102 protein-coding genes, 4 tRNA genes and 1 riboswitch (1 of these 107 running past the window's edge) are annotated in these 112,283 nt (G+C 62.0%); of the genes, 41 read left to right on the top strand and 65 right to left on the bottom strand.

Annotated elements, in window-relative coordinates; genetic code table 11:
* The 4 genes in view from BN1143_RS18255 to BN1143_RS18240 are tightly spaced (each overlapping or abutting the next) and all read right to left on the bottom strand, a layout consistent with a single transcriptional unit that may run on beyond the window.
* On the bottom strand, positions 1-363 hold the 5' portion of the coding sequence (locus BN1143_RS18255) for an ExbD/TolR family protein (protein ID WP_010635580.1). Its footprint begins 39 nt before the window's first position; the window shows 363 of its 402 coding nt (coding positions 1-363); the start codon lies at positions 361-363; its stop codon lies beyond the left edge, outside the window.
* Positions 360-890, bottom strand: coding sequence for a MotA/TolQ/ExbB proton channel family protein (locus BN1143_RS18250; protein WP_005307253.1), 531 nt, complete (start codon positions 888-890; stop codon positions 360-362). The genes BN1143_RS18255 and BN1143_RS18250 overlap by 4 nt, the downstream gene beginning before the upstream one ends.
* Entirely contained in the window at positions 887-2,194 is a 1,308-nt protein-coding gene (locus BN1143_RS18245) for a MotA/TolQ/ExbB proton channel family protein (RefSeq protein ID WP_042051623.1), read from the bottom strand. The genes BN1143_RS18250 and BN1143_RS18245 overlap by 4 nt, the downstream gene beginning before the upstream one ends.
* Positions 2,191-2,952 (bottom strand): DUF3450 domain-containing protein, encoded by a 762-nt coding sequence (locus tag BN1143_RS18240; protein ID WP_042051622.1) that lies wholly within the window; start codon positions 2,950-2,952, stop codon positions 2,191-2,193. Before BN1143_RS18240 ends, BN1143_RS18245 begins: the two co-directional genes overlap by 4 nt.
* Before the next feature lie 209 nt (positions 2,953-3,161).
* Here BN1143_RS18240 and BN1143_RS18235 point away from each other — a divergent pair, with 209 nt between their 5' ends.
* Complete coding sequence (locus tag BN1143_RS18235; protein WP_016352388.1) at positions 3,162-3,938, top strand: helix-turn-helix transcriptional regulator; 777 nt, start codon at positions 3,162-3,164, stop codon at positions 3,936-3,938.
* 70 nt (positions 3,939-4,008) lie between these two features.
* On the opposite strand, the gene glmS is transcribed toward BN1143_RS18235, so the two are convergent.
* Positions 4,009-5,841 carry a glutamine--fructose-6-phosphate transaminase (isomerizing) gene (glmS, locus tag BN1143_RS18230; protein WP_010635584.1) on the bottom strand — a complete coding sequence of 611 codons (1,833 nt, stop codon included), beginning with the start codon at positions 5,839-5,841 and terminating at the stop codon, positions 4,009-4,011.
* Positions 5,842-5,892: 51 nt separating this feature from the next.
* Positions 5,893-6,666, bottom strand: a complete 774-nt coding sequence (locus tag BN1143_RS18225; protein WP_010635585.1) for a DeoR/GlpR family DNA-binding transcription regulator — start codon at positions 6,664-6,666, stop codon at positions 5,893-5,895.
* Positions 6,667-6,788: 122 nt separating this feature from the next.
* On the opposite strand from BN1143_RS18225, the gene blrA reads away from it, so the two are divergent.
* From blrA to creD, 4 genes are all read left to right on the top strand, one after another.
* Positions 6,789-7,463, top strand: coding sequence for a beta-lactam response regulator transcription factor BlrA (gene blrA, locus BN1143_RS18220; protein ID WP_010635586.1), 675 nt, complete (start codon positions 6,789-6,791; stop codon positions 7,461-7,463).
* A gap of 34 nt (positions 7,464-7,497) precedes the next feature.
* Positions 7,498-8,919: a beta-lactam sensor histidine kinase BlrB gene (gene blrB, locus BN1143_RS18215; protein ID WP_042051621.1), complete on the top strand. Its 1,422-nt coding sequence runs from the start codon at positions 7,498-7,500 to the stop codon at positions 8,917-8,919.
* A 75-nt stretch (positions 8,920-8,994) separates the two neighbouring features.
* Positions 8,995-9,789: an OXA-12 family class D beta-lactamase gene (gene blaOXA / locus BN1143_RS18210; RefSeq protein WP_042051620.1), complete on the top strand. Its 795-nt coding sequence runs from the start codon at positions 8,995-8,997 to the stop codon at positions 9,787-9,789.
* 116 nt (positions 9,790-9,905) lie between these two features.
* Positions 9,906-11,267: a cell envelope integrity protein CreD gene (gene creD / locus BN1143_RS18205; protein ID WP_042051619.1), complete on the top strand. Its 1,362-nt coding sequence runs from the start codon at positions 9,906-9,908 to the stop codon at positions 11,265-11,267.
* Between the two features lie 50 nt (positions 11,268-11,317).
* Here the strand turns inward: creD and glmU are convergent, their stop codons facing one another.
* The 15 genes from glmU to mioC all read right to left on the bottom strand — a co-directional run bounded on the left by glmU (position 11,318) and on the right by mioC (position 25,108).
* Positions 11,318-12,679, bottom strand: a complete 1,362-nt coding sequence (gene glmU, locus BN1143_RS18200; RefSeq protein ID WP_042051618.1) for a bifunctional UDP-N-acetylglucosamine diphosphorylase/glucosamine-1-phosphate N-acetyltransferase GlmU — start codon at positions 12,677-12,679, stop codon at positions 11,318-11,320.
* A 93-nt stretch (positions 12,680-12,772) separates the two neighbouring features.
* Positions 12,773-13,201 (bottom strand): F0F1 ATP synthase subunit epsilon, encoded by a 429-nt coding sequence (locus BN1143_RS18195; protein ID WP_005307217.1) that lies wholly within the window; start codon positions 13,199-13,201, stop codon positions 12,773-12,775.
* Positions 13,202-13,219: 18 nt separating this feature from the next.
* Positions 13,220-14,608, bottom strand: a complete 1,389-nt coding sequence (atpD, locus tag BN1143_RS18190; protein ID WP_005307215.1) for a F0F1 ATP synthase subunit beta — start codon at positions 14,606-14,608, stop codon at positions 13,220-13,222.
* Positions 14,609-14,641: 33 nt separating this feature from the next.
* The gene (atpG, locus tag BN1143_RS18185; protein WP_005307212.1) at positions 14,642-15,508 is read right to left on the bottom strand and encodes a F0F1 ATP synthase subunit gamma; all 867 of its coding nucleotides are present in this window, start codon (positions 15,506-15,508) and stop codon (positions 14,642-14,644) included.
* Between the two features lie 43 nt (positions 15,509-15,551).
* On the bottom strand, positions 15,552-17,093 hold the full coding sequence (gene atpA, locus BN1143_RS18180) for a F0F1 ATP synthase subunit alpha (protein WP_005307210.1): 1,542 nt from the start codon (positions 17,091-17,093) through the stop codon (positions 15,552-15,554).
* Positions 17,094-17,108: 15 nt separating this feature from the next.
* Positions 17,109-17,642 (bottom strand): F0F1 ATP synthase subunit delta, encoded by a 534-nt coding sequence (gene atpH / locus BN1143_RS18175; protein WP_010635592.1) that lies wholly within the window; start codon positions 17,640-17,642, stop codon positions 17,109-17,111.
* A gap of 13 nt (positions 17,643-17,655) precedes the next feature.
* Positions 17,656-18,126 (bottom strand): F0F1 ATP synthase subunit B, encoded by a 471-nt coding sequence (gene atpF, locus BN1143_RS18170; protein WP_005307207.1) that lies wholly within the window; start codon positions 18,124-18,126, stop codon positions 17,656-17,658.
* Between the two features lie 52 nt (positions 18,127-18,178).
* Positions 18,179-18,421 (bottom strand): F0F1 ATP synthase subunit C, encoded by a 243-nt coding sequence (gene atpE / locus BN1143_RS18165; protein ID WP_005307205.1) that lies wholly within the window; start codon positions 18,419-18,421, stop codon positions 18,179-18,181.
* 58 nt (positions 18,422-18,479) lie between these two features.
* Entirely contained in the window at positions 18,480-19,262 is a 783-nt protein-coding gene (gene atpB, locus BN1143_RS18160; protein WP_005307200.1) for a F0F1 ATP synthase subunit A, read from the bottom strand.
* 8 nt (positions 19,263-19,270) lie between these two features.
* Positions 19,271-19,681, bottom strand: coding sequence for an ATP synthase subunit I (locus BN1143_RS18155; protein WP_024942393.1), 411 nt, complete (start codon positions 19,679-19,681; stop codon positions 19,271-19,273).
* Positions 19,682-19,871: 190 nt separating this feature from the next.
* Complete coding sequence (locus BN1143_RS18150) at positions 19,872-20,786, bottom strand: ParB/RepB/Spo0J family partition protein (protein WP_017766621.1); 915 nt, start codon at positions 20,784-20,786, stop codon at positions 19,872-19,874.
* Positions 20,783-21,586 (bottom strand): ParA family protein, encoded by an 804-nt coding sequence (locus BN1143_RS18145; RefSeq protein ID WP_005307193.1) that lies wholly within the window; start codon positions 21,584-21,586, stop codon positions 20,783-20,785. Before BN1143_RS18145 ends, BN1143_RS18150 begins: the two co-directional genes overlap by 4 nt.
* 26 nt (positions 21,587-21,612) lie before the next feature.
* Positions 21,613-22,239: a 16S rRNA (guanine(527)-N(7))-methyltransferase RsmG gene (gene rsmG / locus BN1143_RS18140; RefSeq protein ID WP_024942392.1), complete on the bottom strand. Its 627-nt coding sequence runs from the start codon at positions 22,237-22,239 to the stop codon at positions 21,613-21,615.
* A gap of 20 nt (positions 22,240-22,259) precedes the next feature.
* Positions 22,260-24,149: a tRNA uridine-5-carboxymethylaminomethyl(34) synthesis enzyme MnmG gene (gene mnmG / locus BN1143_RS18135; protein ID WP_005307187.1), complete on the bottom strand. Its 1,890-nt coding sequence runs from the start codon at positions 24,147-24,149 to the stop codon at positions 22,260-22,262.
* 509 nt (positions 24,150-24,658) lie between these two features.
* On the bottom strand, positions 24,659-25,108 hold the full coding sequence (mioC, locus tag BN1143_RS18130; protein ID WP_042051617.1) for an FMN-binding protein MioC: 450 nt from the start codon (positions 25,106-25,108) through the stop codon (positions 24,659-24,661).
* 383 nt (positions 25,109-25,491) lie between these two features.
* On the opposite strand from mioC, the gene BN1143_RS18125 reads away from it, so the two are divergent.
* The 5 genes from BN1143_RS18125 (at position 25,492) to fhuB (ending at position 33,047) form a co-directional block, all read left to right on the top strand.
* On the top strand, positions 25,492-27,624 hold the full coding sequence (locus tag BN1143_RS18125; protein WP_042051616.1) for a TonB-dependent siderophore receptor: 2,133 nt from the start codon (positions 25,492-25,494) through the stop codon (positions 27,622-27,624).
* A 79-nt stretch (positions 27,625-27,703) separates the two neighbouring features.
* Positions 27,704-29,362 carry a multidrug ABC transporter permease/ATP-binding protein gene (locus BN1143_RS18120; RefSeq protein ID WP_042051614.1) on the top strand — a complete coding sequence of 553 codons (1,659 nt, stop codon included), beginning with the start codon at positions 27,704-27,706 and terminating at the stop codon, positions 29,360-29,362.
* Between the two features lie 22 nt (positions 29,363-29,384).
* On the top strand, positions 29,385-30,149 hold the full coding sequence (locus BN1143_RS18115) for an ATP-binding cassette domain-containing protein (RefSeq protein WP_010635600.1): 765 nt from the start codon (positions 29,385-29,387) through the stop codon (positions 30,147-30,149).
* Between the two features lie 34 nt (positions 30,150-30,183).
* A complete protein-coding gene (locus BN1143_RS18110) occupies positions 30,184-31,065 on the top strand; it encodes an ABC transporter substrate-binding protein (RefSeq protein ID WP_042051628.1) in 882 nt (293 codons plus the stop codon).
* Positions 31,065-33,047 carry a Fe(3+)-hydroxamate ABC transporter permease FhuB gene (gene fhuB, locus BN1143_RS18105; RefSeq protein ID WP_042051613.1) on the top strand — a complete coding sequence of 661 codons (1,983 nt, stop codon included), beginning with the start codon at positions 31,065-31,067 and terminating at the stop codon, positions 33,045-33,047. Before BN1143_RS18110 ends, fhuB begins: the two co-directional genes overlap by 1 nt.
* Positions 33,048-33,118: 71 nt before the next feature.
* On the opposite strand, the gene mnmE is transcribed toward fhuB, so the two are convergent.
* The 8 genes from mnmE to BN1143_RS18075 all read right to left on the bottom strand — a co-directional run bounded on the left by mnmE (position 33,119) and on the right by BN1143_RS18075 (position 39,469).
* Positions 33,119-34,480 carry a tRNA uridine-5-carboxymethylaminomethyl(34) synthesis GTPase MnmE gene (gene mnmE / locus BN1143_RS18100; protein WP_042051612.1) on the bottom strand — a complete coding sequence of 454 codons (1,362 nt, stop codon included), beginning with the start codon at positions 34,478-34,480 and terminating at the stop codon, positions 33,119-33,121.
* 109 nt (positions 34,481-34,589) lie between these two features.
* A complete protein-coding gene (gene yidC / locus BN1143_RS18095; RefSeq protein WP_010635604.1) occupies positions 34,590-36,236 on the bottom strand; it encodes a membrane protein insertase YidC in 1,647 nt (548 codons plus the stop codon).
* Positions 36,237-36,241: 5 nt separating this feature from the next.
* Positions 36,242-36,490 carry a membrane protein insertion efficiency factor YidD gene (gene yidD, locus BN1143_RS22165; protein WP_010635605.1) on the bottom strand — a complete coding sequence of 83 codons (249 nt, stop codon included), beginning with the start codon at positions 36,488-36,490 and terminating at the stop codon, positions 36,242-36,244.
* Positions 36,457-36,816, bottom strand: coding sequence for a ribonuclease P protein component (gene rnpA / locus BN1143_RS18090; protein ID WP_010635606.1), 360 nt, complete (start codon positions 36,814-36,816; stop codon positions 36,457-36,459). Before rnpA ends, yidD begins: the two co-directional genes overlap by 34 nt.
* Positions 36,816-36,950, bottom strand: a complete 135-nt coding sequence (gene rpmH / locus BN1143_RS22160; protein ID WP_005307156.1) for a 50S ribosomal protein L34 — start codon at positions 36,948-36,950, stop codon at positions 36,816-36,818. The genes rnpA and rpmH overlap by 1 nt, the downstream gene beginning before the upstream one ends.
* 269 nt (positions 36,951-37,219) lie before the next feature.
* The gene (locus BN1143_RS18085; protein WP_005307149.1) at positions 37,220-37,954 is read right to left on the bottom strand and encodes an amino acid ABC transporter ATP-binding protein; all 735 of its coding nucleotides are present in this window, start codon (positions 37,952-37,954) and stop codon (positions 37,220-37,222) included.
* 87 nt (positions 37,955-38,041) lie between these two features.
* Positions 38,042-38,710, bottom strand: coding sequence for an amino acid ABC transporter permease (locus tag BN1143_RS18080; RefSeq protein WP_005307147.1), 669 nt, complete (start codon positions 38,708-38,710; stop codon positions 38,042-38,044).
* Entirely contained in the window at positions 38,711-39,469 is a 759-nt protein-coding gene (locus BN1143_RS18075) for an amino acid ABC transporter substrate-binding protein (protein ID WP_005307144.1), read from the bottom strand.
* Between the two features lie 313 nt (positions 39,470-39,782).
* On the opposite strand from BN1143_RS18075, the gene dnaA reads away from it, so the two are divergent.
* From dnaA to gyrB, 4 genes are all read left to right on the top strand, one after another.
* Positions 39,783-41,153: a chromosomal replication initiator protein DnaA gene (gene dnaA / locus BN1143_RS18070; protein ID WP_005307141.1), complete on the top strand. Its 1,371-nt coding sequence runs from the start codon at positions 39,783-39,785 to the stop codon at positions 41,151-41,153.
* 83 nt (positions 41,154-41,236) lie between these two features.
* Entirely contained in the window at positions 41,237-42,340 is a 1,104-nt protein-coding gene (gene dnaN, locus BN1143_RS18065) for a DNA polymerase III subunit beta (RefSeq protein ID WP_005307138.1), read from the top strand.
* A gap of 2 nt (positions 42,341-42,342) precedes the next feature.
* Positions 42,343-43,446 carry a DNA replication/repair protein RecF gene (recF, locus tag BN1143_RS18060; protein WP_042051611.1) on the top strand — a complete coding sequence of 368 codons (1,104 nt, stop codon included), beginning with the start codon at positions 42,343-42,345 and terminating at the stop codon, positions 43,444-43,446.
* On the top strand, positions 43,443-45,854 hold the full coding sequence (gyrB, locus tag BN1143_RS18055) for a DNA topoisomerase (ATP-hydrolyzing) subunit B (RefSeq protein WP_017766631.1): 2,412 nt from the start codon (positions 43,443-43,445) through the stop codon (positions 45,852-45,854). Before recF ends, gyrB begins: the two co-directional genes overlap by 4 nt.
* Positions 45,855-45,956: 102 nt before the next feature.
* Here the strand turns inward: gyrB and BN1143_RS18050 are convergent, their stop codons facing one another.
* Both BN1143_RS18050 and BN1143_RS18045 read right to left on the bottom strand, forming a co-directional pair.
* Positions 45,957-46,334 carry a VOC family protein gene (locus BN1143_RS18050; protein ID WP_042051610.1) on the bottom strand — a complete coding sequence of 126 codons (378 nt, stop codon included), beginning with the start codon at positions 46,332-46,334 and terminating at the stop codon, positions 45,957-45,959.
* A 66-nt stretch (positions 46,335-46,400) separates the two neighbouring features.
* Complete coding sequence (locus tag BN1143_RS18045) at positions 46,401-47,105, bottom strand: helix-turn-helix transcriptional regulator (protein ID WP_010635611.1); 705 nt, start codon at positions 47,103-47,105, stop codon at positions 46,401-46,403.
* Positions 47,106-47,341: 236 nt separating this feature from the next.
* On the opposite strand from BN1143_RS18045, the gene BN1143_RS18040 reads away from it, so the two are divergent.
* Both BN1143_RS18040 and BN1143_RS18035 read left to right on the top strand, forming a co-directional pair.
* Positions 47,342-47,755, top strand: a complete 414-nt coding sequence (locus BN1143_RS18040; RefSeq protein WP_010635612.1) for an Hsp20 family protein — start codon at positions 47,342-47,344, stop codon at positions 47,753-47,755.
* Positions 47,756-47,848: 93 nt separating this feature from the next.
* Positions 47,849-48,289 (top strand): Hsp20 family protein, encoded by a 441-nt coding sequence (locus tag BN1143_RS18035; protein ID WP_017766633.1) that lies wholly within the window; start codon positions 47,849-47,851, stop codon positions 48,287-48,289.
* Positions 48,290-48,365: 76 nt separating this feature from the next.
* Here BN1143_RS18035 and BN1143_RS18030 read toward each other — a convergent pair whose 3' ends face one another.
* A complete protein-coding gene (locus BN1143_RS18030) occupies positions 48,366-49,616 on the bottom strand; it encodes a valine--pyruvate transaminase (RefSeq protein ID WP_042051609.1) in 1,251 nt (416 codons plus the stop codon).
* A 281-nt stretch (positions 49,617-49,897) separates the two neighbouring features.
* Here BN1143_RS18030 and BN1143_RS18025 point away from each other — a divergent pair, with 281 nt between their 5' ends.
* On the top strand, positions 49,898-50,131 hold the full coding sequence (locus BN1143_RS18025) for a hypothetical protein (RefSeq protein ID WP_042051608.1): 234 nt from the start codon (positions 49,898-49,900) through the stop codon (positions 50,129-50,131).
* Here BN1143_RS18025 and BN1143_RS18020 read toward each other — a convergent pair.
* Positions 50,061-50,885: an AraC family transcriptional regulator gene (locus BN1143_RS18020; protein ID WP_042051607.1), complete on the bottom strand. Its 825-nt coding sequence runs from the start codon at positions 50,883-50,885 to the stop codon at positions 50,061-50,063. The genes BN1143_RS18025 and BN1143_RS18020 overlap by 71 nt on opposite strands.
* Positions 50,886-50,977: 92 nt before the next feature.
* Between BN1143_RS18020 and BN1143_RS18015 the strand changes: the two genes are divergently transcribed.
* Positions 50,978-52,105, top strand: coding sequence for a multidrug effflux MFS transporter (locus BN1143_RS18015; RefSeq protein WP_042051606.1), 1,128 nt, complete (start codon positions 50,978-50,980; stop codon positions 52,103-52,105).
* A 96-nt stretch (positions 52,106-52,201) separates the two neighbouring features.
* Here the strand turns inward: BN1143_RS18015 and BN1143_RS18010 are convergent, their stop codons facing one another.
* From BN1143_RS18010 to BN1143_RS17965, 11 genes are all read right to left on the bottom strand, one after another.
* Positions 52,202-52,885, bottom strand: a complete 684-nt coding sequence (locus BN1143_RS18010; protein WP_017780324.1) for a response regulator — start codon at positions 52,883-52,885, stop codon at positions 52,202-52,204.
* Positions 52,886-52,923: 38 nt separating this feature from the next.
* On the bottom strand, positions 52,924-55,512 hold the full coding sequence (locus BN1143_RS18005) for a sensor histidine kinase (RefSeq protein WP_017780325.1): 2,589 nt from the start codon (positions 55,510-55,512) through the stop codon (positions 52,924-52,926).
* A gap of 102 nt (positions 55,513-55,614) precedes the next feature.
* Positions 55,615-56,142, bottom strand: coding sequence for a potassium-transporting ATPase subunit C (locus BN1143_RS18000; protein ID WP_017780326.1), 528 nt, complete (start codon positions 56,140-56,142; stop codon positions 55,615-55,617).
* A 158-nt stretch (positions 56,143-56,300) separates the two neighbouring features.
* Positions 56,301-58,358, bottom strand: a complete 2,058-nt coding sequence (gene kdpB / locus BN1143_RS17995; RefSeq protein WP_005307107.1) for a potassium-transporting ATPase subunit KdpB — start codon at positions 58,356-58,358, stop codon at positions 56,301-56,303.
* 55 nt (positions 58,359-58,413) lie between these two features.
* The gene (kdpA, locus tag BN1143_RS17990; RefSeq protein WP_042051605.1) at positions 58,414-60,108 is read right to left on the bottom strand and encodes a potassium-transporting ATPase subunit KdpA; all 1,695 of its coding nucleotides are present in this window, start codon (positions 60,106-60,108) and stop codon (positions 58,414-58,416) included.
* A gap of 10 nt (positions 60,109-60,118) precedes the next feature.
* Positions 60,119-60,403: a hypothetical protein gene (locus tag BN1143_RS22805; RefSeq protein ID WP_231570680.1), complete on the bottom strand. Its 285-nt coding sequence runs from the start codon at positions 60,401-60,403 to the stop codon at positions 60,119-60,121.
* Positions 60,404-60,495: 92 nt separating this feature from the next.
* Positions 60,496-61,845, bottom strand: coding sequence for a glutathione-disulfide reductase (gene gorA / locus BN1143_RS17985; protein WP_042051604.1), 1,350 nt, complete (start codon positions 61,843-61,845; stop codon positions 60,496-60,498).
* 76 nt (positions 61,846-61,921) lie between these two features.
* Entirely contained in the window at positions 61,922-63,889 is a 1,968-nt protein-coding gene (locus BN1143_RS17980) for an ATP-binding protein (protein WP_185450505.1), read from the bottom strand.
* A 122-nt stretch (positions 63,890-64,011) separates the two neighbouring features.
* Positions 64,012-67,092, bottom strand: coding sequence for a multidrug efflux RND transporter permease subunit (locus BN1143_RS17975; protein WP_010635626.1), 3,081 nt, complete (start codon positions 67,090-67,092; stop codon positions 64,012-64,014).
* Positions 67,093-67,107: 15 nt separating this feature from the next.
* On the bottom strand, positions 67,108-68,214 hold the full coding sequence (locus tag BN1143_RS17970) for an efflux RND transporter periplasmic adaptor subunit (RefSeq protein WP_042051603.1): 1,107 nt from the start codon (positions 68,212-68,214) through the stop codon (positions 67,108-67,110).
* A 32-nt stretch (positions 68,215-68,246) separates the two neighbouring features.
* Positions 68,247-68,810: a TetR/AcrR family transcriptional regulator gene (locus BN1143_RS17965; RefSeq protein ID WP_042051602.1), complete on the bottom strand. Its 564-nt coding sequence runs from the start codon at positions 68,808-68,810 to the stop codon at positions 68,247-68,249.
* Positions 68,811-69,070: 260 nt separating this feature from the next.
* Here BN1143_RS17965 and BN1143_RS17960 point away from each other — a divergent pair.
* The 6 genes from BN1143_RS17960 (at position 69,071) to BN1143_RS17935 (ending at position 70,717) form a co-directional block, all read left to right on the top strand.
* Positions 69,071-69,147, top strand: a tRNA-Arg gene (locus BN1143_RS17960).
* Positions 69,148-69,197: 50 nt separating this feature from the next.
* Positions 69,198-69,273, top strand: a tRNA-His gene (locus BN1143_RS17955).
* Between the two features lie 20 nt (positions 69,274-69,293).
* Positions 69,294-69,379 (top strand) — tRNA-Leu (locus tag BN1143_RS17950).
* A 64-nt stretch (positions 69,380-69,443) separates the two neighbouring features.
* Positions 69,444-69,520, top strand: a tRNA-Pro gene (locus BN1143_RS17945).
* 223 nt (positions 69,521-69,743) lie between these two features.
* Positions 69,744-70,178 carry a ricin-type beta-trefoil lectin domain protein gene (locus BN1143_RS17940; protein WP_042051601.1) on the top strand — a complete coding sequence of 145 codons (435 nt, stop codon included), beginning with the start codon at positions 69,744-69,746 and terminating at the stop codon, positions 70,176-70,178.
* Positions 70,179-70,192: 14 nt separating this feature from the next.
* A complete protein-coding gene (locus BN1143_RS17935) occupies positions 70,193-70,717 on the top strand; it encodes an RICIN domain-containing protein (RefSeq protein WP_042051600.1) in 525 nt (174 codons plus the stop codon).
* A 71-nt stretch (positions 70,718-70,788) separates the two neighbouring features.
* Here the strand turns inward: BN1143_RS17935 and BN1143_RS17930 are convergent, their stop codons facing one another.
* Positions 70,789-72,126, bottom strand: coding sequence for an MFS transporter (locus tag BN1143_RS17930; protein ID WP_005307086.1), 1,338 nt, complete (start codon positions 72,124-72,126; stop codon positions 70,789-70,791).
* A gap of 314 nt (positions 72,127-72,440) precedes the next feature.
* Here BN1143_RS17930 and BN1143_RS17925 point away from each other — a divergent pair, with 314 nt between their 5' ends.
* From BN1143_RS17925 to BN1143_RS17915, 3 genes are read left to right on the top strand one after another with little or no spacing between them, the layout of a single operon-like run.
* On the top strand, positions 72,441-73,700 hold the full coding sequence (locus BN1143_RS17925; protein ID WP_197069884.1) for an ABC transporter substrate-binding protein: 1,260 nt from the start codon (positions 72,441-72,443) through the stop codon (positions 73,698-73,700).
* The gene (locus BN1143_RS17920; RefSeq protein WP_042051596.1) at positions 73,697-76,132 is read left to right on the top strand and encodes an ATP-binding protein; all 2,436 of its coding nucleotides are present in this window, start codon (positions 73,697-73,699) and stop codon (positions 76,130-76,132) included. The genes BN1143_RS17925 and BN1143_RS17920 overlap by 4 nt, the downstream gene beginning before the upstream one ends.
* A complete protein-coding gene (locus BN1143_RS17915) occupies positions 76,116-77,393 on the top strand; it encodes a sigma-54-dependent transcriptional regulator (RefSeq protein ID WP_042051595.1) in 1,278 nt (425 codons plus the stop codon). The genes BN1143_RS17920 and BN1143_RS17915 overlap by 17 nt, the downstream gene beginning before the upstream one ends.
* 81 nt (positions 77,394-77,474) lie before the next feature.
* On the opposite strand, the gene BN1143_RS17910 is transcribed toward BN1143_RS17915, so the two are convergent.
* The 8 genes from BN1143_RS17910 to BN1143_RS17875 form a co-directional block, all read right to left on the bottom strand.
* Positions 77,475-78,287 carry a Cof-type HAD-IIB family hydrolase gene (locus BN1143_RS17910; protein ID WP_042051594.1) on the bottom strand — a complete coding sequence of 271 codons (813 nt, stop codon included), beginning with the start codon at positions 78,285-78,287 and terminating at the stop codon, positions 77,475-77,477.
* 93 nt (positions 78,288-78,380) lie between these two features.
* Complete coding sequence (locus tag BN1143_RS17905; protein ID WP_042051593.1) at positions 78,381-79,421, bottom strand: alpha/beta fold hydrolase; 1,041 nt, start codon at positions 79,419-79,421, stop codon at positions 78,381-78,383.
* Positions 79,418-80,080 (bottom strand): CatB-related O-acetyltransferase, encoded by a 663-nt coding sequence (locus BN1143_RS17900; RefSeq protein WP_017780339.1) that lies wholly within the window; start codon positions 80,078-80,080, stop codon positions 79,418-79,420. Before BN1143_RS17900 ends, BN1143_RS17905 begins: the two co-directional genes overlap by 4 nt.
* A gap of 2 nt (positions 80,081-80,082) precedes the next feature.
* On the bottom strand, positions 80,083-80,811 hold the full coding sequence (gene trmH / locus BN1143_RS17895) for a tRNA (guanosine(18)-2'-O)-methyltransferase TrmH (protein ID WP_017783514.1): 729 nt from the start codon (positions 80,809-80,811) through the stop codon (positions 80,083-80,085).
* 118 nt (positions 80,812-80,929) lie between these two features.
* Entirely contained in the window at positions 80,930-83,047 is a 2,118-nt protein-coding gene (gene spoT, locus BN1143_RS17890; RefSeq protein WP_005307064.1) for a bifunctional GTP diphosphokinase/guanosine-3',5'-bis pyrophosphate 3'-pyrophosphohydrolase, read from the bottom strand.
* Positions 83,048-83,184: 137 nt separating this feature from the next.
* Entirely contained in the window at positions 83,185-83,460 is a 276-nt protein-coding gene (rpoZ, locus tag BN1143_RS17885) for a DNA-directed RNA polymerase subunit omega (RefSeq protein WP_005307060.1), read from the bottom strand.
* A 79-nt stretch (positions 83,461-83,539) separates the two neighbouring features.
* The gene (gene gmk / locus BN1143_RS17880; protein WP_010635638.1) at positions 83,540-84,166 is read right to left on the bottom strand and encodes a guanylate kinase; all 627 of its coding nucleotides are present in this window, start codon (positions 84,164-84,166) and stop codon (positions 83,540-83,542) included.
* A 304-nt stretch (positions 84,167-84,470) separates the two neighbouring features.
* Entirely contained in the window at positions 84,471-85,526 is a 1,056-nt protein-coding gene (locus tag BN1143_RS17875; protein WP_042051627.1) for a glycosyltransferase family 9 protein, read from the bottom strand.
* A 155-nt stretch (positions 85,527-85,681) separates the two neighbouring features.
* On the opposite strand from BN1143_RS17875, the gene BN1143_RS17870 reads away from it, so the two are divergent.
* Positions 85,682-86,395: a 3-deoxy-D-manno-octulosonic acid kinase gene (locus BN1143_RS17870; protein ID WP_026141425.1), complete on the top strand. Its 714-nt coding sequence runs from the start codon at positions 85,682-85,684 to the stop codon at positions 86,393-86,395.
* A gap of 70 nt (positions 86,396-86,465) precedes the next feature.
* Positions 86,466-87,329: a GGDEF domain-containing protein gene (locus BN1143_RS17865; protein WP_042051592.1), complete on the top strand. Its 864-nt coding sequence runs from the start codon at positions 86,466-86,468 to the stop codon at positions 87,327-87,329.
* A gap of 7 nt (positions 87,330-87,336) precedes the next feature.
* Here the strand turns inward: BN1143_RS17865 and BN1143_RS17860 are convergent, their stop codons facing one another.
* Positions 87,337-88,191, bottom strand: coding sequence for a DMT family transporter (locus tag BN1143_RS17860; RefSeq protein ID WP_017766481.1), 855 nt, complete (start codon positions 88,189-88,191; stop codon positions 87,337-87,339).
* A 43-nt stretch (positions 88,192-88,234) separates the two neighbouring features.
* On the opposite strand from BN1143_RS17860, the gene BN1143_RS17855 reads away from it, so the two are divergent.
* The gene (locus tag BN1143_RS17855; RefSeq protein WP_042051591.1) at positions 88,235-88,693 is read left to right on the top strand and encodes a DUF6314 family protein; all 459 of its coding nucleotides are present in this window, start codon (positions 88,235-88,237) and stop codon (positions 88,691-88,693) included.
* 135 nt (positions 88,694-88,828) lie between these two features.
* On the opposite strand, the gene BN1143_RS22145 is transcribed toward BN1143_RS17855, so the two are convergent.
* Positions 88,829-88,990, bottom strand: coding sequence for a hypothetical protein (locus tag BN1143_RS22145; protein WP_082038627.1), 162 nt, complete (start codon positions 88,988-88,990; stop codon positions 88,829-88,831).
* The gene (locus BN1143_RS17850; protein ID WP_010635645.1) at positions 88,975-89,874 is read right to left on the bottom strand and encodes a DMT family transporter; all 900 of its coding nucleotides are present in this window, start codon (positions 89,872-89,874) and stop codon (positions 88,975-88,977) included. Before BN1143_RS17850 ends, BN1143_RS22145 begins: the two co-directional genes overlap by 16 nt.
* 91 nt (positions 89,875-89,965) lie before the next feature.
* Between BN1143_RS17850 and BN1143_RS17845 the strand changes: the two genes are divergently transcribed.
* Positions 89,966-90,940, top strand: a complete 975-nt coding sequence (locus BN1143_RS17845) for a LysR family transcriptional regulator (protein ID WP_042051590.1) — start codon at positions 89,966-89,968, stop codon at positions 90,938-90,940.
* Here the strand turns inward: BN1143_RS17845 and trpS are convergent.
* Positions 90,919-91,932, bottom strand: coding sequence for a tryptophan--tRNA ligase (gene trpS, locus BN1143_RS17840; protein WP_017783506.1), 1,014 nt, complete (start codon positions 91,930-91,932; stop codon positions 90,919-90,921). The two genes, BN1143_RS17845 and trpS, sit on opposite strands and share 22 nt — an antisense overlap.
* A gap of 191 nt (positions 91,933-92,123) precedes the next feature.
* Entirely contained in the window at positions 92,124-92,558 is a 435-nt protein-coding gene (locus BN1143_RS17835) for a universal stress protein (RefSeq protein WP_010635648.1), read from the bottom strand.
* Positions 92,559-92,994: 436 nt separating this feature from the next.
* Here BN1143_RS17835 and fabV point away from each other — a divergent pair, with 436 nt between their 5' ends.
* Positions 92,995-94,182 (top strand): enoyl-ACP reductase FabV, encoded by a 1,188-nt coding sequence (gene fabV / locus BN1143_RS17830; protein WP_042051589.1) that lies wholly within the window; start codon positions 92,995-92,997, stop codon positions 94,180-94,182.
* Positions 94,183-94,200: 18 nt separating this feature from the next.
* Here the strand turns inward: fabV and BN1143_RS17825 are convergent, their stop codons facing one another.
* Positions 94,201-95,991 carry a GGDEF domain-containing protein gene (locus BN1143_RS17825; RefSeq protein ID WP_042051588.1) on the bottom strand — a complete coding sequence of 597 codons (1,791 nt, stop codon included), beginning with the start codon at positions 95,989-95,991 and terminating at the stop codon, positions 94,201-94,203.
* 209 nt (positions 95,992-96,200) lie between these two features.
* Here BN1143_RS17825 and ftnA point away from each other — a divergent pair, with 209 nt between their 5' ends.
* Positions 96,201-96,725, top strand: a complete 525-nt coding sequence (gene ftnA, locus BN1143_RS17820) for a non-heme ferritin (RefSeq protein ID WP_005307011.1) — start codon at positions 96,201-96,203, stop codon at positions 96,723-96,725.
* Between the two features lie 163 nt (positions 96,726-96,888).
* Positions 96,889-98,073, top strand: coding sequence for a BaiN/RdsA family NAD(P)/FAD-dependent oxidoreductase (locus tag BN1143_RS17815; RefSeq protein WP_197069885.1), 1,185 nt, complete (start codon positions 96,889-96,891; stop codon positions 98,071-98,073).
* A 187-nt stretch (positions 98,074-98,260) separates the two neighbouring features.
* On the opposite strand, the gene BN1143_RS17810 is transcribed toward BN1143_RS17815, so the two are convergent.
* A complete protein-coding gene (locus BN1143_RS17810; RefSeq protein WP_042051586.1) occupies positions 98,261-99,481 on the bottom strand; it encodes an MFS transporter in 1,221 nt (406 codons plus the stop codon).
* Positions 99,482-99,756: 275 nt separating this feature from the next.
* On the opposite strand from BN1143_RS17810, the gene leuE reads away from it, so the two are divergent.
* The 4 genes from leuE to BN1143_RS17790 all read left to right on the top strand — a co-directional run bounded on the left by leuE (position 99,757) and on the right by BN1143_RS17790 (position 104,268).
* On the top strand, positions 99,757-100,395 hold the full coding sequence (gene leuE / locus BN1143_RS17805; protein WP_005307001.1) for a leucine efflux protein LeuE: 639 nt from the start codon (positions 99,757-99,759) through the stop codon (positions 100,393-100,395).
* A gap of 174 nt (positions 100,396-100,569) precedes the next feature.
* Positions 100,570-102,243: a sensor histidine kinase gene (locus tag BN1143_RS17800; protein ID WP_042051585.1), complete on the top strand. Its 1,674-nt coding sequence runs from the start codon at positions 100,570-100,572 to the stop codon at positions 102,241-102,243.
* A complete protein-coding gene (locus BN1143_RS17795; RefSeq protein ID WP_017785110.1) occupies positions 102,237-102,968 on the top strand; it encodes a LytR/AlgR family response regulator transcription factor in 732 nt (243 codons plus the stop codon). Before BN1143_RS17800 ends, BN1143_RS17795 begins: the two co-directional genes overlap by 7 nt.
* Before the next feature lie 109 nt (positions 102,969-103,077).
* Entirely contained in the window at positions 103,078-104,268 is a 1,191-nt protein-coding gene (locus BN1143_RS17790; protein ID WP_042051584.1) for an L-lactate MFS transporter, read from the top strand.
* 74 nt (positions 104,269-104,342) lie between these two features.
* Here BN1143_RS17790 and BN1143_RS17785 read toward each other — a convergent pair whose 3' ends face one another.
* The 4 genes from BN1143_RS17785 to BN1143_RS17770 all read right to left on the bottom strand — a co-directional run bounded on the left by BN1143_RS17785 (position 104,343) and on the right by BN1143_RS17770 (position 107,269).
* Positions 104,343-105,467: a 5-(carboxyamino)imidazole ribonucleotide synthase gene (locus BN1143_RS17785; RefSeq protein ID WP_042051583.1), complete on the bottom strand. Its 1,125-nt coding sequence runs from the start codon at positions 105,465-105,467 to the stop codon at positions 104,343-104,345.
* A complete protein-coding gene (gene purE, locus BN1143_RS17780; RefSeq protein WP_042051582.1) occupies positions 105,464-105,973 on the bottom strand; it encodes a 5-(carboxyamino)imidazole ribonucleotide mutase in 510 nt (169 codons plus the stop codon). Before purE ends, BN1143_RS17785 begins: the two co-directional genes overlap by 4 nt.
* Positions 105,974-106,035: 62 nt before the next feature.
* Entirely contained in the window at positions 106,036-106,338 is a 303-nt protein-coding gene (locus tag BN1143_RS17775) for a P-II family nitrogen regulator (protein ID WP_005306985.1), read from the bottom strand.
* Positions 106,339-106,342: 4 nt separating this feature from the next.
* Positions 106,343-107,269, bottom strand: a complete 927-nt coding sequence (locus tag BN1143_RS17770) for a sodium-dependent bicarbonate transport family permease (RefSeq protein WP_005306982.1) — start codon at positions 107,267-107,269, stop codon at positions 106,343-106,345.
* Between the two features lie 111 nt (positions 107,270-107,380).
* Between BN1143_RS17770 and BN1143_RS17765 the strand changes: the two genes are divergently transcribed.
* The 3 genes from BN1143_RS17765 to murI all read left to right on the top strand — a co-directional run bounded on the left by BN1143_RS17765 (position 107,381) and on the right by murI (position 111,326).
* Positions 107,381-108,283 carry a LysR family transcriptional regulator gene (locus BN1143_RS17765; RefSeq protein ID WP_010635666.1) on the top strand — a complete coding sequence of 301 codons (903 nt, stop codon included), beginning with the start codon at positions 107,381-107,383 and terminating at the stop codon, positions 108,281-108,283.
* Between the two features lie 35 nt (positions 108,284-108,318).
* Positions 108,319-108,496, top strand: a riboswitch (cobalamin riboswitch).
* Between the two features lie 52 nt (positions 108,497-108,548).
* On the top strand, positions 108,549-110,426 hold the full coding sequence (locus BN1143_RS17760; protein WP_042051581.1) for a TonB-dependent receptor domain-containing protein: 1,878 nt from the start codon (positions 108,549-108,551) through the stop codon (positions 110,424-110,426).
* 105 nt (positions 110,427-110,531) lie between these two features.
* On the top strand, positions 110,532-111,326 hold the full coding sequence (murI, locus tag BN1143_RS17755) for a glutamate racemase (RefSeq protein WP_042051580.1): 795 nt from the start codon (positions 110,532-110,534) through the stop codon (positions 111,324-111,326).
* Positions 111,327-111,344: 18 nt separating this feature from the next.
* Here murI and BN1143_RS17750 read toward each other — a convergent pair whose 3' ends face one another.
* Positions 111,345-111,839, bottom strand: a complete 495-nt coding sequence (locus BN1143_RS17750) for an RNA recognition motif domain-containing protein (RefSeq protein WP_005306971.1) — start codon at positions 111,837-111,839, stop codon at positions 111,345-111,347.
* Positions 111,840-112,283: the final 444 nt, after the last annotated feature.

The raw sequence follows: 112,283 nt of genomic DNA, 5'->3' as shown, positions 1-112,283 counted from the left end.
TGCCGCCTTGGCCTCATCCATCACCCGCACCACCTTGCCGTGGGGTACCCGCTCGTCGGCCTGGATCACCAGGCTGGCATCGGGCTGTTCCGCCAGCAGGCGGGCGACGCTGGCCTGCACTCGCTCCACGTCGATCTGCTTGCGGTCGAGGAATATCTGTCCTTGGGGGCCGATCGCCAGCATGATGCTGGAGGACTTCTGCGCCTTGGCCTGGCTGGCCTGGGGCCTGTGCACCTCGAGCCCGGCTTCGCGCACGAAGGAGGTGGTGACAATAAAGAAGATCAGCATGATGAACACGATATCCAGCATGGGGGTCATGTCGATCTGCACTTCGTCGCGCTGGCGTTTGGATTGCCGTCTCATTGCATTACCTTCTCTTCTCGCAGGCCGTCCCGGGTCTTGGCCAGCGCACGCTTGGCCTGGCTCTCGAGCCGGCTGAGTAACAACACGCCGGAGAGAGCGACCACCATGCCAGCCATGGTGGGGATGGTGGCACGGGAGATCCCGCCCGCCATGCTCTCCGGGTTAAAGCGGTTGGCCGCGGCCAACGCATCGAATACGCCTATCATGCCGGTCACGGTACCCAGCAGCCCCAGCATGGGGCAGAGCACCACCAGGGTGCGGATGAAGATCAGATGACGGTTGAGCTCAAGCTCGGCCTCGGCCAGCCAGCGCCCGCGAATCGCCCGAGCGTGCCAGCTGTGGCGCTCGCTGCGGGCCTGCCAGCGGCCGAGCAGCTGGCGCTGCAGCGGGGCAAACCCCAGGTTGAGGTAGAGCAGCCGCTCGATCATCAGAATCCACATCAGCACCAGCAGGGCCAGAATGACCCAGAGCACCGGGCCGCCACGACCCATGAAGCTCTGCAGCTGTTGCCAGATGTCGAGCATCATGCCGCCCGCTCCATCCCGTCACGGTTGCTTTCGGCCCGCTCGGCCAGAATGCCGGCCACCTGTTGCTCCAGCACGTTGGAGAGCTCGGTGAAGCGAGACTGCAGCAGGCTGTGGGCCAAGATCAGCGGAATGGCCGCGACCAGACCCTGTACCGTGGTGACCAGTGCCATGGAGATGCCGCCCGCCATGATCTTGGGATCGCCGGTGCCGAACTGGGTGATGGCCTGGAAGGTGCCGATCATCCCGGTCACGGTACCGAGCAGCCCCAGCATGGGGGCAATGGCCGCGATCACCTTGACCATGCCGATGCCGCGCTCCATGCGAGGGGTCTCCTGCAGGATCGCCTCGTCGAGACGCAGTTCGAGGGTCTCCATGCTCAGCTCGGGATGCTTGTCAGCCACCGTCAGCACCCGGCCGAGGGCGTTGTCGGCATGATATTCACCGCTCTTGAGCTGGCGACGAACCCGACCCAGTTCACGGGAAAGGCTCCACAGCCGCACCCCGGCGATCCCCAGGCCGATGGCGGCCAGCAGCACTATGATGGCGCCGACCTGGCCGCCCTGCTGGACTTGCTGCCAGAAGGTAGGGGCTTGCGCCAGCATTGCCAGCAGGGTGCCGTGGGAGGGATCCAGCGGCAGCGTTTCTCCTTCCTGGCCTTGATAGGCGGCCGCGGCGGAGAGCACGTTGCCGGGCAGGCCCAGCACCGGGCTCAGGCCTTCGGCAGTGGGTTGCAGGAACCCCTGCTCGCCAAACAGCGCGAAGCTGCCGACCCGGGTCAGTGGCTGCTCGCTGGCCGCCCCCTGGGCATCCAGCACCTTGCCGTTGAACTGGGCAACCCGGCCCGACTCGCGGATCTCCTGCAGCAGGGTGGCAGGCAGCAGGGCGAGGGCGACGCGATCCGGTACCTGCTTCTCCTGTGCCATCGCCTTGAGCGGCGCGAGGCGCTCGGGGTACTGACCCTCGACCGCGGATTCACTCAGCAGCTTGACCGCATCGCTGGCCCCCTGGCGGGTGACCGCAAAGATCTCGTTCATGTCGCCGGAGGCCTGCTCCCACTGGGCATTGAGTTCGACCAGCAGCTTCTCATTGGTGGCGAACTGGCTGGCCAGCTCCTTGCTCAGGCGCTGGGCCTCGGCCAGCTTGGCGCGGGCACTGTTCAGCTCCTTGGAGACGGACGCCAGATCCTGCTGTGCCTGCTGTTCACGGGCCTGTTCCTGCTTCTGCCAGGCTTCATCGGCCACAGCGGCAGTGGTGCCCAGAGAGAGGGCGAGGGCGAGGGGGAACCACTTCATGGTGACGCTCATGACTGGGCCTCCTGACCACGGCTGACAGAAAGGGGGACATTCAACAACTGGGGAACCTTCTTGTCGGCGGCCATATCCAGCGCCTCGGCGACGGGGGAGAGCCACTGGCTGTCGAGGGGCTGCCACTGCTTGTTCTGCCCGGACCAGCGCCACGCCTGGGAACGATCGGCGGTCATCGCCAACAGGGAGACCCGACCCACCGCCAGCACGTCGACCCGGCGCGGTGCGCCGTCCAGCACCAGTTCGGCGGCATAGCTGTCGAGCCGGCTGCCATATTCCGCTTCGATCTGGTAGGCCTGCAGCAGCTGGCGGAACTTCTCCGCCTCGCTCACGTCAGCCCTGGCCAGAGTGGCTTTCAGCTGTTCAACCCGCGCCAGGCGATCTTCCTTGCGCAGCGGAATGTCATTTTGTACCAGCTGCTCCAGATCGGCCTGCATCTTCAGCATCAACGGGATCAGGCCCTGCCGGGTCTCCTGTACCGCTTCCAGCTGCTGACTCAGCTTACCCAGTTCATTTTGCTGATCGGCCACCAGAGACTGCATGTAGCGGTTGTAGGCTTCCAGATCGCGCAGTTGCAGCTGCGCATTCTGCAGCTCCAGCCTGGCGGCAACGGCCGCATCGGCGGCTTTCTCCACGCGCTGCTGGGAGGCTTTCCCGGCAGCTATGCTGTTTTTCAGTGCCGGCGCGACCAGCTCGTCGGCGCCGGCAGCGAAGTGGACTGACAGTGGCAACAAGGCCAAACCCCAAAACTTGTTCATGATATAAATCTTAACAATGATAACTATTCTCATTGTCTCAGAGTGGAGGGTCAGTGGCAATCAGATGATTTTGTTGGCCTTCGGCTGAAAAAACAGGATAATTTTTAAGCAAGCACGGGAGTCACTGGCGTTGTTCGTCACAACACCAAATTAATAAATAAAAAATATCTTTTCGATCAATGTGATAGAGATCGAAAAAGGAGAAGTTCATGTTCAACGATGCGATCTGGGAACATATCGATCGGTTCACCAAGGCCAAGAAGACCAGCGACATCCAGCAGCAGCTGGAGCGCTTCAGTCACCAGATGGGCTTTGATTACTTTCGTTTGCTGATTATTTTCCCCATCAGCATGCAGAAATCCCATGTGGCGTTGTTCAACAACTGCCCCACCAGCTGGTTCGATGCCTATTCGGAGCGGCACTACCTGACCCAGGATCCGGTCGTCTTCCTGGGGCTGAAACAGACCCAGCCCATCTTCTGGAACAAGCTCGACTGCGACTCCCCCTGGCTGCCCAGCGCCAGCCGGGAGGTGATGAACCTGGCCGCCGACTTCGGGGTGAGAAACGGCGTCTCCTTCCCGCTGCACACGCCGCAGGGGGAACACGGTATCCTCTCCTTCATCAGCAAGGAGAAGTCCAATTCCGATCTGATGTTTGAAAACGTTCCCTTGCTGTCGTTCTGCGCCAGCTACATCTTCAACTCGGCGCTGCAGCTGATAAAGAGCAGGCCGGATCTGATGAAGTACCTGACCGAGCTGTCGGATCGGGAGAAGGAGTGCCTGTTCTGGGCCAGCGAGGGCAAGACCTCCTGGGAGATCGCCACCATCCTCGGCATCAGCGAGCGGACCGTGAACTTCCACCTCAATCAGGTCACCAACAAGACCGACTCGAAGAACCGCAACCAGGCGATCGCCAAGAGCATCTCCAGCGGCATCATAGTGCCCTCGCTGGACGACGTGACCATCACCAATCTGCGGCTGTCATGACGTCAGCCCGGCAGCACAGCCGATAAAGAAAGAGCCGCAATGCGGCTCTTTTTTCATTTCTGGCGACGGCTTATTCCACCGTGACGGATTTCGCCAGGTTGCGCGGCTGATCCACGTCGGTGCCCTTGATGAGGGCAACATGGTAGGAGAGCAGCTGCAGCGGCACGGTATAGACGATCGGCGCGATCACCTCTTCCACGTGGTTCAGGCTCATCACCCGCATGGTCTCGTCGCTCTTGAAGCCGGTATCGGCATCGGCGAAGACGTAGAGGATACCGCCACGGGCACGCACCTCTTCCACGTTGGACTTGAGCTTCTCCAGCAGATCGTTGTTCGGCGCCACCACTATGATGGGCATCTCGGCATCGATCAGCGCCAGCGGACCGTGCTTCAACTCACCGGCGGCATAGGCCTCGGCGTGGATGTAGGAGATCTCTTTGAGCTTGAGCGCCCCTTCCATGGCGATGGGGTACTGGCTGCCGCGACCCAGGAACAGGCTGTGGTGCTTGTCGGCAAACTCTTCGGCCAGGGCCTCGATATCCTTGGCCAGCGCCAGGCTCTCCTTGATGCGCAGCGGCAGGGCCTGCAGCGCCTTGACCAGCTCGGCTTCGGCGGCGGCGCTCAGGTTGCCGCGGCAACGACCGATGGAGGCCACCAGCATCAGCAGACCGGCCAGCTGGGTGGTGAACGCCTTGGTAGAGGCCACGCCAATTTCAGCCCCCGCTCGGGTCATAAAGGCCAGATCCGATTCGCGCACCAGGGAGGAGCCCGGCACGTTGCAGATGGCCAGCGAGCTCATGTAGCCGGACTCCTTGGCCAGGCGCAAGGCGGCCAGGGTATCGGCGGTCTCGCCACTCTGGGAGAGGGTCACCAGCAGGCTGTTGGGGCGCACTACCGACTTGCGGTAGCGGAATTCGGAGGCGATTTCCACGTCGCAGGAGACGCCGGCGATCTCTTCGAACCAGTAGCGAGCCACCATGCCGGAGTGATAGGAGGTGCCGCAGGCGACGATCTGCACGTGATCGACCTTGTCGAAGATGGCACGGGCGCCGTTGCCGAAGGATTCGACCACCACGTGATCACCGCCCAGACGCCCTTCCAGGGTGTTGGTGATGGCCTTGGGTTGCTCGTGGATCTCTTTGAGCATGTAGTGGCGGTACTCGCCCTTGTCACCGGCGTCGTGGGAGAGTTCGGACTCCTGCTCTTCACGCACCACGGCCTCGCCGTGGGTATCGAAGATGTGCACGTCGCGACGGGTCACTTCAGCCACGTCACCCTCTTCCAGGAAGATGAAGCGACGGGTCACCGGCAGCAGCGCCATCTGGTCGGAAGCGATGAAGTTCTCGCCGATGCCGCGGCCGATCACCAGCGGGGAGCCGGAACGGGCCACCACCACGCGGCTGTCGTCACGGCTGTCCATCACCACGGTGCCGTAGGCGCCACGCAGCTGCTTCACCGCCACCTGCATGGCAGCCAGCAGGCTGGGGGCGGATTTCAGCTCGTGGTGCACCAGGTGGGCGATCACCTCGGTGTCGGTGTCGGAGCTGAACACATAGCCCAGCGCCTTCAACTCTTCCCGCAGCTCTTCGTGGTTCTCGATGATGCCGTTGTGCACCACCACGATATGCTCGGAGACGTGAGGGTGGGCATTGCGCTCGGACGGTTCGCCGTGAGTGGCCCAGCGGGTGTGGGCGATGCCGGTACCGCCATGCACGGACTGCTCGTCCAGCGCCTTGGCCAGCTCGGCCACCTTGCCGAGGCGACGCACCCGCTGCAGCGGCTGACTGGCGCTGAACACGGCCACACCGGCCGAATCGTAGCCGCGGTATTCCAGACGGCGCAGACCTTCTACCAGAATTTCAGCCACATCACGTTGGGCGACGGCCCCGACGATGCCACACATACACTTCTCCTTAAGACGCTATTGATTCGGTTGGATAATCATTTGTTCAGGTCAGACTGCCACGGGGGCACAGATCAGCTGGATCCCCTTGGCCTGAATTCGTTCTCTGGCCGAGCTGGCCAGCCCCTCGTCGGTCACCAGGGTATGGATGCTGGACCAGGGCAGTTCGAGATTGGGGATCTTGCGGCCGATCTTTTCCGACTCCACCATGACGATGACCTCCCGCGACACCTCGGCCATCACCCGGGACAGGCCCACCAGCTCGTTGAAGGTGGTGGTACCGCGTTCCGGATCGATGCCGTCGGCGCCGATGAACAGCTGGTCGAAGTCATAGGAGCGCAGCACCTGCTCCGCCACCTGACCCTGGAAGGATTCGGAGTGGGGGTCCCATGTGCCTCCCGTCATTAACAGGGTAGGCTCGTTTTCCAGCTCGCGCAGGGCGCCGGCCACATTGAGGGAGTTGGTCATCACGATGAGACCGCGCTTGTTGCCGAGCAGCGGAATCATGGCGCTGGTGGTGGTGCCGCTATCGATGATGACGCGGTTGTGATCACGGATCCGTTCGGCCGCCGCCTTGGCGATAGCCAGCTTTCGTTTCGAAACTTGCTCTGGATTGCCGTCCACCACCATCTCGCTGGGCAGGGGCACGGCGCCACCGTAACGACGCAGCAACAGGCCACCGGTCTCCAGCACGGCCAGATCTTTGCGAATGGTCACCTCGGAGGTGGAGAAGTGCTTGGCCAGGGCATCGACGCTCACTTCACCCTGCTCCTGCACCAAGCTGACGATGGTGTGACGGCGCTGCTGAGTATTACGTTTGGTCATCTTAAAGTTTCGATTCGAAAGAATGTCGAAATGTTAATGCCTTTTCTGGAAAAATCAAACGGCAAATAGGATCCGATATGGTTCGATGCCAGAATGGGGGGCTGATTTGCGACGAGGATGCCATGCAAAAACGAACCATCTGGCTGGTAGAAGATGAAGCCAGCATCGCCGACACCCTGATCTATGCCCTGCAAACCGACGGTTTCGAGGTGGAGTGGTTTTCCCTCGGCCAGCCGTTGCTGGCGCGACTTGCCCAGTCGCGCCCCGACTTCCTGATCCTGGATGTGGGGCTGCCGGACATCAGCGGCTTCGAGCTGTGCAAGGAGGTACGAGCCCGCAGCGACGTTCCCCTGATGTTCCTCACCGCCCGCAGCGAAGAGATAGACCGGCTGATCGGGCTGGAGATAGGCGCCGACGACTACGTGGCCAAGCCCTTCTCGCCCCGCGAGGTGTGCGCCAGGGTGCGGGTCATCCTGCGCCGCAGCCAGCCAGCCGCCCCCCAGCCGAGCCAGACACTCACCCTGGACGAGGAGCGGGCCCGCATCAGCTTTCACGGCCAGCCGCTGGCGCTCACCCGCTACGAATACCTGCTGCTCAAGACCCTGATGCTGACGCCGGGCCGGGTCTACTCCCGCCAGCAGCTGATGGATCTGGTGTGGAGCGGGGCGGAAGAGAGCCTGGATCGCACCGTCGACACCCACATCAAGACCATCCGCGCCAAGCTGCGAGAACGGGATCCGGACGCCAACCTGATCCTGACCCACCGCGGATTGGGTTACAGCCTGGAGCAGGCATGAACAGACGGTTGCCGGGTCACGGCCGGGGGATGACATGAGAATCGGACTGCAACTGCTGTGCGGGCTGGTGCTGATCTTTGCACTGGCCGCCTGGTTCGTGCTGGAGATCTTCGTCGAGGAGATCAAACCAGGGGTGCGCAGCGCCACCGAAGATACCCTGGTAGACATGGCCCAGATGCTGGCCCCGCTGGCGCTGGATGACCTGCAGGAGGGGAAGATGGCCGACGGCCGACTGGCCAGCGCCTTCGCTCGCCTCAACCAGAGCCCCATCAACGCCCTCATCGACGGCCACCTCAAGCAGCAGGCGGAGTACCGCATCTATGTGGTCGATCGCTGGGGCAAGGTGGTTTACGACTCGGACGGGGTGGATCTGGGCAAGGACTACTCGCGCTGGAACGACGTCTACCTGACCCTGCGCGGTGAATACGGCGCCCGCAGCACCCGCAGCGATCCCGACGATCCCACCAGCTCGGTAATGCACGTCGCCGCCCCGCTGCGGGAGGGGGACGACATTCTGGGCTCCCTCACCGTCGCCAAACCCAACCGCACCCTGCTGCCCATGATAGAACGCAGCGAGCACCAGCTGCTGCAGGGGGCAGCCTTGCTGCTGTTCATCTCACTGCTCATCGGTGCCCTGCTGGTGTGGTGGCTCAACCGCGCCATCGGCAAGCTAGTGCACTATGCCGATGCGGTCAGCCAGGGCCAGCCCGCCACTCTGCCACGCCTCTACAGCCCGGAGCTGGATCGGCTCGGCCGCTCCCTGGAAACCATGCGCCGCCAGCTGGACGGCAAGGCCTACATCGAAGCCTATGTACACAGCCTGACCCACGAGCTTAAGAGCCCGCTGGCCGCCATTCGCGGGGCGGGGGAGATCCTGACCGAGGCGCCGCCACCCGACGTCGCAAAGCGTTTTATCGGCAACATCAATCTGGAGACAGCCCGCATGCAGCAGCTGATCGAGCGGATGCTGCAGCTGGCCAAACTGGAGTCGGGGCAGGGGCTGGACAGACAGGCGGTCGAGCCGGCCAGGCTGGGCAGGCGTGCGCTCGACGCCCGCCAGATCCTGGCCCAGCGCCGCCAGATCACCCTGCACGCCGAGCTGGGGGAAGCCCAGAAACAGAAGTGGGATCCCCTGCTGGTGGAGCAGGCCCTCGGCAACCTGCTGGACAACGCCCTCGACTTCTCCCCCGTCGGCAGCACTCTCAGGCTGAGTGGCGCCATGGAGGAGGGGGGTTACTGTTTCCGGGTGCGGGATCAGGGGCCCGGCATTCCGGACTATGCCCTGCCGCGCATCTTCGAGCGCTTCTACTCCCTGCCCAGACCCGACAAGGGCAAGAGCAGCGGCCTCGGGCTCAGCTTCGCCATGGAGGTGGCGCGCCAGCACGGCGGCCGGCTGACCCTCACCAACCAGGCTGACGGCGGGGTGCTGGCCGAGCTCTGGTTGCCAGCGGGCTGACACTTCACACTGGGCACATAAAGCGGCGCTATGCTGATGTTTTCCCAGCGAACTCTATGTGCTCAAGGAGCCCCCATGTCCCGCCTTCTGTTATCCGGCCTGCTCGGCGCAGGCCTGCTGTTTTCGCTGCCGGCCAGCGCCGCCACCGGCTGCTTTCTCTATGCCGACGGCAACGGCCAGACCCTCTCCAGCGAAGGGGATTGTTCAAGCCAGTTGCCACCCGCGTCCACCTTCAAAATTCCGCTGGCGCTGATGGGTTATGACAGCGGCTTTCTGGTAGACGAAGAGCACCCGGCGCTGCCCTTCAAACCGGGTTACGACGACTGGCTGCCCGCCTGGCGGGAGACCACCACCCCGCGCCGCTGGGAAACCTACTCGGTGGTCTGGTTCTCCCAGCAGATCACTGAATGGCTGGGGATGGATCGCTTCCAGCAGTACGTCGACCGTTTCGACTACGGCAACCGGGATCTCTCCGGCAACCCCGGCAAACACGACGGTCTGACCCAGGCCTGGCTCAGCTCCAGCCTGGCCATCAGTCCAGAGGAGCAGGCCCGCTTCCTCGGCAAGATGGTGAGCGGCAAGCTGCCGGTGTCGGCGCAGACCCTGCAGTACACCGCCAACATCCTTAAGGTGAGCGAGATCGACGGCTGGCAAATCCACGGCAAGACCGGCATGGGCTATCCGAAGAAGCTGGATGGCAGCCTCAACCGGGATCAGCAGATCGGCTGGTTCGTCGGCTGGGCCAGCAAACCGGGCAAGCAGCTCATCTTTGTCCACACCGTGGTGCAGAAACCCGGCAAGCAGTTTGCCTCCCTCAGGGCCAAGGAAGAGGTGCTGGCCGCCCTGCCGGCCAAACTGAAAACCCTGTGATACCCAGACCGGCGCTCTGCGCCGGTTTTTTATCCCCCTTCACCTCCACTTCACACAGCCCCATCCCCCCTTCACCCGACCCAGCCACACTCGCTCCATCAACAAGGAGACGTGTCATGGTCAAACAGATATTCAGCCACAAGATCTTTCTGCTGCTGTTGCTCAGCCTGCTGTTGATGGTGCCGGTGCAATCCATCATGGAGCTGAACCGGGAGCGCCAGGCCTATCGCAGCCAGGCCATCCACAGCATCATGGCCAGCAGCAGCGGGCCGCAGCGACTGCTGGGGCCGGTCGTGGTGCAGCCTTATACCCGCACCGTCACGGTGGAGCAGGATGGCAAGCGCTTCGAGCGCAAGCTGCAGCTCTATCGCTACCTGCTGCCGGAACAGCTGGACGTGCAGGCCAGCATGGAGGTGACCCCGCGCAAGCTCGGCATCTACCAGGCCCAGGTCTATCACACCCGGCTCTCCCTCTCCGGGCGACTGCCGGCCGAACTGAACGGTAAAACCCTGATCAGCGGCGAACCGGATCTGGCCGTCGATGGGACCGATCCCGCCCTGGTGGCAGGCAAACCCTATCTGAGCCTGGTGCTGTCCGATGCCCGCGGCATCAACCGGGTGCCTGAGCTGCAACTGGGGGAGCAGCGCATCCCGTTCGCCCCCGGCGCCCTGCTGGGTGACGGACTGGCCGGCATCCATGCGCCGCTCGCGGCCCTGCCGGGGGAGGGTGGCGCCTTTCACATCGAACTGGACCTGCAGGGGATGAACCAGCTGGAAGTGGTACCTCTCGGCCAGGACAGCAGGCTCAACCTCGCCAGCAACTGGCCCCACCCCAACTTCATCGGCGACTTTCTGCCGGGCAGCCGCACCCTTACCGCCAGCGGTTTCGAGGCCAGCTGGCAGAGCAGCTGGTTTGCCACCGACATGGAGAGCCGTTTCAACCGTATGATGAAGGGCACCAGCGGCGATCTGCCCGCCTTCAGCGTCAGCCTGGTGCAGCCGGTGGATCACTATCAGCAGAACGAGCGGGCCGCCAAGTATGCGCTGCTGTTCATCGGCCTCACCTTCCTCAGCTTCTTCATGTTCGAGCTGCTCAAGGGGCTGCGGGTGCACCCGATCCAGTACGCGCTGGTGGGCATGGGGCTGGCCATCTTCTATCTGGTGCTGCTGGCACTGACCGAGCACCTCGGCTTTGCCTGGGCCTATCTGATTGCCGCCCTGGCCAGCGTGACCCTCAACGGCTTCTACCTCAGCCATGTGCTGGGTGGCCCCAAACAGGGGCTCGGCTTCGCGGCCCTGCTGGGGCTGGTCTACGCCATCCTGTTCGGCCTGCTGCAGGCCGAGGAGATAGCCCTGCTGCTCGGCGCCCTGCTGCTGTTCGCCATCCTGGCGCTGGTCATGGTGCTGACCCGCAAGCTGGACTGGTATCGGGTGATGGGGAACGCCCCGACGCCCCCCACCAGCGGGCAGGAGAGCTGAAAACAAAACCGGCGCCATCAGGCGCCGGTTTGCATTTCATTGATCGGGCATCACTTCTTCTTGACCGGGCGAGGCCAGTTTGGAATATGACGCTGAGCCACCCGGGTGATCACCAGCTCGTTCTCGGCCACGTCCTTGGTGATGGTGGAGCCGGCCCCCAGGGTCGCCCCCTTGCCGATACGCACCGGCGCCACCAGCTGGGTATCGGAGCCGACGAAGACGTCATCCTCGATGATGGTCTGGAACTTGTTCACCCCGTCGTAGTTGCAGGTGATGGTGCCGGCCCCGATGTTCACCTTGGCACCCACCTCGGCATCCCCCAGATAGGTCAGATGACCGCACTTGGAGCCAACCCCGAGGCGTGCCTTCTTCATCTCGACGAAGTTGCCGACGTGAGCATCCTGCTCCAGTACGGCACCCGGGCGCAGGCGAGTAAAAGGACCGACCGAGCACTGGTCGGCGATTTGCGCGCCTTCGATGACGGAGTAGGGTTTCACCTCGGTGTGATCGCCGATCACGCAATCCTTCAGCACGCTGCCGGCCCCAATGCGGACGTGGTTGCCCAGCACCACCTTGCCTTCGATGATGACGTTGACGTCGATCACCACCTCTTCCCCGATCTCCAGAGTGCCGCGCAGATCAAAGCGGGCCGGGTCGATCAGGGTGGCACCGGCGATCATCAGCTTCTCGGCCTGCATCTGCTGATAGCTGCGCTCGAGCTGGGCCAGTTGCACCCGGTTGTTGGCCCCTTCCACCTCCATGGCGCTGTCCGGGTGAACCGCGGCGATGGGGCAGTTGTCGGCGTGGGCCATGGCAATGACGTCGGTCAGATAGAACTCGCCCTGGGCATTCTTGTTGTCCAGACGGGAGAGCCAGCTGCGCAGCTGGCCACCGTTGGCCACCAGCACGCCGGTGTTCACTTCGCGGATGGCGAGCTGCTCGGCGTTGGCATCCTTCTGCTCGACGATGCCGACCACCTGGCCATTGCTGCGCACGATACGGCCATAGCCGGTCGGGTTGTCCAGCACCACGGTCAGCAGCGCCATGCCGTCGTCGGCCTTGGCGGCCAGCAGCCGCTGCAGGGTCTCGGGCTGGATCAGCGGGGTGTCGCCGTACAGCACCAGCACGTCGTCTTCATCGTTCCAGAACGGGATGGCCTGGGCCACCGCATGACCGGTTCCCAGCTGCTGGGCCTGCAGCACCCAGTTCAGGTCGGATGCCTGGATCCGCTCCTTCAGCAGTTCGGCACCGTGGCCATAGACCAGGTGCAGCTGCTCGGCACCCACCTGGCGGGCAGTATCGATCACATGGGAGACCATGGGCTTGTTGGCGACCGGGTGCAGTACCTTGGGCAGGGAGGAACGCATACGGGTGCCTTTACCCGCAGCCAGGATCACGACATTGAGAGACATAGCTAGCCTTTGAAACAGGTGGAAATGCTGGGCGGAGTCTATCCAACGAGTAAAAAAAAAGCGACCCGCAGGTCGCTTTTTACCTCACCGTTATTAACGGTAATTCTTTTTGACGATATCGATGACCCGCAGTTGAGCCATCGCCTTGGCCAGCTCGGTGGCAGCCTGGGCGTAGTCGATATCACCATGGGAGCTGTGGATCCGCTCTTCCGCCGCGCGTTTGGCTTCCTGGGCTTTCGCCTCATCCAAATCGTCGGCACGAATCGCGGTGTCCGCCAGCACGGTCACGGCTTCGGGTTGTACTTCCAGCATGCCGCCGGAGATGTACAGCACCTCTTCAGTTCCGTTCTGCTTCACCAAGCGGACCAGGCCCGGCTTGATGGCAGTCAGCAACGGAGCATGACCGTGGCGGAGACCCAGCTCACCTTCGGAGCCTGATACCTGAGCGGACTGCACGCGACCGGAAAACAGTTTTCCTTCGGCGCTCACCACGTCCAGGTGAAAGGAGATCATCTCAGCCATGGGCCCTCCTATCGAGGCTTACAGTTTCTTGGCTTTCTCGACAACTTCGTCGATGCTGCCAACCATGTAAAACGCCTGCTCCGGCAGATCGTCGTACTCGCCTTTCAGGATGCCCTGGAAACCACGGATGGTCTCTTTCAGCGGCACGTATTTGCCCGGAGAACCGGTAAACACTTCGGCCACGAAGAACGGCTGGGACAGGAAACGCTCGATCTTACGGGCACGGGCTACGGTCAGTTTGTCTTCTTCTGACAGTTCATCCATACCCAGGATGGCGATGATGTCCTTCAGCTCCTTGTAGCGCTGCAGTACGGTCTGAACGCCACGAGCAGTCTCGTAGTGCTCCTTGCCAACCACCAGCGGATCCAGCTGACGGGAGGTGGAGTCCAGCGGGTCAACGGCCGGGTAGATACCCAGTGCCGCGATCTGACGGGACAGTACCACGGTCGCATCCAGGTGGGCGAAGGTGGTCGCCGGAGACGGGTCGGTCAAGTCATCCGCAGGCACGTAAACGGCCTGTACGGAGGTGATGGAACCGGTCTTGGTGGAGGTGATGCGCTCCTGCAGAACACCCATCTCCTCGGCCAGGGTCGGCTGGTAACCTACTGCGGAGGGCATACGGCCCAGCAGTGCGGATACTTCGGTACCGGCCAGGGTGTAACGGTAGATGTTGTCCACGAAGAACAGCACGTCACGACCTTCGTCACGGAACTTCTCGGCCATGGTCAGGCCGGTCAGCGCCACGCGCAGACGGTTTCCGGGCGGCTCGTTCATCTGACCGTAAACCAGAGATACTTTGTCCAGTACGTTGGACTCCATCATCTCGTGGTAGAAGTCGTTACCCTCACGGGTACGCTCACCTACACCGGCGAACACGGAGTAACCGCTGTGTTCGATCGCGATGTTACGGATCAGCTCCATCATGTTTACGGTCTTGCCTACACCGGCACCACCGAACAGACCAACCTTACCACCCTTGGCGAACGGGCATACCAGGTCGATAACCTTGATACCGGTCTCCAGCAGGTCGTTGCTGTTGGACTGATCTTCGTAGCTGGGAGCCGCGCGGTGGATGGACCAACGCTCTTCTTCACCGATCGGACCCTTTTCGTCGATCGGATCGCCCAGTACGTTCATGATCCGACCCAGAGTCGATACGCCGACCGGCACCTGGATGGATTTACCGCTATTCACTACTTCCAACCCACGACGCAGACCGTCGGAGGAGCCCATGGTGATGCAACGAACGACGCCGCCACCGATCTGTTGCTGAACTTCCAGCACCAGACCCTGGCCTTGACCTTCGCTGACAACCTTCAGTGCATCGTACACCTGGGGCACGGCATCTTGCGGGAACTCGATGTCCACCACAGCGCCGATGATTTGGACGATGAAACCGTTACTCATGTCAAATCCTCTAAACCTTTGATAACCCTTGCCTTACACCGCAGCAGCACCGGACACGATCTCTGTCAGTTCCTGGGTAATACTGGCCTGACGGGCCTTGTTGTATACCAGTTGCAGATCGTTAATCAGGTTACCGGCGTTGTCAGTCGCGGCTTGCATGGCAACCATTCGGGCTGCCTGTTCACTTGCCAAGTTTTCCACTACCCCCTGGTAGACCTGGGATTCGACGTAGCGAATCAGCAGGGTATCCAGCAGTTGCTTGGGATCCGGCTCATAGAGGTAATCCCAGTGGTGTTTCTTGGCGAGCTTGCTGTCTTCAGTTACGGGCAAAGGCAGCAGTTGATCGACTCGTGGTTGCTGAACCATGGTGTTGACGAACTTGTTGTACACCAGATACAGCCTGTCAATCTCACCGTTGTCGTAAGCCTTCAGCATGACCTTGACTGAACCAATCAGGTCATTGACGCTCGGGTTATCGCCCAGTCCTGCGACGTGAGCTTTCACCTTGGCGCCGTGCCGTTCAAAGAAGTTGGAGGCCTTGTTGCCGATCAGAGCCAGGTCAACCTTGGCTCCTTTCGCGCTCCATTGCTTCATGTCATTGAGGGCAGCCTTGAACAGGTTGATGTTCAGACCACCACACAGGCCACGGTCGGTGGAGACGACGATGTAACCCACTCGCTTGACCTCACGTTCGATGAGGTAGGGGTGCTTGTATTCCAGGTTCCCCTGAGCGATATGGCCGATCACCTTGCGCATGGTTTCAGCGTACGGACGGCTGGCAGACATGCGATCTTGCGCACGGCGCATCTTGCTTGCTGCCACCATTTCCATAGCGCCGGTGATCTTCTGAGTGTTTTTCACACTCGCGATCTTGTTACGTATCTCTTTTGCGCCGGCCATCTCTTACTCTCCATCAGGTGGCAGCTCGCGCTGCCACACACGCTTACCAGGTCTGGGTTGCCTTGAAGTTGTCCAGCAACGCAGTCAGCTTGCCAACGATCGCGTCGTTGTAGTCGGCCTTGGCATTGATTTCAGCCATCAGCTCGGCATGCTGGGTATTGGCGTAAGAGAGCAGAGCGGCTTCGAAGTCGACGATCTTGTTCAGCTCGACATCGGAGAGATAGCCTTTTTCCGCAGCGAACAGCACCAGAGACTGGTGAGCCACGCTCAGCGGAGAGTACTGCTTCTGCTTCATCAGCTCGGTCACTTTCTGACCGTGGTCCAGCTGCTTGCGGGTCGCATCGTCCAGGTCGGAAGAGAACTGGGCGAATGCAGCCAGTTCGCGATACTGGGCCAGCGCGGTACGGATACCACCGGACAGCTTCTTGACGATCTTGGTCTGAGCGGCACCACCTACACGGGATACGGAGATACCCGGGTCAACGGCCGGACGGATACCGGAGTTGAACAGTTGTGAAGTCAGGAAGATCTGGCCATCGGTGATGGAGATCACGTTGGTCGGAACGAACGCGGATACGTCGCCGGCCTGGGTTTCGATGATCGGCAGGGCGGTCAGAGAACCGGTCTGGCCTTTCACTTCACCGTTGGTGAACTTCTCTACGTACTCGGCGTTGACGCGAGCAGCACGCTCCAGCAGACGGGAGTGCAGATAGAAAACGTCGCCCGGGTAGGCTTCGCGTCCTGGCGGACGGCGCAGCAGCAGGGAGATCTGGCGATAAGCTACGGCCTGCTTGGACAGGTCATCATAGATGATCAGCGCGTCTTCACCGCGGTCACGGAAGTACTCCCCCATGGAGCAGCCGGCATACGGAGCCAGGTACTGCAGGGCAGCCGCTTCGGAGGCAGAGGCAACCACCACTATGGTGTTGGCCAGGGCGCCGTGCTCTTCCAGCTTGCGTACCACGTTGGCGATGGTGGAGGCCTTCTGGCCGATCGCAACGTAGACACACTTAATGCCGGAGTCTTTCTGGTTGATGATGGTGTCGATGGCGATGGCAGTCTTGCCCACCTGACGGTCACCGATGATCAGCTCACGCTGGCCACGACCGATAGGGATCATGGCATCGATGGCTTTCAGACCGGTCTGGACCGGCTGGTCAACAGACTTACGCTCGATAACGCCCGGTGCAATCACTTCGATCGGCGAGAAGCCGTCGTTGTCGATTGGACCTTTACCGTCGATCGGCTGACCCAGGGTGTTCAACACCCGGCCCAACAGACCACGACCGACCGGCACTTCCAGAATGCGGCCAGTCCCTTTTACTTTCATTCCTTCTGACAGACCGTCATAGGAACCCATGATCACCGCACCGACGGAGTCACGCTCCAGGTTCAATGCCAGAGCGTAGCGGTTGCCCGGCAGCTCGATCATCTCACCTTGCATGGCATCGGCCAGGCCGTGAATACGAATGATACCGTCGCTCACAGAGACGATGGTACCTTCGTTACGCGCTTCGCTCTTTACATCAAACTGCGCAATGCGCTGCTTGATCAGCTCGGCGATTTCAGTGGAATTCAGTTGCATGCTCTAATACCCCAATCAAGATTGCAGCGCGTCAGCCATGCGATCCAGCTTACCGCGGACCGTGCCGTCGATAACCAGGTCACCGGCCTTGATGAGCACCCCGGCCATCAAGGACGCATCCATGCTGCAATTCAGCTTCACTTTGCGCGCGAGACGTTGTTCCAGAGAAGCCTGAATATTGGCTTTCTGCTGGTCGGTCAGTTCGATCGCCGAAATCACGTCAGCCTGAACTTCTTTATCCAGTTCAGCCTTGAACGCGATGAATTCGGCAACGACCGCCGGCAGCACACCCAAGCGACCATTCTCGGCCATCACCCGGATCAGGTTCTGACCATGCTCGTCGAGTTGCTCACCACAGATGCCGACAAACAACTTTGCCAGCTCTTCGGCAGCCACAGAGCCGTTTACCAGGTTGTGGATGGTCTCGTTCTCCGCTACTTGTGCAGCGAAGCCGAGCATCCCCAGCCACTGGTCAACCGCCTTGTGCTCAACGGCAAACTCGAAAGCAGCCTTGGCGTAGGGGCGAGCGATTGTAGTCAGTTCAGACATAGCCCCGTTCCCGTTACAGTTCTGCTACCAGCTTGTCGACGATGTCGCTGTTGGCAGCCTGGTCGATTTGGCGCGCCAGGATCTTCTCTGCACCAGCAATGGCAAGAGCAGCAACCTGCTTACGCAGTTCTTCTTTGGCACGATGACGTTCAGCTTCAATCTCGGCACGGCCCTGAGCCAGGATTTTTTCCCGCTCAGATTGGGCACCGGCAGCAGCTTCATCAATGATCTGGGCCTTGCGTTTGTTGGCCTGTTCAATGATTTCTGCAGCCTGGAGCTTGGCTTCTTTCAGCTGATCGGTGGCGTTGGCCTTGGCCAAATCCAGATCTTTCTTGGCACGCTCGGCAGAAGAGAGGCCGTCAGCAATGGTTTTCTGACGGGCTTCGATGGCAGCCATCAGCGGCGGCCACACGTACTTCATGCAAAACACTACGAAGAAGAAAAAAGCAACTGCTTGGCCGAGGAGGGTGGCGTTGATATTCACAGCCTGTGTCCTCTTAGTTAGTTAATGGGTTATGTCCGGAGGTCGCTATGACTTAGCCGGCAACCGCAAACATCACGTACAGACCCAGACCAACGGCGATCATCGGGATCGCATCCACCAGACCCATCACGATGAAGAACTGGGTACGCAGAACAGGGATCAGGTCCGGTTGACGAGCTGCACCTTCCAGGAATTTGCCACCCAGGATACCGATACCGATGGAAGCGCCGATAGCCGCCAGACCCATCATCATTGCAGCAGCGATGTACAGCAGGTCCATGTTCAAGTTTTCCATGAGGATCTCCATTTATTTAGATGTAATTGATTGTATAAAAAGGATTATTTGAGTTGCATCAACCATGGTCTTCTTGAGCCATCGACAGATAGACGATGGTCAGCACCATGAAGATAAACGCCTGCAAAGTGATGATCAGGATGTGGAAAATTGCCCAAGGCACGGACAGGATCCACTGAGACCACCAGGGTAGCAAACCCGCAATCAGGATAAAGATCAGTTCGCCAGCATACATGTTGCCGAACAGTCGAAGACCCAGAGAAACAGGTTTGGAAATCAGCGTAACAGTTTCCAGGATGAGGTTAACCGGGATGGCCGCCGGGTGGTTGAAAGGCTGAAGCGTCAGCTCCTTCACAAACCCGCCGATACCCTTGACCTTGATGCTGTAGTACAGGATCAAGAAGAACACGCCCAAAGCCATGGACATGGTGATGTTAACGTCAGCAGAGGGAACCACACGCAGATAGGGAACACCCATCAACTGTGCAGCGTGGGGGATAAAGTCAACGGGGATCAGATCCATCAGGTTCATCAGGAAGATCCACACAAACACCGTCAGGGCCAAAGGTGCGATGACCTTGTTGCGACCGTGAAAAATGTCCTTGACGTTACCACTCACAAACTCGACCAGCATCTCCACAAAGCACTGCAGTTTACCGGGCACACCACTGGTAGCGTTGACGGCTACGCGGCGGAACAACCAGATAAACAGAGCGCCCAACAGAACAGAAAATATCATTGAGTCGACATTGACTGTCCAGAACCCAGACCCGACTTGCAGATGGGTCAGATGGTGGGAGATATATCCCTGAGGAGTCAGGACTTCTCCGGTTGCAGACATGAGTTTTCCTAATAGTGGTTGTTAAGCGTGAATGAGACTATCCACTGTACAACGAGGGCGAGGATATAAGTGGCAAAGAACGAGACGGTATCGACCTCGATCCCGGCGCCAAACATCAGGGCGAAAAGTCCTGTTGTAGTAATGAGCTTAATCCCTGCCCCACCATAAAAGTCCCGCAGAACCAGGCCCACGCTCTCTTTCGTCACCTTGCGGCGCAGAACCCAGAGCGTGAACAGGGCTTGAGGAACCCAGTACATGCTCCCCCCGTAGAGAGAGGAGCGTCCGGCAAACGCACCGCTCTGGTAAAACCAGACGGTACTGATCGCCAGGATCAGGACGAGCTGACAAACGAGCATAGCCAAGGCCAGCGTTAAACCTTCCAAGGCTATTTTCTGCTTCACCAACCTACCCCTGAACATTACAGAACTGTAAAAAATCGGGATCCGAAGACCCCGCGTTTACAGCCCAAAAAGCCGGTCAAATTATACCCTTGAAGACAGCTATTGCAACATGGCAAAAATCCTTAATTTTTGCGGCTTTCCGCACAGAATTAAGGTTATGTTCATATCAAAAGGAATGGATGTTTTATTACTACAAAAAGCGTAAAAATCACGATTCTGACAGGCCAAAATAGCTCAATACCCGGTCCAAATCCGCCAAGTTCTCGTAACTAATTACTAACTTGCCGCTATCCTGTTTTCCCGGCTGAAGTTGTACCTGATTGCCAATTTTTTCTGAGATCTGGCGCTCGAGATAACCAAACTGGGGATCGCGGACGGGCTCGACCCTGGCTTTTGCCGGTTCCAGCGCCTTTTGCACCAACTTCTCGGTATCTCGCACTGTCAGCCCCTTCTGGGCTACCAGTTTGGCCAGTTCGGACTGGGCCTGGCCGCTCAGGGCCAGCAGGGCACGGGCATGGCCCATGTCGAGGTCACCGTGTTCAACGAAGCGCTTCACGTCGTCGTTGAGCTGGTTGAGGCGCAGCAGGTTGGTCACCGTGGTGCGGGACTTGCCCACCGCATCGGCCACCTGCTGGTGGGTCAGTTCGAATTCGGTCAGTAGCCGCTGCAGGGCGACCGCCTCTTCGATGGCATTGAGGTCTTCACGCTGGATGTTCTCGATGAGCGCGATGGCGACGGCCGCCTCGTCAGGCACATCCTTGACCAGGCAGGGCACCACCTCGAGGCGGGCCAGCTGGGAGGCGCGCCAGCGCCGCTCACCGGCGATGATTTCGAAGGATTGCTCGCCGAGGGGACGCACCACGATAGGCTGGATCACCCCCTGGGCACGGATGGAATTGGCCAGCTCTTCCAGCGCATCCTGCGACATGTCCTTGCGCGGCTGGTACTTGCCGGACTGCAACCACTCCACCGGCAGCTTGCGCAGTTCGCCCTGATTGGTCAGGGTCGGGGCCATGGCCTGCTCGGTGCGCTGATCGCTCATCACCTGCTTCTGGCGCGCGGCCGTGCTGGTGCTGAGCAGAGCGTCCAGCCCCTTGCCCAGCCCACGTTTTTTCGGCGTCATATGCTCTCTCGGTCTGCGATGGTCACCTGACGCTCCTGCTCCTGGCGACGCAGGATCTCGCCAGCCAGAGCCAGATAGGCCTTGGCGCCCACCGATGATTTGTCATAGTGCATGGCCGGGGCGCCGAAACTCGGTGCCTCCGCCAGTCTTACGTTGCGGGGAATGATGGTGCGATAGACCTTGTCCCCGAAGTGCTGTTTAAGCTGATCGGACACATCATTGGCCAGCCGGTTGCGGTGATCGAACATGGTGCGCAGCACCCCTTCGATCTTCAGATCCGGATTGACCACGGCTGCCAGCTTGCTGATGGTGTCGACCAGGGCGGTGAGCCCTTCCAGCGCATAGTATTCGCACTGCATGGGCACCAGCACGGAGTCGGCGGCGGCCATGGCGTTGACGGTCAGCATGTTGAGAGAAGGCGGGCAGTCGATGAAGACGTAGTCGTATTTGTCCCGCACCGCGGCCAGCGCGTTGCGCAGGCGGATCTCGCGGGCGAAGAACTCCATCAGACGAATTTCGGCCGCGGTCACGTCGGCGTTGGCGGCGATCAGGTGATAGCCCCCGGAGGTTTCGGGGATGATCACCTCGCCGATGGGGGCGTCCTCGATCAGCAGCTCATAGGCGGTGCGCTCGACTTCGTACTTGTCGACACCGCTGCCCATGGTGGCATTGCCCTGCGGATCCAGATCGATCACCAGCACCTTGCGGCGGGTAGCGGCCATGGAGGCGGCCAGATTCACACAGGTGGTGGTTTTACCCACTCCACCCTTCTGGTTGGCTATGGCGATGACTTTTCCCACACTGTCCCCTAAATGAAACTGCGACCCTATTCGGGCTGGATATGTTTGAATTCCAGCAGATGACGTTCGCCTTCCAGCTCCGGCACCACCAGTTGATGGGAGGCGACCAGACGGATGTTGGCGGGCAACTGGGCCAGCTCCTGCTCGGGATACTGTCCCTTGAGCGCGAGGAAGCTGCCCTGGGCCGACGGCAGATGGTGACACCAGCCCAGCATGTCCTCCAGCGAGGCGAAGGCCCGGCTCAGCACGCCGTCAAATCCCACCTCGGGCTGATACTCCTCGACCCGGGATTTGACGGGAGTCACGTTGGTCAAGCCCAACTCCAGGATCACCTGGCGGATGAAGTTGATCCGCTTGCCCAGACTGTCCAGCAGCACGAACTGCTTGTCCGGATTGATGATCGCCAGCGGCAGTCCGGGCAGACCCGGGCCTGTGCCCACATCGATGAAGCGCTCACCGTGCAGGTGCCGGCTCACCACCAGGCTGTCGAGGATGTGCTTGACCAGCATGGCGTCCGGATCTCGTACCGAGGTGAGATTGTAAGCCTTGTTCCACTTGTGCAGCAACTCGACAAGCCGAACCAACTGGGTCTTTTGGGTCTCGGTGATAACAATTCCGGCCTGCATGAGCAGGCCGTTCAATCTTTCCAGCATGTTTTGCAACGGTAGGATCCTCAGGCGGTTTTACGCAGCAGGCCGTGTTTTTTCAGATGAACCAGCAGGATGGAGATGGCCGCCGGGGTGATGCCGGAGATGCGGGACGCCTGACCTATGGTCTGCGGCTTGGCATCGTTGAGCTTGGCGATCACCTCGTTGGAGAGGCCGTTGACGTCGCGGTAGTTCATGTCCAGCGGCAGCAGGGTGTTCTCGTTGCGCAGCTGCTTCTCCACTTCGTCGTGCTGGCGTTCGATGTAGCCGGCGTACTTGATCTGGATCTCCACCTGATCGGCGGCGGCCGAATCGCTCAGCGCAGGCCCGACCCCCTCGATGGCCATCAGCGCATCGTAGGTTACCTCGGGGCGACGCAGCAGCTCTTCCAGGCTCTGCTCGCGGGTCAGCGGGGTGTTGACCAGGGCGTTGACCGCCTCCAGCGACGGATGCTGCGGGTGGATCCAGGTCGAGCGCATGCGCTGACGCTCCTGCTCCACCTGTTCCATCTTGGCGTTGAACTTGCTCCAGCGCTCGTCATCCACCAGGCCCAGCTCGCGGCCGATGGCGGTCAGGCGCAGATCGGCGTTGTCTTCCCGCAGCAGCAGGCGATATTCGGCACGGCTGGTGAACATGCGGTAGGGTTCGCGGGTTCCCAGGGTGGAGAGATCGTCCATCATCACGCCGATGTAGGCCTGATCCCGGCGCGGATGCCAGGGATCCTTGCCCTGCGCACGCAGGGCGGCGTTCAAACCGGCCAGCAGTCCTTGGGCTGCCGCCTCTTCATAGCCGGTGGTGCCGTTGATCTGGCCGGCGAAGAACAGGTTGCCGATGCACTTGCTCTCCATGTTGGCCTTGAGATCCCGCGGATCGAAGAAATCGTACTCGATGGCATAACCCGGGCGGGTGATGTGCGCATTCTCGAAGCCACGCACGGAGCGGACGATCTGCACCTGCACGTCGAACGGCAGGCTGGTGGAGATCCCGTTCGGGTAGAGTTCGTGGGTGGTCAGGCCTTCCGGCTCGACGAAAATCTGGTGCGCCGTCTTGTCGGCAAAACGGGTGATCTTGTCCTCGATCGACGGGCAGTAGCGCGGGCCAATCCCCTCGATCACCCCGGCGTACATGGGGCTGCGATCCAGGTTGTTGCGGATCACCTCGTGGGTGCGCTCGTTGGTATGGGTAACGTAGCAGGGCACCTGACGCGGATGCTGGCTGGCATTACCGATGAAGGAGAAGACCGGACGCGGATCGTCGCCGTGCTGGGCCTGCATCACCGAGAAATCGACGCTGCGGGCATCGATGCGGGGCGGCGTACCTGTCTTGAGGCGATCAATGCGCAGCGGCAGTTCCCGCAGGCGCTGGGCGAGGGCGATCGAGGGAGGATCCCCGGCGCGGCCCCCCTTGTAGTTTTCCATGCCGATGTGGATCAGGCCGTTCAGGAAGGTACCCACGGTCAGCACGACCGTCTTGCCGCTGATGCGGATCCCGCTCTGGGTGACCACGCCGGCAACCCGATCCCCGTCCATGATGAGATCGTCACAGGCCTGCTGGAAGATCTTCAGGTTGGGGTAGTTCTCCAGCATCTGGCGCACGACTGCCTTGTAAAGCAGACGATCCGCCTGGGCGCGAGTGGCGCGAACCGCCGGGCCCTTGGAGGAGTTGAGGGTACGGAACTGGATCCCGCCAAGATCGATGGCACGCGCCATGATCCCGCCGAGAGCGTCAACTTCCTTGACCAGGTGTCCCTTGCCGATCCCGCCGATCGCCGGGTTGCAGGACATGTGTCCCAGCGTATCGATATTGTGGGTCAGCAACAGGGTATTGAGGCCCATCCGGGCTGCCGCTGTTGCCGCTTCGGTTCCTGCATGACCGCCACCGACGACGATCACATCAAATTGTTCATGGTATTGCATTGGGGATCACCTTGATCTGCACGCCTGAAGATCTTTGTTTGCCTGTGCTCGAGGGCGGAACATTCTATCTGTTTAGCGTCCTGAGGGGAACGTCTACTTAACGTTCAGTATGGAGGGAGGATCCACTAAATAGATCTTAAGGATCTTTAGATCGATCTTTTATTGGATCTTTTATTAGGATCCGCCGCTTCTGTTGATAAGCACTTTTTGATCATAAAGATCATCGTCTTAAGAGCGATCTCTGGTTGTGGAAAAGCTTGGATCCTGGCCCCGTGAACTGGGGGATAACAAGGGTTTTTATGCACAGACACCCTTTGGTTTAGATCTAATACATGGATAACTATAGGTTTTACAGAGTTTCACACAGGAGTTATTCACAATTTCTCGGAGCATTCTAGGGGAACCTTTGGAACAACTTCTCCGGATCCACCTGTTAATAACCTGGTGGATAGCGATCTGGGGATAAGCGGGGAGATCGAGCCGTTCATGCCGGATCTCCCGCTCCCGGTTCAGGCGATCAGGGCCAACCAGTCCCGGATCCAGATTTCGGCCGCATCTTCCGGGATCTCGTGCCGGGTCACGTCGATGTCGAGACGATCCCCAATCCGGCTGGCGCCGCACTCGGCCAGCAGTCGATCCAGCGTCTTGCCACCCTGGCAGAAGGTGTCATAACTGCTGTCTCCCAGCGCGATCACCCCGTATTTCCAGCCATCAAGATCCGGACGCTGCTCGGCAAGATCCTTGGCGAAAGGCTGCAGATTGTCGGGCACATCGCCGGCACCGTGGGTGGAGGTGACCACCAGCACTATGGACTCCGGCTCGGCAAGCACCCTGGCCAGGCTGGCGGGGTTGTGGATCTCGGTTTGGTGGCCCGCTTGTTCCAGCAGGCCGGCGACGTGGTCCGCGACATATTCAGAGGCGCCCAGCATGGAGCCGACGACGAGATTGAGTTTGGCCATGGAATGGATCCTGATTTCAGACGAAGCAAGAGAAAGCCGGATTCTACCGCCAAAGGGTGTGGATAAATATGGATAAAGCTTGGGGATAATGGATCCTCGCTGCTTTTGTACGGAAAAAAGGGATCCACGCCCGCCGATCCAGCCCAGTCTTGCGATCGTGTCGAAAAGGGGCCGTTTCCTCCTCTTGTGTGTTCTCCGCTCGGCTCCTGATACTTCAAGTAACAATGCGGATGCAAATGATTAGCAATTATTGAATCGATTCGATCATGGCTCCTGTAGTAGCATGTCGCTGCTTTATTCGCCTGAGGAACCGGGCTACCGGCATGACCGGCTACCAATAATAAGAAATCAGAAACAACTCATTGATATTTGAGACACTTACTATGATTGCGCAAAAAAACACTCCCATCGCAGCGATGCGAAAGAGAGGGGCACAGCAACTGCTGCCGCTCTCCTGCCTGTTGGCCAGCCTGCCCGTGCTGGCGGCCGAACAACCGAAAGAACTGCCCAAAGCCAGCGAGACCATGGTGGTCACCGGCACCGCCATGAAGGTGGAAGTGCCCATGGCCGAGACGCCTCGCGCCGTCTCCGTGGTCAACCGCGAGGAGCTGGATCAGCGTGCCGTGCAGCAGCTTGACGAGTCCCTGCGCTACCGCTCCGGCGTGCTCACCGGTCTCTATGGCTCCGACAACAATACCGACTGGTTCAAGGTGCGTGGCTTCGATGTCGCCTCCTATCTGGATGGCAGCCGTTTGCTCAGGATGAATGGTTATTACGTCTGGACGCCGGAGCCGTTCGGCCTGGAGAGCGTGGAAGTGCTGAAAGGCCCGGCCTCCATTCTGTATGGCGAGGCGCCTCCCGGCGGCGTGATCAATGCCATCAGCAAGCGGCCGACCGCCACCCCGCAGGGGTTGCTGGATCTGCAGCTGGGCAGCCGGGATCACCGCCAGATCGGGGTGGATGTCTCCGATGCGCTCTCCGACAACAGCCGCTACCGCATGGTTGCTCTTTATAAGGAGCGTGACGGCGTGCTGGACGGCACTTACAACGATCGCGTCTATCTGGCGCCGAGCGTGACCTTCGATCTCTCGGATCGCACCAGCCTGACCCTGCTGGCCAGCTTCCTGCACGACGAAGGGGGGCCGACCAACGGCTTCTTCCCGGTTTACGGCACCCTCAATACCAGCGGTGGCCAGATAGATCCCAGTACCAACCTGAGCCAGCCGGATTACGATCGCAACCGCAACACCCAGCTCTCCACCGGTTACGAGCTGACCCACCAGCTCAACCAGACCTGGGAGTTCAAGCAGAATGTCCGCTTCAACTACAACGATCTGCTGCTGCGCCAGACCTATATATATCCTTGGGCTGCTTGGCCTGCGACACCCGATGAAAATATGCCGGTTCGTGGCCGTGGCATGATCTATCGGGATGGCAACACCAAGAGCGCCACCATGGACAACCAAGTGGTGGGCTACTGGAACACCGACAGCACAGAACAGACCCTGCTGCTGGGGGTGGATCTGCAGCGCCATGTCAACGAGGGGATGGAAGCTGATCAGTGGATGGGAACCATAAATACCCAGCACCCGGATTACAGCGGCTTCCCCGGTTTTGATGAGTCCACCGCCACCCACCAGAAGAGTACCAAGGGTCAGAGCGGCCTCTATGCCCAGCACCAGATCCGCTGGGACGATCGCTGGTTGCTGACCGGCGGCGGTCGCTTCGACTACGTGGAGACCCACAACATCAGCGAAGCCAAGGGCAAGAACGAGAAGCAGTATGATCACGAGCTCTCCCTCTCCGGCAGCCTGATGTACCTGGCCGACAACGGTCTCTCTCCTTATGTTGCCTATGCCGAGTCGTTCGAGGTGCTGCCGGGTATCGACCCCAACACCAGTGAATCCTACAAGCCGCTCAAGGGCACCCTGTACGAGACCGGCGTCAAGTACGCGCCGAGTTTCCTCGATGGCTACATCAACATGGCCCTGTTCGATCTGGAGCAGACCAACTCGCTGGTCTCCACCGGTTCCGGCCAGCAGACCCAGGCCGGCGAAGTGACCTCCCGGGGTATCGAGCTGGAAGGGAGCGTGCAGGCCACCGAGGCGCTGCGCCTGACCGCCGCTTACACCTATACCGATGCCAAGACCAACGACACCGGCAATGGCGATCGCCGTGCCAGCCTGATCCCGCGCCACCAGGCCTCTTTCTGGGGCAACTACAAGGTGCAGCAGGGGCCGGTCTCCGGTCTGGAGCTGGGGAGCGGCGTGCGCTACGTCGGCTCCAGCGTCGGCATCGGTGCCGTGAATGCGGATTACACCCCCATCTATGGTTCGGCCGAGGTGCCGGCCCATACCGTGTGGGATGCGATGATCGGGTATGACTTTGCCAAAAACTGGCGGGCTCAGCTCAACGTCAACAACCTGCTGGGTGATACCTACGTGGCCAGCTGCGACTACTACTGCTACTACGGCGAGCCGCGCAGCGTAGTGGGCAGCATCAACTACCGCTGGTAATCGAAGTGGGGCGGGAACCGGGTTCCCGCCCTTCTTTTCACCTGCAGTTGCTCTGATCTCTCTGGAATACCGGTCCGTTATGGAACTCTTGTCTCTGGTTTATCGCCAATATCGTTGGCCCTTCATCGCCATTACCCTGCTCAGCCTGCTCAGTGCCGTCAGCGGGATTGGTGTCATTGCCTTTATCAATCAGTCTCTTGTCGAATCAGTCGGCGATCCGCTGCCGGTGCTCGGCCAGCTGATCGGCCTCATCTTATTGCTGCTGGTGATCACGCTCGGCTCTCAGCTGGCGCTGACCACCCTCGGCCATCATTTCGTCTACCGGCTGCGCGGCCGCCTGCTCAAGCAGTTGCTGGATACCGATGTCGCCCGCCTGCGCCAGATTGGCCAGGGGCCGCTGCTGGCCTCCCTTTCCAGCGACATCGGCCAGATCACCATCGCCTTCGTGCGCCTGCCGGAGCTGGTGCAGGGGCTGGTGCTCACCCTGGGGTCGGCCCTCTACCTCGGCTGGCTGTCGCCGGCCCTGCTCGGCGTCACCACGCTTTGGGTCACTTTCACCATGGTGGTGGGCTGGCTGCTGGTGAACCGGGTCTATCGCCATCTCTCCCACATGCGTCAGGCCGAGGATCGGCTCTATCAGAACTATCAGGCCATCATCGCCGGCAGCAAGGAGCTGGCGCTCAACCGCGAGCGGGCCCACTTCGTCTACCACCAGCTTTATCAGCAGAATGCACAGGAGTACCGCCAGCAGATCATCCGCGCCGACACCTATCACCTGAGCGCGGTGAACTGGTCGAATATCATGATGCTGGGGGCCATCGGTCTGGTCTTCTTCCTGGCCAACGGGCTGGGCTGGGCCGATACCCAGGTGGCCGCCACCTTCGCGCTGACCCTGCTGTTCTTGCGTACCCCCTTGCTACAGGGCATTGGCGCATTGCCGACCCTGCTCTCCGCCCAGGTGGCGTTCGACAAGATAGCCGCGCTGGCGCTGGTCGAGCCGGATCCCGACTTCCCGTTGACGTCCGCGCCCCGCGCCTGGCAGCGCATCGAGCTGGAGCAGGTGAGCTTTCACTATCAGGGGGAGGGCGGCTTTGCCGTCGGCCCTATCGATCTGGTCATCGAAAAGGGGGAGCAGATCTTCATCATCGGTGGCAACGGCTCCGGCAAGTCGACCCTGGCCATGCTGCTGACCGGCCTCTATCAGCCGGTATCGGGCCGGATCCTGCTGGATGGGGAGCCGGTCACCGATCGCAACGCCTATCTGGCGCTGTTCTCCGCCATCTTCACCGACTATCACCTGTTCCAGCACCTGCTGGGGCCGGAGCCCAAGGATGAGCTGGTGGCCGAGTGGCTGGAGCGGCTGCAGATGGGCAGCAAGCTCGCCATCGAAGAGGGCTTCATCGCCGATATCGACCTCTCCCAGGGGCAGCGCAAGCGGGTCGCCCTGCTGCTGGCGCTGGCCGAGCAGCGCGAGGTGATGCTGTTCGACGAGTGGGCCGCGGATCAGGATCCCCAGTTCCGTCGCATCTTCTATCAGCTGTTGCTGCCGCGCTTGAAGGAGATGGGCAAGACGGTGATCGCCATCAGCCACGACGATCTCTACTTCTCCCAGGCCGACCGGCTGCTGGAGATGCGCCAGGGCCGGCTCAGCGAGCTGACCGGTGAGCGGCGCGAGAAGGTGAGCCGCGATGCGGTCGCCCATCTGGATTGTGACTTGAATGCAGAGGTGCCGGTTTGAACCCGCCCAACAGGAACCGCTTATGTTTGAGATGAAATCAGCCAGCTTCGCGGTCAATGACCGCACGCTGCTGCACCCCACCGATCTCTGTTTCGAGCAGGGCAATGTCTATGGCCTCATCGGCCACAACGGTTCGGGCAAATCCACCCTGCTCAAGCTGCTGGCACGCCAGCAGCCGCTCAGTGACGGCGAGATCCGGTTCGATGACAAGCCGCTGCCGGCGTGGGGGGCGCGCGACTTCGCCCGTCAGGTGGCCTATCTGCCCCAGCATCTGCCGAGCGCCGAAAACCTGCTCGGGCGGGAGCTGGTGGAGATGGGCCGCTACCCCTGGCGCGGCCTGCTGGGCCGGATGGGGGCGGAGGATCACCGCCAGGTCGAACGGGCCATCGCGCTGACCCATACCGAACGCTTTGCCGACCGGCTGGTGGATACCCTCTCCGGCGGCGAGCGGGGGCGGGTGTGGCTGGCCATGCTGCTGGCCCAGGAGAGCCGTTTCATCCTGCTGGACGAGCCGCTGGCCGCGCTGGACGTGGCTCATCAGGTGGAGGTGCTCACGCTCGTCAAGCAGTTGAGCCGTCAGCTCAAGCTTGGGGTCATCATCGTCATTCACGACATCAACATGGCCTCCCGCTTCTGCGATCGGCTGGTGGCGCTGCACACCGGCCGCCTGCTGACCCACGGCGAACCCGAACAGATCATGACCGGCGAGACCCTGCACGCCATCTATGGCATCCCGATGGAGGTCATTCGCCACCCGGCCCATGATCACGCCATCGCTATCGTCTGACCGGGGGCCTTTCTTGAACCGTTTATTGAAGAAGATGGCGTCCTGCCTTGTCGGCCTGCTGCTGCCGCTTGCAGTGCAGGCTGACACATCCCCGACCGCCTCCGCGCCGGTACCCCGCATCGCCACCGTCGACTGGACCATAGCCGAAACCCTGCTGGCACTCGGGGTGACGCCGCTGGCAGTGGGGGATGTCGGCTCCTACCGCGCCTGGGTCGGCGAACCGCTGCTGCCAGCCGCCGTGGTGGATATCGGCCAGCGCGCCCAGCCCAACCGCGAACTGCTGGCCGAGCTGAAACCCGATCGCATCCTCATCTCGCCGCTGGCGGCCCCGCTGGCGCCGACCCTCTCCCGCATCGCGCCGGTACAATCCATCGCACTCTACGAGCCGGATGCCGATCTGTGGCAGCGGCTGCACGAGGCGACCCTGACCATCGCCGCACTGGTGAACAAAACCACCGAGGCCGAGCAACTGCTGGCCAGGCTGGACCAGGATCTGGCGCAGATGCGGGCGGCGTTGCCTGCGGATCTGCCGCCCCTGCTGGTGGTGCAGTTCATCGATGAGCGCCATGTGCGGGTATTTGGCCGCCACAGCCTGTTCGCGGCGGTGATGCAGCGGCTCGGCCTGCGCAATGGCTGGCAGGGGGAAACCAATGCCTGGGGCTTTGCCGTGGCCAGCCTGGAACAGTTGATGGCGCTGCCACAAGCGCGGCTGGTGGTGGTCGATCCGATCCCGGTCGGGGTGAGCGAGCGGCTGCAGGAGCCCGGTCTGTGGCAACAGCTGCCACAGGTGAGGGCGGCGGCCGTGCTGCATCTGCCTGCGGTGTGGAGTTTTGGCGGCGTGCTGGCGGCGCGCCGCTTCGCCGTGCAGCTCAGTACTGCGCTGCAGCAGGATGGGCAAAGCGGGGAGGGGCTGTAATGAACCAGATTTTTCCGTCGCCGCTGCGACTGCCTGTCAGCCTGCTGCTGGGACTGACGTTGGCGCTAGCGGGTTGGGAGCTGGCCGATCAGTTGCCGGTGGCGCGTTGGCTCGCGACCCTGTTGTCGCCGGATCTGACCGATGCCAGCCAGGCGGTGGTCCACTTCAGCTGGCTGCCGCGTCTTGCCGTCTGCCTGCTGGCCGGCGCCGCCCTCGGGCTGGCCGGCACCCTGATGCAGCAGGTGCTGCGCAATCCGCTGGCCTCGCCCACCACCCTGGGGGTGGCCTCCGGCGCCCAGCTGGCGCTGATGATGGTGACCCTGTTTGCCCCCTCCTGGTTGCTGCTGGGGCGGGAGTGGATCGCCATGGCCGGCGGCAGCTTCGCCATGGGGCTGGTGTTTTCCCTGGCCTGGTGTCGCCAGCTCAATCCGGTGGTCATCGTCTTCGCGGGCCTGGTGATCAACCTCTATCTGGCAGCCATCAGCATGGGGCTCTTGCTGTTCTTTCAGGAGGAGCTGAAAGGCTTGCTGGTGTGGGGCAGTGGCTCGCTGGTGCAGAACAGCTGGAGCGGGGTGAGCTACCTGCTGCCCCGTCTGCTGCTGGCTGGTGTGCTGGCCGCGGTTCTGGTGCGCCCGCTGGCGGTGCTGGAGCTGGATGATGCCAGCGCCCGCAGCCTGGGGGTCTCCCTTCAACACCTGCGTTTCGCCGGGTTAGGGCTGGCGGTGTTTGTCACCGCCTGCGTGGTGAGCGTGGTGGGGCTGATCGGCTTCATCGGGTTGGCCGCGCCCGCCCTGGTGCGCTTGCTGGGGGTAAGAAAACTGGCCCTGCGGCTGCTGTGGGCCCCAGTACTGGGTGCTCTGCTGCTGGCGGCTACCGATCTGCTGCTGCAATCCCTGAGTCGCAGCGGCTCTGTGCTCATCCCGACCGGTGCCATGACGGCCCTGCTGGGAGCGCCACTGCTGCTGTGGCTGATCCCGCGCCTGGGCATCAAGTCGGGCACGCCGAAGGCGAATGCCGCCCTGCTGGTGGCCCGCCACCCGGCGCCGGCCCGCCTTGTCGGCCTGATGTTGATGGGGCTGGTAGTGGCGGTGATCGCTTCTCTGCTGTTTGGACAAGGGATGGACGGCTGGCACTGGCCGAGCTGGCTGCGCTGGCAGGCCCAGCTGGAGTGGCGGCTGCCGCGCACCCTGGCGGCCGGTGCGGCGGGCATGCTGCTGGCGCTGGCGGGCACCCTGCTGCAACGGGTCAGCAGCAACCCCATGGCGAGTCCCGAGCTGCTGGGGGTGAGTGGTGGCACCTTCATGGGGGTGATTGCCACGGCGCTGCTGCTACCCGCCCTGCCTCTGCCCATGATGCTGGCCGGCGGCCTGTTAGGTGCCTTCGGTTGTCTGCTGCTGTTGCTGCTGGTCAATCGCAGCCACGGCTTCCAGCCGGAGCGGCTGCTGCTCTCCGGCATCGCCATCACGGCGCTGTTCGAGCCGTTGCAGGCCATCGCGCTGGCCAACGGTGACCTGCGGGTGCAGCAACTGCTCTCCTGGATGTCCGGCTCCACCTATTACGTCACCCTGCCGATTGCCGGCGGGCTGGTCGTGCTGGCGCTGACGCTGCTGGCGGCCTGCCTGCTGCTCAGCCGCTGGCTCGATCTGCTGCCGATGGGGCCGGCGGTGGCCGCCGCGCTCGGCATTCGGCTCAACCGGGCCCAGCTCGCCATCCTGCTGCTGGTGGCCGTGCTGACCGCCAGTGCGACCCTGGTGGTGGGGCCGCTCTCCTTCGTCGGCCTGCTGGCACCGCACATGGCCAAGCTGATGGGGCTGGTGCGGGCACGCTGGCATCTGCTCGGTGCCGCCGTCTCCGGCGCCCTGCTGATGGTGTCGGCGGACTGGATCGGCCAGCAGATCCTGTTCCCGCAGGAGCTGCCGGTGGGGCTGGTCTCCACCTTGTTAGGGGGCGCTTACTTCATGTGGTGCCTGCGCCGCCTCTAGGTTGGTGGATGAAAAACGCGCAATGAAAAGCCCGGGATGAACCCGGGCTTTTCATTGCCTGCCGTGCGGCGTTATTTGCCGATACAGAAGCTGGAGAAGATGCGGCCCAGCAGATCGTCGGAGCTGAACTCGCCAGTGATCTCACTGAGTGACTCCTGCGCGAGGCGCAGCTCTTCGGCCACCAGCTCGCCGGCCACGAACACCTCCAGCTGCTCCTTGGCTACCAGCAGCCGCTCGGCGGCACGCTCCAGAGCGTCCAGGTGGCGGCGGCGGGCCATGAAGCCCCCCTCGGTGTTGCCCTGGAAGCCCATGCAGGCTTTCAGATGCTCGCGCAGGGCGGGCAGTCCCAGCTCGGTCTTGGCGGAGATGCGGTAGACCGCGTGGCCCAGCTCCTGACTCGGTGCCAGATCTTCACCGGTCAGGTCGGCCTTGTTGCGAATGACGGTGAGGCCGATCTTTTTTGGCAACCGATCAACAAATTCCGGCCAGATCTCCCGCGGGTCGACCGCAGCCGTGGTGGTGCCATCCACCATGAACAGCACCCGATCGGCCTGTTCAATCTCGGCCCAGGCACGCTCGATGCCGATCTGCTCCACCTTGTCCTGGGTGTCGCGCAGGCCGGCGGTGTCGATGATGTGCAGCGGCATGCCATCCAGATGGATGTGCTCGCGCAGCACGTCGCGGGTGGTGCCGGCGATCTCGGTGACGATGGCGGACTCGCGGCCGGCCAGGGCGTTGAGCAGGCTCGATTTGCCGGCGTTGGGGCGACCGGCGATCACCACCTTCATCCCTTCCCGCAGCAGGGCGCCCTGCTTGGCCTCGCCGCGCACGTCGTCGAGCTCCGCCATGATGGCGTAGAGATCCCCCGCCACCTTGCCGTCGGAGAGAAAATCGATCTCCTCGTCCGGGAAGTCGATGGCGGCTTCCACATAGATACGCAACCGGGTGAGACTCTCCACCAGCTGCTGGATCTTGCCGGAGAACTGCCCCTGCAGGGAGTGCATGGCGCTGCGGGCGGCCTGCTCGCTGGAAGCCTCGATGAGGTCGGCGATGGCCTCGGCCTGGGCCAGATCCAGCTTGTCGTTCATGAAGGCGCGTTCGCTGAACTCGCCGGGGCGGGCTGGGCGTAGCCCCTTTATCTGCAGGATGCGGCGCACCAGCATGTCCATGATCACCGGGCCGCCGTGGCCCTGCAGCTCCAGCACATCTTCACCGGTGAAGCTGTTGGGGGCCTTGAACAGCAGGGCTATGCCTTGATCCAGCGGCTGGCCTTGCTCATCCCTGAACGGCAGATATTCGGCGTAACGCACCCGGGGGAGCTTGCCGAGCACTATCTCGGCGACCTGTTCGGCGGCGGGGCCGGAGACGCGGACTATGCCGACGCCGCCACGGCCGGGGGCGGTGGCCTGGGCCACGATGGTATCTGTAGTCATCTTGCTTGGCTCATTTGTTCGCTGATGGTTCACAGCAGTGGGGTCATTGTAATAAAAAAGGCGACCCGAAGGCCGCCTCTTTTGTCATCCATCTTGCCATCGGGAGCGATTAGCTGCGGGTATGCAGGCCTTTCTTCTCCAGCTGACGATAGATGATGGTCTGCTGGGTAATGGAGATGACGTTGCTCACCAGCCAGTACAGGGTCAGACCTGCCGGGAACCAGAGGAACATGAAAGTGAAGATGATCGGCATGAACTGCATCACTTTCTGCTGCATCGGGTCGGTAATGGTGGTCGGGCTCATCTTCTGCAGATACCACATGGAGGCGCCCATGAGGATCGGCAGCACGAAGAAGGGGTCCTTCACCGACAGGTCGGTGATCCACAGGGCGAACGGTGCGTGGCGCAGCTCGACGGACTCCATCAGTGCCCAGTAGAGGGCGATGAAGATCGGCATCTGTACCAGGATCGGCAGACAGCCACCCAGCGGGTTGACCTTCTCCTTCTTGTACAGCTCCATCATGCCCTGAGACATCTTCTGGCGATCGTCGCCGAAGCGCTCGCGCAGGGCGGCCAGCTTGGGCTGCAGCATGCGCATCTTGGCCATGGAGGTGTACTGGGCCTTGGTCAGCGGGAACATGACGCCACGCACCAGCAGGGTCAGCATGATGATGGCCAGACCCCAGTTCTGGACGAAGCCGTGGAACACGGTCAGCAGCCAGTGCAGCGGTTGGGCGATGAACCAGAGCCAGCCGTAGTCGACGGTCAGGTCGAGGTGGTTGGCTACCTTGGCCATCTGATCCTGCAGCTTGGGACCTACCCACAGCTTGCTGGTCACTTCGGCCTGCTGGCCGGCAGCGATGTCAACCAGCGGTGCCTTGTAGCCGATGATGGCCTGGTCTTTGCCAGGGATCACGCGGCTGTAGAAGCTGTTGGTATCGTCGGCATTCGGTGCCCAGGCGGAGACGAAGTAGTGTTGCAGCATGGCGACCCAACCACCCTTGGTGGTCTTGTTCAGGTCGGCATCCTTCATCTCGTCGAAGGTGTACTTTTTGTAGCGGGTATCTTCGCTGGAGAAGGCACCACCGCGGTAGGCGCTGGCCACCATGGCGTGACCCTGCTGGTCTTTCGGCGTGGCCACGGTCTGCTTCAGCTGACCGTAGAACTGCACCTGAACCGGCTCGGCAGACTTGTTGTCGATCTTGTAGTCGACGCCGACTGCGTAGTCACCACGCTTGAGGACGAACTCCTTGGTGAAAACCACGCCCTTGCTGTCGGTCCAGGTCATCGGGACGACGACTTGATCCTGACCATCGGCCAGCTGGTAGCTGGTCTGGGCGGCTTCATAGGTGGGACGACCCTGGGGCTGGCTGTCCGGGCCATTGCGACCAACCAGACCGCTCTGGGCAACATAGAGGTGCTCAGGCTGACTGGTCAGCAGTACGAACGGTTGATCCTTGCCTTCTTCCAGCTTGTGGGCCAGCAGTTCGGCAGAGACGATGTCACCACCCTGGGTATCCAGGGTCAGCTTGAGCACGTCGGAGGTGACGGTGATCAGCTTGCGTGCGGTGTTCGCGTTGGCTTGCTCGGAAACCTGAGGAATATCACCGGTCTGACCGGCTTCAGGTACGAAATGTTCGGTTTGGGCCACGGTAGTCGGGGCCGGCTTCGGAGCCTTGTCGGACTCCCACTGTTGCCAGAGCAAAAAGCTCACGAACAGCAAACCGATCAGGATGAGATTGCGTTGTGATTCCATAGTCTTCAGTTTCTTCGCTTTGGTTGCGGAACCGGGTCATAACCACCCTCGGATAAGGGATGGCATTTTAATAGACGTTTGCTGGCTAACCAAACGCCTTTTATGAAACCGTGAAGTCGGATTGCTTCTATCGCAAATTGGGAACAAGTCGGGGTGAAACGGCAGCGCGGCCCGAGCAGAGGGCTAATGATTAGCTGATACAGGCGTATCAGTTTGACAGCTACCCATTGCAACGGCGTGACAGAGTGCGCCATAGCTTTTCCAGTAACTTGAACAGTTCCTCGTTATCCATCTCCTTCACACCGGCCTTGGCGATCACGACGATGTCGATAGCGGGCAGATTGGCTTGATTGAGGCGGAAACTTTCCCGAACCACCCGTTTTACACGGTTGCGCCAGACGGCACGCTTGAGTGCTTTTTTGGGCACGGCGAGACCAAGGCGAGGGTGTTCGAGCGAATTGGGAGAGGCGAGAAGTGTAATCTGCGGAGAAGCGGCCCGGACAGGCTCGGCGAAAACGCGTTTGAAGTGTTCGGGAGTTAACAGACGTAACTCCCGAGAAAAGGTGTGCTGGGTAGGCATTAGACTACCAGGCGGGCACGACCCTTGGCACGACGAGCGGCCAGAACTTTACGACCGTTGGCAGTTGCCATGCGGGCGCGGAAACCGTGAGAGCGCTTGCGCTTCAGGTTGGACGGTTGAAAAGTACGTTTCATGATTCGATTCCGTATTTCTGTACAGTTTTGATTGTCACACTTAGCCGACGCGCCAGCTATAGCGTGTGACGACTAGCAAAAGAGGCCGAATTCTAAACAGAGTTCGGCTTTTAGTCAATCCGCCGTTCCCTCCCATCCTGCCCCGACCTTGAAAAGGTCTTGGGCGAGCGTGAGGATCCGAAGGATCAAGGGCTCCGGATTATACTGGCAACCCGGGGTTTAACAAGGATCCTCCAATAAAAAAGGCGGCAATGCCGCCAAAGAGAGAGCTATTTAAGCACTTTGCGCAGGAACTCCCGGGTGCGGGGATCCTGCGGATCGACCAATATCTGATCCGGCGGGCCCTGTTCCACGATCCGGCCCCCCTCCATGAAGATCACCCGATCGGCAACATCTCTAGCAAATTCAATCTCATGGGTCACCACCACCATGGTCTGGTGCTGGCGAGCCAGCTCCTTCATCAGGCCCAGTACTTCGTCGACCCATTCGGGATCGAGGGCCGAGGTGGGCTCGTCAAACAGGATCACCTTGGAGTGAGCCGCCATGGCCCGGCCGATGCCGACCCGTTGCTGCTGACCGCCCGACAATGAGGCAGGATAGGCGTCCTGCTTGTCGGCGAGACCTATGTCCTTGAGGATGCCGAGGGCGGTGGCACGGGCCTCCGCCTTCGGCTGTTTCCAGACGGTGATCAGCCCCTCGGCGATGTTGTCCAGCGCCGTCTTGTTGGCAAACAGGGCGTAGTTCTGGAACACGAAGGAGGCGCGCTTGCGCAGCTCGATGGCCTGCTGCTCGCTGGCCTTGGCCAGGTTGAGCTGCAGATCGTCGATGGCTAGGGTGCCCGTATCGGGAGTCTCCAGCAGGTTGAGGCAGCGCAGCAAGGTGGACTTGCCGGTGCCGGAGGGGCCGATGATGACGACGATTTCCCCCTTTTTCACCTCCAGATCGATGCTGTTTAGCACCTGATTGCCGTCATATGCCTTGGAGAGGCCGGTTAGCTTGATCATGATGGCCCTCCTTTAAACAGGCGCAGAGTTAAAACGGACTTCCGGCGTGCATTGCAAGCGGGTCGGTTGCGTTGTCATGGCAAACCCCTAATAGGCACGGTTGAGCCGCACTTCCAGCAGATGCTGCAGGCGGGTAAAGAAGATGACTACCACCCAGTAGACCAGGGCCACCGCCATGAAGCTCTCGAAGAACTTGAAGGAGGAGGAGGCTTCCATCTGCGCCTTGCCCATGATCTCGGCCACCCCCAGGGTGAAGGCCAGCGAGGTGCTCTTGATCATGTCGATGAAGTAGTTCATCAGCGACGGCGTGGCGATGCGGGCCGCCTGCGGCAGTATGATCCGCTGCATTGCCTGGTAACGGCTCATGCCGATGCTGAGGGCAGCTTCCATCTGGCTCTTGTGGATGCCAATGATGGAGGCTCGAATCGACTCGGCCATGTAGGCGGCAAAGTGAAGGGTCAAACCGACGATGGCGGCGGTGAAGGCATCCATTCCCACGAAGATGGGGAACAGCTGCGGCAGCCCGTAGTAGAGCAGGAACAGCTGGACGAGCAGCGGTGTACCCCGAAAGAACGAGATATAGAGCATCGCCAGCCAGTGGATCACGGGAACGCGAAAGACCCGTACTATCGCCAGGGCCAGCGACAGTACGAGTGCCAATGCGAATCCCCACAGGGCCATTTCCATCGTGGTGCCCAGATACTTGAGCAGGATGGGAAACAGCCCCAGCGTGTATTCGAGGTCAAATTCCATCATTTATTTGTCGGTGATGTCGGAAGCGAACCATTTTTCAGAGATCTGACGCAGGGAACCATCCTTGCGCATGGCGGTGAGGGCGTCATCGACCTTCTTCAGCAGTGCCTGCTTTTCCGGGGTCTTCAGGAAGGGCAGGGCGTTCTCGATGGTCTCGAACGGTGCGCCAGCCTGTTGCAGCGGCAGCTTGGATTCCTTGATCAGCTGGGCGGTGGAGACGCGGTCCATCACGAAGGCGTCGATGCGGCCCAGCGCTACATCCTGCTCGAAGGCGGAGTCATAGGTGCGGATGTCGATCTTCTTGTTGGGGTCGTTCTTGCGCAGCAGCTCTTCGAAGTTGGAGCCCAGGTTCACCGCAACCTTCTTGCCTTCCAGATCCTTGATGCCGTGGATGGTGCTGTTGCCCTTGCGGACCACGATCTGGGCGCCGTCATAGACGTAGGGCTGGGAGAAGGCGTACTTGGCCTTGCGCTCGTCGGTGATGGTGATCTGATTGGAGATGGTGTCGACGCGGCCGGTTTCCAGCATGCCGAACAGGCCGGAGAAGCTGGCGGTCACGAACTCGACCTTGTAGCCGGTGCGCTCGCCGATCTGGTTCCACATGTCCACTTCAAAGCCCTGCAGCTTGTCCTGCTTGACGAAGGTGAACGGGAAGTACTTGCCGGACATGCCGACCTTGATGGTTTCCTGGGCGATGGCCTGACCGGACAGGGCGGCCAGCAGAATGGCGGCGCCGGAGACCAGCTTGATGGATGACGTCATGGTGATTCCTCTCTCTCTGTAGTTCTGTATTTTTAGTTGTAAACGCTGGGGTTGCGCTGATGTTATTGGAATAAAACCTAAAGAATAAATGATATTTGGTTATATAAAATAACCGCTTCAGGTCTGGATCTTTGGTGCATCGGTGACGGGATCGGGCTGTGGGTAACTTTGGGGATGAAATCAGATCCACGGCTGCTGGATCCTTGAAAGTCAAGGATCTTATTTGCTGGATCCGCGAGGTCGCGGCTAGAGATCCAGCCGCTAAAAACGTAGAATAGCCGGTCTTTAGTTAATCAATCGACGGGAGTTTAGAGTGACTGCTTCGCTATGGCAGCAGTGCCTTAACCGGCTGCAAGATGAGTTGCCCTCGGCAGAATTCAGCATGTGGATCCGGCCGCTTCAAGCGGAGTTGAGTGACAATACTCTGACCCTGTATGCACCGAATCGTTTCGTTCTGGACTGGGTTCGAGACAAGTATCTCATCCGGGTGAACGGCATCATCAATGAGCTCTGCGGGGTCGATGGCCCCACCCTGCGTTTTGACATCGGCAATCGTCCCCATCCCGTCGCGGTGGCCAGGGCGCCGGCGCGGGGTGCGGATCCTGTGAATAACTCGCAGAAGAGCTGGGAAAGCAAGGCCGAGGCCAAGCCCGAACCGAACCACAAGAGCAACACCAACGTGAACTATACCTTCGAGAATTTCGTCGAGGGTAAGTCCAACCAGTTGGCCCGTGCGGCTGCCCGTCAGGTTGCCGACAATCCGGGCGGGGCCTACAACCCGCTGTTCCTCTATGGCGGCACCGGTCTGGGCAAGACCCACCTGCTACATGCCGTCGGCAACGCCATCAAGGAGCGCAAGCAGGACGCCAAAGTCATCTACATGCACTCCGAGCGGTTTGTGCAGGACATGGTGAAGGCGCTGCAGAATAACGCCATTGAAGAGTTCAAGCGTTATTACCGTAGCGTCGATGCCCTGCTCATTGATGACATCCAGTTCTTTGCCAACAAGGAGCGCTCCCAGGAGGAGTTCTTCCACACCTTCAATGCCCTGCTCGAAGGCAACCAGCAGATCATCCTGACCTCGGATCGCTATCCGAAGGAGATCAACGGGGTGGAAGATCGTCTCAAGTCCCGCTTCGGCTGGGGCCTGACCGTGGCGATCGAGCCGCCTGAGCTGGAGACGCGTGTCGCCATCCTGATGCGCAAGGCGGACGAGAACCAGATCCACCTGCCGGACGAAGTGGCCTTCTTCATCGCCAAGCGGCTGCGCTCCAACGTGCGCGAACTGGAAGGGGCGCTGAACCGGGTGATCGCCAATGCCAACTTCACCGGTCGCGCCATCAACATCGACTTCGTGCGCGAAGCGCTGCGCGATCTGCTGGCGTTGCAGGAGAAGCTGGTCACCATCGACAATATTCAGAAGACGGTGGCGGAGTACTACAAGATCAAGCTGGCGGATCTGCTTTCCAAGCGCCGTTCCCGCTCCGTTGCCCGTCCACGCCAGCTGGCGATGGCACTGGCTAAGGAGCTGACCAACCATAGCTTGCCGGAGATAGGTGATGCCTTTGGTGGTCGTGACCACACTACCGTGCTTCATGCCTGCCGCAAGATCGAGCAGCTGAAGGAAGAGAGTCACGACATCAAGGAAGACTATTCCAACCTGATCCGTACCCTTTCTTCCTGATGACGGAACTGAGTGCACAGATGCAGCTTGAACATGCCAACCTGATCCGAAACCTTTACTCCTAATCACAACGGAGAGCACAGATGCAGCTCGAAATTAGCCGTGAGGCCCTGTTACGTCCTCTGCAACTGGTGTCCGGTGCCCTCGGTGGCCGGCCGACCCTGCCGATCCTCGGCAACGTGCTGCTTGATGTCAGCAACGGTCTGCTGTCACTGACCGGTACCGACCTCGAAGTGGAGATGATCGGTCAGGTCTATCTCAACAGCGACAGTCAGGATGGCCGCACCACAGTACCGGCGCGCAAGCTGCTGGATATCTGTCGCGGTCTGCCGGAGGGGGCGGACATTCGCCTCAATACCGAAGGCGAGCGCCTGATCATCCGCTCCGGCCGCTCCCGCTTCAACCTGTCGACCCTGCCGGCCACCGAATACCCGAACATCGAGGATTGGGAATCCGTGCTCGAGTTCGACATCGGCCAGCTGGAGCTGAAAAAACTCATCGACGCGACCCAGTTCTCCATGGCGAGCCAGGACGTGCGCTACTACCTGAACGGCATGCTGTTCGAGAGCGAGGGCCATGGCCTGCGTACCGTGGCCACCGATGGTCACCGGCTGGCGACCTGCCGCCGCGAGGTGGTGAGCGAATCGCTGCCCGATCATCAGGTCATCCTGCCGCGCAAGGGCGTGCTGGAACTGGTGCGTCTGCTGGAAGCGGAAGACAAGCCGGTGCGGCTGCAGATCGGCCGTAGCAACCTGCGCGCCGCCCTCGACGGCTTCATCTTCACCTCCAAGCTGGTGGATGGCCGCTTCCCGGACTGGCGCCGCGTCATTCCGCGCAACAGCGACAAGGCCCTGATCGCTGGCCGTGAGGATCTGCGCCAGGCCTTTGCCCGTGCCGCCATCCTCTCCAACGAGAAATTCCGTGGGGTGCGTCTCAATCTGCAGGAAAACCTGCTGCGCATCACCGCCAACAACCCGGAACAGGAAGAAGCCGAAGAGCTGCTTGACGTACAATACGAAGCCGGCGAGATGGAGATTGGTTTCAACGTCTCTTATGTGCTGGACGTGCTGAATACGTTAAAATGTGACCAAATCCGGATCAGCCTGAGCGATTCCATCAGCAGCGCCATTATTGAGGATTTTGACAGTCAGGATGCTCAGTATGTGGTAATGCCGATGCGGATCTAGTCGTGTCCCTGGTCAAACTCCAGCTCAGCGACTTTCGCAATATCCAGCAGGCCAGTCTCGCGCTGTCACCCGGCCTCAATATCCTGGTCGGGTGCAACGGCAGCGGCAAGACCAGCGTGCTGGAAGCCATTCACTACCTCGGTCTTGGTCGCTCCTTTCGCACTCACCTGACCGGGCGGGTCATCCGCCAGGGGGAGAGGGCGTTTACCCTGTTCGCCCAATGCGAACTGGAAGGGCGCCAGGTGCCCATCGGCCTCGCCAAGGACAAGAGTGGCGAGACCCAGCTCAAGATTGCCGGTGCCCAGGCCCAGCGCCTGGCCGACCTGGCCGAGCTGCTGCCGGTGCAGCTGATCCACCCGGATGGCTTCAACCTGCTGACCGGCGGGCCCCAGGCTCGCCGAGCCTGGCTCGACTGGGGTGTTTTTCATCAGGAACCGACCTTCTTCTCCCTGTGGGGACGGGTACGGCGGCTGCTGAAACAGCGCAATGCACTGCTGCGCCAGAGCACCCAGTATCGCCAACTGGCGTTCTGGGATCAGGAGCTGGTGCGGTTGGGGGGAGAGCTGGCCGAGTTTCGCGCCAGTTATTGTCAGGCCATTACCCCCCTGATCAAGGAGATGACGGCGGACTTTTTGCCGGAATTCGACATCAGCCTTGGATTCTATCGAGGCTGGGAAAAAGATACCCCGCTCAATGAATTGCTGGAGGCGGGGTTTGAGCGGGATCGGACGCTGGGTTACACGGGCGTTGGTCCGCAGAAGGCCGATGTGCGCCTCAAGGCGAACGGCGTGCCCGCTCAGGATATTTTGTCCAGGGGTCAGCTGAAGTTGTTGGTCTGTGCCATGCGACTGGCCCAAGGGCTCTATTTGAATCAACATAGCAGCCGTGGCTGTATTTTTTTAATTGACGATTTTGCCTCTGAACTGGATGTCGACAAGCGCCGCTTGCTGGCCGCAAGGCTGAAGCAGTGTGCGTCCCAGGTGTTCATCACCGCCATCGACGCCGGTCAGCTCGCAGACATGATGGATGCGAATGACTGCAAGTTGTTCCACGTGGAACAAGGCAAGATCTCCGAAACGTTAGAGAAGGCAGAGAGTAAGCTATGAGTGAAAATACTTACGACTCCTCGAATATCAAGGTACTGAAGGGCCTGGATGCGGTCCGCAAGCGCCCGGGGATGTATATCGGCGATACGGATGATGGCTCGGGCCTGCACCACATGGTGTTCGAAGTGGTCGATAACTCCATTGACGAGGCGCTCGCTGGCTACTGCTCCGATATTCAGGTCAAGATCCACTCCGATGGTTCCGTCTCCGTCCGTGACAACGGCCGCGGCATTCCTGTCGACATTCACCCGGAAGAGGGTCGCTCCGCCGCAGAGGTCATCATGACCGTGCTGCACGCCGGCGGTAAATTCGATGACAACTCCTACAAGGTGTCCGGCGGTCTGCACGGCGTGGGCGTCTCAGTGGTGAACGCGCTCTCTGACAAGCTGTTGCTGACCATCCGTCGCAACGGTCATGTCTACGAGCAGACCTATCACCTGGGTGAGCCGCAGGCCCCGCTCAAGCAGATCGGCGATGCCACCACCACCGGGACCGAAGTGCGTTTCTGGCCGAGCCCGACCATCTTCAGCGATACCTTGTTCCACTACGAGATCCTGGCCAAGCGTCTGCGCGAGCTCTCCTTCCTCAACTCCGGCGTCTCCATCCGTCTGATGGACGAGCGTGACGGCCGCGAGGCGCACTTCTGCTACGAAGGCGGCATCAAGGCGTTTGTCGAGTACCTGAACCAGAACAAGACCCCGATCCACCCGAAGGTGTTCCACTTCACCACCGAGCAGGACGGCATCGGCGTCGAAGTGGCGATGCAGTGGAACGACGCCTATCAGGAAGGGGTCTACTGCTTCACCAACAACATTCCGCAGCGTGATGGCGGCACCCACCTGGTGGGCTTCCGTACCGCGCTGACCCGTACCCTCAACTCCTACATGGACAAAGAGGACTACAGCAAGAAGGCCAAGTCTGCCGCCAGTGGCGACGACGTGCGTGAAGGTCTGATTGCCGTTATCTCCGTCAAGGTGCCGGATCCCAAGTTCTCCTCCCAGACCAAGGACAAGCTGGTCTCCTCCGAAGTGAAGACTGCCGTCGAACAGGCGATGGGTGAGAAGCTGGCAGACTTCCTGCTGGAAAACCCGGGCGATGCCAAGATCGTGGTCAACAAGATCATCGATGCGGCCCGTGCCCGTGAAGCGGCCCGCAAGGCCCGCGAACTGACCCGCCGCAAGGGCGCGCTGGATATCGCCGGTCTGCCCGGCAAGCTGGCCGACTGTCAGGAAAAAGACCCGGCGCTCTCCGAACTCTACATAGTGGAAGGGGACTCTGCTGGCGGTTCCGCCAAGCAGGGTCGCAACCGGAAGAACCAGGCCATCCTGCCGCTCAAGGGCAAGATCCTGAACGTGGAGAAGGCCCGTTTCGACAAGATGATCTCCTCCCAGGAGGTGGGCACCCTGATCACCGCACTGGGCTGCGGTATCGGTCGCGACGAGTACAACCCGGACAAGCTGCGCTATCACAACATCATCATCATGACCGATGCGGACGTCGATGGTGCGCACATCCGTACCCTGCTGCTGACCTTCTTCTATCGTCAGATGCCGGAAATCATTGAACGTGGTTATGTCTACATCGCCCAGCCGCCGCTCTACAAGGTGAAGAAGGGCAAGCAGGAGCAGTACCTGAAAGACGAGGACGCGCTGCTGCAATACCAGACTGCCATGGCGCTGGATGGTGCGACCCTGCACGTCAACGAGTCTGCTCCGGCCATCGGTGGTGAGGCTCTGGAGCGTCTGGTCAACCAGCATCGCGCCGTGACCCACCTCATCACCCGCATGTCCCGTCGTGCGCCGGAAGCGGTATTGACCCAGCTGATCTATCAGCCGGAACTGAACGAAGCACTGCTGACCAGCGAGAGCGATCTGCAGGCCTGGTGCCAGAGCATGGAAGCCGTGCTCAACGAGAGCAACCACGGCATCCAGTACCAGATGCAGGTGCGCCGCGATGAAGAGCGCCGTCTGTTCGTGCCGCATGCCGTGGTACGTCAGCACGGTGTCGACCGCGAATACCCGATCAGCTACGACTTCCTGCAATCCTCCGAGTACCGTCAACTGGTCTCGCTGGGCAAGGAGATCGCCAACCTGATCGAGGAAGGCGGTTACATCAAGCGTGGCGAGAAGGTGAAGCCGGTCGCCAGCTTCGTCGAAGCGGTCGAGTGGCTGATGGGCGAAGGCAAGCGCGGTATCTACATCCAGCGCTATAAAGGGCTGGGCGAGATGAACCCGGACCAGCTGTGGGAAACCACCATGGATCCGGAAGCCCGTCGCATGCTGCGCGTCACCATCGACGATGCCGTCGGTGCTGACCAGCTCTTCTCCACCCTGATGGGTGACGCAGTAGAGCCGCGTCGCGACTTTATCGAGACCAACGCCCTGCGCGTGGCCAACCTCGACGTCTAATTCGACGCTGTCAGTACGATATAAAAAAGCCGCTCCCTGTGAGCGGCTTTTTGTTTTTCTGGCGGAGGAGGTGGCACGTTCCACGTGAAACATTGAACCCGATTACCCCAGCTCAGGTGCAGGGCAGTAGAGGCGCAGGCGATGGCCGTCCGGATCGAGGGCCATACAGGTGTAGCCAAACTCCATCCGGGTCGGTGCCTGGATCAGGGTGAGCCCGCGCGCCTGCCACTCCGCAGACTGGCGATCGACGGCGGCATCATCGGGGAGGGCGAAGGCCAGCTCCATGGCCCCGGCAGTTTGGGTCACGGCGGGTTCGACCGTGGCGCTGGACCAGAGTGCCAGTCTGGCGCCTGACTCGAACACGAACATGGTAAAGGTGGGGGACTCTTCTACCGGTGGGCGGCCGAACAGCTCGCGGTAAAAGAGGGCGCTGCGGGTCGGGTTGGCAACGTAGAGGATGGTGAACTGGGGGACTAACATGGTGATGCTCCTTGCTGATGAGATGGCGCATCGGCGCCGACCCCATCAGCATGGCGCCGCCTGCTGTCAGTTTCTGTCAGCAATGAATCTGGGCTGCGGGATCTGCTGGCTGGCGCGCCACTCCTTGAGCAACCGTTCCCGATTGCCAGGATAAGGTTCCGCCTCCAGCCGCATCGCGCTGATCCTGTCCACCCGAAAGTGGCGAAAGCCCTGGCGCAGCTCGCACCAGGCCACCAGTATCCGCACCTGGTCGAAGTAGCCGAGGGCACAGGGCCAGACGGTGCGCTCCGAACTCGCTTCCTTGAGATCCCGATAGCTCAGGGTCACCTTGCGCTGCTGGCGGATGGCGCTGCGCAGCGGAGCCTCATCGACGGGGCTGTCACCGCGAGCGGTGCCGATCAGCAGGGCATTGGCATGCAGCTGTTGGCGATAATCGGCGGGCAGCACGGCCTCTATCTTGGCCAGCGCGCTGCTGGCGGCGGTGCTGAGGGCATGATCGGCATGGGCCGCCACCCAGCGTGAGCCCAGTACCAGCGCATCCAGTTCCTCTTCGCTGAACATCAGCGGCGGCAGCATGAAGCCGGGGCGCAGCACATAGCCGATACCCGCTTCCCCCTCGATGTGGGCGCCCTGTGCCTGCAGGGTGGCGATATCCCGATAGAGGGTGCGCAGACTGATGCCAAGCTGGCTGGCCAGCTCGCTGCCGGTGATGGCGTAGCGGTGGCCGCGCAGCAGTTGCAGCAGGGCCAGCAGGCGTTCGGAACGGGACATGATGTGGCTCCTCAAGATCTCCGCTCAGGGTGCCATGTTTGTGACTGGGGGAGGAAGCCCAATAAGGAAAAAGCCAGCAAATGGGCGGAGAGAAGATTTTTCGATCAGAGCCCTTGAAAGCCGAAAGCGGGCCCCTATATAGATAACAAGGTCGGAACGCTCGACAGAGGTTTCGACCAGGCGCCCGTCCATCAGGAGGGCAAACAATCCGTTATCGCTCAAAAGAGGATAATACTATGCGTTCTATCGACTTTTCTCCGCTCTATCGTTCTGCCATCGGTTTCGATCGTCTGGCCAATCTCATCGAATCTGCGGCCAGCAATGGCAATGCCGGTTATCCCCCCTACAACATCGAGCAGCTGGGTGACAGCGACTACCGCATCAGTATGGCGGTGGCGGGCTTTACCCAGGAAGAGCTGGAGCTGAGTTTCCAGGAAAATCTGCTGACGGTGAAGGGCAACAAGCAGGCCGATACCGAGCGTAACTACCTCTATCAAGGCATAGCCGAACGCGGCTTCGAGCGTCGCTTCCAGCTGGCCGACTATGTGCGGGTGAAGGGCGCCGATCTTAAGAACGGTCTGTTGCACATCGACCTGGTGCGCGAAGTGCCCGAGGCGATGAAACCCCGTAAGATCGAGATCAACGGCTGACCGCCTGACCTCGTTGCATTATTGATGTTTCCCGGGTGCCGATTGACGGGCCCGTGGAGAGTAAACCCTGTTGCTTTATAGAAGGATAGGATCATGCGTAACCTCGATTTTTCTCATCTCTATTCCAATGCCGTCGGCTTCGAGCGGATGGCCCGTGAGCTGGAAGGGCTGTTCGATCAGAAGACCTCGGCCTACCCCCCGTACAACATTGAAAAGCGCGACCACGACAGCTACCTCATCACGGTTGCCGTGGCTGGTTTCGAGCGCAATGAGCTGGAGCTGGAGACCGAAAACGGCACCCTCAAGGTGAAGGGGCGCAAGGTCGCCTCCATGGGCGAGCGCCAGTTCCTCCATCAGGGGATCGCCGAGCGGGACTTCGAGCTCGCCTTCAAGCTGAGCCAGCACGTGGAAGTGCAGGGTGCCAAGCTGGAGCATGGTCTGCTGACCATAGAGCTGGCCCGCGAGCTGCCGGAGGCGCTCAAGCCCCGCGCCATCCCCATCGGCAAACCCGAACAGCTGGCGCTGCCCGGCTAAACAGTACCGCTGACCAGCTGATAGAAGAGAGGCCTGCATTCGCAGGCCTCTCTGTTTATGTTCGCCTGACTGGCGCTTAGCCGGCGTAGAGGGCGTTGATCTCGTCGGCCAGGATGGCGATGCCGCGCCGCACCAGCTCCTCGCTCTGGGAGTAGTTGAGGCGGATGCATTCCCGGCTGTGACGCCACTCCGGGTCATCGATGCCGGGGAAGAAGTAGTGACCCGGCACGATCAGCAGGTTCTTCGCCTTCAGTCGCTCGTACAGCGCCTGGCAGTGGATCGGCAGGTCTTCGAACCAGAGCCAGAGGAAGAGGGCGCCTTCCGGCTTGTGGATATGGAAGCGCGGATCGGGGATGGCCTCGCGCAGCAGCTGCACCGCCAGCTCCGCCTTCTGCCGATAGAAGGGTTTCACCACCTGTTCGCTGAGGGCGATGATCTCGCCGCTCTCGATCATCGGAATGGTGATGGCGGGGCCCAGACTGCCCGGTGCTAGATTGATGATGCCGCTCAGGTTGGTGATGGCCTGAATGATCTTCTCGTCGGCGATGACGATGCCGCAGCGAGTACCCGGCAACCCCAGCTTGGAGAGGCTCATGCAGAGGATGGTGTTGGCGTTCCAGAACGGCTTGGCCTCGCTGAAGATGATGCCAGGGAAGGGGACGCCGTAGGCGTTGTCGATCAGTAGCGGAATGCCCTTGTCGCGGGCGATCTGATCGAGGTGCTCGATCTCTTCATCGGTCAGCACGTTGCCGGTCGGGTTGGTCGGCCGGGAGACGCAGATCACCCCGATGTCGTCACCCACCTGCAGGCTCTCGAAGTCCACGTGGTACTTGAACTGGCCGTCGGGCAGTTTCTCGATGGTGGGTTTGTAGGCCACGAAGTAGTCGTCGGCCAGAGCCGAGTCGGCATAACCGATGTACTCGGGAGCGAGCGGGAACAGCACCTTCTTCTTGCGGCCATCGGCAAATTCGCCCGCCAGCAGGTTGAACAGATAGAAGAAGGCGTTCTGGCTGCCGTTGGTCAGTGCGATGTTGCGGGCTGAGATCTCCCAACCCAGCTCCTTGCTGAGCAGGGCCGCCAGCGCCTTGGTGAACCTGTCCTTGCCCTGGGGGCCATCGTAGTTGGCCATCGCCTTCACCAGCTCGCCGTTGTCGAGCAGGCTCTTGGCCTCGGCCTGAAAGCGTTCCAGCATGGCAGGGATGGGGGCCGGGTTGCCGCCACCCAGCATGATGGCGTCCGGATTGGTCAGCCCCTGATTAAGGTCATCCATGAGTTGGGTAATACCGGCATGGCGAGTGAACTTCTCGCCGAACAAGGAAAATTCCATTCGGTGACAGATCCAGAGTCAGTTACGGGGGACTAGCACCATAGCTCAGTTTAAAAGCGAGTGTCGATCAAAAAGATGGGACGTTCCACGTGGAACAGCAGGCAAAATCTAGTGTGGTTAAAATGACCACTTGTTGGTTCAATCCTGACTACAGGATGCTTTTCAACTGGCGCCACTTTTCATCTGAAAATAATTAATTCTAGTAAAATCATATCGTTATAGATGTGGCACGACAATTGGAATAGTTATCTGGTCATCTCAACCACACCGGAGCACACCAGATGAAAATCCTGATCGCAACCTTGATTGCCAGCAGCCTGAGCCTGAACGTCATGGCCGACGAGTACTCCAGACCCGAACTGGACAGCGTGAAGCTGGAGCAGGAAGTATTGGCCCAGCAGCAGCAGGCCTCCCATGCGGTGGTGGAGGAGGCGATCCACAACCTCAAGCCGCTGGCGCTGGAGACCCTGGTGGTGGAGGCGAGCTCGGCCGATGCGACTCATCCCGAGAGTTGAGATAGCGCAAGGGGGTCTGCCCCGTGTGTTGCCTGAAGAAGGCGATGAAGGCGCTGTCGCTGGCGAACTCCAGCGCAGCCGCCACCCGACTGATGGGCTCGGCTTCTGCCAGCAGCTCCAGCGCCCGCAGCAGTCGCCACTGCTGACGCCAGGCCTGGTAGCTCATGCCGGTCTCCCGCATGAAGATGCGGCCTATGGTCTTGTCACTGGCACCCACCCGTTCGGCCAGCCGGTTGAGCCGATCGGGCAGGGCGTCACCCTGCTTCACCTCCTGCAGCCAGCCGGCCAGACGCACGTCTGACGGCAGCGGCAACTGCCAGGATTCCCGCGGCGCTTGCGCCAGCTCCTCTTTCAATAATGCCAGTGTGCAGGTCTGCTCTGCCTCCGGCTTGTCCCACGGCCAGAGCGCCATCCGTTCGATGATCTCTCGCAGCAGCGGGTTGACCGCCAGCACCGCCATCTCGGCCAGCAAGCCGGGTTCGGGTTTGAAATAGAGGGAGCGATAGGCCACCACCCCGCGCATCAGCACCCGATGGGGCAGACCCGCCGGCAACCAGGCGGCCCGCGTCGGCGGCAGCAGGCAGACCTGATCGTCCAGCTCTATGGTCATGCAGCCGGCCTGGGCGAACAGCAGCTGATGGCGCCTGTGCTGGTGGCGGCCAGAGTCGTGCCAGCCGAGGGCGGCGGCGATACCGATGGCACTGCCGTCGTGCTGGTCCGGATCAAAAGGGTGATCGGGAAGAATAAAGGCCATGTGTCCGATTCTTGATGTTTATAGTCCTGCTTATTGTAATCGGACAATCGGCGTCACTCTAGAATGACGGCCTCTAGTGAAGGAGGTTTGTCATGAACAACAAGTTGCCACCGCTCTGGCTGGTGGTCGGACTGATGATGTTTCCGCAGATAGTGGAGACCATCTACAGCCCGGTACTGACCCATATCGCCACTGAGTTTCGGGTGAGCGAGGGGCAGGCATCCCAGACCCTGTCGGTCTATTTTCTGGCGTTTGCGGCGGGAGTGGTTTGCTGGGGCAGACTGTGCGATCTCATCGGGCGGCGTCCCGCCATGCTGGCGGGGTTGCTGACCTATGGCGCCGGCACCCTGCTGGCGTTGCTGGCCACTGAGTTTGAAACCCTGCTGCTGGCCCGGGTCATTGCGGCCTTCGGTGCCGCCGTGGGCTCAGTGGTGACCCAGACCATGCTGCGCGACAGCTATCAGGGCAGCGATCTGGCGCGGGTCTTCTCGGTGATGGGCATCGCGCTCTCCCTGAGCCCAGTGCTGGGGCTGGTGAGCGGCGGCCTGCTGGCCGATGGTTTTGGTTATCTCGGGGTATTTGGCGCCCTGCTGGCGCTGGCAATCGGCTTGTTGCTGATGGCCTGCCGGCAGTTGCCGGAAACCCGGCCGATCACCACCCAGCGAGTGGCACTCTGGCCGCTGGCATGCCGGATGGTGCGTGATAGCGGCTTGTGGCGCAGCGCCGCTCTGGTGGCCCTGTTCAACACCATGCTGTTCGGCTACTACAGTCTGGCGCCATTTCTGTTTGCCGGGCTGGGGCTGAGCGCGGGCGAGTTTGGTTACTCCGGTATCGTGCTGGCACTGGCGACCCTGGGGGGCAGTCTGCTCAACAAGCGTCTGCTGGGGCTTGGCTGGTCGCCTGCCTCCCTGATCAGGCTCGCCGCCGTGCTGGCGCTGGGTTCTGGCTGGCTGGTGTGGGCCAGCCAGGCTTCACTCTGGTTTCTGCTGCCCATGACGGGAGTGGTAGTGGCATTCGGGCTGGCGATCCCCAATGTGCTGAGCCAGGCGCTGCTGGCCTATAGGGAGGTGGCGGGCAGTGCCGGCGCTCTGTTCGGGCTCGGTTACTACCTGCTGCTCAGCCTGGGGTTGGCGGTTGCAGCCAGCTTGCAGGATCTCGGTCTGCTGCTCGGTGGCTGCGGTCTGTTGGCATTGTGTTGTTGCTGGCGTCGTTCCACGTGAAACATCAGCTGCCAATAAAACGGTAGCCGATGCCGGACTCGGTCTCGATGAGGGTGGGTTGCTGGGAATGCTGCCGCCCAGCTTCTTGCTGCAATATCAGCTGCCGATAAAGCGGTAGCCGATGCCGGATTCGGTCTCGATAAGGGCGGGGTCTTGAGGGTTATCCCCCAGCTTCTTGCGCAGGCTGGCGATGACGATGCGCAGGTAGTGGGTGTCCTCCTTGTGGCTCGGCCCCCAGATGTCGTTGAGCAGCTGGGTCTGCAGCACCAGCTTGCCGGGGTGGCACACCAGGGCCTGCAGCAGGGCGAACTCCTTGCGGGAGAGGGCCACCTCTTCCTCCCCCAGGGTGACCCTGTGGCTGCTGCTGTCCAGGGTCAGCCCGCATTGGGGGAAGTGGCGGCACTCACCGCTGCTGACCCCGGCCCGCTGGCGCAGCAGCACCCGGATACGGGCCATCATCTCGCCGACGCCGAACGGCTTGCTCATGTAGTCATTGGCTCCAGCATCCAGCAGCCGCACCTTCTCCTGCTCCGAGTCCCGCGCCGACAGCACCAGTACCGGATGCTGATGGTGCTCGCGAATGGCCTGCAACACCTGGAGACCATCCCCATCCGGCAGGCCTAGATCCAGGATCACCAGGTCGGGGTTGAGGTGGCGATACTGCGCCACACCCTCGTTGACGCCAACGGCCTCGCTGACCTGATGGCCTTCGGCGATCAGGCTGATCCGCAAAAAACGGCGGATGGCCGCCTCGTCGTCGATGACCAGTATGTGAGCCATTCAACCTCCAGCTCGCTGATGAAAAAGGGCGGCGACCATCAGGCCGCCGGAGCATTGAGGGCCAGCGGCAGGGAGATGCGCATGCAGGTGCCGTTGCCGTTGGGGCCGGAAAAGGCCCAGATGCGGCCCCCATGGACCTCTATCATAGCGCGGGAAATGGCGAGGCCAAGCCCGGTGCCACGGCTGCCGCAATCACCGACCGGCTGGGTGTAGAAGAGGTTGAAGATCTTGTCGCGGTCCGACTCGGCGATGCCGACCCCGATATCTATGATGTCGATGATGAGGTCGGGGTCCGCCAGCATCACCTTGAACTCGATGGGGGTGCCGGCCGGCGAGTAGCGGGAGGCGTTGTCGAGGATGTTGACCAGCACCTGCTCGATCAGGGCGCCGTGCACATAGAGGCGGGGGATCTGCTGATCGAAGTGCACCAGCAGCTTGTGCTGGCGCCAGGAAGAGTCGAGCCGGCGGCGGGCATTCTCCACCAGATCCGCAAGATCGACCCAGTCCCGTTTCAGCTGGAAGTCGGGTGAGCCGATGCGGGTCATGTCCAGCAGGTTCTGCACATAGCTGTGCAGGCGGCGCGCCTCCTCCTGCACCGAGTGCAACAGCTCGCTGCGGTCTTCGCTGCTGATCCGGTCACCATATTCCAGCAGGGTGCTACCGGCGCCCATGATGGTGGCGAGCGGCGTCTTCAAATCGTGGGAGACTGAGGAGAGCAGGGCGGCGCGCATCCGGTCGGTCTCTGCCTGCAGCTGGCTGTCGGCCAGCCGCTCGTTGAGGTCGATCCGGGCCAGGGCGGCGCGGATATCGGTGAGCAGCGCCTGCAGCTGATGCTCGGCCGAGGAGGCTAGCGGATTGGCCAGCAGTATGCCCAGCACCAGCTCATCGCTGAGGTGATGGTACTGGGCCTCGGCCGCGTTGAGGGTGGCGGTGTGGGCGCCGGCGCTCTGCTTCTGGGCCAGACACCAGTCGATGGCCGCCTTGTCGGTCTGCCCCGGCTTGTGCTCGGTCGAGCCGGCCCAGTACTGGTAGTGCCGATCGAGGGCAAACACCGGCTGGCCCAGTGCCAGCGAGATGGCCTGGCTCCCTTGCCTGAGCACCTCGACCGGACTGCTGGCGGTGGCCAACCCCTGACTCAGGGAGAGCAGGGCATTGCCCAGCTGCTGGGTCTCGCGCAGGCCGACCAGCTGCTGGCGCTGACGGGAGGCGAGCCGCCCGGCCGTGATGCCGACGATGAGCAGCACGAACAGGGTGAGCAGGTCGCTGTGGCTGGCGACGCTGAGGGAGAAGTAGGGGACGGTGAACAACAGGTTGTGGCCGACGAAGCCCAGCACGGCGGCCAGGATGGCGGGCACCAGGCTGGTGGTGAGCGCGGTGGCCAGTACCCCCAGCACGAACAGCATGGGCAGGGAGGCGGGCGGCAGCCAGTGGGATAGTCCCCAGACGGCGGCCGAGGTGGTCCCCATGATGACCACCGCCAGCAGGCTCTGGCGAATGTCCTTGGGGTGAAGCGGCTGCCAGTTCAGGCCGGGTTTGCGTTTCTCGGTATCCACCAGGGTGATCTCGAGCCCCTGTGCCTGCCTGAGCAGATGCTGCACCAGCGAGCGGCGCCACGGCGCCTTGTGGGGTTTGCCCAGCAGCAGTTGCGACACCTGCTGCTGTTCGGCCGTCTCCAGCAGGGCGTCGGCCACCGCCGGGCTGGAGAGGGTCAGCACCTTGGCCCCCAGCTGGGAGGCGAGCGCCAGCGCCTGCTCCTGTTCGGCGGAACGCTGCCCCTTGCTGTCGACGTGCACCACCAGCCAGGGCAGCTGGCGGCGCTGGGCGAAGCGGTGGCCGTAGCGCACTAGGGCGGCGCCGTGCTCGTCGCCGAGGCAGACCATCAGCTTGCCTCTTAGCGGCAGCGTGGTCTTGCCGGCGGCCTGCCACTGCAGTTGCAGATCCCCCTCCACGTGGCTGGCGGCGGTCTGCATCGCCAGCTCCCGCAGGGCGGTCAGGTTGTTGAGGGAGAAGAAGGACTGCAGGGCGGCCTTGGCCTGGTGGGGCACATAGACCTTGCCCTCCTTGAGACGGCCGAGCAGCTCCTTGGGGGGGAGGTCGATCAGCACCAGGCTGTCGGCTTCCAGCAGCACCTGGTCGGGCAGGGTCTCCTTGACCCTGACCCCGGTCAGTTGCCACACCAGATCGTTGAGGCTCTCCAGGTGCTGCACGTTGAGGGTGGTGTAGACGTCGATACCGGCGCCGAGCAGCTCCTCCACATCCTGCCAGCGCTTCTCGTGGCGGCTGCCGGGGGCGTTGCTGTGGGCCAGCTCGTCCACCACGGCGATGGCGGGTTTGCGGGTCAGCAGGCCGTCCAGATCCATCTCCTCCAACCGCTGCTGGCGGTGCAGGTGCAGCTTGCGCGGCTGGATGGCGAGCTTGTCGAGCAGGGCCAGGGTCTCCTGGCGGCCGTGCGTCTCCACCACCCCGATCAGGATGTCGACCCCCTCTTTGGCCTGTTCCCGCACCGCCTGCAGCATGGCGTAGGTCTTGCCCACGCCGGGGGCGGCGCCGAGAAACACCTTCAGCTTGCCCCTGTGCTCCTGTTCCAGGCTCGCCAGCAGGGCGTCCGCCCTCACTTCATCACGCATCCCCGCGCTCCCGTTGCATCGGCCGAACCGCGGCCGTGACCTCATTGCTCATGCTTGTCCCCGTTGTCGAAAGGGAGCCTTCCCGAGCGGCAAGGAGCGCCCTCAGGCGCCCTTTTGATGATCGAGTTGCAGGTTCAACTGGAGAATGTTGACCACCTGCGGGCCAAGGATACCAGCTTGTGCCGCCGACTTGACCAGCTCCGTCAGCCGAACGGGATCCAGCCCCCGTTGCCCGGCAACCCGCTCCACCTGAGCCAGCACCGCATCGAGCGGCAGATGGGGATCGAGGCCGGAGGCGGAGCGGGTCAGCAGGGCGGGGACCCTGGCTTCCGGCTGCGCCCTGGCCACCGCTGCGGCAAACTCGGCCCGCAGCGGCGAGCTCATCCCCAGGTTGCTGGCGCCGCCACCTATGGTGGCGAAGTCGCTGGCGGAGGGGCGAGAGTGGAAGTAGTCGGCCCGCTCGAACTTCTGGGCCAGCAGGGCGCTGCCGACCACTTGCTGCTTGTCGTTGGTGAGCTGGCTACCGTTGGCCTGCCAGGGGAAAACAAGCTGGGCCAGCCCGGTGACGGCCAGCGGATAAGCCACCCCCAGCAGCAGGGTCAGGGTCAGCAGGGTTCTGATTGCTATCATGATTTTTTTGCTCCAAATGCGTTGGGTGGATGCGGGTCTGCCCCGCATCCGGTAATGCCGTTACACCAGCCCAAGGCCGGTGATGACCAGGTCGATCAGCTTGATGCCGATGCATGGGTGCACGATCTGGCCGTGGATACCATCGCGCTGCGTTTTCATCACACCAGCCCCAGGCCGGTGATGACCAGGTCGATCAACTTGATTCCGATAAAGGGCACGATCAGACCACCGACACCGTAGAGCAGCAGGTTGCGGCGCAGCAGGCTGGCTGCCGTGCCCTGCAGGCTGACCCCGCGCAGGGCCAGCGGCACCAGTGCGACGATGATCAGGGCGTTGAAGATGATGGCCGACAGGATGGCGCTTTCCGGGCTGCCCAGCTGCATCAGGTTCAGCGCCCCCAGCTGCGGATAGGCGGCGATGAACAGGGCCGGCAGGATGGCGAAGTACTTGGCCACGTCGTTGGCGATGGAGAAGGTGGTCAGGGCGCCACGGGTTACCAGCAGCTGCTTGCCTACCAACACCACGTCCAGCAGCTTGGTGGGGTTGGAGTCGAGATCCACCAGGTTGCCCGCCTCCTTGGCGGCCTGGGTGCCCTCGTTCATGGCCAGCCCCACGTCGGCCTGGGCCAGAGCAGGGGCGTCGTTGGCGCCGTCCCCGCACATGGCCACCAGCCGGCCGTCGGCCTGCTCCTGACGGATGTAGGCCAGCTTCTTCTCCGGTGTCGCCTCGGCGATGAAGTCGTCCACCCCGGCCTCGGCGGCGATGGCGGCGGCGGTCAGCGGGTTGTCGCCGGTGATCATCACGGTGCGGATCCCCATGTGGCGCAGGATCTGGAAGCGGGCCTTGATGCCCGGCTTGATGATGTCCTTGAGGAACACCACCCCCAGCAGCTTCTCGTGGGTGCAGACCAGCAGCGGGGTGCCGCCCTGGCGAGCTATGCTGTCCACCGACTTGAGGATGGGCTCGGGCACCGCCTTGCGATCGAGGGAGAGGTAGCGCAGCACCGCATCCACCGCCCCCTTGCGATAGTGATGACCGTTGCGATCCAGCCCGCTCAGCCGGGTCTCGGCGCTGAAGGGGATCAGGATATCGCTCTCCAGCTGGCTCGGTCTGGTGTGGCTCTTGCCAGCCAGGGTCAGGATGGACTTGCCCTCCGGCGTGTTGTCACCGAGCGAGGCCAGCATGGCGGCCTGGGCCAGCAGGGCCGGATCGATACCGGGGGCCGGGATCAGTTCATCCGCCATCCGGTTGCCGAAGGTGATGGTGCCGGTCTTGTCCAGCAGCAGGGTGCGCACGTCGCCGGCGGCCTCCACCGCCCGGCCCGACTTGGCGATCACGTTGAGTTTCACCAGCCGGTCCATGCCGGCGATGCCGATGGCGGAGAGCAGACCGCCGATGGTGGTCGGGATCAGGGTGATGAACAGCGCCAGCAGGTAGAGCCGGGGCACCTGGGTGCCGTTGTAGTCGAGGAACCAGGGCAGGGTGGCCACCACCAGCAGGAAGATCAGGGTCAGTCCCACCAGCAGGGCGTCCAGCGCCATCTCGTTGGGGGTCTTCTGGCGCTTGGCCCCTTCCACCAGCGCAATCATGCGATCCAGGGTGCTTTCGCCCGGATTGTTGCTGATGCGCACCCAGATCTCGTCGGAGACGACGGTGGTGTTGCCGGTCACGCCGCTGCGGTCGGTGCCCGACTCGCGAATGACGGGGGCGGATTCCCCCGTGATGGCCGCCTCGTTGACCGAGGCGATGCCGGCGACCACTTCGCCGTCGGCGGGGATCATCTCGCCGCTGCGCACCAGCACCAGATCGCCCTTGCGCAGGCTGGTGGCAGGCACCCACTCCCCCTTGTCATCCTGCGGATGGGTGACCCGGCGTGCCCTGAGCTGGCTCATGCCGGCCTTCAGGCTGTCAGCCCGCGCCTTGCCGCGCCCCTCGGCCAGGGTCTCGGCGAAGTTGGCAAACCAGAGGGTGAGCCAGAGCCAGGCGGTCAGCTGCCAGGCCAGCGAAGGAGCGACGCCGGAGACAGGCTGCCCCAGCAGCGACTCCACGCTGGCCATCACGGCCGCCAGCCAGAGGGTGAACAGGATGGGGCTGCCGAGCAGCGCCCTGGGGTTGAAGCGATAGAGGGCTTCCACCATGGCCTGCATGATCTGTGATTTCTGTTTCTTGCCCTTCACCTTGAGGGTGTCGGTGCTCATTGAAGCGGACTTGCTCATTGGAAAGCTCCCAGCATCGAATAGTTGACCACGGCGATCAGTGAGGTGTGCAGTATCAGAAGGCACCTCCCAGCAGGCTCAGGTGTTCCGCCACCGGACCCAGCGCCAGCACCGGCAGGAAGGAGAGACCCCCCATCAGCAGCACGGTGACGATCAGCAGGGTGATGAAGAGCGGGCCGCTGACGGGGAAGTCCCCCTCGCTTCGCTCCTGGCGCGGGGCGCGGGCCAGCTGGCCGGCGATGGCCAGCACCGGAATGATGTAGCCGAAGCGGCCGAGCAGCATGGCCAGCCCGATGGCGATGCACTGCCAGCTGTCGGCGGCGGCCAGGCCGGCGAAGGCGGAGCCGTTGTTGCCGGCGGCCGAGGCGTAGGCATAGATCAGCCGGGACAGGCCGTGGGGGCCGTCGTGACCGATGACGGTGGCGGAGTCCGGCATCAGCAGGGTAATGCCGCCGATCACCAATACCCCGATCGGCATCACCAGCATGCTGGCGACCACCCACTTCATCTCGGTGATGCCGAGCCGTTTGCCCAGGTAGGTCGGGGTACGCCCCACCATCAGGCCGCACAGGAACACGGTCAGCAGCACGAACAGCATCATGCCGTAGATGCCGGAGCCGACCCCGCCGAAGATGACCTCGCCGAGCAGCATGTTGATCATGCCGACCATGCCACCGAGAGGGGTGAAGCTGTCGTGCATGGCGTTGACCGACCCGTTGGAGGCGCTGGTGGTCGCCACTTCCCAGATGCTGGAGAGCAGGGGGCCGAAGCGGCTCTCTTTGCCTTCCCAGTTGCCGGCCATGTTGCTGGCGTCAGTGGTGAGCTGGGCGAGGTCAGGGTCCGGTTTCAGCTCCTGGGTGATGGAGACGAAGAGCCCGATCACCATCATCAGGGTCATGGCGACAAGGATGGCGCGGCTGTGGGCCAGATCCTTCACGTAGCGACCCAGGGTGCAGACCATGGCGGCGGCCAGCGTCAGCAGGGCGACCATCTCCAGCCAGTTGGAGAGGGCGGTCGGGTTCTCGAACGGATGGGCCGAGTTGACACCGAAGAAGCCGCCGCCGTTGGAGCCGAGCTGCTTGATGGCGATCTGGGAGGCCGCCGGGCCGAGCGGCAACAGCTGCTCCTGGCCTTCCAGCGCGTGGAACGGCAGGTAGGCCGACAGGCTCTGGGGTACTCCCTGCCAGACCAGCAGCAGCGCCAGGATCAGTGCCATCGGCAGCAGCACGTAGAGGCAGAAGCGCACCAGATCCTGCCAGAAGTTGCCAAGGTGGGTGGTCTGCTGGCGGGCGATGCCGCGGAACAGGGCGATGGCAACGGCGGCGCCGGTGGCGGCGGAGACGAAGTTCTGGGTGGTGAGCCCCACCATCTGGCTGAAGTAGGAGAGGCTGGCCTCGCCGGAGTAGGCCTGCCAGTTGGTGTTGGTCATGAAGCTGACCGCGGTGTTGAAGGCGAGTTGCCAGTTCAGCCCGGGCAGCTGTTGCGGGTTGAGGGGCAGCAGCCCCTGCGCCAGCAGGATCAGGAACAGCAGGCCAAAGCCGGCGCCGTTGAAGGCCAGCAGGCTGAGGGCGTAGGACTTCCAGTCCTGCTCGCGCCCGTCCGTGCCGCAGCAGGCCAGGGTGGCGCGCTCGACGGGAGCCAGCCAGCGACTCTTGCCCTCAAATACCCGATAGAGGTAGTTGCCAAGCAGAGGCGCCGGCAGCAGCACCAGCAGTACGAACGCGACGGGATAGATAATCTCTTGCCACATTTCCGGTTCCTCACTCATGGGTGCGCGCAAGGGCGCGCAGCAGATAGCCCGCGAGGGCGAGGACCAGCAGCAGATATAGCCAATTCATATCGACTCCATTGGTGTAATTGACGACCAAATGGTAGGAATAACCGGCGTAAAGGCGCCATAAAGCCGGATTTGGCAGGCGTAAAATCGGCGTAAAAAAGCAGGTGTGGGCGCTATTTGGGGGAGGGGAAAGATCGAAAAACCCGGCCTGAGCCGGGTTTGGTAGCAAGTGGCTGAGGCTGACCTGATAGTGACAGGCCAGCTTCAAACATGCTTATCGCATGGTCACAAACTCTTCCGCGCTGGTGGGATGGGGAGTGGGAACGCAGTGGCCGGTTTGACCTCTATGCCCTAGCTCCCTCAGCGCATGGTGACAAACTCTTCCGCGCTGGTGGGATGAATGGCAACGCAGTTGTCGAAGTCCGCCTTGGTGGCGCCCATCTTCATGGCGACGCCGAATCCCTGCAGGATCTCGTCCATGGCAAAACCGATGCCGTGCAGGCCGACCACCTTCTCTTCCGGCCCGACGCAGACCAGCTTCATCCGGGTAGGCTGGCGATGCTGGGTCAGCGCCGAGTACATGGCGGTGAACTGGCTGCGGTAGACCTTGACCTGATCTTCACCATATTCGGCGACGGCTTCCGGCTCGGTCAGCCCTATGGTGCCGATGGGTGGGTGGCTGAACACCACGGTCGGCACCAGATCGTAGTTGAGGTGCTCGTTCGGCTTGTTGTTGAACAGCCGCTCGGAGAGACGACGGCCCGCCGCAACGGCCACCGGGGTGAGCTGGATGCGGCCGGTGTTGTCACCGACGGCATAGAGGTTGGCGATGGCAGTATTCTGGAACTTGTCGGTCGGGATAAAGCCCTTCTCGTCGAGCGTGATACCGGTGGCGGCCAGGTTGAGGTTGTCGGTGGCCGGGACACGGCCGATGGCCCAGATCAGGCAGTCGACGGTGAGGTGGCGACCATCTTCCAGCTGCAGGGTCAGGCTCTCGTCGGCGTTCTTGACCACGGCTTTCGGAATGGCGTGGGTGTGCAGCTTGGGTCCTTCCTGCGCCATGATCTCCACCAGGGTCTCGTGGATCATGGGGTCGAAGTTGCGCAGCGGTGCGTGCTTGCGCACCACCAGGTGGGTCTCGGAGCCGAGCGCCTGCATCACGCCGGCGATCTCCACCGCGATATAACCGGCACCCACCACGGCAACCCGTTTGGGTTGTTCTTGCAACTCGAAGAAGCCGTCGGAGTCGATGCCCAGCTCGGCACCCGGGATGGCTGGCACTTCGGGGCGGCCGCCGGTGGCGATCAGTATGTGATCGGCGCAGTACTGCTCGCCGTTCACCTCGATGGTGTTGCTGCTGACGAAGCGGGCGAAGCCCTTGATGACAGTGATCTGGTTCTTGCCCAGCACGTTCTGGTAGGACTGATGAATGCGGCCGATATAGGCCTGGCGGGACTCGACCAGCTTGGCCCAGCTGAAGTGGTTGAGAGTGGTGTCGAAGCCGTAGTCGGCGCCATATTTCAGGGCATCGGCGATCTGGCCGGCATACCACATGGCCTTCTTCGGCACGCAGCCGACGTTGACGCAGGTTCCACCCAACTCTTTGGCTTCAATCAGGGCAACTTTCTTACCGTACATGGCAGCCCGGTTGGCCGAGGCGATGCCGCCGCTGCCGCCGCCGATGGCGATATAGTCAAAATGCTGTGCCATTGCGAGGTTCTCCGCTCATTAAGAATGCAATCACAGCATGATGGGGATAAAGCGGCTGGCTCACAAGAGCCAGCACTCAGTTATGTTGGATCGGCAGGCGAATATGGAACTGGGCGCCTTGCTCCGGTTCGCTGATGCAGTTGATGCGGCCGCGCAGCAGCTGCACCACCAGGTTGTAGATGATGTGGGTGCCGAGCCCGCTGCCGCCCTGGCCCCGCTTGGAGGTGACGAAGGGATCGAAGATGCGCGGCAGTATCTCGGGCGGGATGCCGCGGCCGTTGTCGCTGTAGTCGATCAGCAGCTCTTCACCCTGTTGCTCTACCTTGATGGTGATCTTCTTGGGTTTGTCCCAGTTGTCGAAACCGTGGTTGATGGAGTTGAGGATCAGGTTCGAATAGATCTGGGTGAAGCTGCCGGGGAAGGAGAAGATCGACAGCTTGGGATCGCACTGGATATCCACTTCGCACTGGGCCTTCTTCAGCTTGTGACCGAGGGAGACCACCACCTGATGCAGGTTGTCGGCGAGGCTGAAGTTGTAGCGTGCCTCGGACGACTGGTCCACCGCCACCTGCTTGAAGCTGGCGATGAGCTCGGAGGCGCGGCGCAGGTTGCCCTGCAGCAGCTGCATGGATTCATCCAGATTGACGGTGAATTCGGTGAGATAGGAGCGCGACAGCTGCTTGGATTCGATGTGCTGCTTGAAGTCAGCCACCCGCTCCTGCAGGTAGGAGGAGGCGGTCACGCTGATGCCGATGGGGGTGTTGATCTCGTGGGCCACGCCGGCCACCAGGGAACCGAGGGAAGCCATCTTCTCCGACTCCACCAGGGTCTGCTGGGCTTGTTTCAGATCGTCGTAGGCCTTGCCCAGCTGGTCGTTGGCATCGCTCAGGCTGCGGGTACGCTCCACCACCTTGCCCTCCAGCTGTTCGTTGAGCTGGATGATCTCCCGCTCCACCTTCTTGAGGCGGGTGATGTCGTAGCCGAAGCCGATCAGGTATTTGAGGTTGGGCCCTTCATAGAAGGGGGCGAAGGTCCACTGCAGCACCAGCTCGTGGCCCTGCTGGTCATGCATCATGACTTCTTTGTCTTCGATGGAGCCGTGATCGGCCAGGGTGGCCGCCAGCTGGTCGCGCTGCTCCTTGCTGACGAACAGATCCAGCCAGTTGTGCTGCAGTATCTCCTGCTGGTGGTAGCCGGTCAGCAGTATGGCCGCCGGGTTGATGCTGGCGATGTTGAGGTCCGGCTCCATGCAGCAGATGACCATGTTGGCTGAGTTGATCAGGGTGGCGGAGAAGTCCCGCTCCTGCTGCAGCTGTTCGGCGGCCTGATGGCGCGCCGCAAATTCGTCGAGCAGCCGGGTGCGCATCTGGTTGAGGGTGGCGACCAGGGTATCGAGCTCGTCGGGTTTCTTGCGGGGCAGCTGGCGCCCCTCCAGAGTCAGCTCGTTGGTGAGCCGGTCCAGATTCAACTTCTGGGCGTAGTGGGCGATGCGGTTGAGGTGACGCACCACCAGGTAATAAATGATGATCAGGATGCAAAACGAGACCACCAGGGTCTTGATGGTCTGGCTGACCATAATCAGCACGGATTTTTCGATGAGGCGCTGGTAGATCTGCTCCAGCGAAGCCGCGACGAACAGCTTGCCCACCACTTCGCCCTGATAGGTGAGGTTGAACTCGCGGGAGATGTCGTAGCTTTCCCGTTCCACCCCCTGGGTCAGCAGCGGCACTTCCGAGTTGCCGAGCATCTCCTTCACCATCACGAACTGCATGTTGGGCAGGTTCATGATGCCCTCGATCTGCACCTTCACCTGCTCTTCATCCAGGTTCCACAGGCTGGCAGCGATGGGCTGCAGGAAGGAGGCCTCAATCTGGCCGATGCTGTCCTCGATGACGGCCACGTCCTTGCGGTAATCCCAGGCAAGCTGCAACACCGTAATGATCATCGCCAATACGGTACTGCACACCAGAATGTAGGAGAGCAGGCGGTATGAGAGTCCGTTACGGCCGACGGCCCTAGCGGTCTTGGAGAAGAGTCCTGACATGGCGTCCTTGCGGTCTGGATATATTGCCATTTAGTTTAACTGCTTCATGCACTTATGTCGTGTTTCGTTCGCGTGATAAAAACAAGGCCCCGAAACGGGGCCTTGTTGATTCAAAAAGGTTTTTAATGACTCCCTTTCGCCTTGGGCGGAATGGATTCATCAAATACCGGCAGCGGTTTGTGTTCGGAGGCCAGGTAGGTGTAGATCACCGGCAGTACGAACAGGGTGAACACGGTACCTATGGCCAGACCGGCCACGATCACGATGCCGATGCTGAAGCGCTGGGCAGCCCCGGCCCCCGTGGCATAGAGCAGCGGGATGAGACCGGCGATCATGGCGGCCGTGGTCATCAGGATGGGTCGCAGACGCACCTTGGCGGCAGTCATGACGGCTTCTATCCGGTTGCGGCCGTGCAGCAGCTGCTCCTCCTTCGCCACTTCACAGATCAGGATGCCGTGCTTGGTAATCAGGCCGACCAGGGTGATCAGACCCACCTGGGAGTAGATGTTCATGGTGGCGGCACCCCAGGCCAGGGCGATCAGCGCCCCGCTGATGGCCAGCGGCACGGAGACCATGATCACCAGCGGGTCACGGGCCGACTCGAACTGGATCGCCAGCACCAGGAAGATGATGGCCAGCGCCAGACCGAAGGTGGCGTACAGGGCGCTGCCCTCGGTCACGAACTGGCGGGCCTCGCCCATGAAGTCGTAACGGTAGCCCTGCGGCAGCTTCTCGTCCGCCGTGGTGTTGAGCCAGTTGATGGCATCACCCATGGTGGTGCCAGGCATCAGCACGGCACCTATGGTGGCGGAGTTGAGCTGGTTGAAGTGGGGCAGGGAGCGCGGCTCGCCGATCACCTCGATGCTGATCAGGCTGCCGAGCGGGATGGATTTGCCATCGGCCGCCCGCACGTAGTAGCCCTTGATCGACTCGGGGTTGAGGCGGTATTTGCGCTCGACTTGCGGGATCACCTCGTAGGAGCGGCCATCCAGGTCGATACGGTTGACGTAACCGTCCGACATCATGGTGCCCAGGGTGATGCCGATGTCCTGCATGGTGATGCCATAGGCACCCGCCTTGTCCTTGTCGATCTTGATCTTCATGGTGGCGGAGTCGTACTGCAGGTCCAGCTCGGAGTAGACGAAGCGTCCACTCCCCTGGGCTGCGGTCAGGATCTCGCTGGCCACCTGATAGAGGCTCTCGAAGTTGTTCGGCGTGGTGATGACGAACTGCACCGGCAGGCCGCTCGAGGCGCCCGGCAGCTCCGGGAACTGGAAGGTGGTGATGGACATGCCGGGCACGTCTTTCACCAGCCCGGCCACCCGGTCCAGCACCTCTTTCTGGCTCGCTTCACGCTGGCTCCACGGCACCATGGAGGCGATGCCGAACGCCTGGTTGGCGTTGAACACCCCGGAGAAGACCTGGGAGAAGGCCACTTCCGGCTGGGAGTCCAGCACCTTGTTCACCTGCTCCATGGTCCCCTGGATATAGTCCAGGTTGACGTTGGAGGGGGCGGTCCCCAGCACGGCCATGACGCCCTTGTCCTCGTTCGGCGCGAGCTCGCTCGGGATGAACTTGAACAGCATCGGCAGGCTGGCGAACACGATAACGGCGAACAGCACCACCACGATGCGCTTTTGCATCACGGCGTGCAGCATGGCGTCGTAACGCACCGTCATGCGTTCGAGCAGGTGGTGTACCGTGCTTTCGAACTTGCCCGGCTCCTCGTTGGCCTTGAGCATCTTGGCGCACATCATGGGCGACAGAGTCAGGGCTATGATGCCGGAGACAAACACGGCGCCCGCCAGGGTCAGCGCGAACTCCTTGAACAGGGAGCCGGTGATGCCCCCCATCAGGGCGATCGGCGCGTACACGGCGGCCAGGGTGACCGTCATGGCGATGACCGGCACGGCGATCTCGCGGGTGCCTATGATGGCGGCACGGAACGGATCTTCTCCCTCCTTGACGTGACGATCCACGTTCTCCAGCACCACGATGGCGTCATCCACCACCAGGCCGATGGCCAGCACCATGGCCAGCAGGGTCATCAGGTTGATGGAGAAGCCGAACATCTGCATCACCATCACCACGCCGATCAGACTGAGCGGGATGGTGATAATCGGGATGATGACCGCGCGGAACGAGCCGAGGAACAGGGTGATCACCACCAGCACGATGGCGGCTGCCTCGGCGATGGTCTTGATCACCTCGTGGATCGATTCGTTGATGGCCACGGTGGAGTCATAGAGGACGTTGGCCTCCATGGTGCTCGGCATGTTGCTCTTCAGGCTCGGCAGCATCGCCAGCACGTCGTGGGCGATGTTGATCGGGTTGGCAGTCGGCGCCGCGTTGATGGCCAGTACCACGGCCTCGCGGCCGTTGGCGGTGGCGCGATAGGTGTCGTGGCTCTTCTCCAGGGTCACCTTGGCGATGTCGGCCAGGCGGATCACCTTGCCGTCACGGGTGGAGACCACCAGGCGCTCGAGCTCCTCGGTGGTGTTGACCTGGGTCTCGGCGTTGCCGTTGTAGAGGGTGAAGTAGCCGGTAGCCTGGCCGGTGGCGGACTGATAGTTGTTGCTGTTGAGCACGTTCATCACGTCCGCGGCGGTCAGGTTGAACGCCGCCATCTTGGCCGGATCCAGCCATACCCGCAGGGCGTACTTGGTACCGCCGTACATGTCGACCTTGGAGACGCCGCCGACGGTGAAGAGCTGGGGTTTGATGACCCGCTCCAGGTAGTCGGTGATCTGGCTGGCGTTGAGCTCTGGGCTGGTGAAGCCGATGTAGAGCACCGCCGTGGTGGAGCCGGTGGACATGGTGACCGATGGGTCTTCCGACTCCTTGGGCAGCTGGGATCGCACCGAGTTGACCTTGGCCAGAATGTCGGACAGGGCGGCGTTGGGATCGGTGTTGAGCTTCATGTAAGCGGTGATGGTGGAGCTGCCGAGCTGGGTGGACGACGTCATGAAGTCGATGTTGTCCGCCTGGGCGATAGCCTGTTCCAGCGGCTGGGTGATGAAGCCCTGGATCAGGTCGGCACTCGCGCCGTAATAGCTGGTGCTGACCGTGACGACCGTGTTGGTCATCTCGGGGTATTCCCGCACCTGCATCTTGAACACGGCCTGCAAACCCAGCAACGCGATCAGGAAGCTGATCGAGATGGCCAGGATGGGCCGTTTGATGAATATGTCGGTAAAGCGCATCTGTCTCTCCGCGTTTTACAGCATGGGAGTCTGGTCAGGAACCTTCAGACCCTGGTCCTGCACGATTTTTACCTTGGCGCCGTTGCTCAGGCGTACCTGGCCGGACATGACCACTTCGTCACCCGCCTTGATGCCGGAGACCACGTGGGCATCGTTGCCCTTGCGCTCGCTCACCTTGACCACCACCTGCTCGACGCGTTTCACGCCGTCCTGCTCCTTGACCAGGTAGACGTTCTCGCCGTACAGGGTGAAGGTGATGGCGGTCTGCGGCAGCACTATCTGGTCCTTCTGGGCCGGCAGCAGGATGCTGGCGCGGGCAAACATGCCGGAGCGCAGCAGGCCGTCGTTGTTGGGGATGTTCGCCTGCACCTGGATCAGGCCGCTCTGGTAGTTGACGGCCGGCTCGATGGCGCTGATGTGACCCTTGAACTGGCGGTTCGGGTAGGCATCCACGTTGATCCGGATCTCCTGATTCAGGCTGATGCGGGAGATGTCGGTCTGCGGCACGGTGAAGCGCAGGCGCATCACGCTGGTGTCTTCCAGCCGCACTATGTCGGTGCCCGGCTGCAGGTACTGGCCGAGGAAGACGTTGCGCAGGCCGACCACGCCGGCAAACGGTGCGCGCACTTCGCGGCGGGCGATGGTCGATTTCAGGCTCTCGATATCGGCCTCGAGGGAGCGATAGGTCGCCTCGGCATCATCCAGCTGGTCGCGGGAGATGGAACCCTTGGTAAACAGGTTCTGGTAGCGTTCGTACTTGGCCTTGGCCGCCGGCAGCTTGGCCATGGAGGCGCGCAGGTTGGCCTTCTCGACGCTGGCGTCCAGGCTCAGCAGCAGCTGGTCCAGCTTGACGGTGGCGCCGGATTCGAAGGAGATGCTGTCGATGGTACCGGACTGCTCGGTTGACAGGGTCACCCCCTGATTGGGTTCGATGAAGCCGATCGCCTCGATGGTCGGTACCCAGTCACGGGTCTCCACCTTGTGGGTGGTGACCGGGAACTCGGGCTCCGGCATGTTGGCCATGTAGTTGGCTATCATCTTTTGCTTGAACAGGTTGAAGCCAATCACGCTGCCGAACAGGGCCAGCGCGATGAGCAACATGATGCTCATCCACTTTTTCATGAACTCTCGCTCCTGAGATATGAGTGCAATGTTTAAGGGGTCAAAATGGCTCGCCAGCTGGCCCGGATCACGGCTTCCAGCTGCTCTTGCGTCAGTTCGAATTGGTGCACCTGGCTTTGCAACGCCAGATTTGCCACACAGTCCAGGCTCAGCACCTGCAGTACCCGAACGGGCAGGTCGATAAACAGGCCCTGTTCTATCCCCCGTTCGTAGAAGCGATCCAGCGGGGCCCAGGCGGCCTGGTTGACCGGGTCCTGCTCCAGCTCCGCTCCCAGCGGGGATGTTTCATACTGCAATTTGCATTTGAGCACGTTCGGTTCGTCGACAAAGATGGCGTGGATGTTGAGCCACAGCCGCCGAAATTGTTCGAACGATACCTCCTCTGTCTGCACGCCTTCCATGACCAGGGGATGACACTGGAGGATGGTGTGCCGATAGAGTTGACGGATCAGGTCATCCTTGTCGCTGAAATAGCGATAGATGGTGCCTGCCGCCACCCTGGCTTTCTTGGCCACCACGGCAATGGAGAGGCCGTGGAAACCCTGTTCGCCGAGTACTTCATGAGCCGCATCGAAAATGCGTTCTTTCTTGTTCATGATTGGATGATCACAACGACTGAATGAACGTTCATTCATTCTAGGGAGGCTTTGAGGCAAGTCAAGTTTTGCCCATCGCTGTCAGCAAGATGGGGTGGGGTCAAAAGTAGCGGGGAGGGGCCGAAACCGGCCTGAATAACACAAAATCGCTTAAAAAAAGCCAGAAACGATGGAAAAACAAGCGGTTGATTCGGCTTGATAAAAAAAGGGTAGACAAGGTGGGTCCTCATCATTAATATTGCGCCCCGTTCGACAGCGTAGCGCCCGTAGCTCAGCTGGATAGAGCGCTGCCCTCCGGAGGCAGAGGTCACAGGTTCGAATCCTGTCGGGCGCACCATCAAAAGTGCGCCGGTTAAACGGGCGAGTTGAAGAACGAAAACAGCTGTGGTGGCTGTAGCTCAGTTGGTAGAGTCCCGGATTGTGATTCCGGTTGTCGTGGGTTCGAGCCCCATCAGCCACCCCATTTTACAGCTTGTCAGGTACGCGAAGGTGGCGGAATTGGTAGACGCGCTAGCTTCAGGTGTTAGTGCCCCCCGGGTGTGAGGGTTCGAGTCCCTCTCTTCGCACCATACTTGCTGTATAACGAGGATGACCGCATGGTCGTCTTTGTTTTTTGTAGAATCAAAATATTCTCGGTGATTAGCGCAGCCCGGTAGCGCATCTGGTTTGGGACCAGAGGGTCAAAGGTTCGAATCCTTTATCACCGACCACATTCTGAAAAACCTCGCTTCGGCGGGGTTTTTTGCTTTCTGCCTTGCCTATCATCCCGGCTTGCCGCGCCGCTGTAACGTTTGTTTACACTCTATCCGGGCAGTCTTGTCCCCCCTTCAGTTATCCTGCCAGCTGGAGTCCTTGGTGACCGGATGTCACAGACCTCTTTCAGGCTTTTTTATGCATAACAAAATCTCGATTTTCTCCTGCAGACCCGCAGTCATGGCCGCCCTGCTGCTGGGCGGTTGTACCCTCAAGCCGCCGATGGATGAGGTGATGAACTCCATGGTCTCTCAATCGCAGAGCGAGTCTGCCTCCTCCCTCTTGCTGACCTACAACGGCTTCTGTGTCGGTGTTGCCGGGCAGCAGGCCGTTACCCAGGTATGCGGTGCCAAAGACACCAGGTCGTTTGAGTGGGCGCTGGGAGAGCTGAAGATGCAGGAGACATGCCTGCAGGCCAGAAGCGGCAATGAACTGATCCTGGCTCCCTGCGATGGTCATGCCCAGTGGGTGTGGCGGGAGGACAAGCTGTTCAACAACAAGGCCTCCCGTTGTCTGGATGTCGCGGGGCGGCGTCACACCCCGAATACGCCCTTGCGTTTGGCAGAGTGCTATGGTGGTGCCAATCAGAGCTTCCTGGTCGGGGGGATTGAGTGATGCGTCCATCTCCTTTGATTGCCGCCTGTCTCTCGCTTTCGCTGGGAGGGTGCCAGAGTCTGGACTCTTCGGATTTTCTGCTGGGGGCCGTGGTGATCGGTGCCATAGGTGCTGCCGCCTACTACGACCACAAGCAGGAGAAGAAGGAAGCCCGCAAGCGAGAAGAGTCGGGGGGCCAGTTGCTGGCAGCCAATGGCAAATGCCTCGACATTGCCGGTGGCGTGCGCAATGGCAACCAGTTGCAGCTTTGGGACTGCAACGGCGGAGAGAACCAGCGCTTTCGTCTGGATGGCAAGGCGGTGAAGGTCGGCGGCAAGTGCCTGGATGTGGCGGGTGGAAATCGCGACACCGGGGCCAGGGTGATCGCCTGGGATTGTCATGGCGGCAGCAACCAGCAGTGGCGCTGGGAGCGGGATCGGCTGGTCAGCCGCAGCAGCCACCTCTGTCTGGATGTATCCAAGGATGGCAGTGCCAATGGCACTCCCCTGATCCTCTGGCAGTGCCATGGGGGCGACAACCAGCGCTTTCGAAGAAAGTAACCCCGGATTGCCAATGCCAGTCAGCATCAACTGACTGGCATTGTTTTTTGGCGTGTCCCGGTGAACGGGGATCAGTAGTTGACGACTTTTTTGGCGTTCCACACCGTCATGGCGAGCAGCATGGAGACCACGGAGGCACCGAGCCAGAAGTACTGGGCACTGCTGAAGTCATAGTGGGTCACGCCGTCGATCTCGCTGGTCTTGATGAGGGCCGCGGAGACCAGCTCCTGGATGGAGGCGGCGATGTAGGAGCAGAGGCCGATGAAGCCTTTCACGGCCCCGACCGCCGTCTTGGGCATCAGGTCGCAGGCGGTCAGGCCGGCCAGGAACACCACCAGACCACCGATGGCGTAGCCGATCAGGGCCAGCGCGACGGCATCCATCATGCGGCTCTGCGGGCCCCAGAACATCAGGCACATGCCGGCCACGTTGGCCAATCCGTACAGCAGGGTGGGGATGTGGCGGTTGGCGTTGAATACCTTGTCGGAGATGATCCCGGCCAGGATGGCGCCGAGGAAGCCTGCGATGGGGTAGGCCGACATGGCGAAACCGGCGTCGATCAGGCTGTAGCCCTTCTGCTCCTGCAGGTAGAGCACGGCCCAGGAGCTCATGGCGTAGCGGGACATGTACATGCAGGCGCAGGCGGCGGCGATGAGCCAGACGACGGGCTGCTTGAGCACGAACAGCTGGGCGCGGCGGATTTCGGCCGGATCCACTTTCTTGGCGATCTCGGGGGCTTCACCAAAGGCGACGGCCGGCTCCGGCAGGGCATAGGTCTGCGGCCGATCCTTCAGTACCAGATACATGCACAGGGCGGCGATCAGGGAGGCGATGCCGGCGCCGATGAAGCCGGCCTTCCAGCCGAAGTAGCTGACGATGGTGGCGGTCAGGATCCAGGAGATGCCTTCCCCTATGTTGCGCGAGCCACCCCAGACCGAGTAGACCGAACCCCGCTGCTTGGGGGAGAACCACTGGAAGATGGAGACGCAGGAGGGGGCGGAGCCGACGGACTGGAACCAGCCGTTCAGGCCCCACATCAGCACCAGGAAGAAGGTGGCGGTGTTCATTCCCATCAGGATGGTGCAGATGGACGAGAGCCCCAGCGAGACCGACATGAAGCGGCCTATGTTGGCGTAGTCGGAGAGGAAGCCGTTGGAGAACTTGCCGACGGCGTAGGTGAACAGGAAGGCGGAGCCGATCACCCCCAGCTCCTCCAAGGTCACCACGCCGGAGTCGAGCATGGGTTTCTTGACCACGTTGAGGCTCATGCGCACGACATAGAACATGGCATAGCCCAGTACCAGCCCCAGGAAGACCTGCCACTGGTACTTGCGGTAAATCGAGCGGATTTTATCGGGCGAGGCATCCATGACCGGCAGGTCGGCTCGCGTCTTGAAGAAGTTGAACATGGGGTTCTCCGTTTCTATTTTGGCAGCATGGTTTCAGAGGGAGCTCTGATAGCGGCTGCCATCATATGAAGGGAGAAATTCAGCCGGCAAAAAGCCGGATATGGGTCAACTCTGACTCAATCATGGGAAAACCATGAGTCAAAAATGACATATTTGAACTGTCCTATTGATATTCGATGAATAACAATAGCCGCGTGCCGAGGCATAATGGGTCAGAACTGGCTCATCCTCGTGAAAATAAAAATTACGGCATGTGCCGAATATTAGATGTACTGCACATATTCCTGAATTAACGCGCGAGTCGACCGATAGTCATGCACCTCTTTTGCCGCCGGCTGGCCCTGTTCATGGGCTGCGTTTTGTTGCCATTCAGCACCCTGCAGGCCGCTTCACTGACGGTGCTCACCTCGTTTTCGGAGGCGCCGGTCAAGGCGGTGATCGAGGGCTTTGCCGAACAATATCCCGGGATCCGGGTCGAAGTTATTTATCGGCGCACCATTCCCTCCCTGCGCTTATTAACGGAGGCCGATGCACCGCAAGTCGATATTATCATGTCCTCTTCGCCGACTTTTTTTAACACGCTGGACAAAGCCGGTTTGTTGGCGGCTTTGCCAAATGAAACTATGCCGCCCAAATGGCTCGCTCCCCATACTCTGGGGCTGGGCAATAAAGTGGCCGTGGTCGGTTATTCCAGCAGTGGCATCATGTATAACCGCCATTATCTGGCCAAATATCAGCTGCCGCAGCCCACCAGTTGGCAGCAACTGGCGTCCCCGCTCTTCATGGGGCACGTGATGATGAGCTCGCCCTCCCAGTCCGGCACCACCCACATGATGGTGGAGAGCGTGCTGCAGCAATATGGCTGGCAGCAGGGCTGGGCCCTGCTGATGCGGCTGGGTGGCAACCTGTCGGCCATCACGGCGCGCAGCTTCGGGGTGAGCGACGGCATCAGCCGCGGTCTGGCGGGGGCCGGCCCGGTGATCGACAGCTACGCCCTCACCAGCCAGGCCCGCTTCGATCACGTCGGCTTCAACATCATGCCCGACTCGGTGATCCTGCCGACCTACCTGGGGGTACCCCGTCGCTCGGACAATCCGCACAGTGGCGCCCTCTTCATCCAGTACCTGCTCTCCGACAAGGGGCAGGGGATCCTCGCCACACCCGGCATGGCCAAGGCCACGCTGAGCCAGCCCGGGCTGGCCAGGCAGACCCGCTACGTCACCGACAAGACGCTGCTCTATCGACGGGCAGGCCTGCTCAAGGCCCTGTTCGAGCAGGCCATCACCCAGCAGCTGCCCAGGCTGAAGATGACCTGGCAGGGGATCAACGGGTTGAATACCCATGGCGAGCCCTGGCGGGTTGCACTGCTGGAACAGGCCATCGCCAAGGCGAGCATGCCGCCGCTGAGCGAGCAGGAGGCGCAGGATCCGGCCCTGCTGGCGCTGTTTGACGGCCTCTATGACCGGGAGCAGGGCAATCCGCAGGCGGAGCGGGTGATGCACCAGTGGCGCCAGGCGACCGAGGCGCGCCTGAACGAGGCGCAGCGGCTGGTCGAACAGGCGGCCAGGCCATGAGCCGGCTGGGACACCTGCTGGCCATGCCGCGCAGCCTGGGGCGGCGGCTCATCCTCGCCTTCGTGGCCATCACCGCCCTGACCGGCGCCATGGGCATGGCCGCCTATGTGATGTGGGATCGGCTGGGCCGGCAGATCCACCTCATCGTGGAGGAGAGCCTGCCCGCCATCGACAACGCCTATCAGCTGGAGCGGGCCAGTTCCCGCCTGTTGCTGTTGCTGGCCCAGCTGCGCGACACCCGGGATCCGGTGCAGTACCAGCGCCTCTCCCACTCGGTGTCGACCACCCTGCGGGACATCCAGCGCGCCTACCGGCTGGGCACCCCGGGGGATCAGGAGACACCCTCGCAACGCCAGGCGTTCGGGGAGCTGAGCGCGCTGGTGGCGGATCACGGGCGCTACCTCAAGCAGCAGATCGAGCACGCCGAAACCCTGCAGCAACTGCAAAAGCGCAGCAACTGGCTGCATCAGGATCTGGTGGATGATGCCGCCCCTCTGCTGCAGGAGGTGGAGTGGCACCTGACCGGCATGGTGGCAAGCCCGGACGACATGAGCGAGTTTGGCAACGTCATCAAGGAGTTCTCCGCCCTGCAGGATCTCACCTTCAAGGAGAACGAGCTGCAGTCCCTGGTCGGCGAGGTGATCGCCCAGCGTTATCAGCAGGATCTGGAGAGCGCCTTCCTGTTCATCGGCTACAAGATCGACGAGATAGACGAGCTGACCTCGCGGTTGGCGGAGTACCCCTCGACCGTGAGCTACCGCCAGATCCTGCAGGACATCATCACCCTGGTGAAGCCGGACGGCCCGCTGCACCGGCTGCTGCTGGCGGATGTGCAAACCCATCAGCAGCTGACGGCCCTGCGCCCCCGGCTGGACGACGCCGTGTCGCGCTATCACCAGAAGGTCAGCCTGATGGTGAGCGACGCCAACCGCTCTCTCAGCGCACTGGGGGAGGACAGCAGCCAGCAGGTGGCGACCGGCAAGCTGGTGATCCTGGTGGTGCTGGCGCTCACCCTGCTGCTCAGCATCTTCGTGCTGGTGGTGCTGATCGGCCGCCGGCTGATCAAGCGGCTCGACCTGCTGGGGCAGGAGCTGGACAGGGTCGCGGCAGGCCGGCTGGACGTGCCGGTCAGCACCAGCGGCCGGGACGAGATCGGCCGACTGGGCGACAGTTTGCGCCACTTCAGCCAGCAGTTACAGCAGATGGAGCGGGCCAATGCCCTCAACCTCATCAACAACACCCAGGCCTGCCTCATCACCTGCCATCCTGATGGCACCATAGAGTCGGTCAACCCGAGTGTGCTCACCCTGTTCCGGCAGACCGGCGTCGAGCCGGGCCGGCCGTTGTGGCAGGCCTTTCCGCCAGCGGCGAGGGCGATGCTGGCGGAGCAGTTCGGGGCGGACCAGCCGCTGCACCGGCTCGGCCACAGCGAGTGCACCCTGGCCTGCGATCAGGACGAGACGCCCCGTTTCCTGCATCTCAACCTGCGCCGCTTCGAACAGGGGCGCGGGTACAGATTCATCATCACCATCACGGATGTCACCCGCCAGGAGCTGACGGCCAGGGAGCTCAGCCTGCGGGTGGCGGAGCGAACCCGCGAGCTGACCGAGAACAACCGGCTGCTGGCCGAGGAGGTGGTGCAGCGCCAGCAGGCGGAGCGTACCCTGCTGCAGACCCAGGATGAGCTGATCCAGGCGGCCAAGATGGCGGTGGTGGGGCAGGCGATGACCAGCCTGGCCCACGAGCTGAACCAGCCGCTGTCGGCAATGATGACCTACCTCTACACCAGCCGGGCGGCCCTCGCCGCTGGCCAGCTGCAGGCGCTGGACCAGGACCTGGGCAAGCTCGACAAGCTGGGGCGGCGCATGAGCCGCATCATCAATGCGCTGCGCCATTTCGCCCGCAAGTCGCCGGCCGAGGAGGTGCGGGTCCGGCTCGAGCTGGGGGCGCTGGCCGAACAGGCCATGTTGCTGCTGGAGACGCGGGCGAAGCGCGATGGCTGCACCCTCTGCAACGAGTTGCCGGAGGGGCTCTGGCTCGAGACCGACCCAGTGTTGCTGGAGCAGGTGCTGGTCAATCTGCTGGTAAACGGGCTGGACGCGGTGGCCGGGCTGGCGCGGCGCGAGATCCGGTTGCAGTTGCTGGAACAAAACGAAGCCCGGCTGCGACTGGCGGTGGTCGACAGCGGCGCCGGCTTCGGCGAGGCGATCCTGCCCAGGCTGTTCACCCCCTTCACCACCTCCAAGGAGGTTGGACTGGGACTGGGGCTGACCATCTGCCGCTCCCTGCTGGCCCGCTGCGGCGGCGAGATCATGCTGGGTTCGGCGCTGACCGGCGGCGCCATGGTGATAGTGGAATTGGCGGCGGCCGACCCTGGCGGGTCGAACGCCCATCAGAACGAGGAGAGTGCCATCTATGCTGTTGCCCGCTAACCGTCCCGCCAACGTGCTGCTGGTGGACGATGACGAGGACGTGCTGGAGTCCTATTGCCACCTGTTGCGGCTCTCCGGCTACCAGCCGAGGGCGACCACCTCCCCCCACGAGGCGCTGGAACTGCTGGCCGGTCAGTGGCCCGGGGTGCTGGTCTCTGACATCTACATGCCCGCCATGAACGGCATGGAGCTGCTGACTCGGGTGCACGAGATAGATGCCGAGATCCCGGTGATCATGATCACCGGCCACGGTGACATCCCGCTGGCGGTGAAGGCGGTGAAGCAGGGGGCGTTCGACTTTCTGGAGAAACCACTTCATCCCCAGGATCTGCTGGGCCTGCTGGAGCGGGCCTGCCAGCAGCGCAGCGCCGTGCTGGCGCGCCGCAGCGAGATCCAGGCGACGGTGGATGACGAACTGATCGGTACCAGCCCGCAGATAGTGGCGATCCGCGGCCAGCTCAACCAGCTGGCGCAGACCGACAAGGATCTGCTGCTGGAGGGGCCGGCCGGCTCTGGCCGCCACACCCTGGCCCGGCTGCTGCACAGGATCAGCGCCCGGCGAGAGCAGGCCTTCCAGCTGCACGACTGCGGGTCGGCACCCAGTCTGGCCGAGGTGCAGGCCAGCCTGGCGCAGGCCGCTCAGGGCACGCTGGTGCTGCAATCCCCGGCCCGCCTGAGCGCCGACTGCCAGCGCTGGCTCGGCAACCACCTGCTGGATCAGGAGCGCAAGGGAGGCAAGTCGCTGCGCACCATAGCGCTGTTCGAGGAGTCGCCGGAGGCGCTGGTGGAGCGCCAGCAGCTGATGCCTGAGCTCTACTACTTCCTCTCCCAGGTGCGGCTCAGGCTGCCGCGGCTGGTGGAGCGCAACTGCGACATCATTCCCCTGTTCCGGGCCTTTCTGCGACAGGGCTGCAAGCGTATCGGCCGGCCGGTGCCGGCGGTGGATCGCGCCTATCTGGAGACGCTCAAGCGGCATCAGTGGCCCGGCAATCTGCGTGAACTGCGCAACGTGGCCGAGCTCTATGCGGTGGGGATCGTCAAGCTGGCCGGTGCGGAGCGGGCCATGCCGCTGGCCAGCGGCAAAGAGCCGCTGGACGATCTGGTGGAGGAGTTCGAGCGGCGGGTGATCGAGGATACCCTGTTCCTCTTCTCCGGCCGGGTGACCGACGCCGCCCAGTACCTCGGCATCCCGCGCAAGAAGCTCTACCTGCGGATGAAGAAGCACCAGCTCGACAAGGAGCAGTTCAAGCCGGCCACCTGAGGGGTTGCCGGCCTGCTCGTTCGGAGGATTATCCGGGTGGGAGCACGCCATGAGCCGCAGCGTGGCTCATGGCGCCTTGTCTCAGGCGACGTCAACGCCCTGCAGGGCGAACAGCTGCTCCAGATAGACGGCGACGCCGTCCTCATCGGAGCTCAGGGTCTGCTCGTGGTTGGCCAGCGCCAGCTTGAGCCGGTCGTGGGCATTGCCCATCACCACGCCGCGGCCGACCATGCTCAGCATCTCGAAGTCGTTCATGCCGTCGCCAAAGGCCACCGCCTGGGACATCTCCAGCCCGTGCTGCTCCAGCACGGCGCGCACCGCATTGCCCTTGTGCACTCCGGCGTGCATCACCTCGAGACAGTCCGGCAGGGAGAAGGTGACGTTGAGCCGATCACCATAACGCTGGTTCAGCTCTGCCTCTATCTGCAGCAGCTTCTCGTGCTCGCCGATGTAAAACACCTTGTTGACCTTGTCCAGCGGGTGGCTGGCGAGATCGGTCAGGCGGTAGCTGAAGCCGGATTCATGATGGAACTGCAGCAGCCAGGGCATCTCCTCTTCTACCAGCCACTCGTCGCCGTAGTAGAGGTTGATGTGGATGGAGGGGGCGCGCTCCAGCGCGATCAGCTCGGCCGCCACGCTGTCCGGCAGGGCCTGGTTGAAGATCAGCTGATCCTGCTTGTCGTGCACCACGGCGCCATTGGAGGTGATGAGATAGATGTCGAGCCCGAGCGTGTCGCGGATGCTGCGCACATCCACATGGTGACGGCCGGTGGCCACCACGAACTTGACTCCCTGATCCACCAGACGGTGCAGGGTATCGCGGGTGCGGGGGGAGATCTGGTGCTGCCCGTTGAGCAGGGTGCCATCGAGATCAGATACAACGACCTTATACATCATCACCTCGGGGTTACGAATGAAAGCGGGAGCAGTGTACAGCAACCGCTCCCGCGACCCCATTTATTTAGGGATACAAAAAATAACCAGACGTCAGTAGCGCGCGAAGAAGGCCAGGGTAGCGTTGAGCGCGGCCTGGCGCTGGGGATCGGCCTCCATGAACAGCTCGTGCCAGGCCCCTTCGATGCGCAGCGGCTTGCCCCCTTCGCAGCGGGCGAGCGCGCAGAAGGCATCCTGCGCCGCGTTGTCCACCACGCCGTCGTCACCGGCCTGCAGCAGCAGCAGCGGCGTCTTGATGGCGCCAGCCTCGGCCACGGCGGCGTCCGCCCCCGTCAGCCCCTGATAGATCCAGTGGGCGGTGGCACCTCCCAGCTTGATCTGCGGGCGCTGCTCATAGAGCTCGCGAAAGGCCTGATAGCGGGCTGCGCTGTGGCTCAGACCGTTGTCGGCAAAGTCGTGGCTCTCGTACGGGCCCTGACCCGGGCCGTAGGGAGGCTCGCCCAGCCAGCCGCCGACCGTGCCTATGGTGGCCGCCAGCCCCTTGGCCAGCCACTTGGGCAGGCCGCCCAGATTGATGCCCATCATGGGGGAGGAGAGCACGGCCGCCTCGATGTCACCGGGCCAGCGCTCCAGATAGCGGGCCGAGATGGCGCCGCCCATGGAGTGGGCCAGCAGGAACAGCTTGGCGGGCTGGTCCGGGGCGATCACCTCGTCATGAAACTGCTTGAGATCGAGCACATAATCGTCGAACTGGTCGACATAGCCCTTCTCCTGGTCGGCCAGCAGCCGATCGGACAAGCCCTGGCCGCGGTGGTCGATGAGGTAGAGGCTGTAGCCCTGACGCCACAGATCCCAGGCCAGCTCCTGATACTTGAGGTAGCTTTCGACCCGGCCGTTGACGATGAGGATGGCGCGATCGACCTTGGCCTGGCGCAGGGCGGCATAGCGGATGGTGACGCCATCCTTGCCCTTGAAGGCACTCTCGACGGCGTGCTGGCGCCAGAAGTCGGGCAGCGTCTGCTGATGGAGGGTGGCGACGTCGGCTTCCGGCGTCAGCTGGTAGGGATTGTTCACGGCGAGGGCTCCGGCGGAAAACAGGGTCAGGGCCAGCAGGGCGGGCGATATCAGCTTCATGATGCCGACTCTTGCTGCCAGTGCTGGTAAAGCCCCTCGATGTCGCCCGAGCAGAGCAGCGGCATGGCCGCCTGCAGGCGCGGCAGCGGCCAGTCCCACCACCGCATCTCCTGCAGCAGGGCAATCTGCTCATCGCCGAAGCGGCGACGGATCGGCTTGGCCGGGTTGCCGCCGACTATGGTGTAGGGCTCCACATCCCGGGTGACCACGGCGCGGGTGGCGATAACGGCGCCATCGCCTATGGTGATACCCGGCATGATCATGGCTTCCGAGCCGATCCAGACGTCATTGCCGACCCGGGTATCCCCTTTGCGTTGGAAGCCGCTCTGCACCCCCTCGCCAAAGGTGCCCGGATCGAACGGGAAGGTGGATACCCACTCCATGCGATGGCCCTGATTGCCGGCCAGCAGGAAGGTGGCACCCGAGCCGATGGAGCAGAACTTGCCGATGAGCAGGCGATCCACCTCGCCCCAGATGCCGCTCTCCCAGGTCTCCCGGGTCGAGCCGTCACCCAGCAGATAGCGTACGCAGTGATCCTCGAACGTCTTGCCATGGTAGTAGCCGGAGTAGTAGCTGTAGTCGCCCGCCTCGATATTGGGGTTGCTGAGATGATCCCGTATTACCTGGGACTCAAGCCAGCTGCCAAAGGGACTATTCATTATTATTGCTCCTGTAATTGCTCATCTTGCTGTGCTGCCCAGCCTTTGCGGGTCAGCTGCATCTGCTGCCACCACTGCTCGTCAGCCAGGATCTCACCGGCCGGGCCGAGCTGGGGATAGGGCATCTCCTTCTCCTTGCAGAGCTGGGCATAGACGGGGTAGCCCCCCTCGAACAGTATGCTGTTCTGCTCTTCCAGGCTTAAGGGGCAGCCGCGTTGATAACAGCCGGCCAGCTCGCGTTGGCGCTGGGCCTCGTAGAGGATGGCGGCGGCGGCCACCGAGACGTTGAGGGACTGCACCATGCCCACCATGGGGATGACGATATGGTGATCGGCCAGGGCCAGCGCCTCTTCGCCGATGCCGTGCTTCTCCTGGCCCACCAGGATGGCGGTGGGTTTGGTGTAGTCGATGGCGCGAAAATCCACCGAGCTGTCGGAGAGGTGGGTCGCCAGGATCTGCATGCCGGAGGCCTTGAGCTCGGCCACCGCGCTGCCGATGTCCGGGTGCAACTTCACGTCCACCCAGTTCTGGCTGCCGCGGGCGGTACCCTTGCGTTTGTGGATCCAGCTCTTGGGCCAGACCGCGTGTACCCGGTGGATGCCGATGGCATCGGCGGTGCGCACGATGGCGGCCAGGTTGTGCGGCTTGTGGACCTCTTCCATGCAGACGGTCAGATCGAGCTGGCGCTGGGCCAGCATGTCGGAAATTCGTTTGAAGCGTTCAGGTGTCATGTCAGTTTCTATCGGGTGAGGCTGGTGCGCGCATCGCTTGCATGCACAGGGTCAAATCGGGCTGGCGCCGGGCCAGCATGTCTCTTGAAAAGCAGCAGGCGGCTTGCGCCGCCTGTGTTCAGTTTTTCTGCCGGCTCACCTTGAGCACGTTCGGCATCACCCGGATCTTGCGCATGATGTTGGCGAGGTGGATCCGGCTCTTGGTGGTGATGAGCAGGGTGACCAGATAGACCCGGCCATCCTTCTCTTCGGTGCTGATGGCGTGAATGTTGGCGCCGGTGGCGGCAATCACGTTGGCCAGCTCCGCCAGAGCGCCCTGGTGGTTGACGATCTCGATGCTGATGCCGGTGCGGAACTCCTGTTCCTGCTCCTTGTCCACTTCCCATTGCACCGGCAGGTACTTGTCCGGCTCCTTGCTGTAGCCCTTGATGTTGCGGCAGGCTTCCTGATGGATCACCAGCCCCTTGCCCGGGCTGATGTGGGCGATGATGGCGTCCCCCGGGATCGGGCGGCAGCAGTTGGCAAAGGTGACCAGCATGCCGTCGGCACCCTTGATCGGCATCTTCTTGCTGCTGGACTTGGGCTGCTCTTCCGGCGGCAGTTCATCTCCCAGCATGCGGCGCGCCACCATCACACTCATGGCGTTGCCAAGGCCCACGTCGGCCAGCAGGCCCTGCAGATTCTCATGCTTGGTGTCGGCCAGCACCTGCTTGATGCGCGGCTCGGGGATGTCTTCGATGTTTTTGGCGCCGAGCGCATGGTTGAGCAGGCGGCGACCCAGCACTACCGACTCCTCGGTGCGCAGGTTCTTGAGGAACTGGCGGATCTTGGAACGGGCCTTGGTGGTCACCACGAAGTTGAGCCAGGCCGCGTTCGGGCGGGCCCCCGGTGCCGTGATGATCTCCACCGTCTGGCCGGAGTGCAGCGGGCTGCTCAGCGGATAGGGGTGGCGGTCGACCCGCGAGCCGACACAGGCGTGGCCGATGTCGGTGTGCACCGTGTAGGCGAAGTCCACCGGAGTGGCCCCGGCGGGCAGCTCCATGATGCGCCCTTCCGGTGTGAACACGTAGATCTCGTCAGGGAAGAGGTCGGTCTTGACCCCCTCGATGAATTCAAAGGAGCTGCCGGCGCTCTGCTGCAGCTCGAGCAGGCTCTGCATCCAGCGCTGGGCGCGGATCTGGGCCGTGGTGCCCGAGCTGTCGCCATCCTGCTTGTAGGCCCAGTGGGCGGCGACGCCCTTGTCGGCCATCTGGTCCATGAATTCGGTGCGGATCTGCACCTCCACCGGCACCCCGTGCGGCCCCACCAGCGAGGTGTGCAGCGACTGGTAGCCGTTGGTCTTGGGGATGGCGATGTAATCCTTGAAGCGGCCGGGGCGGGGCTTGTAGAGGCTGTGCATCTGGCCCAGCACCCGGTAACAGGTATCTATGTCCTTCACCCTCACACGAAAGGCGTAGATATCCATTACCTCATGAAATTGCAGCTCTTTTTTCTCCATCTTGTTGTAGATGGAGAACAGGTTCTTCTCGCGGCCGCTGACCTGGGATTCGATGCCTGCCTCGCGCAGCCGGCCTTCAATCTCGCTCTGGATGGAGTCGATGATCTCGCGGCGATTGCCGCGGGCGCGCCGTACCGATTCGCGCAACACCCGCGAGCGCATGGGGTAGAGCGCCTCGAAGCCCAGCTCTTCCAGCTCGTTCTTCATGGTGTGGATACCGAGGCGGTTGGCGATGGGGGCGAAGATCTCGAGGGTTTCCCGGGCGATGCGGCGGCGCTTGTCAGGTCGCAGCGAGCCCAGGGTGCGCATGTTGTGGGTGCGGTCGGCCAGCTTGATCAGGATGACCCGGATATCCTGGGTCATGGCCATCACCATCTTGCGGAAGTTCTCGGCCTGGGCCTCCTTGCGATCGCGAAACTTCAGCTTGTCGAGCTTGGAGACGCCGGAAACCAGCTCGGCGACGGCATCGCCAAACAGTTCGGCCAGGTCGGCCTTGGTGACAGGAGTATCTTCGATGACGTCGTGCAGCACGGCGGCCATCAGGGTTTCATGATCGAGGCGCATGTCGCCGAGAATGCGGGCAACGGCAACCGGGTGGGTGATGTAGGGCTCGCCGCTGGAACGCATCTGTCCCTGGTGAGCATCACGGGCCACCACATAGGCTTGCCTGAGCTTCTCCACCTGCTCGGGTGGCAGGTAGGAACTGGCTATTTCTTTAAGATTTTCAAATAAATACAAGACAGTCCCCGCAGCGGTGAAACGGCAATCCGTGGATATAGAGGGTATAGTCCTGAGTTTGCGAGGTTTTCGAGCGGTTGTAAATGGGGGAGAACAGTCGGCGCCCGGACGGGCGCCGACTATAGGAAACAGCTGACTTAACCGCGGCCTTCGGCGATGGCAGCAACGGCAGCCAGCTCGGCGGCTTCCTGCTCTTGCTGCTCGTAACGGTCCTGGGTGTCCATCACCTGGTTGTTCACCAGACCCAGTTCGATCTCACGCAGGGCGATCACGGTCGGCTTGTCGTTCTCTTCGTCAACCAGGGGATCTTTGCCTTGAACCGCGATTTGACGGGCGCGGCGTGCGGCGACCAGCACCAGGTCAAAACGGTTACCTACCTGTTTTACAGCATCTTCTACAGTAACGCGTGCCATGCAGGACTCCAGTGTTTGGGCTTTCTCGGTTTAAAAAAGCGGTGTTTAAAAATGACGCAAAAGTTTACTTGTTTTTGGCCTATTCTGCCAGTAGCTGTTGCAGCAAGTTTTGTTGGGCCTGCTGCTGCTGGCGCAATTCCAGCCGTTGGCACTCGATGATGGCCCTGAGCTGGAACAGCGCCTGCTCAAAGTCTTCGTTGATGATGACATAGTCATACTCGTCGTAGTGCACCATTTCGGCAATGGCTTTATCCATCCGGCCCTTGATCACCTCTGCACTGTCCTGGCCGCGGCCGATCAGGCGGCGCTCCAGCTCTTCGCGGCTGGGGGGCAGGATGAAGATGGACTTGGTCGGCATCTGCTCGCGGATCTGGCGGGCACCCTGCCAGTCGATGTCGAGGAAGACGTCGATGCCCTGCGCCAGGCAGGCTTCGATGGCGGCGCGGGAGGTGCCGTAGTAGTTGCCGAACACCTCGGCCCACTCCAGAAAGTCGCCACGCTCGATCAGCGCCTTGAACTCTTCCACCTTGACGAAGTGGTAGTGCACCCCGTGCTCTTCACCGGGACGGGTGGCGCGGGTGGTGTGGGAGACCGACAGCTGCATCTTGCCTGCGCTGTTGTGCTTGGTCAGCAAGGCATTGAGCAGGCTGGATTTACCTGCTCCGCTCGGGGAGGAGATGATATAGAGAGTGCCTTGTTGCGCCATGTCTGTACCTTTAATCTAAACCCGTGTTTTGGTTGTAGCAGAGGCCGCCGTCTTGTGCCCGAAAGGGAGACAGCCAAATCCGAAACGCGGAAAATTCTTGAAGAAGAGGGATGTAAAGGCGGCGAATTTTAACAGAAGGCAGCGGATAAAAAAACGGCCGGAATCATATTCCAGCCGATCAAAGTATTCGTAGCTTGCTGCGGGAGCGTAACCCACATCAGCCCTCATTCTGCCTGCCGTTGCCGGGGCGGGCCAGCAGATTATCCCTGCCGCTGGCTTCGGGATTTCCGAGTTGCGCGCATCATCAGCGCGGCAGTTGGTGCTCGGCGCAGAGCCGGTCGAAGGCGGCGATGACCCGTTCGCTGGTGATTTTGCCCATGGCGTCCGGATCCTTGAGGCGGGTGCGCCAGCCAAGCTCGGCCAGCGGCTTGCCGGTCTCCTGCTCAATCAGCTCCTGATAGACGCTGACCGCGTAGTCGCGGCACAGATAGGGGCCGGTACGATCCGGGTTGTGATGGGCATAGAGGCCGAGCACCGGCGTACCCACCAGGGTGGCCATGTGAGCCGGGCCGGTATCGGGAGCCAGCACCAGGCTGGCCTCCTTGATCAGCGCCAGCAGTTGCTTGAGGTTGGTCTGCCCCACCAGATCCACCGGCTTGCTGCGGCTCAGCTGCTGAATATTGGCGGCCAGATCCCGCTCCAGCTTGGCCGGCCCGCCACACAGATAGACCTGAAACCCCTTGCTGGCGGCGTGATCCGCCAGTGCGGCATAGCCGGCGGCAGTCCAGTTCTTGAAGGCCTTGCTGGCGGCGGCGCAGATGAGCAGGGTCGGCTTGCCGTCGATCTTCTCCTTCGCCCAGGCCTGGTGCTCGGCGCTGATGGGCAGTTGCCAGTCCGGGGTCAGATCCTGGATGCCGAGCTCTTTGGCAAAGGCGAGGAAACCGTCCAGCACGTGAGGCGAGGCGGGGGATGGCACCTTGTGGTTGGTGAACAACCACTGGCCGTCGCTGGCCCGTTCCCGATCAAACCCGAGTTTGACCTTGGCCTTGATGCCGAGGGTGGCGATGCTGGCCCGCATGGCGGCCTGCAGGTGCAGCAGGGCATCGAATTGGCGCCCCCTGAGGGTTTGCCACAGCTCGCGATAGCCGCGCCAGCCCTTGCTCTTGTCGAAGGGGATGACCTCGACCCCGGGCAGATCGGCAAACAGGGTCGCCTCAATCTTGCCGGTGATCCAGGTGATGCGGGTCTGGGGCCAGGCACGCTGGATGACGCGCACCAGCGCCAGCGCGTGGCAGCAGTCGCCGATGGCGGAGAGCCGCAGGATGCAGATGGAGGAGGGCGGCGTTTGGAACAGCGGCATGATGTGGCGCAACGATGGCAAAATGGATGGATGGCATTATGCAAACTCCCCTGTGGATTGTAAAATTGCGCACGACTGGCAGCCGGCCCCATCGGGCCCCTGTTGCCCTGGCCCTGAGCGCCAACCCGTAGCGATGACCGACCGGAATGACCAAGATGCAAATTCAGACCGAACACAACCAGATCTGCTGGTATGCCGAAGGGGCGTTTCGCGACCCTTCTCCCGAGCTGTTTGATCCGGCCTGGTGGCAGAACAACCGGCAGGTGGTGGGTACCTCCATCGGCCGCGGCGTGACCTGGTTCGTGAAGGATGAATCCCGCCACCTGGTGCTGCGTCACTACTACCGCGGGGGCATGGTGGGCAAGGTGGTGCGGGATCGCTTCTGGTTCGAGGGGGTGGAGTCTAGCCGGGCCATGGCCGAATACAGCCTGCTGGCCAAGTTGAGCGCCCAGGGGTTGCCGGTGCCGCGCCCGTTTGCCGCCCGCATGGCCAAACAGGGCCCCTTCTATCGCGCCGACATCCTGATCGAGCGCATTCGCGGTGCCAAGGATCTAGTGGCCCTGCTCAAGCAGGGGCCGATCGCCGGCGAGGTGTGGCACAAGGTGGGCCAGACGGTGCGCCAGTTGCACGACGCCGGGGTCTATCACGCCGATCTCAACAGCCACAACCTGTTGCTCGACAAGGAGGGCAAGGTGTGGGTGATCGACTTCGACAAGGGGGCCATCCGCTCGCCCGGCAACTGGCAGCAGGCCAACTTGGAACGCTTGCTGCGCTCCTTCAACAAGGAGTCCCAGCTGCATACCAGTTTTCACTTCGTGCCGGAGAACTGGCAGGCCCTGATGAACGGCTATCAAGGAAAAGCGAGCTGACCCTGTTGCTCGGCGCGAGAGCCAATGTTACTTATTGAGAAGGTCTTCAGATTCGGTGTCGAGGCGCTCGATGGACATGCTCAAGGCTCCCCTCAGGGAGGCAATTACCCGGTTTGATCTGGCGCTGATGGCGGATGCCATCGCCTTGCTGGAGGCAGGGCTCTGGAGCTGGAGTCCGCAGCAGGGCGTGCAGCGGGATCCCTCCTGTCTGCGGCTGCTGGGATTGAACGAAGCCGGTCTGGATGATCTCGGCTGGCTGGAGCGGGTGCACCCCGACGATCTGGGGAGCCTGCAGGAGGCGCAGCTGGCCTGCCAGAGCGGGCGGGTGGCCCAGATCCGGCTCGAATACCGGATCCTGCATCACGATGGCCACTATGTCCGGCTGGAAGAGCGGGCCAGGCGCGATGTCCACGGCCAGGTGCTGGGGGTGGTACGTCTGCTCGAACCGCAGGCGGTACAGGTGGAGGAGCGGCACGGTACCGATCCCCTCACCGGGCTGGAGAGCCGCAGCCGCTTCGAACAGCTGCTCGATGAGCGGCTGGCCAGCGCGAGCGGCAGCTTCAGCCTGCTGCAATTCACCGTCGATCACAGAGCCAAGATCCAGCAGCTGTTTGGCGAGGTGGCCTGCGACGCCATGCTGGCCAAGCTGGCCCGCATCGTGCGTCACGAGCTGCGGCGGGAAGATCCCTTCGCCCGCTGGGACGAAGACGGCTTCATCCTGATGCTCTCCCAGACCGACCGGCTGAGCGGCCTCGAGATTGCCGAGCGGCTGCGGATGGAGATCGCCGATGCCAGCCTGCTGCCGCAGCGGCCGGTAACCGTCAGCATCGGGCTGGTGCAGAGTCAGGCCGGCGAACAGATCGATCACCTGCTGGCCCGGCTGGCCACCTGTCACGGTCAGGCCAGACGGGAGCACAACACAGTCGTTGGCTGATTTTTAGTCAGCGCTCACTTACCCCATGACGCTGGCACACCCAGAGGGAGGCCAGCATCAGCAGGCCGCCCAGGCTGAGCCTGAGCAGGTCGGTATCCTTGCCCCACAGCACTAGGTTGACCAGAAGACCCGCCGGGATCAGGGCGTTGTTCATGATCGCCAGCACCCCGCTGCTGACCTGGGTCGCCCCCTTGTTCCACAGGAAGTAACCAAGGCCCGAGGCGCCGATCCCCAGCCACAGCAATATGCCCCACTGCAGGGCGCTGGTGGGGTATTGCGGCGTGCCGAGCAGCCACCAGGCGGGCAGGGCCACGGCCAGGGCGCCCAGATAGAAGCAGCCGAACACCGCCAGTTGCGGCGGTTGCTGTTCCTCCCGTGCCAGCAGTACCTTGTAGCCCACCTGACCCAGGGCGAAGCAGACGTTGGCACCCTGCACCACCAGGAAGCCCAGCACGTAGCTTTCGGTCAGCCCGTCGAAGCGGATGACGGCCGCCCCCAGCACCGCCAGCAGTGCTCCCCACAGATAGATCGGCTTGAAGCGCCGCTCCAGCAGATCGTGGATCAGGGTGACGTAGATGGGGGTGAAGATGGTGAACACCAGCACTTCCGGCACCGTCAGCAGCAGGAAGGAGTGGTAATAGAACAGATACATGATGCCGAGCTGGGTGGCACCGAGGGCCATCAGCTTGGCCACCAGGTCGGGCCGCAGCCAGCGGCGGCGCAGGAAGGGCAGGAACACCAGGCTGGCGAGCACGATGCGGGTCAGCACCGAGAAGTAGGCATCCACCTGGCCGGCGAGGTAGACCCCGATCAGGCTGAAGGAGAATGACCAGAGCAGGGTAACCCCTATCAAGTAGTTCATGTGGTTGATTTGTCGTCAGTTGTCAATTTTGAAGGGGGCTATGATGGCCGAGAAGGAAGCCGTGATCCAGCGTTTATGGCGCCAGTTGCCACAGATCGGAGCATTTGCCTTTAGTGCGAGCAACAGGGCAGGCTCCGCCACCGACTGGAGTGGCAGCGGCGAGGGGGAGGTGGTGGTGACCGATCACCATGGCGGCTGGTTGTTTGTCGAGACGGGTCGCTATACCACGCCCCATGGCCGGGTGCTGACCATGCACAATCGCTTCTGGTGGCAGCGCGGCGAGCAGGGGATCCGGCTCTCCCATCTGCGCTATGAACAGCCGGTGGTGCTGTTCGAGCTGCTGCCTCAGACGGATGGTCGCTGGCTCACCGCCGAACCCCATCTGTGTGGCCAGGATCACTACAGCGCCGAGCTGACGCCGACCGAGGGCGGTTTTCTGCTCGGCTGGCAGATCACAGGCCCGCGCAAGAACGAGCGGCTGAGTTATCGCTATCTGGCGTGATGGGACGGCAAGGCCGCCAGGCGGGCATAAAAAAACCGGCGCAGAGCGCCGGTAGAGGGGACAAATCGGAGGTTTTTTTAAAACGGTCCCAAAAACAGGAGAGATACACTCTCGTCACACATTCAGAAACAGACCTCAGGCGCTCAACGCATAGCTCAGCATGGCTTGCAGCTTGCTGTCGAAGAACCAGGGCAGCAGCATCATCAACAGCCCGAGCAGACCCACCAGCCGCTGGCGATACTGCCAGCCGGCGATCACCACCAGGCCGCCGCAGAGCGTGGTCAGGATGCCTGACATAGGGCAGCCTCCCGCTGGACGCGGCGCTGCTGGGCCCATTGGTTGAGGGCCACCGAGCCCAGGATCAGGGCCAGTGCCACACCGGTGGTGGACTGGATCTGCTCGCCGAGGAACAGGGCACCCAGCATGACGCCGAACAGCGGCACCAGGTAGTTGCTGAAGGAGGCGAAGGTCGGGCCCGCCTTCTGGATCAGCGCCATGTAGAGGAAGTAGACCAGACCGGTACAGAACACACCGAGCACCGCGACGGCGCCGATGGCCTGCTGGCTCGGCAGGGTGAGCGCGCTCAGATCGGTGACGAACGGTGCGGCCAGCAGCAGCTGGATTGCCGAGGAGATCAGGATGTTGCGTGCCACGACCACCGGGTGGTCCTTGGCGAAGCGCTTGATCATCAGCAGGCCGATGGCGAAGCAGCTGGCACCGAACAGGATGGCCATGGCGCCGAGCAGGCCGGCATTCATCCCGCTGGCCAGTTTCGGCCAGAACAGCACCAGTACGCCGACGAAGCCGATGATCACGGAGACGAGACCGCCCTTGGTGATTTTTTCACCAGAAACCAACAAGGGTGCCATCAGGATGGTGACAAACGGGATACAACCCATTACCACGGCGGCGATGGCGCTATCCACATACTGTTGACCCCAGGCCACCATGATGAAGGGCAGGGTGGCATCGAGCAGGGCGATCAGCATGTAGGTACGCCACGGGGTGTGCTCGCTCTTGAGACGCATGAACAGGCAGAGCAGACCCAGGGTCAGGCTGCCACACAAGGCGCGACCCGCTGCCACCATGATAGGGGGTAATTCGGTGACGGCCTGATGCATGAAAATGAACTGGGAGCCCCACAACAGGCCAATCGCCAGCAACAACAGATAGCTACGCATTTTAATCTCCGATGTAATTCGCCTGCGCATTCTATGCAATCTGCTACTATGCCAAAAATGAATTGTCGTCATCCAACCATGGCCAATATCGATGGAACTGCCCCTTTCCCGCCTCGACCTCAACCTGCTCACCGTGTTCGACATGCTGATGCAGGAGCGCAACGTCACCCGTGCCGCCGAGCGGCTGCACCTCTCCCAGTCCACCGTCAGTCATGCGCTGGGGCGGCTGCGAACGGCGCTGGACGATCCCCTGTTCGTGATGAGCCGGCGCGAGATGATGCCGACCGAGCGCGCCAAGGCGCTGGCCGGCCCGGTGCGCCAGGCGCTGGCCATGCTGGAGCAGGGGTTGCGGCAGGCCAAGGGGTTCGACCCCGCCAGTGCGCGGCGGATCTTTCGCATCGCCACCCCGGGTTCGGTGGAACACGGTCTGGTGCCGGCGCTGGTGGAGCGGCTGCACCGGCATGCCCCTCACTGCCGGCTGGAGGTGTGCGAGCTGGCCAATAGCGACTACGAGCGGGAGCTGGAGAAGGGGGAGCTGGATCTGGTGATCGGTTTCGCCGATGCCAACCACCTCTCGCCCCGGCTGTGGCGCGAACCCTGGTTCAATAACCCACTGGTCTGTCTGTCGCCCCTTGGCAGCGAACTGCCGGACGTGCTGGGGCCGGACGATCTGGTCAGCCGGCCCCATATCCACACCTCCAGCTGGGGTCACAGCCAGGCCATGGTGGATCTCTGGCTGGCCCGTTTCGGGGTGGAGCGTGAATTGGGTGTCCGGCTACCGAGCTTTATGGCGGTGCCGCCGCTGATGGCCACCGGCCGCTATCTGGTGGTCGTGCCCGAGATGATCGGGCGCCACTTCTGCCGCTACTACCCGCTGCGCCTGCACCAGCTGGACCCCGACATCCCCATCGTCTACCTGATGGCGGGCCACCCGCTCACCGCCCATGACGAGGCGATCGGCTGGTTCAAGGGGCTGTTGCACCGGCTGGCGTTCGAGCGCTACGGGGCGGATGCGCTCGGCAGCCCGGCGCAGCGCGGGGCGGATCAGTTCAATCCGGCGAAGTAGTCGAGCCCCATCGCCCCCTTCACCTCGGCCAGCACCTCGTCGGTCAGGGCGCGCGCCTGCTCGGTGCCCTGCTGCAACAGGCGCAGCAGCTGGCGCTTGTCGGCGATGGCCGCCTCGCGCCGTTCCCGCATCGGGGCGAGCAGGGTCTGCAGGCAGTCGTTCAGCACCTGTTTGCAGCGCATGTCCCCCAGCCCGCCGCGCTGGTAGTGGGCCTTCATCTCGGCCACCAGTGCCTTGTCGGGGTGGAAGGCATCCAGATAGGCGAACACCGTATTGCCCTCCACCTGACCCGGATCGCTCACCTTGAGGTGATTGGGGTCGGTGTACATGGCGAACACCGCCTGCTTGATCTCGTCGCTCGACATGCCGAGCTCTATGGTGTTGCCGAGGGACTTGGACATCTTGGCCTTGCCGTCGATGCCGGGCAGGCGGCCGGTGTCGCTCAGAATGGGCTGACACTCGGTCAGCACCTCCTTGCCAACCAGGGTATTGAAGCGGCGTACTATCTCGTTGGTCTGCTCCAGCATGGGCAGCTGATCCTCGCCCACCGGCACATGGGTGGCGCGAAAGGCGGTGATGTCGGCGGCCTGGCTGACCGGATAGATCAGGAAGCCGGCCGGCAGGCTGCGCTCGAACCCTTTCTGCTGGATCTCCGCCTTGACGGTGGGGTTGCGCTCCAGCCGGGCGACGCTGACCAGGTTGAGGTAATAGGTCGTCAGCTCGGCGAGGGCGGGCAGGGCGCTCTGCAGACAGAAGGTAGTCTTTGCCGGGTCGAGGCCGGCGGCCAGGTAGTCGGCCATCACCTCCAGCACGTGATCGGTCACCTTGGCCGGGTTGTGGCCGTTGTCGGTCAGTGCCTGCAGATCGGCGATCATCACGAACTGGCGGTAATGGTGCTGGGCGGCCACGCGCTGGCGCAGCGAGCCGACGTAGTGGCCGATGTGCAGTTTGCCGGTGGGCCGGTCGCCGGTCAGGATAACGGGGTTGTGCATGTCACTCTCTCCAGTTGGGTGAGCCGGGAGGCGACAAAGGGATGAAAACAATGACCGCCTCTCGGCGGTCACGGTGTTTTCTTTGGGAAATTTTACATAGAAAAGCAGTGCCGCCTGTTTAAGAGCAGCACCACCAGTAGTTGTGATTGAACGAGGTCATATTCATGGCAAATCAAACTACGCCTATTCAGTTACTTCTGCAAGGGGACGACCAGCAGATCGCAGGGCACGGTATTCATCAGCTGGCGCGCGCTCGACGTGAGCAGGCTCCAGAAGCTCTGGCGGTGGCCGCACACCAGCAGGTCGATCTGATAATCCCTGACCGCCTGGTTGACCCGCTCGCTCAAATCGCCGCAGATCACCAGCTTCTTCTCGATGGGGTAGTCCACCGACGCCAGGAAGGCTTCCAGCTTCTCTTTCGCCTCGGCGATCACCTGGTCCTGCACGTTGTCGATGTCGATATCGATCATCTCGGTGTAGAGATCCTTGAGGTCCACATCGACATGGATCACCGACAGCTTGGCGCCGTTGGAGCGGGCCCGGTCGACTGCCTTCTCGATCACCTTGCGGTTGTCTTCCGACAGGTCGATCGCGGCCAGTATGTGTTTGTAATAGGTTCCATTCATGGGAGTTCTCCTCACTGATCCTGAGTCCACTATACCAATGTCTGCTGAAACTAAAATGGTGTCCCCGGCACAGTTTTGGGATTTAAAAGAGTTTCCTATGGAGCTTGCTGTCGATGATGGGCAATAAACTGGCGATAAATCGAACAGGAGTTTGAAGCAGGTCACACCTGCCGGCTTGCCCGTAGCCGGTGACAGGCATAGGATGTGCCCGTGTTTCGCAATGAACACAAAACAACAAAAAGCATCTGAATACCGCTTTGGGGAGCCTCGCGCTCCCTTTTGTTTTTCTGCCCTCTTCCCGCCGATATTCCGCCCGACATCAAGGTAATCCTGCCCCGCTTGGTTATGCTGTAGCCAGTTCCCTTGGCAAACCGTGGCGCGCCGCTGCGTTCCACGGCCGTTCCTGCTGTCGTGTTCCTTTCCCGGAGACTCCTTGATGATCATTCATCCACAAATCCAGGGCTGCGTCGCCCGCAACTGTCACCCCATCGGCTGCCGCGCCGCCGTGCTGCAGCAGATCGCGCGGATCCGGGCGGCGGGCCCGTTCAACGGGCCGAAACGGGTGCTGGTGCTGGGCGCTTCGTCCGGCTTCGGGCTGGCGTCGCGCATCGCCTTGGCCTTCGGGGCCGGCGCCGACACCATTGGCGTGTCGTTCGAGCGCGGCCCCTCCGACAAGGGGCTGGGCAGCGCCGGCTGGTACAACAACATCTGGTTTCGCACGGAGGCGGAACAGGCTGGCCGCGTGGCCATCAACCTGATCGGTGACGCTTTCTCAGACCAGATGCGTCAGCAGGCCATCGATGTCATCCGCCAGCAGCTCGGACAGGTGGATCTGGTGATCTACTCGCTAGCGAGCGGCATCCGGGTGCTGCCGGACGGCACGCAAGTGCGCTCCGTGCTCAAGACCACCGGCCTGCCATTCAGCGGCTGGGGGCTGGATCTGGAACAGGACACCCTGGTGCAGCAGTCGCTGGACCCGGCCACCCCGGAGGAGATCCGCGACACCGTCAGCGTGATGGGGGGCGAGGATTGGCAGCTCTGGCTGCAGGCGCTGCAGCAGGCGGATTGCCTGGCGCCCGGCGCCCAGACGGTGGCCTACTCCTATATCGGCCCCGAATCGACCTACCCCCTCTATCGGGACGGCACCATCGGCTATGCCAAGGAGCACCTGCACGCCACCGCCGAGACCATCAACCTGCAGCTGGCGGAGATCGGTGGCCACGCCTGGGTGTCGGTCTGCAAGGCGCTGGTGACCAAGGCGAGCGCCTATATTCCGGTGCTGCCTGTCTATCTGGGCTTGTTGATGGGGGTGATGAAGGAGCGCGGGGTGCACGAAGGCTGCATCGAGCAGATGCAGCGGCTGTTCGCCGGCAAGATGTACGGCCCGCAAGGGGTGGTGGCTGATGGCAACCGGCTGATCCGGATGGATGACCACGAGCTCGACCCGGCCGTGCAGGCCGCCGTCTCGGCGCTCTGGTCCAAGGTGACGCCGGACAACTTCCACGCGCTGGGGGATTTTGCCGGGCTGCGGCAGGACTTCATGCAGCTCAACGGCTTCGAGCTGGCGGGGGTGGACTATGGCGAGCCGGTGGATGTCGCCTCCCTCACCGAGCTGCTGCCCTGAGTCAGGGGAGGTTGCGGCTCAGGCCACGCTGCTGGCCAGTGCCTCCGGTTCTTCGGGGCTGCCAGGCTCCGCGGCCAGTATGGTCTGGTTGCGGCCCTGGCGTTTGGCCTGATACATGGCCATGTCGGCCCGGTGGATGAGCTGGCCCAGCCCGTCATCGGTGGCCGAGCGGCCGGCCACTCCGATGCTGATGGTCATGCGTGGCTGTTCGATCTGGCCGATGCGCTGGCGCAGTTGCTCCGCCAGATACCAGCAATCCGCCGCCGGCAGCGGCACCGCTACCAGAAACTCCTCGCCACCCCAGCGCCCCACCAGTTGCAGGTCGGGCGCCCAGGATCTCAGCTCCCGCGCCAGCCGCTGAATAGCCCTGTCCCCTGCCTGATGGCCGTGACGGTCGTTGATCTGCTTGAAGTGATCGATGTCGATGATGATCAGGGTGAGCGGCCCCTCCTGCTGCCAGCGGCTGGCCAGCCGCTCCAGCAGGGCACGGCGATTGGGCAGCTCGGTCAGCTGATCGAAGGTGGCCAGCTTGTAGAGGTGGCGTGAGCTGCGGTGCAGCCGATGGGTGGTGAGCCCGAGCAGCAGCAGGGCTCCTGCCAGCAGGCCGACCAGCATCAACTGGTAGTGGCGGGCACTCTGCTGATGCAGCAGCTGCTGGCGCTTGTTCTCGTTCTCCTGCTGCAGCACCCGGTTGCTGGCCTCGCTGCGGGCCAGATCCATCTCGGCCTGGAAGGCGGCGGCATGCTGGCTCAGGGTCTGGTTGAAGTGCTGCTTGTAGTCGCTCACGTATTCGCTGAGTACCTGGTAGGCCTCCGGGTAGCGCCCCTGGTCCGCCAGCAGACTGGCCTGCAGTGCCTTGCTGGCGGCCCCCGCACTCCCCTGGCTGGTCAGCACCTGCAGCGCCAGCTGTTTCTCGCCGCTGCCCTGCAGCGCCCGGGCCCGGGTCTCCTGCAGGCGCATGCCGGCTTCCGGGTAGCCCAGCTGCCGATACAGCGCCTGTGCCTCGTCCAGGGTGCGCAGGGCGCCGGCCCAGTCGTGCTGGGCGTTGAGCGCCATGGCCTGATAGCCGAGGATGATGGCACGGTAATCCGGCGCCAGATCCGGGTTGCTGAGCAGGTTGTCCAGCAGCCGCCTGGCCTGGGCGGGGCGATCTGTGTCTATGTAGAGCCGCGCCATGTTGGCGCGGATGATGATCTGGCTGTTGGGCTCGCCCAGCTGCACCATGCGTTGCAGCGCCTCCAGATAGTAGCCTTCGGCTTCCCGCGCCAGGTTCAGATCGGCATAGAGGTTGCCGAGGGTCATCAGCAGGCGGGCACACTGCAGGCTGGCGATAGGGGAGTCCGGTACCGATTGTTTGAGGCGAAAGGCGGTCTTGAGTTCGGCGATGGCCGGGCTCAGTTGCTGGGTGCGGTAGAGCGCGAGCCCGTTCAGGGCGTGCCACTCCGAGGTCTGTTGCGGATGGCCGGCAACGGCGGGTCTGAGCTGCTCCAGCAGGGTGAGCGCCTGATCCGGCGCCTCGGTGTCCAGGGTGAGGGCGATCTGCTGCAAGCGAAAGTCGAGCAGGCGCAGGGTCTCCTGCTGGGCGCTGGCCAGCCCGCGGGCCCGGGCGTTGTCGAGCAGGGCCTGTGGATAGCGGCCAAGGGCTGCCTGGGCCAGGGACCTGGCGTAGAACAGTTCCATATCCTGCTGGGGACTGGCGTCGAGGCGCTGCAGATAGCCGACGGGATCGCGCGCCGCCTGCAATTCAGCCTCTTTCAGCAAGGAGGGAGCTGCCTGCAACTGGGTCATCCAGAGCAGCGCCAGTGCCATTATGAATCTCATTGAATCCTTTCCCCGACCACTGGCGCCATCATAATGGCTGAATCCACTTACACCATGTTTCTTTGCTTCTCTATAACCGTATGGGGGATAGGATGAGGCGAAAAGCTGTCACAACTGGGATCTTCGGCTGCGCTATCTGGTTGCGTCGGGCCGCAACTGTGGCGACAATCGTGACCAAATCACAGTGGAGAATCATCATGTTGGCCAAAGCCATGATCGAGAAGTTGAACGAGCAGATTAATCTTGAATTCTATTCCTCCAACCTCTACCTGCAGATGAGCGCCTGGTGCGAGGACAAGGGCTTCGAGGGGGCGGCCACCTTCCTACGCCAGCACGCCGTCGAGGAGCGTCAGCACATGGAGCGCCTGTTCACCTACGTGAGCGAGACCGGTGCCATGCCGCTGCTGGGTGCCATCGATGCCCCTCCCCACGAGTTCAAGTCGCTGGGCGACATCTTCCGCACCACCCTCGAGCATGAATACCACATCACCAAGTGCATCAACGGCCTGGCTCACGTGGCGTTCACCACCCAGGACTACTCCACCTTCAACTTTCTGCAGTGGTACGTGGCCGAGCAGCACGAAGAGGAGAAGTTGTTCAAGAGCATCGTCGATCGTCTGAGCCTGGTGGGCGAGGACGGCAAGGGCCTCTACTTCATCGACAAGGAGCTGGCCGAGCTGGCCAAGGGCGCCCCGGCCAGCATCATGGATGGCAACGCCTGATAGTCATGGACACTTAGTGTTCAGCCAGTACAATGACGGCCCCTCTTAACAGGGGCCGTTTTCTGTTGTAGATGCCCTGAAACCACTGGGCTGGTGTCTGCCGGGTACAATGACGGTCTCTCGTTTGAACAGGGGCCGTTTTTCTTTTGATGGGTGAGTGATGATGAAGCAGTTTGATGTGGTGGTGATCGGCGCCGGGGCGGCCGGCTTGATGTGTGCGGCCCAGGCTGGTTATCGGGGCCGCTCCGTGCTGGTGCTCGACAACGCCAAGAAGCCGGGCCGCAAGATCCTCATCAGTGGCGGCGGCCGCTGCAACTTCACCAACCATCAGGCCGGCCCCCACGCCTTTCTCTCGGCCAACCCTCACTTCTGCAAGTCGGCGCTGGCGCGCTACACCCAGCAGGATTTCATCGATCTGGTAGACCGGCACGGCCTGAACTATCACGAGAAGACGCTGGGCCAGCTCTTTTGTGACGAGAGCGCCAAGGAGATCGTCGACATCCTGCTGACCGAGTGCGACTGGGCGGGCGTGGCCCTGCAGTTCCAGACCGAGATCCTCACCGTCAGCAAGGGCGAAGAGGGCTTCGTGCTGACCACCAGTCAGGGTGAGATAACCTGCCACTCGCTGGTGGTGGCAACCGGCGGCCTCTCCATGCCGAAGCTCGGCGCTACCCCCTACGGCTTCAAGCTGGCGGAGCAGTTCGGCCTCAAGGTGCTGCCGACCCGTGCCGGGCTGGTGCCCTTCACCCTGCATCAGGCCGAGAAAGAGGCCTTCGCCGATCTGGCCGGGGTCAGCCTGCCGGTGGCGGTGACCGCCGAGGATGGCACCTGCTTCAAGGAGGCCATGCTGTTCACCCATCGTGGTCTCTCCGGCCCGGCCATCCTGCAGATCTCCTCCTTCTGGCTGGCGGGGGAGAAGATCCACATCAACCTGCTGCCGGAGCTCGACATCGTCGCCACCCTCAGGGAGTGGGCCCAGGCTCATCCGGCGCAGGAGCTGAAAACCGTGCTGGGGCGCGAGCTGCCCAAGCGCTTCGTCGACAAGCTGGTGGAGTTGGGCCAGCTGGTCAACAAGCCGATGCGCCAGTACAACGAGCGGGAGCTGGAGGCAGTGGCCACCCTGCTGGGGGATTGGCAGATCCTGCCGAACGGCACCGAGGGTTATCGCACCGCCGAAGTGACCCTGGGGGGGGTTGATACCAACGAGCTCTCCTCCAAGACCATGGAGGCGCGCAAGGTGGCCGGCCTCTACTTCATCGGCGAGGTGGTGGATGTGACCGGCTGGCTCGGTGGCTACAACTTCCAGTGGGCCTGGTCATCAGGCTGGGTAGCCGGCCAGTACTGCTGATGGAGGCTGCTTCTGTATCGTCGATGAGCGCGATAGCGGCCTTCGCGATGGCAACTTCCAGTGGGGCTGTAGCCCCGGCGGCTGGGTCGCCGGCCAGTACTGCTGACTACCCCTTGCTCTCATACACGTCAAACGCGGCCTCTCAGGCCGCGTTTTTTATGGGTTGCATCCCTCGCGGGGTGGCCCGCTATCCCTTTCTAAGGGTTGGCAAGAACACGGTCAGCAGGCCGATGAGCGGCAGATAGGCGCAGACCTGGTACACAGTCTCGATGCTGGTGGCATCGGCGAGCTGACCGAGCAGAGCCGCCCCTATGCCCCCCATGCCGAAGGCGATACCGAAGAACAGGCCTGAGATGGTGCCGACCTTGCCGGGGACCAGCTCCTGGGCGTAGACCAGGATGGCAGAGAAGGCCGAGGCCAGGATCAGGCCGATGATGACCGAGAGCACCGAGGTCCAGAACAGGTCGACATGGGGCAGCAGCAGGGTGAAGGGGGCGACGCCGAGGATGGAGATCCAGATCACCCGCTTGCGGCCGATGCGATCGCCAATTGGCCCGCCGAGCACGGTACCCGCCGCGACCGCAAACAGGAAGGCGAACAGATAGAGCTGGGCGCTGTCCAGCGACAGGCTGAACTTGTCCATCAGGTAGAAGGTGTAATAGCTGCTGAGGCTGGCCATGTAGAAGAATTTGGAGAACATCAGCAGGCCGAGGATGGCCAGCGACCAGCCGATCTGGCGGCGGCTCAGGCCGTGACCGAGGTGCGCCTTCATCCGTTTATGGAAGTTGGCGGCGTGGTGGCTGGACCAGCGCCCGACCAGGCTGAGCACGATGACGCCGACCAGGGCGAACAGCGAGAACCAGGCCGCGCTGCCCTGGCCCCGTGGCACTATGATCAGCGCGGCGAGCAGCGGGCCTATGGCCGACCCCAGATTGCCGCCGATCTGGAACAGCGACTGCGCCAGCCCGGGCTGACTGCCGGCTGCCATACGGGCGACCCGGGACGATTCCGGGTGGAACACCGACGAGCCGATACCGATCAGCATGGCCGACAACAGCACGGCGCCGAAGCTGGCCGCCTGCGACAACGACAGCAAGCCGATCATCGTAAAACCCATGCCGAACGGCAATGAATAGGGCATGGGCCGGCGGTCGGTGTAGAGGCCGATCAGCGGCTGCAACAGCGAACCCGTGAACTGGTAGGTGAGGGTGATGAGGCCGATCTGGGCGAACGACAGGTTGAGGCCGAGCTTGAGCAGCGGATAGATGGCCAGCAGCACCGACTGCATCATGTCGTTCAACAGGTGCGAGAAGCTGATGGCAGCGATCACCGGATAGCTGGTGCGATTCAAGGCATCGTGCGCGGCAGCAGCGGCGAGTGGTTGATCGGTACTGAGGCTCTTTTCCATGAGGGCAGGTTCTGTGAATCTGGGTATGGCTTAACATGCCTGATCCCGACGCGTCTGGACACCACAAAGTGGTGAGTGCGGGGATGGGTTGCCCAGAGACGAACGGATCATTGCTCGGTGCTTGTGCTCGGCGGGCGGAGGATTAGTATAGAAACCTCGTCGTCGCATTATGTGGGTCGCCACCCGCCATGGAGGGATCATGTTTGAGAGCCTGGGAGTCATCAACGTCTGGACCTGCCTGAGCGGGCTGTTTTCCAGGTCCAGAGGGGCGCGCCATGTTTGAGAGCCTGGGTGTCATCAATGTCTGGACCTATCTGGTGGGGCTCTTCTTCATCATCATAGCGCCGGGGCCCAACTCGATTTATGTGCTGCGCACCGGGGCGAGCCGCGGCGTCGGCCCCGGCTACCAGGCAGCCCTCGGGGTCTTTGTCGGCGACGCCATCCTGATCTTTTGCGCCTATCTGGGCATCGCCTCCCTCATTCGCACCACCCCCTTGCTGTTCACCCTGGTGCGCTATCTCGGCGCCCTCTATCTGCTCTACCTAGGGGTGAAGATCCTGCACGCCAACTTTATCGCCAGGCGGGAAGGGCAGGCGTCCGTGGTCGAGCACGGCGAGCGCTACTTCTCCAAGGCGCTTACTTTAAGTCTCACCAACCCCAAGGCGATCCTGTTCTACGTCTCCTTCTTCGTGCAGTTCGTCGACTTCAACTATGCCCACACCTGGCTCTCCTACCTAGTGCTGGCGAGCATGCTGGAGGCCATGAGCTTCGTCTATCTGACCCTGCTGATCTTCGGCGGCACCCTGATGGCCCGCTTCTTTGCGCGCAAGGTACGCCTCGCCAGACTCGGCAACGGCCTCATCGGCCTCTTCTTCATGGGCTTCGCCGCCAGGCTGGCCACGCTGTCATCCTGACCCCGACAAGGGGTCACACCCGTCCGGGGGAGTCGCGGCCTTCCCTATCCGGTCGGCTGGGGTAAACTACTGCGCTTTATCATGAGGGGATCAGTCCCTCATGCTTGCCTTCCACGTGTCATGGCGAGAGATAATTCAGTTGTGTTCCCTGGTTGCAATCGGTCGGATGGTCTCATGCTCGAAAATCAGATGATGTTGTTGGCGGTGTTCGAACGGGCAGCGCTGATGTTGATGACCCTGTTCTTTCTGACCCGCACCCGGCCGTTCCAGCGGTTGTTCCAGAAGCGGGACCACACCCCGGCCGAACTGGTGCTGGTGGCGGCCATCTTCGGCCTGTTCGCGGTGTTCAGCACCTACACCGGCATCCCGGTGGAGGGGGCCCTCATCAACGTGCGGATCATCGCCATCATCTCGGGCGGGATCCTGTTCGGCCCCTGGGTCGGCATTCCGGCCGGGGTCATCTCCGGCCTGCACCGCTACCTCATCGACATGGACGGTCATACCTCTATCCCGTGTCTCATCGCCAGCATCATCGCCGGCTTGCTGGCGACCTGGCTGCACCTGCGCTGCCGCAAGTCGCGGCTCTGGCTGTACGGCATCCTGGCGGGCATGGCCTGCGAGGGGCTCACCATGCTGCTCATCTGGCAACTGACCGAGCCCCACGCCGTGGGGGTCGAGATCGTCAGCCACATCGCCTATCCGATGATCGCCGGGGCGCTCTGCATCGGTCTCATCATCAAGCTGGTGCAGGACCTGGACGACGAGAAGGAGCTGATTGCCGCCAAGCAGGCCAAGCTGGCGCTGGACATCGCCAACAAGACGCTGCCGTTTTTCCAGAACATCGATCGTCACTCCCTGAGCCAGGTGTGCGGCATCATTCGCAGCGAGATCAGCGCCGATGCGGTGGCCATCACCGACACCCGCGACGTGCTGGCCTATGTGGGGGTGGGCAAGGATTACTACGAACTGGACGAGCACCACGCCATCAGTGCCATGACCCAGCGGGCGGTGCTGCTGGACCAGATCATCATCAACAACGATCTGCGCCAGTATCATCTGGCCGATTTCCACTCGGTCATCATTATTCCGCTGCGGGAGAACGGCGCCGTCAGCGGCACCCTCAAGATCTACTACCGCCGCACCCACAGCATCACCAGCTCCCTCAAGGAGATGGCGGTGGGCCTCTCCCAGCTCATCTCCACCCAGATGGAGGTGTCGCGCATCGAGCAACTCAAAGAGATGACCCGCAAGGCGGAGTTCACCGCGCTGCAGAGCAAGATCAACCCGCACTTCCTGTTCAACGCCCTCAATGCCATCTCGTCGCTGATCCGCATCCGCCCCCAGCAGGCGCGCCAGCTGATCGCGAACCTTGCGGACTACCTGCGCTACAACCTCAACAAGGGGGACACCCTCATCGACATCCAGGAGGAGCTGCAGCAGGTGCGCGACTACGTGGCCATCGAGCAGGCCCGCTTCGGCGACAAGCTGGAGGTGGTGTTCGAGGTGGATGACGTGCACATTCAGGTGCCGAGCCTGCTGTTGCAGCCGCTGGTGGAAAACGCCATCCTGCACGGCATCCAGCCCCGCAGTGCGCCGGGCAGGGTCACCATCGAGGTGAAGCAGCTGGCGGGCGGCATTCGGGTGGCGGTGCGCGATACCGGTTACGGCATCAGCCAAGAGGTGATCGACGGGGTCGCCGCCGGGCGGGTGGAGAGCCGCAGCATCGGCCTGATGAACGTGCATCAGCGGGTAAAGCTGCTCTATGGCGACGGCCTGCACCTCAAGCGGCTGGAGCCGGGTACCGAAGTGAGTTTCTATCTGCCGGATCAGGAGTCGATGCCATGCTGAAAGCCATCATAGTGGAAGACGAATACCTCGCCCGCGAGGAGCTCATCTATCTGGTAAATCAGCACAGCCAGATCGAGATAGTGGCGAGCTTCGAGGACGGGCTGGAGGCGTTCAAATACCTGCAGGATCACGAGGTGGACGTGGTGTTTCTGGATATCCAGATCCCTTCCATCGACGGCCTGCTGCTGGCCAAGAATCTGCACAAGTCGAGCCATCCGCCCCACATCGTCTTCGTCACCGCCTACAAGGAGTTTGCGGTGGAGGCGTTCGAGCTGGAGGCGTTCGACTACATCCTCAAACCCTACAACGAGCCGCGCCTCATCAGCCTGCTGCAAAAGCTCGAGCTGGCGGGCAAGTCGCAGACGGGGCAGGGGAGCGAGCCGGGCACGCCACACAATCGCACCGTCAATCTGGTGAAGGGGGAGCGCATCATCGTCACCCCCTGCGAGCAGATCTACTACGCGGAAGCCGACGAGAAGCTCACCTATGTCTACACCCGCGATGACCGTTACGTGATGACCATGACCCTCAGCGAGTTCGTCAGCCGATTGCCGGCGGAGGGCTTCTTCCGCTGCCATCGCTCCTACTGTGTCAACATCAACAAGATCCGCGAGATAGTGCCCTGGTTCAACAGCACCTATCTCATCCGGCTCCATGATCTGCCGTTCGAGGTGCCGGTCAGCCGCAGCAACATCAAGGCGTTCCGTCAGCTGATGCGGCTCTGATTGTCATTCATTCCCGCCGATCTGCATTTCATGCCTTAATCGGTCGGCGGGAGTGGCGTCTTGCCTATAGTGGCCCCAGTTTCCTTAAGGCCATTGACCGAGACGCATCATGACCAAAGAGATGAATCGCACCCGCTACCTCACCCTGTTGGGGACCATCATCACCCAGTTCGCGCTGGGATCCGTTTACACCTGGAGCCTGTTCAACGCCCAGCTCTCCGACAAGCTGGACGAGCCGGTCAGCCAGGTTGCCTTCGCCTTCGGCCTGCTCAGCCTCTCGCTGGCGGTGGCCTCCTCCCTGGCGGGCAAGCTGCAGGAGCGGTTCGGGGTGCGCAACGTCACCCTGGGTGCCGGCGTGCTGCTCGGCATCGGCTTCTTCCTCACCGCCCACGCCAGCAACCTGGCGATGCTCTACCTCTGCGCCGGCATCCTGGTCGGTTTTGCCGACGGTACCGGCTACCTGATGACCCTCTCCAACTGCGTGAAGTGGTTCCCGGAGCGCAAGGGACTGATCTCCGCCTGTTCCATCGGTGCTTATGGCCTCGGTAGCCTGGGCTTCAAGTACATCAACCTGCTGCTGCTCTCGAGCAACGGCCTGGAGACCACCTTCCAGCTGTGGGGGCTGATCGCCATGTCCATGGTACTGGTGGGTGGCATGCTGATGAAGGATGCGCCCAAGCAGGCCACCGCCGTGCAGCAGAGCGAGAGCCGCGACTTCACCCTGGCCGAGGCGATGCGCAAGCCGCAGTACTGGATGCTGGCGCTGATGTTCCTCACCGCCTGCATGAGCGGTCTCTACGTCATCGGCGTGGCCAAGGACATCGGCGAGAACATGGTGGGCCTGCCGGCCGTGGTCGCCGCCAACGCCGTCGCCATCATCGCCATGGCCAACCTGGGTGGCCGGCTGGTGCTGGGCATCCTCTCCGACAAGATGTCCCGCATCCGGGTCATCACCATCGCCCAGCTGATTACCCTGGCCGGCATGGCGCTGCTGCTGTTCGTGCCGCTCAACGCCAACCTGTTCTTCGTGGCGGTGGCCTGCGTGGCGTTCAGCTTCGGCGGCACCATCACCGTCTACCCCTCGCTGGTGAGCGACTTCTTCGGTCTCAACAACCTGACCAAGAACTACGGCGTCATCTATCTGGGCTTTGGTCTGGGCAGCATCATCGGCTCCATCGTGGCCTCCCTGTTCGGCGGCTTCATGGCGACCTTCAACCTCATTCTGGTGTTGCTGGTGGTGGCCCTGGTGCTCTCCCTCACCATCCGCCTGCCGGCGCCGGTATCGGTCGAACGGGCCTGATCACCTTCTTACCGCAGCAAGCAATGAAAAGACCCGGGCCAGGCCCGGGTCTTTTTTTGTGCGCGGCTCAGGGCTCAGTGTGGCGGTAGCCCCAGCAGCTGGCGCACCCGCTGGCAGGTCTCTTCCACCGTCGGCCAGTTGGCGGCGGTGATGGTGACATGGCCCATCTTGCGGCCGGGGCGGGGTTCCCCCTTGCCGTAGAGGTGCAGATGCACGCCGGGCAGTACCAGCAGGGCGGCCCAGTCAGGCGTGCCGTTTTGCCAGAGATCCCCCAGCAGGTTGAGCAACATGGCGGGGCGCGCGGCGATCCGGGCGGGCAGCGGCAGATCGCACAGGGCGCGCACCTGCAGCTCGAACTGGCTGCACTCGGCGTTGTCGAGGCTGGGGTGGCCCGAGTTGTGGGGGCGGGGTGCCAGCTCGTTGACCAGCAGTTTGCCTGCCACCAGGAAGAACTCCACCGTCAGCACGCCGACGTAGTCGAGGGCGGCGATCAGCTGTTCGGCGATACGTCTGGCGTCGGCCTCCAGCGCTGGTACGTTGGCCGGGGAGCGGGTTTGGTCCAGAATGCCGCCGCTGTGCCAGTTCTGCACCAGCGGCAGGGCACCGATGGCACCGCTCGGGCTGCGGGCCAGGGTCAGGGCAAACTCCCCTTCCAGCGGCAGGCGCTTCTCCAGCACGCAGGGGACGCCGCTGGCGGCCAGTGCGGCCGGCAGCTGGTCGGCGGCCTGAATGGTCCACTGGCCTTTGCCGTCGTACCCCTCGCGGGCGGTCTTGAGGATGGCGGGGAAGAGGTCGTCCGGCAGCTCGGGCAGCGGCTCGCCCGGCTGCAGGGTCTGGTTGGGGGCGACCGGGATGCCGGCTCTGCTCAGGAAGGCCTTCTCTTCGCGGCGATCCTGACAGATGCGCACGGCACCGGCGGCCGGGCGTACCGGCTTGTACTGCTCCAGCAGGGCCAGGGCGGTGGCCGGCACGTTCTCGAACTCGCAGGTGACGGCGGCGCAGCGGCTGGCCAGATCGTGCAGTGCCGTCGGGTCGTCATAGGCGGCAACAATATGGTGATCGGCAGCGGCGCCGGCGATGCTGGCAGGGTCGGGATCCAGCACCACCACCTTGTAGCCGAGGCGGTGGGCGGCCATCACGAAGTAGCGGCCGAGCTGGCCGCCCCCCAGCATGCCGAGGGTGGCGGGTGGCAGTATCATGCCGGGTCCTCCAGGGTGAGGGCCAGCACCCGGTCGCGTTCGTTGGCGCGAAAACCGTCGAGCTGCTGCTGATAGCGGGGGGCATCGCCGTCTTGCGCAACGGAGAGCAGGGAGACCGCGAACAGGCCGGCGTTGGCGGCCCCCGCCTCGCCGATGGCGAAGGTGGCGACCGGCACCCCCTTGGGCATCTGCACGATGGAGAGCAGGGAGTCCATCCCCTTGAGCTGGCGGGTCGGGATGGGCACACCCAGCACCGGAAGGGTGGTCTTGGCGGCCACCATGCCAGGCAGATGGGCGGCGCCGCCAGCCCCGGCGATGATGGCGCGCAGGCCACGCTCACGGGCGCTGGCGGCATATTCGAACAGCAGATCCGGGGTGCGGTGGGCCGAGACCACGCGCGCCTCGTAAGGGACGTCATGCTCCTTGAGGATGCGGGCAGCGGCCTGCATCACGGGCCAGTCGGAGTCGGATCCCATTACCAGGCCGATCAGGGGAGGGGTGTTCATGGCTATGACTCCTTGCAGTCAAACGTTTGTCTCTGGTTGGCAAAAAGAGCCGGCAAGCCGGCTCAGAATTTTTCGGGTCGGACGATTTCGACCGGTTGCAAAAAGGCGACCATGGCATAGTCGGGGTAGTAGCGACTCTGCAGGTGGGCGAGCAGGCGTTCCGCCTGTTCGCGGCTGCAGATCGCTTCCAGCCGGATGTTGCCGCTCTCGCTCCAGCTGGCGTTGCGCTCACCGTGGTCGCCGCGCCCTCTGGCATCCGTGATGGTGTAGCCACGCAGCCCCTCGCGGGTGAGGGTGCGCAGCAGGGTGGGTTCCAGGTTCGCTTCCGTGATGACGGTGAGCAGGGTGCGGATCTCGGTCTGCATGTGGCTACTCCGTGAAGTGGCGGGCCCAGCTGTGGTAAAGCGGGATCCCCAGCATGATGTTGAACGGGAAGGTGACCCCCAGCACGGCGCTGAGCGACAGGCCCGGATTGGCCTGAGGCACGGCGATGCGCATGGTGGCCGGCACTGCGATATAGGAGGCGCTGGCTGCCAGGGTGGCCAGCAGGGTCAGGCCACCCAGGGAGAGTCCCATCAGCTGGCCGATCACCAGGCCGAGGCCAGCCGAGGCGAGCGGCATCAGCAGGGCGAAGCCGAGCAGGAACAGGCCGTGACGGCGCAGGTCCTGGCACTGGCGGGCGACGATGAGGCCCATCTCCAGCAGGAACAGCGCCAGCGCCCCCTTGAACAGGTCGACGAACAGGGGTTTGAGCGGGGCGATCCCATCGGGGCCGGCCAGATAGCCGATGGCCATGCCGCCCAGCAGCAGGGTGACTCCCTTGCCGAGGAAGGTTTCATGGGCCAGCCGGCGCCAGCGGGTCTGCCGGCTCACTCCCTGGGCCAGCACGATGCCGACCAGGATGGCGGGGATCTCCATCACCGCCAGGAAGATGGAGAGCTGGGATTCGAAGCTGATGCCGCGCTCAGTGAGCCAGTTCACCCCGACCGCAAAGGTCGCCACGCTGACCGAGCCGTAGTGGGCGGCGGTGGCGGCGGCATCGACCCGGTTCATCTTGAGGCGCAACACGGCAAACCCGGCCAGGGTCTGCAGCATGCCGAGCAGGATCACTAGCGCCAGTTGCGGTAATAAGGGTTGCAGGGATTGCTGCGCCAGACCGACGCCGCCCTTGAGGCCGATGGCCAGCAGCAGAAAGAGGGAGAGAGTATCGTAGAGCGCGGGCGGCAGCTTGAGCTCGGAGCGCACCAGACCGGCCAGCAGGCCAAACAGGAAAAAGAGTACAACAACATCCAGCATGGGAGTTCGCAGGAGGCAATTCACAGGGTGGTTGCATGCTAGAGTGCAAGATGTTTCGATAAAATCAGATTTTGATTGATGATTGTTCGGTAAAAACTGATAAGGGACCCGATGCTCAACTATAAACAGCTCTATTACTTCTGGCACGTGGCGCGCAGCGGTAGTGTGACGCGGGCCGCCGAACAGTTGCACCTCACGCCGCAGACCGTCAGTGGTCAGGTGGCCGAGCTGGAGCTCTCCCTCGGGGTGGCGCTGTTCAACCGGGTGGGGCGGCGGCTGGCCCTGACCGCCGCCGGTCGCCAGGCGCTCGAACAGGCCGGCGCCATCTTCTCGCTCGGCGCCGATCTCGAGCATACCCTGCGCCATGCCAGCCAGGAGCTGACCATGCAGGTGGGGATCGCCGACTCCGTGCCCCGTACCCTGGCGTTCGAGCTGCTGGCGCCTGCCATGGCGCTGGCCACCCCGCTGCGCCTGGTGTGCCATGAAGAGCGGGCGGAACAGCTGTTCAGCGAGCTGGCCAGCCACAAGCTCGACATGGTGCTGATCGATCGCCCGCTTCCTCCCGACAGCGGGGTGCGCGGCTACAACCACGAGCTGGGACGCAGCCCGCTGGCGCTGTTTGCCAGCCCCGAGCTGGCTGCTCGGGCACGGCAGGGTTTTCCTGCTTCCCTCGAAGGCTTGCCCTTGCTGATTCCGGGGGAGAAGTCGGCGACCCATGACAGCCTGCTGGCCTGGTATCGTCAGCAGGGCATTCATCCTCATCTGGTCGGCCAGTTCGATGATTCGACTCTGATGAAGTCGTTTGGCAAGGCGGGGATGGGGATCTTCCCGGCGCCGCTGGCCATGGCCGAGGAGATAGCGCGGCTCTATGGTGTCGAACGGATTGCAACCCTGACCGAAGTGACGCTTTCCTACTATCTGGTGTCGGCCGGTCGCCACCTCTCCCATCCCGGTGTACAGGCTGTGATGGCAGGGGCGAAGCAGAGATTGGCGGCATTGGGTGGCAAGAAATAGAAATCTGGATGGCTATACATCCACCTCTGCTCTGCCTATAATCCCTGCGCTTTGGCGCATCATGCTTAATAGGGAATCCGGTGAAAATCCGGAGCTGGCGCGCAGCGGTAAGGGGGAACGAAGCGACATCAGGGCACTGCCATCGGGTGGGAAGCCGTCGCCGTAGGCCATCAGCCCCCCAGCCCGAAGACCTGCCAAAGTTCGTATTTCGGGCCGAGAGAAACCGGCCACGAAGTAGATGCTTACGCGAACTTAAGGATCTCTCATGTCCAAGAAATTATTGGCGGCTGCCCTGTTGCCAACGGCGGCCTTTGCCCAGCCACTGACCATCCCCGTCAACCCCACCATGGTGGTGACCGCCACCCGTGTCGCCCAACCTGCCTCCAGTGTGCTGGCTCCCGTCAACGTGGTGACCCGTGACGAGATTGACCGTCTGCAAGCCCAGACTGTGACCGATGTGGTCAAGACCCTGCCCGGCGTGGAAGTGGTGAGCAATGGTGGCCGTGGCCAGCTGAGCTCGCTGCGGGTGCGTGGCGGCACCTCTTCCCAGACCCTGGTGCTGGTGGACGGGGTGCGTAGCGCCTCTCTGACCGCCGGGATGACGGAGCTCAACAACCTGCCGCTCAATCAGGTGGAGCGTATCGAATATATCCGCGGTGCGCGTGCCACTATCTATGGTTCGGATGCCATCGGCGGGGTGATCAACATCATCACCCGTCCCGATCCCGCGACCAACAAGCACAAATTCAATGTCGGTGCCGGCTCTCACAAACAGCGCCAGGCCGCCTTCAGCAGCGCCAGCCAGATCGGTGAAGCTGGCCAGCTCAAGGTTGCCGGGGGCTTCGATGACGAGACCGGCTACAACGTCCACCCCATCGCAGGGGTGAACGATGGCGACAAGCACGGTCACCGGGGCTATAACGCCATGCTGGACTATCAGCATGCGCTGACCGGCAACTGGGATCTGTTCGGCACGACCCGCTGGTTCCGCAACATTGCCCAGTACGACCGATCGTCCGCCGCTTCTGCCTGGGGCCCGGCCTACCATCAGCGCAACGAAACCTGGACCGAGAACCAGAGCTACCAGCTGGGGTCCCGTTATCACGACGAGCGTTACCTGAGCGAACTGCGCGGTGCCTTCTCTAAACAGGATGCCTACGACTACCCGGACAGCAGCGGCCGCGATCAGGCCACTGACCGGCTCTATACCCGTCAGTACACCCTGAACTGGGTCAACAACGTCAAGCTGGACGAGAACTGGACCCTGGGTGGCGGCGCCGACTGGCAGCGTGACATGCTGGATGCCAGTTCCCGCTCCTCCGGCACTGCCTTCCCGAGCAATGCCGACGAGCGCGACAACACCGGGCTCTATGCTCTGGCCCAGTTTGACAACCAGACGTGGCAGGCCGAGCTGAGCGGTCGCAGTGACGACAACAAGCAGTTTGGTCGTCACAACACCTGGCAGACCGGGGCTGGTTGGCGCTTCGTGGAGGATTATCGCCTCAGTGCCCGTTACGGCACTGGCTTTCGCGCCCCCTCCTTTAATGACCTCTACTACCCGGGCTCAGGCAACCCTGACTTGAAGCCGGAAGAGTCGAAGAGCCGCGAGCTGATGCTCGATGGCCAGACTGCCGGCGTCGAGTGGCGTGTGACCGGTTATCGCAACGATTTCGAGCAGATGATCCAGTGGGCACCCACTAATCCGAGTGATTCCAACAGCCTCTGGAGCCCTCAGAACGTTGGCAAGGCGCGGATCGAGGGTATCGAGCTGGAAGGGGAATTTGACACTGGCTGGCTGAGCCACCGGGTCTCTGCCGAGTACAAGGATCCCAAGGACAAGGTGACCGACAAACAGCTGCAGCTGATCTCCCGCAAGGGGGCCAAGTGGGTGACCCAGGCACAGTGGCAGCAGTTCGATGGCTCCCTGAGCTGGATCTATCAGGGCGAGCGCTATGGCGATGCGGCCAACACGACCCAGCTGGGTGGCTACAGTGTCTGGAACCTGGCAGTGGGTTATCAGGTCGCGCCTTCCTGGAAGATCTCCGGTAAGATCAACAACCTGCTGGACAAGGAGTACCAGACTGCGGTGGGTTACCCGGCCGACGAGCGTGCCTATTACGTGACGGTCGACTACTCACTCTGATCCCGACCGTGATTGTATAAATGAGGGGCCCCGCCATTGGTGGGGCCTTTTCTATTGGCGGTGGGCGGGAGTATGATCGCCGACTTGCACCAAAGGGGAGCTCAAGTGGCCAATATTCTCGTGTTCGACTCCGGTATGGGTGGGCTGACCATCTACCGCGAGATCCGCCGCGCATTGCCGGCACACAACTATCTCTATTGCTTCGACAACGCCAACTTCCCCTATGGTGAGCTGAGCGAGCCTGCCCTGATTGCTGCCTGCACCCGACTGGTCACTACCATGGTGGCTCGTCATCATATCGATCTGGTGGTGATCGCCTGCAACACCGCCAGCACCATAGCGCTGCCTGCCCTGCGCGAGGCTCTGGCTATTCCCGTGGTAGGGGTGGTGCCTGCCATCAAGCCCGCGGCCGCGCTCACCCGCAACGGTTGCATCGGTCTGCTGGCGACACCGGGTACCGTCAGCCGTGAATACACCCACGAGCTCATCGCCCAGTTTGCGCCGGGCAAGCGGGTGCTGCTCAAGGGGGCGACCGAGCTGGTCATCGAGGCCGAACGCAAGCTGGCGGGTCTGCCGGTCAATATGGCGTTGTTGCGGGAAGTACTGGCGGACTGGCTGGAAGGGGAAGAACACCCGGATACCCTGGTGCTGGGCTGTACCCATTTCCCGTTGCTGGATGAAGAGATACGGCAGCTGATGCCTGCGTGCCAACTGGTGGATTCCGGCAGTGCAGTTGCCAAACGGGTGGCTCACCTGTTGACTGGTTTGGTCACGACACCGACGCGGATGGAAGATGTCGGGGGGAGCGCCTATTGCACCCGGTTGGATGCCCAGACCCAGAAACTGACAGCCCCCTTGCAAGCTTGGGGGCTGTCATCACTCGAAGAGGTCGGGTTCTAACAAACGATCGGTTGCCGATCAGGCGTCAACCTCGTTGCCTTCTCGTTCATCTTTATCCCGCTTGTCATTGGCTTCGCGCACCTTGAGAGTGCGCTGCTGATACTCCTTGTCGTTGAGCGCGGCGATCGCCTTGGCGGCGTCCGCAGCAGGCATCTCTACGAAACCAAATCCCCGGCGTTTGCCGGTGGCCTTGTCCTTCATCAGACGAACTGAGATCACCTGGCCCTGTTCGGCAAACAGTTCACGCACGGCTATCTCATTGGCACGGTATGGCAGGTTGCCTACATATAAGGTGCAGGTCTCCTGATTGGAGGCCTGTTCAGTGGCGCCGGCGGGCGCACGGTTGTTGAGGAACAGCGGTACCACGAAACCGCCGATGGCCAGACCCACAGCAAAAATCACTTCGGCTTTCAAAGAAAATTGCAGTGCCTGGGCAACCAGATAACCAACCAGTGCCAACACCAGGGCAAGGATGGCTGCCTGCACATAAACGGGAAACTTGGATAAATTCATCTTTAAAGACCTTTTGTAAATGAAAGCAAAAAAGGTGCAACACTCTATTCACCTCCATGGTAACCAGCTTTCCAGCCGGGCGCTACCATGGACCATTCGGGACACATTATCCGTTCCAGTATGGCATCCCTTGCGGGAGGAAGACCCACTTAAATGATGATAAAAGGGGTCTGAAATCATTGGGTTGTGGATAACATTGTATATATACACTGAGTAAGCTGTTTCTAATTGGATAATTTGAGATTTCCGTGACTTTCTTCAAAAAAAGCCTTGTCATCGCGACGCGCCTCCCTATAATGCGCCCTCACCAGCACGGCAGAACACGCCAACCTGATGAGCTCGCTTCCTCGTGAAGCCAGCGCCGAAAGAAAAGCGAAAACAAGCGCTTGACTTTCGAAGTGAGGAAGGTATTATACGCCACCTTAGCGCGACAAGCGCCACGCT

This window comes from Aeromonas dhakensis (genome assembly GCF_000820305.1).
In the GTDB taxonomy this organism is placed as follows: domain Bacteria; phylum Pseudomonadota; class Gammaproteobacteria; order Enterobacterales; family Aeromonadaceae; genus Aeromonas; species Aeromonas dhakensis.
The sequence above is the reverse complement of the archived record's forward strand: the minus strand, read 5'-3'. Positions and strand labels throughout refer to the sequence as shown.

Bases quoted from the DNA above. Each gene is read 5' to 3' on its own strand.
- BN1143_RS18115 (WP_010635600.1), top strand. From the start codon at position 29,385: ATGTTTGAGATGAAATCAGCCAGCTTCGCGGTCAATGACCGCACGCTG.
- kdpB (WP_005307107.1), bottom strand. From the start codon at position 58,358: ATGAGCAAGTCCGCTTCAATGAGCACCGACACCCTCAAGGTGAAGGGC.
- BN1143_RS17750 (WP_005306971.1), bottom strand. From the start codon at position 111,839: ATGAATTTATCCAAGTTTCCCGTTTATGTGCAGGCAGCCATCCTTGCC.
- yidC (WP_010635604.1), bottom strand. From the start codon at position 36,236: ATGGAATCACAACGCAATCTCATCCTGATCGGTTTGCTGTTCGTGAGC.
- BN1143_RS18195 (WP_005307217.1), bottom strand. From the start codon at position 13,201: ATGGCTGAGATGATCTCCTTTCACCTGGACGTGGTGAGCGCCGAAGGA.
- BN1143_RS17980 (WP_185450505.1), bottom strand. From the start codon at position 63,889: ATGTCAGGACTCTTCTCCAAGACCGCTAGGGCCGTCGGCCGTAACGGA.
- BN1143_RS18250 (WP_005307253.1), bottom strand. From the start codon at position 890: ATGATGCTCGACATCTGGCAACAGCTGCAGAGCTTCATGGGTCGTGGC.
- blaOXA (WP_042051620.1), top strand. From the start codon at position 8,995: ATGTCCCGCCTTCTGTTATCCGGCCTGCTCGGCGCAGGCCTGCTGTTT.
- BN1143_RS17910 (WP_042051594.1), bottom strand. From the start codon at position 78,287: ATGTATAAGGTCGTTGTATCTGATCTCGATGGCACCCTGCTCAACGGG.
- leuE (WP_005307001.1), top strand. From the start codon at position 99,757: ATGTTTGAGAGCCTGGGTGTCATCAATGTCTGGACCTATCTGGTGGGG.
- BN1143_RS17835 (WP_010635648.1), bottom strand. From the start codon at position 92,558: ATGAATGGAACCTATTACAAACACATACTGGCCGCGATCGACCTGTCG.
- BN1143_RS17850 (WP_010635645.1), bottom strand. From the start codon at position 89,874: ATGCGTAGCTATCTGTTGTTGCTGGCGATTGGCCTGTTGTGGGGCTCC.
- BN1143_RS17785 (WP_042051583.1), bottom strand. From the start codon at position 105,467: ATGATACTGCCACCCGCCACCCTCGGCATGCTGGGGGGCGGCCAGCTC.
- BN1143_RS17845 (WP_042051590.1), top strand. From the start codon at position 89,966: ATGGAACTGCCCCTTTCCCGCCTCGACCTCAACCTGCTCACCGTGTTC.
- atpA (WP_005307210.1), bottom strand. From the start codon at position 17,093: ATGCAACTGAATTCCACTGAAATCGCCGAGCTGATCAAGCAGCGCATT.
- BN1143_RS18075 (WP_005307144.1), bottom strand. From the start codon at position 39,469: ATGACGTCATCCATCAAGCTGGTCTCCGGCGCCGCCATTCTGCTGGCC.
- BN1143_RS18030 (WP_042051609.1), bottom strand. From the start codon at position 49,616: ATGGAATTTTCCTTGTTCGGCGAGAAGTTCACTCGCCATGCCGGTATT.
- BN1143_RS18110 (WP_042051628.1), top strand. From the start codon at position 30,184: ATGGCGTCCTGCCTTGTCGGCCTGCTGCTGCCGCTTGCAGTGCAGGCT.
- atpB (WP_005307200.1), bottom strand. From the start codon at position 19,262: ATGTCTGCAACCGGAGAAGTCCTGACTCCTCAGGGATATATCTCCCAC.
- mnmG (WP_005307187.1), bottom strand. From the start codon at position 24,149: ATGCAATACCATGAACAATTTGATGTGATCGTCGTCGGTGGCGGTCAT.
- BN1143_RS17855 (WP_042051591.1), top strand. From the start codon at position 88,235: ATGGCCGAGAAGGAAGCCGTGATCCAGCGTTTATGGCGCCAGTTGCCA.
- BN1143_RS17810 (WP_042051586.1), bottom strand. From the start codon at position 99,481: ATGGAAAAGAGCCTCAGTACCGATCAACCACTCGCCGCTGCTGCCGCG.
- trpS (WP_017783506.1), bottom strand. From the start codon at position 91,932: ATGCACAACCCCGTTATCCTGACCGGCGACCGGCCCACCGGCAAACTG.
- BN1143_RS17865 (WP_042051592.1), top strand. From the start codon at position 86,466: ATGGACATGCTCAAGGCTCCCCTCAGGGAGGCAATTACCCGGTTTGAT.
- BN1143_RS17765 (WP_010635666.1), top strand. From the start codon at position 107,381: ATGCTCAACTATAAACAGCTCTATTACTTCTGGCACGTGGCGCGCAGC.
- BN1143_RS18010 (WP_017780324.1), bottom strand. From the start codon at position 52,885: ATGGCTCACATACTGGTCATCGACGACGAGGCGGCCATCCGCCGTTTT.
- rnpA (WP_010635606.1), bottom strand. From the start codon at position 36,816: ATGCCTACCCAGCACACCTTTTCTCGGGAGTTACGTCTGTTAACTCCC.
- BN1143_RS18240 (WP_042051622.1), bottom strand. From the start codon at position 2,952: ATGAACAAGTTTTGGGGTTTGGCCTTGTTGCCACTGTCAGTCCACTTC.
- BN1143_RS18235 (WP_016352388.1), top strand. From the start codon at position 3,162: ATGTTCAACGATGCGATCTGGGAACATATCGATCGGTTCACCAAGGCC.
- BN1143_RS17775 (WP_005306985.1), bottom strand. From the start codon at position 106,338: ATGCAGACCGAGATCCGCACCCTGCTCACCGTCATCACGGAAGCGAAC.
- BN1143_RS18125 (WP_042051616.1), top strand. From the start codon at position 25,492: ATGATTGCGCAAAAAAACACTCCCATCGCAGCGATGCGAAAGAGAGGG.
- atpG (WP_005307212.1), bottom strand. From the start codon at position 15,508: ATGGCCGGCGCAAAAGAGATACGTAACAAGATCGCGAGTGTGAAAAAC.
- glmU (WP_042051618.1), bottom strand. From the start codon at position 12,679: ATGTCTCTCAATGTCGTGATCCTGGCTGCGGGTAAAGGCACCCGTATG.
- BN1143_RS18005 (WP_017780325.1), bottom strand. From the start codon at position 55,512: ATGCGTGATGAAGTGAGGGCGGACGCCCTGCTGGCGAGCCTGGAACAG.
- BN1143_RS17920 (WP_042051596.1), top strand. From the start codon at position 73,697: ATGAGCCGGCTGGGACACCTGCTGGCCATGCCGCGCAGCCTGGGGCGG.
- BN1143_RS17790 (WP_042051584.1), top strand. From the start codon at position 103,078: ATGACCAAAGAGATGAATCGCACCCGCTACCTCACCCTGTTGGGGACC.
- BN1143_RS17925 (WP_197069884.1), top strand. From the start codon at position 72,441: ATGCACCTCTTTTGCCGCCGGCTGGCCCTGTTCATGGGCTGCGTTTTG.
- kdpA (WP_042051605.1), bottom strand. From the start codon at position 60,108: ATGTGGCAAGAGATTATCTATCCCGTCGCGTTCGTACTGCTGGTGCTG.
- BN1143_RS17930 (WP_005307086.1), bottom strand. From the start codon at position 72,126: ATGTTCAACTTCTTCAAGACGCGAGCCGACCTGCCGGTCATGGATGCC.
- BN1143_RS17875 (WP_042051627.1), bottom strand. From the start codon at position 85,526: ATGCCGCTGTTCCAAACGCCGCCCTCCTCCATCTGCATCCTGCGGCTC.
- BN1143_RS17900 (WP_017780339.1), bottom strand. From the start codon at position 80,080: ATGAATAGTCCCTTTGGCAGCTGGCTTGAGTCCCAGGTAATACGGGAT.
- gyrB (WP_017766631.1), top strand. From the start codon at position 43,443: ATGAGTGAAAATACTTACGACTCCTCGAATATCAAGGTACTGAAGGGC.
- BN1143_RS18045 (WP_010635611.1), bottom strand. From the start codon at position 47,105: ATGTCCCGTTCCGAACGCCTGCTGGCCCTGCTGCAACTGCTGCGCGGC.
- BN1143_RS18150 (WP_017766621.1), bottom strand. From the start codon at position 20,786: ATGACGCCGAAAAAACGTGGGCTGGGCAAGGGGCTGGACGCTCTGCTC.
- BN1143_RS18245 (WP_042051623.1), bottom strand. From the start codon at position 2,194: ATGAGCGTCACCATGAAGTGGTTCCCCCTCGCCCTCGCCCTCTCTCTG.
- BN1143_RS17760 (WP_042051581.1), top strand. From the start codon at position 108,549: ATGTCCAAGAAATTATTGGCGGCTGCCCTGTTGCCAACGGCGGCCTTT.
- atpH (WP_010635592.1), bottom strand. From the start codon at position 17,642: ATGTCTGAACTGACTACAATCGCTCGCCCCTACGCCAAGGCTGCTTTC.
- BN1143_RS18040 (WP_010635612.1), top strand. From the start codon at position 47,342: ATGCGTTCTATCGACTTTTCTCCGCTCTATCGTTCTGCCATCGGTTTC.
- creD (WP_042051619.1), top strand. From the start codon at position 9,906: ATGGTCAAACAGATATTCAGCCACAAGATCTTTCTGCTGCTGTTGCTC.
- BN1143_RS18085 (WP_005307149.1), bottom strand. From the start codon at position 37,954: ATGATCAAGCTAACCGGCCTCTCCAAGGCATATGACGGCAATCAGGTG.
- BN1143_RS18020 (WP_042051607.1), bottom strand. From the start codon at position 50,885: ATGGCCTTTATTCTTCCCGATCACCCTTTTGATCCGGACCAGCACGAC.
- yidD (WP_010635605.1), bottom strand. From the start codon at position 36,490: ATGGCGCACTCTGTCACGCCGTTGCAATGGGTAGCTGTCAAACTGATA.
- BN1143_RS18120 (WP_042051614.1), top strand. From the start codon at position 27,704: ATGGAACTCTTGTCTCTGGTTTATCGCCAATATCGTTGGCCCTTCATC.
- rsmG (WP_024942392.1), bottom strand. From the start codon at position 22,239: ATGCTGGAAAGATTGAACGGCCTGCTCATGCAGGCCGGAATTGTTATC.
- BN1143_RS17800 (WP_042051585.1), top strand. From the start codon at position 100,570: ATGCTCGAAAATCAGATGATGTTGTTGGCGGTGTTCGAACGGGCAGCG.
- blrB (WP_042051621.1), top strand. From the start codon at position 7,498: ATGAGAATCGGACTGCAACTGCTGTGCGGGCTGGTGCTGATCTTTGCA.
- BN1143_RS17915 (WP_042051595.1), top strand. From the start codon at position 76,116: ATGCTGTTGCCCGCTAACCGTCCCGCCAACGTGCTGCTGGTGGACGAT.
- BN1143_RS17905 (WP_042051593.1), bottom strand. From the start codon at position 79,421: ATGAAGCTGATATCGCCCGCCCTGCTGGCCCTGACCCTGTTTTCCGCC.
- BN1143_RS17825 (WP_042051588.1), bottom strand. From the start codon at position 95,991: ATGGCACTGGCGCTGCTCTGGATGACCCAGTTGCAGGCAGCTCCCTCC.
- BN1143_RS18155 (WP_024942393.1), bottom strand. From the start codon at position 19,681: ATGTTCAGGGGTAGGTTGGTGAAGCAGAAAATAGCCTTGGAAGGTTTA.
- BN1143_RS18050 (WP_042051610.1), bottom strand. From the start codon at position 46,334: ATGTTAGTCCCCCAGTTCACCATCCTCTACGTTGCCAACCCGACCCGC.
- rpmH (WP_005307156.1), bottom strand. From the start codon at position 36,950: ATGAAACGTACTTTTCAACCGTCCAACCTGAAGCGCAAGCGCTCTCAC.
- BN1143_RS17860 (WP_017766481.1), bottom strand. From the start codon at position 88,191: ATGAACTACTTGATAGGGGTTACCCTGCTCTGGTCATTCTCCTTCAGC.
- BN1143_RS17815 (WP_197069885.1), top strand. From the start codon at position 96,889: ATGAAGCAGTTTGATGTGGTGGTGATCGGCGCCGGGGCGGCCGGCTTG.
- BN1143_RS17970 (WP_042051603.1), bottom strand. From the start codon at position 68,214: ATGAAAAAGTGGATGAGCATCATGTTGCTCATCGCGCTGGCCCTGTTC.
- BN1143_RS17975 (WP_010635626.1), bottom strand. From the start codon at position 67,092: ATGCGCTTTACCGACATATTCATCAAACGGCCCATCCTGGCCATCTCG.
- BN1143_RS17940 (WP_042051601.1), top strand. From the start codon at position 69,744: ATGGCCGCCCTGCTGCTGGGCGGTTGTACCCTCAAGCCGCCGATGGAT.
- mioC (WP_042051617.1), bottom strand. From the start codon at position 25,108: ATGGCCAAACTCAATCTCGTCGTCGGCTCCATGCTGGGCGCCTCTGAA.
- BN1143_RS22145 (WP_082038627.1), bottom strand. From the start codon at position 88,990: ATGTCAGGCATCCTGACCACGCTCTGCGGCGGCCTGGTGGTGATCGCC.
- fabV (WP_042051589.1), top strand. From the start codon at position 92,995: ATGATCATTCATCCACAAATCCAGGGCTGCGTCGCCCGCAACTGTCAC.
- BN1143_RS18080 (WP_005307147.1), bottom strand. From the start codon at position 38,710: ATGATGGAATTTGACCTCGAATACACGCTGGGGCTGTTTCCCATCCTG.
- BN1143_RS18225 (WP_010635585.1), bottom strand. From the start codon at position 6,666: ATGACCAAACGTAATACTCAGCAGCGCCGTCACACCATCGTCAGCTTG.
- fhuB (WP_042051613.1), top strand. From the start codon at position 31,065: ATGAACCAGATTTTTCCGTCGCCGCTGCGACTGCCTGTCAGCCTGCTG.
- BN1143_RS18025 (WP_042051608.1), top strand. From the start codon at position 49,898: ATGAAAATCCTGATCGCAACCTTGATTGCCAGCAGCCTGAGCCTGAAC.
- BN1143_RS18035 (WP_017766633.1), top strand. From the start codon at position 47,849: ATGCGTAACCTCGATTTTTCTCATCTCTATTCCAATGCCGTCGGCTTC.
- trmH (WP_017783514.1), bottom strand. From the start codon at position 80,811: ATGACACCTGAACGCTTCAAACGAATTTCCGACATGCTGGCCCAGCGC.
- gmk (WP_010635638.1), bottom strand. From the start codon at position 84,166: ATGGCGCAACAAGGCACTCTCTATATCATCTCCTCCCCGAGCGGAGCA.
- BN1143_RS18015 (WP_042051606.1), top strand. From the start codon at position 50,978: ATGAACAACAAGTTGCCACCGCTCTGGCTGGTGGTCGGACTGATGATG.
- BN1143_RS18000 (WP_017780326.1), bottom strand. From the start codon at position 56,142: ATGATAGCAATCAGAACCCTGCTGACCCTGACCCTGCTGCTGGGGGTG.
- gorA (WP_042051604.1), bottom strand. From the start codon at position 61,845: ATGGCACAGCATTTTGACTATATCGCCATCGGCGGCGGCAGCGGCGGC.
- atpE (WP_005307205.1), bottom strand. From the start codon at position 18,421: ATGGAAAACTTGAACATGGACCTGCTGTACATCGCTGCTGCAATGATG.
- ftnA (WP_005307011.1), top strand. From the start codon at position 96,201: ATGTTGGCCAAAGCCATGATCGAGAAGTTGAACGAGCAGATTAATCTT.
- BN1143_RS17965 (WP_042051602.1), bottom strand. From the start codon at position 68,810: ATGAACAAGAAAGAACGCATTTTCGATGCGGCTCATGAAGTACTCGGC.
- blrA (WP_010635586.1), top strand. From the start codon at position 6,789: ATGCAAAAACGAACCATCTGGCTGGTAGAAGATGAAGCCAGCATCGCC.
- BN1143_RS17870 (WP_026141425.1), top strand. From the start codon at position 85,682: ATGCAAATTCAGACCGAACACAACCAGATCTGCTGGTATGCCGAAGGG.
- BN1143_RS17770 (WP_005306982.1), bottom strand. From the start codon at position 107,269: ATGCTGGATGTTGTTGTACTCTTTTTCCTGTTTGGCCTGCTGGCCGGT.
- BN1143_RS17795 (WP_017785110.1), top strand. From the start codon at position 102,237: ATGCTGAAAGCCATCATAGTGGAAGACGAATACCTCGCCCGCGAGGAG.
- atpD (WP_005307215.1), bottom strand. From the start codon at position 14,608: ATGAGTAACGGTTTCATCGTCCAAATCATCGGCGCTGTGGTGGACATC.
- purE (WP_042051582.1), bottom strand. From the start codon at position 105,973: ATGAACACCCCTCCCCTGATCGGCCTGGTAATGGGATCCGACTCCGAC.
- dnaN (WP_005307138.1), top strand. From the start codon at position 41,237: ATGCAGCTCGAAATTAGCCGTGAGGCCCTGTTACGTCCTCTGCAACTG.
- rpoZ (WP_005307060.1), bottom strand. From the start codon at position 83,460: ATGGCACGCGTTACTGTAGAAGATGCTGTAAAACAGGTAGGTAACCGT.
- mnmE (WP_042051612.1), bottom strand. From the start codon at position 34,480: ATGACTACAGATACCATCGTGGCCCAGGCCACCGCCCCCGGCCGTGGC.
- glmS (WP_010635584.1), bottom strand. From the start codon at position 5,841: ATGTGTGGCATCGTCGGGGCCGTCGCCCAACGTGATGTGGCTGAAATT.